Raw genomic sequence first — 115,343 nt, 5'->3', positions numbered from 1 at the left:
CTTTGCGATTCTGGCGGTTCTATGCAAGGGATGTTCCTGTTGCCAATGATGGGAGCCTCCTCGTGAAGGCCGTCTATACCGAACTGCATCGCAGCCATGATCCGCAATTCTTCCTGGTCCGCGGCGTCGTCAAGCGCACCACCGAACAGCCCGAGCGCGCCGACCGTCTGCTGGCAGGGCTGAAGGCGGGCAAGCATCAACTGGTCGAGCCGACCGTGTTCGGGCAGGGGCCGCGGGCGCGGGTGCACAGCGCCGAATATCTGAGCTTCCTCGCGGAAGCCTGGGACGCCTGGTCGGCGCTCGGCGATTCCGGTTCCGAGATGATTGCCAACATCCATCCGGTGCGCAACGCCGCCACCTATCCGACCCATATCGTCGGCCGGCTCGGCTGGCACACGGCCGATACCGCCGCGCCGATCGGGCCGGGCACTTGGGCGGCCGCTTGTGCTGCGACCGACGTCGCAGCGACCGCGGCGCAGATGGTGATGGAGGGCGAGGACGCCGTCTACGCGCTGTGCCGTCCGCCCGGTCATCACGCCTATCGCGATATCGCCGGCGGTTTCTGCTTCCTCAACAACAGCGCGGTTGCGGCCGCGCATCTGCGGCTGAAACATGAGCGCGTCGCGATCCTCGATGTCGATGTCCATCACGGCAATGGCACGCAGGGCATCTTCTACGAGCGGCCTGACGTGCTGACGGTGTCGATCCATGCGGATCCGGCCTCGTTCTATCCGTTCGTCTGGGGCTATGCGCATGAGCGCGGCGCGGGTCCGGGGCTCGGCACCAATCTCAACATCCCGCTGCCGATCGGCACCGGCGACGACGGTTTCCTCACGGCGCTTGCGACGGTGGAGAAGACGATCGAAGCTTTTGCGCCCGGCGCGCTCGTCGTGGCCCTCGGTCTCGATGCCTCCGAGCACGATCCGCTGGCGGGCCTTGCCGTCACAACGGAAGGATTCCGCCGCATCGGCGCCGCCATCGCGCGGATCGGCCTGCCGACGGTGTTCGTGCAGGAAGGCGGCTATCTCTCCGACATCCTCGGTGCCAATCTGACCGCGGTGCTCGGCGGGGTTGAAGCAGCAAGGTGAGGGACTTCGTAGGATGGGTAGAGCGAAGCGAAACCCATCGCGACGGAGCAAGCGGCGCGAATGATGGGTTTCGCTGCGCTCTACCCATCCTACGACGTCGTGCCCGCGAAGCCGGCGGGCGTCTCGCGAAAAGCGCCGTAGGGTGGGCAAAGCGAAGCGTGCCACCATGAAGCATTCCGCTCGTGATGGTGGGCACGCTTCCGCTGGAGTCCGTTTAAGCGACGGCGCGTGCGCACCGGCGCGCTTGGCACGTCATTGCGAGCGGAGCGAAGCAATCCATAGCGCCGCAAGGCGTGGATTGCTTCGCTGCGCTCGCAATGACGGAGGCTGTCATTCCGGGGCGATGCGTTAGCATCGAGCCCGGAATCCATCTAACCGCAGAGTATGCGGCCCAATGGATTCCGGGTTCGCGCTTCGCTCGCCCCGGAATGACGAGGGGAGAGATCAGCGCTCTTTCTCTGCCGCCTTGATCGCGAGTGACAGGCTCAGCTTGATCTGCGCGACCATGTCGTCGAGCAATTCTTCGCGCGTGGTTTCGGCGAGCTGGCCGGTGAGCAGGCCTTGCTCGGCGAGCATGACGACGCCGTGCAACGAGGCCCAGATCTGCAGCGCGTGGCGCTCGCGCAAGAGGGCGACCGCCGGCGACTCCAGCGCTTCCAGCAGCAGACCGAACGTCTCCATCGCGGCGCTGTGCAGCTCGCTCTCCTTTGGCGAGCAGGCCATCACGCGCGAGGCGAACATCAGGCGGTAGATGCCGTGGCGGCGCAGGCCGAAGGCAAGGGCGGCTTGCGCGAAGCGCGAGATCTTTGTCCGCTTCGACGGTCCGTCGATCGCATCGCGCAGCGTCGTGTTGAACTGGCGAAAGGCTTCCGCCGTGACGGCCGACAACAGCGCCTCGCGGTCTGCGAAATGCCGGTAGGGTGCGGGCTGCGAGACGCGGAGCTTCTTGGCGAGTGCGCTGATGCTGATGGCCTCGGGGCCGCCGAGTTCCGCTTCCTGCAATGCCGCATGCACCAGGGCGTCGCGGAGGTCGCCATGGTGATAGGCATTTTGCGGCTTGCGGGCGAGGCGTGTTCCCATCTCAATGTGATAGGCTATAACTTTTCGCTTGACAGCACAACCGGACCGCGAATGTAATAGCTCTAAATTGAGACGTGGCCGAAGCAAGCCGCGTCCGCCGAGAAGCAGAGGAAACGCCAGTCCGCGCATCGAGCCACGGGCATCGATGCTGCGCGCGGCAGAGGGAAGCGCCCGCATGTCCGCAAAGCTGAAGATCCACGTCGACCAGGACAGGTGCCAGGGACACGCGCGCTGCAAGGCGCTCGCGCCCGAACTATTCGACCTCGACGAATACGGCAATGCCCATGAGCACGGCGAAGGCCGTGTGCCTGAAGGTCTCGAGGACAAGGCCTATCTCGCCCAGACCAACTGCCCGGAATTCGCGATCGAAGTCATCGAGGAGTGAGGCGCGCGGTCGGACCGCCGCCTTCATCCACACTTGATCTGAACGAACACAGCGGAAGGAAACTGCCGATGTCCGATTCCGTCAGCATGATGCCCGAACACCCGCCGGTGACCGACTGGATCCGTGATTTCGACCACACCGATCCGGCCTGGACCGAGAATCCGTTTCCGATCTGGGAGCAGTTGCGCGCAGCCTCGCCGGTGGTTCACACCGACCGCTTCCTCGGCTGCTACATGCCCACCACCTATGAGGCGGTAAAGCAGGTCGCCTACGACACCGAGCATTTTTCCTCCCGCCGCATCATCGTGCGCGACGTGCGGCCGGAGGTCACGCAGCCGGCGCCGCCCATCACCTCCGATCCACCCGAACATAAGCCGGCCAAGCAGTTGCTGCTGCCGCCGTTCACGCCCGACGCGATGAAGAAGCTCGAGCCACGGGTCCGTGCGATCTGCAACGAGCTGATCGACGAGTTCATCGACGACGGAAAATGCGACGCCGCCGAGCGCTACACGAAGCACATTCCAGTGCGCGCCATCGCCCATATGTTGGGTATACCCGAGAAGGATGGCGACCTCTTCATCAAGTGGATCCACGAAATCCTCGAGCTCGGCATCAAGGATCAGGACATTTTGATGCGCGCGCTCCACGAGATGAGTGCGTATTTCGCGGGCCATATCGCCGAACGCAAGGGCAAGCCGACCGACGACCTGATCACGACGCTGATGAACGCGCGCGACAAGGACGGCAAGCCGTTGTCGGACGCCCATGTGCTCGGCTCGCTGCGACTGCTCCTGGTCGCCGGCATCGACACCACCTGGAGCGCGATCGGCTCCTCGCTCTGGCACCTTGCGAAGACGCCCGCGGACCGTGAACGGCTGGTTGCTCAGCCGGAATTGTTGCCGATCGCGATCGAGGAGTTCCTGCGCGCCTATTCCCCGGTGACGATGGCGCGCGAAGTGGTGAAGGAGACCACGGTCAGCGGCTGCCCGGTCAAGCCCGGCAACATGGTGCTGTTGTCCTTCCCCGCTGCCAATCGCGACCCTGCGATGTTCGCGGACGCCGACAAGGTGGTGATCGACCGCAAGGAGAATCGTCACGCCGCCTTCGGCCTCGGCATCCATCGCTGCGTCGGCTCGAACCTCGCGCGCATGGAGATGATGGTCGCGATCGAGGAATGGCTGAAGCGGATTCCCGACTTCCGGCTCGATCCGGCCGGCAAGGTGGCGTGGTCGGAAGGCACCGTCCGCGGCCCGCGCGCGCTGCCATTTTTGTTCGGGGCAGGCTAGTTACAGTGCCGTAGCCCGGGTGGAGCGAAGCGTAACCCGGGGACGCCGGTAGACGTGGATGGAAGTGTCCCGGGTTGCGCTTCGCTTCACCCGGGCTACGGACCTGCGCCGGATCAAACATCCATGTTGCGGAGGCGCTGGCGGTTGCGCAGCACGATCTGGCGGGCGCCGGAGAAGCCGAGCACGCCTTCGTCGTTCAGTTGCGACAGCGCGCGGGAAACCGTCTCCAGTGTCAGTCCCAGATAATCGCCGATGTCGCGGCGGCACATCGGCAGCGCCATCATGCCCATGCCGGCAACCGCAAGGCGGCGATCCATCTCCAGGAGGAAATTGGCGACCCGCTCCATGGCGCTCTTGCGGCCGAGCAGGAGCATGTGCTCTTCGGCATGCTTGAGATCGCCCGCCGTCATGGTCCAGAGCTTGTGGGCGACCTGGACGTCGGTGCAGGCTGCCTGTTCCAGGCTGCGGCGCTTTACCAGGCGCACGGTGGTGTCGATGATGGCTTCCGCTGCCAGCCTGTGCTTGGCGCCGGACTCGAGCCCGAAGACGTCGCCGGGCAGGAGGAACGCGCCGATCTGGCGGCGCCCGTCGGCGAGCAGCTTGTAGGTGCGCACCGCGCCGCGGATCACCTGGTAGACGTATTCAGCCGGCTCGTCCTCGCCGTAGATCTCCTCGTCTTTCCGGTAGGTGAATTCGGTGGCGATCAGGCCGGCATGTCCGGCCAGGCCGCAAAATGGCTCGGCAGGCGCGTGGCCGCCCGGCACAGGCCGGTTGATGTTGAGGGAAGCGGCGGCGGGCGACCGGGTGAGCATGAGCCATCTCCTATGCAGCGGATGGCTTTTGGTACGCGGAACAGGCGAACTCGGAAATTTCGCTCCATGCCTTAAGGGCAAGCCCTTAGGTAGAATTACGGAGGTCCCGGTAGCGCGTTCGTAGCCCGGGTGGAGCGCCAGCGTAACCCGGGATGTCTGCGCCCGCGTTTGAGAGCGGCCCCGGGTTACGCTGCGCTCCACCCGGGCTACGGGGCTCCACCCGGGCCACAGGCTACGGGGCGTGTGAGCTCGATCGGTCGGTCTTGATCACGTCCCAGATGCGGGTGGACAGGCTGTCCTCGACATGCGGCTTGTGCAGCACATGGCGGATGCCGGCGGCCGCGGCCTTGGCCGGAATGGTCGCGTCGGGGTAGCCGGTGATCAGAATGATCGGCGTGTCGATGTCGCGCTGGCGCAGAATCCCGGCGAGGTCGATGCCGCTCATGTTCGGCATCTTGTAGTCGATCACGAAACAGTCGGCTCCGCCCATGGTCATGGCGTTCAGCAACGCCTCGGCGCTGCGGAAGGTGCGGACATAGAAGCCGTCGGTTTCCAGGAGGAAACGCAGCGAGCCGAGCACGTCGGTATCGTCGTCCACGACGTAGACAAGGGGAGTTCGGGTGGGTGCGGGCATCGCGGTGTTGTCCGACTTCCGGGCCGGCCATCCGGTCCATCAAACGACATTTATAAGCCTGTCGATGCCGGCCAGCTTGATTCAGCTCAATCCTTGAGCGCCCCGGCCCGCATGGCCAGGCGGACCAGCTCCGAAAGGCTGCTCGCCTGCATCTTGGTCATCACATTGGCCCGGTAAACCTCGATGGTCCGGGGGCTGATATTGTAGTCGCGGGCGATCATCTTGTTGGAAAGCCCGGCCACCAGCCCGTCCATGACCTGCCGCTCGCGCGGGCTGAGCGAGGCGATGCGGGTGGCGACATCATGGGCCACGGCCTCGTCGCGGGCGCCGGCCTCGGCCTGCCGGAGCGCGACGTCGATCATCGCGATCAGCCGGTCGTCCTCGAACGGCTTCTCCATGAAATCGACCGCGCCGAGTCTCATCGCTTCGACAGCGAGCGGGACATCGCCGTGGCCGGTCATGATGATGACCGGGAAGGCCCCGCGGCTTTCCTTGACGCGCTTCAGCAGCTCGATGCCGTCCATGCCGGGCATGCGGATATCTGACACCACGCAGCCGAACTCGACGGTGGGGAGCGCGTCCAGGAAGGCTTGCGCCGTCTCGAACAGGCGGACTTCGAAGTCAGCCGAATCGAGCAGGAATTGCAGCGAATCCCGCATCGCGTCGTCATCGTCGATGACGTAGACATTTCCCCTACGTGCCATCTGTCAAACTCTCGTTCGGTACCGCCGGCAGCGTGAAACGGAAGGTCGCGCCGCCCGCCTGATTGGATTCGGCCCACATCCGCCCGCCATGCGCCTCGATGATCGAGCGGCTGATCGACAGCCCGACGCCCATGCCGGTTTCCTTTGTCGTGAAGAAGGTCTGGAACAGGTTCTTCTCCACATCCTCAGGAAATCCATGGCCGGTGTCGAACACCGATACTTCGATCATGTCCTCATCGACCGGCCGGTTCGAGGCGATCAATTCGCGCCGCTCGGACTGCGCCATCGCCTCCAGCGCATTGCGGAACAGATTGACCAGCACCTGCTGCACCTGGACGCGGTCGACCAGCACCAAGTCATATCGCGGATCGAGGTTGAAGCGGATCCGCACGTCCTGCTCGCGGGCGCCGGCAAGCCCGAGCGCGCCGGCTTCCTCGACCATCTTCGAGAGGCGTTCGACGCGCTTTTCCGATTCACCGCGGGCGACGAAGTCGCGCAGCCGGCGGATGATCTGCCCGGCGCGGATCGCCTGTTCGGCGGCGCGATCCATCGCGCCCTCGATCTTGGCGCGGTTCGGGTCATCGCTTGCGGCGAGCAGGCGGCGCGAGCCCTTCATGTAATTGCTGATGGCGGCGAGCGGCTGGTTGAGCTCATGGGCGAGCGCGGACGCCATTTCGCCCATTGCGCTGAGGCGCGAGACGTGGACGAGTTCCGATTGCAATTCCTGCAGCCGCGCCTGCGTCTGCTGGTGCTCGGTGAGGTCGCGGACGAAGCCGGTGAAATAGGGCACGCCGCCGGACTGCATCTCGCCGATCGACAAATGCATCGGGAAGGTGGTGCCGTCCCTGCGCTGGCCGGTCACGATGCGGCCGATGCCGATGATGTGGCGCTCGCCGGTGGTAAGGTAGCGCGCCATGTAGCTGTCATGGCGGGAGCGGTCGGGCTCCGGCATCAAGATGCTGACATTCTGTCCGATGGCCTCCTGCTCGGTATATCCGAACTGCCGTTCCGCGGCGCTCGAGAAGAACTGCATGATGCCGCGGCCGTCGATGACGATCATCGCGTCGGGGATCGTCTCCAGGATCGACCGCAGGTGCCCTTCGCGCGTGCGCAGGGCCTCCTCATGCTGCTTTTCCTCATCGATGTCGAGCGCGATGCCGGAAAGATGCGTAGACGTCTTGTCCCGCGTCAGACTGCCGCGCAGCCGCACCCAGTGGTTGTCGCCATCATTTCGGCTCAGCCGGTAGGCGAGGTCGAAGGCCTCTCCGCTCTCGGTCGCGCGTGAAATGGCCTGTTCAGTGCGCTGGCGGTCGTCGGGCTCGAGCAGCGAGAGGAAGAGCTCATAGCTGATCGGCGCGTCGTCGGGAACGCCGAACAGCCTGCGCGCGGTGGTCGACCAGGTGAGCTGCTTGGTCGCCAGATCGATATCCCAGCCGCCGATCCCGGCTCCCTCGGCACCGAGCCGAAAGCGCCAATCAGGGGCGCGGTCATCGGAGGGGGAGGGGTCGAGGCCAGTCAAACGCTTTTCCGGTTCTTCGCCGCAGGGTGGATTCGTACAGTGGTCTGGCAGATTATGGTCCGATTGGCCAGTCCTGCTCAAGGGGAGGAGGGGCTTCGTCCCGCAGTCGCTGTGACCCGCAGCAGGTGCGGTGATTGACCTCGGTCAATATGCCAGCGGGGCGGCTGGCTTAAATGAAGAACTGGACAGAGGATTCGCCTTGTACAAATTTCTCGAGCTGACCGCCGCCGATTACATGACGCGCGAGCCGAAGACGGTCTCGCGCGACATGACGATGGCCAAACTGTGCGAACGATTCGAGAAGGAGGACTTCAACACCTATCCCGTCGTCGACGGGACGCAGGTGGTGGGGATGGTCTCCAAATTCGATCTCTTGTCCTGCTTCGTCTTCACGCCGGCGCGCATCCTTCCGCGCTATGAGGATCTGATGCAGAAGACGACCGCCGATGTGATGACGTCGGAATTCATATATGTGGTGCCGGAGACACGGTTGACCCGCGTGCTCGAATTGATGATCAATCACCGACTGCGGAGCATTCCGGTGCTCGAAGGCGAACAGCTCGCCGGCATCATTTCCCGCGAAGACGTGATGCGCGCCCTGCGCGACTGCGCTGGCGCGGCAGGCTGATCCTGAGTCCAGTTTTAATAAAGAAATGCAGCGTGACGACGATTGATCATCACGCTGTAACAGGGCCGTGCCTCTAGCCCGTCTTCGCCCACTCCCTGTCGTCAGGCGAAGCCAGGTAGAATCCGGACATCGGCTCGACCCAGCAGAGATGGTCGTGGACCTTCTTCACGCCGGCGACGTTCTCGGTGGCGACGACGACGGCCTGGCGGCTGCGCTCGTCGGTGATGACGCCGCTTAAGTGCACAATGCCGTCGCGGACGACGACGCTGAGGCCGAACGGGCACCAATCCGCTTTCTCCAGCGCAGCGATGATGCGGTCACGGATGTGGTCATCGTCGGCGGTCGGATCGGGGACGTCGCGGGCAAGGCTTGCCACCGCCTGCAAGAGGTTGGACCGTGACACGATGCCGACGAGCTCGTCACCGCGAACGACCGGCAGGCGCTTGATGTGATGCTTCTCCATCAGCGCGACGATCGTATCGAGCGGCGTCTCCTCGGTGACCGTGATCGGGTCCGAGGTCATGATCTCGGCGACCCTGTGGCCCTGCTCGCGAACGAACTCGGTGGCGGCCGGGCCGGGGCCGAGCAGAAATTTCAGGAACCGGCCGTACTTGCGCTGGGTTCCGATCTCGCCGCGACGCAGGAAGTCGCCTTCCGAGATGACGCCGACCAGCTTGCCGGCGGCGACGACCGGTAGTCCACTGATATGCCGCTGCAGCATCAGGTTGGCTGCATCGACGATGGTTGTTTCCGGCGTGACTGAAATGACCGGGCGGGTCATGATCTGATGGGCGCGCATGGGTTTGTTCCCGTTTGATGCGGTTGATAGTCGCAGCCTAGTCGCACTGTAGGTGCGGTGTTTGAGGCAGGTCAACGCCTTCGGCGGGGCCGAATTGAGCAAGCGCAAGGCCAGCTCTGAAACAGGAACTATTCGTCATGGGCCGGCCACCATGGCTGGTTACGGTGTCGCATCGGAGCGCCATCGCCACGCAATCTCGGCACTGCCAGTGCCAGCCGAAGGTCCGGAAGCAGAGCAATGTCCACGTACAGATTGAATCACCTGCTGTCGCCGCGCTCGGTCGCGCTCGTTGGAGCCAGTCCGCGCGAGGGCTCGGTCGGCCGCGCCATCGTGCAGAATATTTCCGGCGGCAAGTTCAAGGGCCAGTTCGGTGTGGTCAATTCGCGCCATGCCGAGATTGCCGGCGTCGCCACGGTCGGCAGGATCGCCGAATTGCCGTTCGTGCCCGAACTCGTCGTGATCACGGCGCCGGCTGCCGCCGTGCCCGGGATCGTCGACGACGCCGGACAGCGCGGCGCGATCGGCGCCGTGATCATCACCGCCGGATTGGGCCACGGTCCAGGCTCGCTGGCGGAGGCCACCGAACAGGCGGCGCGAAAGCATCGCATGCGGCTGATCGGCCCCAATTGCATCGGCATCATGGCGCCCAGCGTCGGCCTCAATGCCAGCTTCTCCACGCATCTGCCGGCGCCCGGCAACCTCGCGCTGATCTCGCAATCGGGCGCGATCGCGGCCGGCATGGTGGACTGGGCCGCGCAGCGCGTGGTCGGATTTTCCGGCATCGTCTCGATCGGCGACCAGCTCGACGTCGATATCGCCGATCTCCTGGATTATTTCGCACTCGACGGCGCAACGCACGCCATCCTGCTCTATGTCGAGTCGATCAAGGACGCGCGCAAGTTCATGTCCGCGGCGCGCGCCGCGGCGAGGATCAAGCCGGTCGTCGTGGTCAAGTCCGGCCGCATGGCGCAAGGCGCGAAGGCGGCCGCCACCCATACCGGCGCGCTTGCCGGCTCGGATGCGGTCTATGATGCCGCGTTTCGCCGCGCCGGCATGCTCAGGGTCTCCGACCTGCGCGAATTGTTCGACTGCGCCGAGACGCTGGCGCGCGTGGCCTCGCCGCCCGGCAAGCGGCTTGCGCTGCTCACCAATGGCGGCGGCCTCGGCGTGCTCGCGATCGACCGGCTGGTCGAGCTCGGTGGAATTCCGGCGACGATCACGCCAAACATTCACGCGCAGCTCGATGCGGCCCTGCCGCCGACCTGGTCGGGCTCGAACCCTGTCGACATCGTCGGCGATGCCGGGGCTTCGCGTTACGCCGTGGCACTCGAGGCGCTGCTCGCCGATCCCGGCAATGACGCGGTCCTGGTCATGAATGTGCAGACCGCGATCGCCGCGCCGGACGAGATCGCTTCGACCGTGACCAAGATCGTTACCGAGCACCGCAAGAAGCGGGGCAGGGCGGCCAAGCCGGTGCTTGCGGTGTGGGTCGGCGCCAATGGCACCATCAGCGACGTCTTCAGCGGCAACAGGATTCCGAACTACATCACCGAGGACGACGCGGTGCGAGGCTTCATGCATCTGGTGCGGCACCGCGAGGTGGTGGAAGAATTGACGCAGGTGCCGCCGGCGATGCCGGAGAGTTTCACGCCTGATGCCGCGGCGGCGCGCAAGATCGTCACCGCCGCGATCTCGGACGGGCGCCAGTGGCTCAACCCGATCGAGGTCAAGGAGCTGTTCGAGGCCTACGACATCCCGATGGTCGAGACCTATCTCGCCGCCGATGCGGAGGGGGCGGTCAAGTATGCCAACACGCTGTTCGCCCAGGGCATGACGGTGGCGCTGAAGATCATGTCGCGCGACATCGTGCACAAGTCTGATATTGGCGGCGTCGTCCTCAACCTCACATCGCCCGATGCCGTGCGCACGGCGACCGCGGAGATCCTGGGACGCGCCAAGACACTGCGGCCAGAAGCGCGAATTGATGGCGTCATCGTGCAGGCGATGATCGTGCGGCCGAAGGTGCGCGAGCTCATTCTCGGCCTTGCCGACGATCCGACCTTTGGCACCGTGGTCGTGTTCGGCCGCGGCGGCGTTGCGGTCGAGATCATCAACGACAAGGCCCTGGCGCTGCCGCCGCTCGACATGCGACTGGCGCGCGAATTGATCGAGCGCACGCGGGTGTCGCGGCTGTTGCGCGCCTATCGCGACGTGCCGGCGGTGAAGCCCGATGCGGTGGCGACGGTGCTGGTCAAGCTCGCGCAGATGGCGGCGGATCTTCCCGAGATCAGGGAGCTCGACATCAATCCGCTCCTGGCGGACGAGGCCGGCGTGCTCGTGGTCGACGCGCGCGTCGCAGTCGGCATCGTGCCGCGCAAATTCGCAGGCCCCGGGCTCAGCAACTTTGCGGTCAGGCCCTATCCGTCACGATGGCAGCGGCAGCTTGCGGACCGGGACGGGCGACCGATCGACGGGCGACGCATCTTCGCGCGGCCGATCCGCCCCGAAGACGAGCCGCAGATCCACGAATTGCTGCGGCATGTCACGGCTGAGGATTTGCGGCTGCGCTTCTTCGCGCCGATCAAGGAATTTTCCCACGAGTTCATCGCTCGCCTCACCCAGCTCGACTATGCGCGCGCGATGGCCTTCGTGGCGGTCGACGAAAGCACGCAAGAAATCCTCGGCGTGGTGCGGATTCATTCCGACTCGATCTATGAAAGCGGGGAATATGCAATCCTGCTGCGCACCGATCTGAAGGGCAAGGGGCTCGGCTGGGCGCTGATGCAGCTTCTGATAGAATATGCGAAGTCGGAAGGGTTGAAGGCGATCTCGGGTCAGGTGCTGACCGAGAACATCGTGATGCTGGACATGTGCCGGAAGCTCGGCTTCGAGGTGAAGGCCGATCCCGTCGAGTACGGCCTCTGCGACGTCAAGCTGGCGCTGTGAGGCGCCACCGCTTCGTGGTCCGGGTGGAGCGGAACGCGTAACCCGGGCTAAGAGCCTCTCGCCGTCATTGCGGCCACCGCTCTCTCCTCCGTCATTGCGAGCGCAGCGAAGCGATCCATGCCTCCGCAAGCGGTGAGATGGATTGCTTCGCTGCGCTCGCAATGACGGGGGTTAGGTCTGATTTGGATTTCAAACAGCGTGCAGCACCGTAGCCCGAGTGCAGCGCAGCCCGGGGCCACTCGCCAATGTGGACGCAGATGTCCCGGGTTACGCTGGCGCTTCGCCCGGGCTACGAAGTGATCAGAGCCGCGACACCATCGTGACGCGATAGGTGTGCATCTTGTCGCCTTCGCCGATCGAAACATATTCGCCGGGGACGAAGTGCTCGTCTTTGAAGTGGAAGCCGATCTCATCAGGCGTGCCGGGCGCGCCGTCATAGTGCAAGACCCAGCCGCCGCCCTGGTGATGGATGAGATGGCCGAGGATGTATTCCTCGTCGGGCCGGAGCCGGACCACCCGGTACGCCTCGCGGTTGGCCCGCCACAGTTTCTGGTCGATCCTGTAGTCGTCGTCGAGCGGCGCGACCATCACATAGCCGGCGCCGCCATCGCCTTCGGGATGATCAGGCTCGCGCGCGAGCTCGAGGCGGATCTTGCGAAACTGCGGCGGCAAGGAAGTGTTGAGGATCGGCTTTTGTGGTGTGGTGGTCATCTCGCTCTACTCGGTTTCGGTCGGCGCGGCGTGCCGCGTCAGGCGTGGTCCTTCGCGGCGTGCTCTGCCGCGGGTTTCTTCAGGCTGTTGATGATGATGCCGATCAGCGGCACCAGCATCGGCAGGATTCCATTCAGGGGATTGCGCACCAGTCCGGAGACTTGCGACTGCATCGCGCGTGCCTCGACCTGCAGCGCCTCGACGGAAGCGCCGTGGATTTCGCTCGCGAGATCGAGCTCGCGGACTGACGGCGGCCGGAGAGCGAGGGCAAACAGGAGCGCCGCGATGGCGAAGTTGGCTGCGCCGAGGATCGCCGCGGCCGCGATCGCGCCCCAGACCTGGACCAGCGCGAAATAGGCCGCCAGTTCGAACATCAGAAGGCCGAACGCCGCGATCAGGCCCGCGAAGGCGCGCAGGCCGAGGCCAACCAGGAGGTGGCGCAGGCGGATATCGGCGATGATCCTGTCGGTACGCCAGAGTACGCGTAGCTGCCTGACGATATTTTCGGTATTCACCTTGGTTACCTCCGCATGACAAAGCCGACCACCACGCCCAGCGCAAAGGCGGAGGCGAGCGAGGTAATCGGTCGTTCCGAAATGAGCTGCCGGACCTGAGTGTCTTCGCCGCTCAGGACCTCGCTCAATTCCTCCAGCGCTTCCTTGACGCGCGTGGCAAAGGCGTCGGCGCTTGCGCTTGCGGTGTCGCGTATGCCTTCACCTGTCGTGTTGAGGAGGCGCGACACATCGATCTTCAGGGCTTGCAACTCGTCGTTCAGATGGGTCGTGTTGAACATCTCGTTCATCCCTGTTGCATGATGAAGAACTGTTACCGGCCCTCGCCACGCCGTGGTTGATTTGCGTCAACCCTCGCGGGCGAGGCGTCATCGCGCTATTCCAGCGTCTTGAGGTAGGCCAGCAGGTCATGGATCTGGTCCGGGTCAAGTCGAAACTCCGGCATCGTCGGATGTCCGGTCTGGATGCCTTCCGCGAACGCCTCCGCGAGGCTCTCGACGGGATAGCGCTTGTGCAGGGTGCGGAAGGGAGGCGCGACTTTGAGCGGACTCTCGGTGACCTTGTCGATGGAGTGGCAGCGGGCGCAATTGTTGAGCGCGAATGTCCGGCCGCGCTGCTCGGAGGGCGAGACGGCGAGGGCCGATGTCGTCAGCATGAGCCCAATGAAAACCTGGCGTGCGGCGGACTGCAGCATCACGGCCCCATCTATCAAAAAGCTCCGCGATGGGCGGAGCGACGGTTTTCAAATTAGCTTCGCAATGGTGGGGACGATTGATCTGCATCAACACCCCGGCGGTGTGGACGTTAGACTGCGTTAATCCGCCGGGCGGCATAAGGACGTCCGCCGGCGGTCATTTGGAGCGGCGCGTGAAGGTTTCTCTCTTGGAAGGTTCTCATCGGCAAACGTGTACCGATTGCGCGGTACGCGGTTTTGCGATCTGCGCCTCGCTCGACAAGACCGAGCAATGGGAGCTGGCGAGCCTGTCGCGCGATGTCCAGTGCGAGCCCGGCACGACGGTGTTTGCGCAGGCGACCATGGCGACGTCGTTCTTCAGCATGCTCGAAGGCGTGCTGCGTCTCTATAAGCTGTTGCCGGATGGCCGACGGCAGATCATCGGCTTCGCCTTGCCCGGCGATTTCCTCGGACTTGCCGGCTCGGCGCAGTATGAGTTCTCCGCCGATGCGGTCGGCGCGGTATTGCTTTGCCAGTTCTCCCGAGTCAGCTTCTCGCGATTCGCCGAGAACCGGCCGCGCTTCCTGCGCCGTATGAACGAACTCGCGGGCCGCGAACTGATCCGGGCGCAGGAGCATATGGTTCTGCTCGGGCGCCGTTCCGCCGAAGAGAAGGTTGCGAGCTTCCTGATCGGCTGGCGCGATCGGCTCGCCGAAATCGGGCATGCCGAGGACGTGTTGCCGTTGCCGATGGGCCGGCTCGATATCGCGGACTATCTGGGGCTCACCATCGAAACGGTAAGTCGCACCTTCACCAAGCTCGAACGCGACGGCATCATCCGTATTCTTACGGGCGGCATCAGCCTGGTCGATGCGGCACGCGCCGAGGCGATGTCCGCAGCCTGAATCCTGTTGCGTCATGGCCGGGCTTGTCCCGGCCATCCACGCCTTTTTTCCCACAGCGGAATTGAAGAAACTGGATGCGCGGGTCACGGCTTCGCCGGGCGCTCCGGTGTCAGTCCGGCGAAGCGAATTGCAAGACGGCGAGTCTAGATGGTGACACGTGTGCTCTCGCATTTTTGATCGAAGTCAAAGACGGTTCCCCACGAGCGACGATATTCGAGCGAACTTCAATGGAGGTCGCTATGCCCGCCGACTCGATTTTGGTTTCCGCAGCCGTCGTCTCAGTTTTCGTGGTTTTCGCCGGGGTGCTCGCCTGGGCGAGTGTCCACGTGCCGGGGGCGCGGCAGCCGGCGTCAGACATGCGCAAGCGTCGTCCTTTCTAATCGGTAGTCGTTTCCGAAAGGGTTCAAGGGCTGGTGCCAAAGCGCAACCGCGAGGGGAAGTCTGATCGCGGTTGATCTCGATCAAGGACGCGGCGGCCAAAGCTGGGCTGATGGGGCAGGGCCCCTGCAAAGAGAATCAAACATGCAGCAAGTTCAATCCACGAAATGGATGACCCACGGCGAAGCCGGGTTGACGCTATTCTTCACAGTGGCGGCCTTCCTCTGCGCCTTCGCCGCGGCCAAGGCGCTGGATGCGCCATTTGCCTTCCATGCTTCGCTCGCCGCCGTGGCCAGCGGCGCTGCAGCCTTCGCAATCCTTAACCGCTATTTCGATCGCCCGGCGGAGCTGCCGCCGCAGGAGATCAACGGCAAGCCGAACTACAATCTCGGCCCGATCAAGTTCGCCTCTTTCATGGCGATGTTCTGGGGCATTGCCGGATTTACCGTCGGCCTCCTGATCGCCTGCCAGCTCGCCTGGCCCTGGCTCAATTTCGATCTGCCCTGGACCAGCTTTGGCCGGCTTCGTCCGCTGCACACCTCGGCGGTGATCTTCGCCTTTGGCGGCAACGTGCTGATCGCGACCTCCTTCTACGTGGTGCAGAGGACCTGCCGGGCGCGACTGGCCGGCGATCTGGCGCCATGGTTCGTCGTGCTCGGCTACAACTTCTTCATCCTGGTTGCTGGCACCGGTTATTTGCTGGGCGTGACGCAGTCGAAGGAATATGCCGAGCCGGAATGGTACTCCGATCTCTGGCTGACGATCGTCTGGGTCGTTTATCTGCTGGTGTTCCTGGCGACGATACTCAAGCGCAAGGAGCCGCACATCTTCGTCGCCAACTGGTTCTATCTCGCCTTCATCGTCACCATCGCGGTTCTTCACCTCGGCAACAACCCGGCGCTTCCGGTGTCGGTGTTCGGCTCGAAGTCCTACATCGCCTGGGGCGGCGTGCAGGATGCGATGTTCCAGTGGTGGTACGGCCATAACGCGGTCGGCTTCTTCCTGACCGCCGGCTTCCTCGCCATCATGTACTACTTCATCCCGAAGCGGGCGGAGCGGCCGATCTATTCCTACCGGCTGTCGATCATCCACTTCTGGGCGTTGATCTTCCTCTATATCTGGGCCGGCCCGCACCATCTGCACTATACGGCGCTGCCGGACTGGGCGCAGACGCTCGGCATGACGTTCTCGATCATGCTCTGGATGCCGTCCTGGGGCGGCATGATCAACGGCCTGATGACGCTGTCGGGCGCGTGGGACAAGCTGCGCACCGATCCGGTGCTGCGCATGCTGGTGGTCTCGGTCGCGTTCTACGGCATGTCGACCTTCGAAGGCCCGATGATGTCGATCAAGGTGGTGAACTCGCTGAGCCACTACACCGACTGGACCATCGGCCACGTTCACTCCGGTGCGCTGGGCTGGGTCGGTTTCGTCTCCTTCGGCGCGCTGTATTGCCTGGTGCCGTGGCTGTGGGGCCGCAAGCAACTGTACAGCCTCAAGCTCGTCAACTGGCACTTCTGGATCTCGACCATCGGCATCGTGCTCTACATCTCCGCGATGTGGGTCTCGGGAATCCTGCAGGGCCTGATGTGGCGCGCCTACACCTCGCTCGGCTTCCTCGAATATTCCTTCATCGAGACCGTGGAAGCGATGCATCCCTTCTACATCATCCGCGCCGGCGGCGGCGCGCTGTTCCTGATCGGCTCGCTGATCATGGCATATAACCTCTGGATGACCGTGCGGGTAGGCGAGGTGGAAGTCACCACGCCGCTCGCACTGCAGCCGGCGGAATAAGGAGCGTCAAGATGTCCTTCTGGACCCGCCACCAAATCTTCGAAAAGAACTCGATCATACTGATCGCGGGCATCCTGGTCGTGATCGCGATCGGCGGCCTGGTCGAGATCACGCCGCTGTTCTATCTCAAGAGCACGATCGAGGTGGTCGACGGCGTCAGGCCGTATACCCCGCTCGAACTCGCTGGCCGCAACATCTATGTGCGCGAAGGCTGCTATCTCTGTCACTCGCAGATGATCCGGCCGCTGCGTGACGAAGTCGAGCGCTACGGTCACTTCTCGCTCGCCGCCGAGAGTATGTACGACCATCCGTTCCAGTGGGGCTCCAAGCGTACCGGGCCTGACCTGGCGCGGGTTGGCGCCAAATATTCGGATGAGTGGCACGTCACGCACCTGACCAATCCGCGCGCGATCGTGCCGCAGTCGGTGATGCCGGGCTATCCCTTCCTGGCAAAGACTGAGCTCGATCCCGAGGCGATTGCCGATCACCTCAGGACCAACCGCGCGGTCGGCGTGCCCTATACCGACGAGCAGATCGCCAACGCGATGGCTGACCTGAAAGCGCAGGCTGATCCAGACAATGCCGGCAGCGACGCGTTTGCAAAACGCTATCCGAAGGCCGTGGTCCGCAATTTCGACGGCAAGGGCGGGGCGCCGACCGAGATGGATGCGCTGGTCGCGTACTTGCAGATGCTCGGCACGCTGGTCGACTTCAAGATCTACAACGAAAAAGCCAATCTTCGCTGAGAGGCCGGACGATGAAAGCAATTCTGACAGTTCACAATCTGGCGTCGAACCTCGTGACGAGCGTGTGGACGCCGATCTTCGTCGCCCTGTTCGTCGCGATCGTGATCTATGCGCTCTGGCCCCGCAACCAGGCCGCCTTCGATGAGGCATCGCGGATACCGTTGCGGGAGGAGTGAGAGACCATGGCTGAAACCGAACTCGATCAAGTCTCCGGCAAGACCACGACCGGTCACCAGTGGGACGGCATCAAGGAACTCAACACGCCGCTGCCGCGCTGGTGGGTGTTGACCTTCTACGCCACCATCATCTGGGCGATCGGCTACTGGGTGGTGTACCCGGCATGGCCGCTGTTGTGGAGCAACACCACCGGGCTGATCAACTATTCGTCGCGCGCCGATGTCGGCGTCGAACTGGCTAACCTCGAGAAGATCCGCGGCGACAAGATGGTCGCGCTCGGCGCGGCGTCGCTGGAAGACATCGAGAAGGACCCGGCGCTGCTGGCGCTCGCGCGCGCCCGCGGCAAGGCGGCCTTTGGTGACAATTGCGCGCCGTGCCACGGCTCGGGCGGCGCCGGCGCCAAGGGTTTTCCGAACCTGAACGACGACGACTGGCTGTGGGGCGGCTCGCTTGAGCAGATTCAGCAGACCATCCAGTTTGGCGCGCGCTCGGGCAATGCCAAGGCGCATGAGGGCGCGATGCTCGCCTTCGGCAAGGATGGCATCCTGAAGAAGGACGAGATCGTCACGGTCGCCAACTACGTCCGTTCGCTCTCGGGCCTGCCGACGAGCCAGGGCTACAATGCCGCCGCCGGGGCCAAGCTGTTCGCCGATAATTGCTCGGCCTGCCACGGCGAGAACGGCAAGGGCAACCAGGACCTCGGTGCGCCCGATCTCACCGACAAGATCTGGCTGTACGGCTCTGATGAGGCCACCGTGATCGAGACCATCACCAACGGCCGTTCCGGCGTGATGCCGGCCTGGGTCGGCCGGCTCGATCCGTCCACCATCAAGGCGCTCGCGGTCTACGTGCATACGCTGGGCGGCGGCAAATAAGCGGCGAATAGGCCGCCTGTTTGCGCTGGATCAACCAGGTCACGGGGGGAGGGGTTAGCCTCTCCCTGTGATGCCAGAAGAAGCCCGGCCCATGAACAAGATCGTCCAGATAGACCCTGACCAAGTCGAAGACGTCGGGCCGCTTTATGCGGCCCGCAAGAAGGTCTACCCGCAGAAGGTCTCCGGGACCTTCCGCCGGATCAAATGGGGCCTGATGGCGTTCTGCCTCGGCGTCTATTATTTCCTGCCTTTCGTACGCTGGAATCGCGGCCTCGGCGCGCCCGACCAGGCGGTGCTGATCGACCTGCCAAACAGCCGATTCTATTTTTTCTTCATCGAGCTGTGGCCGCAGGAAGTCTATTACTTCACTGGCCTCTTGATCCTCGCCGCGATCACGCTGTTCCTGATGAACTCGGTCGGCGGCCGCATCTGGTGCGGCTATCTCTGCCCGCAGACGGTCTGGACCGACCTGTTCTATGCGGTCGAGCGCCTGGTCGAGGGCGACCGGCGCGAGCGGATGAAGAAGGATGCCTCCGCCCATCGCTGGACATTGGAGCGCATCTCCGAGCTCGTGCTCAAGCATTCGATCTGGCTGCTGATCGCCTGGTGGACCGGCGGCGCCTGGGTGCTCTATTTCACCGACGCGCCGACGCTCGTCAAAGAGCTCGTCACCTTCCAGGCGCCGGCGATCGCCTATATCTGGATCGCGATCCTGACCACGACGACCTATCTGCTTGCCGGCTTCATGCGCGAGCAGGTCTGCGTCTATATGTGCCCGTGGCCGCGCATCCAGGCGGCGCTAACGGATGAATGGGCGCTCAACGTCACCTACCGCTACGATCGCGGCGAAAAGCGGATGTCGGTGAAGAAGGCGAACGACCTGCGTGCGCTTGGCCAGCACGCCGGCGACTGCGTCGACTGCTATCAATGCGTCGCCGTCTGTCCGGTCGGTATCGATATCCGTAACGGGCCGCAGCTCGACTGCATCCAGTGCGGGTTGTGCATCGACGCCTGCGACAATGTGATGAAGAAGATCAACCGGCCGACCCGGCTGATCGGCTACGACAACGACATCAACATCCAGCGCCGGATCGAAGGCAAAGCGCCGATCTACCGCATCGTGCGGCCGCGCACTATCATCTACACCGCGATGATCGCGCTTGTCGGCGGGATCATGCTCTATACGCTCGCGACGCGTTCGCTGCTCGACATCAACGTGCTGCACGATCGTAACCCGGTCGCGGTGAAGCTGAGCGACGGCTCGATCCGCAACGCCTATACGGTCCGCTTCCTCAACAAGCGCGGCTTCGACCGCGTGGTGGCGATCGACATCGACGGCCCGCAGGATGCCAAGCTCCATGTCGTCGGCGGCGACTCGATCACGCCCGATCGTCCCATGATCGTGCTCGGGCGCGACGGCACCACCGAGCTGCGCGTGCTGGTCACTGCGCCCTCGGACAGGAATCCCGAGAAGTCGATCCCGGTGAAATTCCGCGTCACCGACATCGGTCTCGGCGAAGTCGCCTCCGCCACCGACAATTTCGTCGCGCCGTAACAAGAAGAAGTGGAGCCGTCATGAGCAGAGCCAGTGCATCGCCGAAGCCGCTGACCGGGGGCAAGGTCCTTGCCATGCTGGTGGCGTTCTTCGGCGTGGTGATCGGCGTCAACTTCACCATGATGAAGCTGGCCACGCTCACATTGCCCGGCACCGACGTAGACAGCGCCTACGCAGCGAGCCTCGCCTACGAGAAAGAGATCGCCGCTGCGCGCGAGCAGGACGCCCGCAACTGGAAGGTCGATGCGCATCTGGCGCGCGATGCCAATGGCGGTACAGCGCTCGAAGTCGAAGCGCGCGACGGCAATGGCAGGCCGTTGACCGGATTGCAATTCACCTCCCGCTTGGAGCGCCCGACCGACCGGCGCGCCGACCAGGCGATCGAGCTGTCGGAAGCCGGCGGCGGCCGCTACCGCGGCAAGGGCAGCGTGATCGGTCCCGGACAATGGGAGCTGGTGCTCGAAAGCGAAGCCGATGGTCGGCGCGTGTTCCTGTCCAGGAACCGCGTGGTGCTGAATTAAGAGGGCGTGATGCAGGCGACACGGGACTTTTCGCACTACGTCAAACATCTCGGCTCGGGACTGGCGCATATCGACCTCGCGGTCGAGGGCGTGAGCTGTGCCGGCTGCATGTCGAAGATCGAGCGCGGGCTTTCGGCGATTCCCGATGTGACCTTGGCGCGCGTCAACCTCACCGACCGCCGCGTGGCGCTGGAATGGAAGGAGGGCGCGCTCGATCCGGCGCGCTTCATCGATCGGCTCGCCGAGCTCGGCTACAAGGCCTATCCGTTCGAGACGGTGAGCGCGGAAGCCGCCGAGGTGGAGAATTCGCGCTTCCTGCTCCGCTGCCTCGGCGTTGCGGCATTCGCGACCATGAACGTGATGATGCTGTCGATCCCGGTGTGGTCCGGCAATGTCAGCGACATGCTGCCGGAGCAGCGCGATTTCTTCCACTGGATGTCGGCGCTGATCGCACTGCCGGCAGCCGCGTATGCCGGCCAGCCCTTCTTCCGCTCGGCGTTCAACGCGCTGCGCACGGGCAATGTCAACATGGACGTGCCGATCAGCATCGGCGTGATCCTGGCGCTGGCGATGTCTGTTATCGAGACCATCGGACATGCCGAGCACGCTTATTTCGATGCGGCGATCATGCTGCTCACCTTCCTCCTGGTCGGACGCTATCTCGACCAGAGCATGCGGCGGCGTACCCGGGCGGTCGCCGGCAATCTCGCCGCGCTCAAGGCGGAGACCGCGACGAAATTCGTCGGACCCGACGAGATTTCGGTGGTGCCGGCGGCAGCGATTACAGCCGGCGATATGGTGCTGTTGCGGCCGGGCGAGCGCTCTGCGGTTGACGGCACCGTGATCGAGGGCCGGTCCGAGATCGACCAGAGCCTGATCACCGGCGAGACGCGGCATGCGGCGGTCGAGGCGGGCAGCGCGGTCTATGCCGGCTCGCTCAACATCTCCGGCGCGCTGCGCATCCGCGTCTCGGCGGCGGCCGAAGGCACGCTCTTGGCGGAGATCCAGCGCTTGCTCGATCACGCCGTGCAGGCGCGCTCACGCTATGTGCAACTCGCCGATCGTGCGTCGCGGCTCTATGCGCCGCTGGTGCATGCGACCGCTCTCTTGACCATGATCGGCTGGCTGATCGCGGGCGCGAGCTTGCACGATTCCGTCATCACCGCGATCGCGGTGCTCATCATCACCTGTCCCTGCGCGCTGGGGCTGGCGATCCCGACGGTGCAGACGATTGCCGCGGGCGCGATGTTCCGCGCCGGCGTGCTGATCAATTCGGGCGATGCCATCGAGCGCGTCGCCGAGGTCGACCACGTCATCTTCGACAAGACGGGAACGCTGACGTTGCCCGAACTGGATGTGATGAATTCCGCTTCCGTGCCGGCGGATGTGTTCGAGCTGGCAGGCCGGCTCGCGCTGGCAAGCCACCATCCGGTCGCCGCGGCGCTGGCGCGCGCGGCTCGCGCAAAATCGCCGCTGCCCGGCGTCACGGAAGAGCCGGGGCAGGGGGTGCGGGGCAGCTTCGGCGGCGAAGAGGTCAGGCTCGGCCGTCCCTCGTTCTGCAACGCAGAGGATCTCGCTGAGGAGATCCTGCGCCGCGATCCCGAGGCGTCAGTGGTCGCCTTTGCCCGCGGCGAACAGCGATACGTGTTCGCGGTTCGCCAAGGCTTGCGGCCGGACGCGCGCGAAACCGTCGCGGCGCTGCAGCGGCGCGGCATCGCGGTCGAAATCTTGTCGGGAGATCGCGAGCCCGCGGTGCGGGCCGCGGCCGAGACGCTTGGCATACCGGAATGGCGCGCCGGCGTGACGCCATCAGACAAGATCGCGCGCATCGAGGAATTGAAACGACAGGGCGTCAAGGTGATGATGGTCGGCGACGGCTTGAACGATGCGCCATCACTTGCAGCCGCGCATGTGTCGATGTCGCCGATCTCGGCCGCGCATCTGAGTCAGGCGACCGCCGATCTCGTCTTCCTCGGCAAGCCGCTGGCGCCGGTGATCGCGGCCATCGACTATTCGCGGAAAGCGCTGCGGCTGATGCGGCAGAACCTCTATCTCGCCGTCGGCTACAATTTCCTCGCCGTGCCGATCGCGATCCTGGGCTTCGTCACGCCGCTGATCGCGGCCGCGGCGATGTCGGGCTCCTCGATCCTGGTGATGCTGAACGCGCTGCGCGGACGTCGGGTGCGGCAGGAGGTGGTGTGATGGAAGTGATCGCGTTCCTGGTGCCGCTGGCGCTGCTGCTCGGCCTGTTTGGATTGCTCGGATTCCTCTGGTCGTTGAAGAACGGCCAGTACGATGATCTCGAGGGCGCCGCCTGGCGGGCGATCTCCGACGATGACGAGACGCCAACAACCCCGGGGCCGTCGACCGCGCATCGTGGCGTTTGATCTGGCGCAATGACGGTGGCTTTGCATGGGCCATAGTCAACCTGCTCAGAACTACGGGAGGGTAACATGGCATCGGCAACACAGACGGAATCGATTGCGGGCAGGCTGATCGGCAAGCTCACGGGCATCCTCGAACGGTTCCGCGACGTCGGCGAAATTCGCAGCCTCAGCCCCGCCGAGGCCTGTTCCGTCGCGCACGATCTCCGCATCTCGCCGGCCCAGCTCGAGACGCTGGTTGCCCGGGGGCGCCACGGTGCCGATGAATTGCCGAAGATGCTGAAGGCGCTCGGGATCGACGAAGTTGCCATCAAGCGCCAAGAGCCGGGCGTGCTGCACGACATGAGGCGGGTGTGCGCGCTCTGCATCGAGAAGTCCCGCTGCAACAGCGAGCTCGAGGCCGGAACCGCGGCCCTGCATCATCGCGAATATTGCGCCAATACCTATACGATCGACTCCCTCGAGCCGAAGCCCGACCAGACCGAGCTCCAGCTCCGCGGGCCCTGCTGCTGCTGAGCGGGGAACGTTCGTCGTCCCAACTGAGCCGGCGCAGGTAGCGCCGGCTGGCCAAACTGCACCGTATCCTTGAACGCGAGGCCCTGCTAACCATGGGCAGCGGCGGCGGCCGGCTGGTCGCCGCGACCGTCTATTGTGCGCCGGCGCAACGCCAGCGCGTTTTGCGAGAAGGATACGAGCAATGATCGAAACCGTTGGCATCATCGGGGCGGGCACTATGGGCAACGGCATCGCCCAGGTCAGTGCCGCCGCCGGGCTTCAGGTGGTGATGGTCGATATCTCGGATGCCGCCGTGCAGCGCGGGCTGGCGACCGTCGGCAGCAGCCTGGACCGCTTGGTCAAGAAGGAGAAGATGACCGAGGCGGACAAGAATGCCGCGCTCGGGCGCATCAATGCGACCACCGACAAGGCCAAGCTTGCCGCCTGCGACCTCGTGATCGAGGCGGCGACCGAAGACGAGGAATTGAAGCTCAAGATCCTGAAGGATCTCAGCGCGACTCTGAACCCGCGGGCGGTGATCGCCACCAATACGTCTTCGATTTCCATCACCAAGCTTGCCACCGCGACCGACCGGCCCGACCGTTTCATCGGCATGCACTTCTTCAACCCGGTGCCGGTGATGGCGCTGCTCGAATTGATCCGCGGCCTGCAGACCTCGGACGATACGCTGGCCAAGGCGGAAGCGTTCGCAAAACGCGTCGGCAAGGTCGCGATCACCGCGAAAAACAGCCCCGGCTTCGCAGTCAACCGCATCCTGTGCCCGATGATCAACGAGGCGATCTTCGCGCTGCAGGAAGGCATTGCCACCGCCGAGGAGATCGACGCCGGTATGAAGCTCGGCTGCAACCACCCGATCGGCCCGCTGGCGCTCGCTGACCTGATCGGGCTCGACACCATGCTGTCGGTGATGGACGTGTTCTACAAGGGTTTCAACGATCCGAAATATCGCGCAGCGCCACTGCTCAAGGAAATGGTCGACGCCGGCTATCTCGGCCGCAAGAGCGGCAGGGGCTTTTACGACTACAGCAAGGCATGAGCCAGGCTTTGTAGGGTGGGCAAAGCGTAGCGTGCCCACCTTCAAGCACTCCGCTCGAGATGGTGGGCACGCTGCGCTTTGCCCACCCTCATATGGGGCTTTGTGAGTCAAGGCTCTCAACGAACGGGTGTGGGTCGGGTTTTTGCGGTGAGAGGGCGGCGCGCGGAGCCATGCGTAGCGCAGCGCGACGACCGAGCCCCGGGTGAGGATTGGCTTCCGAAGATTTCTGCAGCTCACTGCATCACCTCATATCCGGTCGGATCGGCTGACCCGTACCCACCTTCCGCATGCGTGCGGCGAGGAAGCCAAGAGGATGAGACCCATCTACAAAACGGCGTTGTGGAAGCCCTTGGGTGGCACGGTCATCATCCATCCTGTACGGGGCGCGCGGCGCGGGCCGCCTCGCCCTGGTTGGGTGATTGGGGGGTTATGCCTTCATCATGGCCTCTTCCGGAACAAGACCGCTGGTGAGATAGCGCCACAGCGCCACGATCAGCTTGCGCGCCAGGGCGACGATGGCGACGCGCTTGGCGCGTTTGCCGGCGTTCTCCGTGCGGGTGCGGAACCAGCGGCTGAGCGCGCTGTCCGGCTGATGGCGCAGCCAGAGCCAGGCCAGTTCGATCGTCTTGTGGCGGGCGCGGCGGTTGCCGGCCTTGCGGATCCCCTGCTCGCGGTCGATGCCGCCGCTTTGCCAGGGACTGGGCGCCAAGCCGCAGTAGCTCGCGACCTCGCGCCGGTTGCGGAAGTCCTTGTAGAACACCTCCTGCACCAGCGTCGTGGCAAACGCCGGGCCAAGCGCCTTGAGTTGCTGCAACTGATCCCGTCGCTTCGCCATCGGTGTGGGCGTCGCAGCGGCTTGCGCAGCGGCCTGGGCCTGCTCCAGCGCCTTGAGCTGGTCACGCACCAGCATCAGCCGGGCATGCTCGCGCTTCACTTCGGCCAGAAGCTGCGGCGGCAACGGCTGCCCTTGCCAGTCCCGCTGCTGCTCCAGCCAGGCGAGCCAGTTGCGCCGTCGCAGGGCCCCGACCGCCATGCCCAGCAGACGCAGCAGCGCCTTGATCCGGTTGGTATGGGCGGTCTGCTCCGTCACCAGTCGCTCGCGCTCGCGGCTGATCCGCCGGGCGTCCTCCTCGGCCACGCTCGGCACCCTGACGATCCGCACCACCCGCGGCTCGCCCCGCAAATAGGCCATCAAGGTGCGCAGCAGAAGCTCGCCGTCGATCCGGTCTGTCTTCGCCCGCCGCGACCGCTGCTCCACTGCAATGCTCGCCGGGTCGAACACGAAGTTCGTGATCCCAGCCGCTTCCAGCCGCCGGTGCAGCCAGAAGCCGTCATAGCCGGCCTCGTAGCAGCTCACCACCCGCGGCGCCGCGCCAAGCTTCGACGTCGCCCGCGCCTTGACCTCCTCGATCAGCGCCAGCAGCCCGGCGTGATCGCCGCCTTCCAGCTTGTGGCGCGATATCCGGTCCCGATCCGGACTGTGCAGTGTCACCAGCCACGTCTTCTGACTGAGTTCGATCGCAACGAAAATCGTGCCACAATGGCCGGCGGTGGGCGTGCTCTTGGTCGATGCTTGCATCAGACTCTCCGATGGTTCGAGTGTGGAAACCCAAACCTACCGGAAAGGGCGCGCTCACCGCCCCATGGAATCTACAATGTGCGGGAAGGGCGCTCGTTCACTTCACCAGCGGGCAGCCGCCGTCCTTCAGCGGGCGGAAGGCCTGGTCGCCGGGGACCTCGGCCAGCACCTTGTAATAGTCCCAGGGCGCCTTGGATTCCTCGGGCTTCTTCACCTCGAACAGGAACATGCTGTGCACCATGCGGCCGTCGGCGCGCAGCACGCCGTTGTCGGTGAAGGCGTCGCGCACCGGCATTTCGCGCATCTTCGCCATCACGGGTTTTGTTTCTTTGGTGCCGGCGGCCTGTACCGCCTTGAGATAGTGTAGTGTGGCGCTGTAAGTGGCGGCCTGGTTCATCGTCGGCATCCGCTTCATGCGCTCGAAGAAGCGCTTGCCGAAGGCGCGGGTCCTGTCGTTGAGGTCCCAGTAGTAGGCCTCGGTGACGATCAGCCCCTGCGCGAGCTTCAGCCCGAGGCTGTGCACGTCCGAGATGAACATCACGATCGCCGCGAGATTCTGGCCGCCGGCGACGATGCCGAACTCGCCGGCCTGCTTGATCGTGTTGATGGTGTCGCCGCCACCATTGGCGAGGCCGATGATCTTGGCCTTGGAGGCCTGTGCCTGCAGCAGGAAGGAGGAGAAATCCGGCGTGTTGAGCGGATGCTTGACGCTGCCGAGCACCTTGCCGCCGGCGGCCTTCACGACATCGCCGGTGTCGCGCTCGATCGAATGGCCGAACAGATAGTCGGCGGTGATGAAGAACCAGCTATCGCCGCCGTTCCTGACGATGGCGCTGCCGACCGTGTGGGCGTTGGAATAGGTGTCGTAGGTCCAGTGTGCGACATAGGGGCCGCAGGATTTGCCGGTGATGTCGGAACTCGCGGCGTCCGTGACGATCATGATCTTTTCGTGCTGCTTGGACAATTCCATCACAGCGAGCGCGGTGGCGGAGGTCGGCAAGTCGATGATCATGTCGACGCCTTCGTTCTCCCACCATTTGCGGGCCATGGTGGCCGCGATATCAGGCTTGTTCAGCACATCGGCGGAAACGATCTCGATCGGCTTGCCGAACATGGTGCCGCCGAACTCCTCGATCGCCATCTTGGTCGCTTCGACATTCCCCGCGCCGCCGATGTCGGAATAGACCGACGAGAAATCGGTGAGCACGCCGATCTTCAGCGGCGTCGCGGCTGGCTGCTGCGCGGATGCTGATACGATCAATAGCGCCGACAACAGGCAAGCCGTCGACACCATCCTTGCGATGGGATTCATGGGGTCTCCTCCGTTTTTATCGGTTTGTCGGACAAAGTAGATTTGGGTTCCGTCGAAGTCAATCGCTGTCGATACGAAGCTTGTGCGCGGCTGAATTGACGCATCGTTGCGGGCGGGCTACTTTGTCGGACAACCAACATTGAGGTCGCCTTTGCCCGCTTCGCCGCTGTTTCGACGGATCGACGTCGCGCCCGCTTACCAGAAGGTGGCGGATGCGATCGAGCGCGAGATCGTCAGCGGCCGCATCAAGCCGGGAGACCCGATCGGGACCGAGCTCGAACTGGTGCGGCAATTCGGCGTCAACCGCTCGACGGTGCGCGAGGGCATCCGGGTGCTGGAGGAAGGCGGGCTGCTGCGGCGCGATTCCAGCCGCCGCCTGCAGGCCTGCCTGCCGCGCTACAACAAGCTCGCGACGCGCCTGAGCCGCGCATTGGTGCTCCACGAAGTCACGTTCCGCGAATTGTTCGAGGTGTCGCTGACGCTCGAGATCGCGAGCACGGAATGCGCGGTCGAACGGGCCACGGAAGAGGACATTGCCGAGCTCGCCGACAATCTGGCGCGAAGCGAGCAGGTGATCGCCGATCCCGCAGCGCTCGCCGAGTGCGATGCGGATTTCCACGTGCTGCTGGCAAAAGCCTCGCACAATCGCGTGCTGCAGCTCGCGCGCGAGCCGGCCGCGCAATTGTTCTTTCCGACCACCGAGATGATCGTGAGCCATGTCGCGCAGGGCGCCTCACGCCTGGTCGAGGCGCATCGCCATCTGCTCGAAGCGATCCGGCGGCGCGACAAGGCGGCGGGCGTGCAGTGGACGCGGCGTCATTTGCAGGACTGGCGCCGCGGCTTCGAGCGGATCGCTTCGCTCGACCGGTCGGTCGAACACATGTACATGGAGCATGCACAGGCGGTTCGGCGCAAATAGAACCGAAAACGCATCGTCCGAAACAGAAACAAACAGCGGACGTTCAGGGAGGGAAAAATGACCGCGGACATCACCACGACCATCCAGAAGGCGCGCGAGCAAAGCATTGGCGATCTCTTGCGCCGCTCGGCCCGGCGCTATCCCGACAAGACGGCGTTGATCTGCGGCGATGTGAGCTGGACCTATGCGGAGATGGACGCGATCTGCAACCGCCTCGGCCGCGGCCTCGGCGGTCTCGGGGTGACGAAGGGCGACCGCGTCGCGGTGCTGTCGCGCAACTCGCACGCCTTTGCGGCGCTGCGCTTTGCGCTCGCCAGGATTGGCGCGATCATGGTGCCGATCAATTTCATGCTGAACCCGGACGAGATCAATTTCATCCTGTCCAATTCGGGCGCGAAGTTGCTCGCCGTCGGCCCCGATCTCGTCGGGGCCGGTCGCGCCGCGACCGCCAAGGGCACGAAGGTCGAGAAATTGATCTGGCTTCCGGGCGAGGACGCCGGTGCGCCGAAGGACATCACGACCTTTGCGGACCTGCTTGCCGCCGACGCTTCGCCGTTAGAGGCTTCCGTCGACAGCCGCGACGTCGCGCAGATCATCTATACCAGCGGCACGGAGTCGCTGCCTAAGGGCGCCGTCCTCACCCATGAAGCGGTGATGTGGCAATATGTGAGCTGCATCATCGATGGCGGCATGGCGGCCGAGGACACCATCCTGCACGCGCTGCCGCTCTACCACTGCGCGCAGCTCGACGTCTTCCTCGGGCCCGGCATCTATCTCGGCGCCACCAACGTGCTCACCGGAAAGCCGGTGCCTGATCACATCCTCGCGCTGATCGCGGCCCACAGGATCAACGCCTTCTTTGCGCCGCCGACGATCTGGATCGCGATGCTGCGCTCGCCGGCCTTCGACAAGACCGATCTTTCGAGCCTGCAAAAGGGCTATTACGGCGCATCCATCATGCCGGTGGAGGTGCTGCTCGAATTGCAGCGGCGCCTGCCGGGTGTGAAGTTCTGGAATTTCTACGGCCAGACCGAGATCGCGCCACTCGCGACCGTGCTGAAGCCCGAGGATCAATTGCGCAAGGCAGGATCGGCCGGCAAGCCCGCACTCAATGTCGAGACGCGCGTGGTGAATGCCGACATGGAGGACGTCAAGGTGGGCGAGGTCGGCGAGATCGTGCACCGCTCGCCGCATCTGCTGTCCGGCTATTACAACGATCCCGCCAAGACTGAAGCGGCCTTTGCCGGCGGCTGGTTCCATAGCGGAGATCTCGCGACCGTCGATGCCGAGGGGCACGTCACCGTGGTCGACCGCGTCAAGGACATGATCAAGACCGGCGGCGAGAATGTCGCAAGCCGCGAGGTCGAGGAGATGGTCTATCGCCTGCCGGCGGTCTCCGAAGTCGCGGTGGTTGGCTTGCCGGACCCGCGCTGGATCGAGGCGGTGACCGCGATCGTGGTGGTGAAGACTGGCGAAACGCTGGACGAGGAGACCGTCATCAAGCACTGTGCCGGCCAGATGGCGCACTTCAAGGTGCCGAAGCGCGTGCTCTTCGTCAACAGCCTGCCCAAGAATCCGAGCGGCAAATTGCTGAAGCGGGAATTGCGGACGCGTTTTCTTGGCAGCGAAACACTCGATCGTGCGATTCAGAAAAATTTCGCGGGCTGAGAATTCCGAACCCCGCAGCCGATCAAGCGGGCGTGAACGGATCGCGTCGCGGTAGCTGATCGGATTCCCGTAGCGACAGTGTATGGTTGTGTCGCTGCGATGGCTTACCGCGGCAGCGATGCAGCATCATTGCGACACGCAGGGGCCGATGCTCAAGAAATCCCATGCCACCGGGCTGGCCGGGACGACCGGGACACGCATCGTTCCGCTCGACCGCGCGCGCACCTTCATCACCTTCCTGGTGGTCCTGTATCACGGCGTGATCAACTACACCTATTTCGGCATCGGCGGCGATCGGATGCGATGGCTCGGCTTCGATCTGATCGCGCTGTTCAACGACAGCTTCTTCATGGCCTGCATGTTCTTCATCTCGGGCCTGTTCGTGCACGACAGCCTGGCGCGCAGGGGGCCGGCCAACTTCCTCGGTAGCCGCGCGTGGCGGCTGGGCATCCCGTACCTGGTGTCGATCTTCGTGCTGATGCCGATTGCCTACTACCGCTACCACGTGACGGAGCTTAGTTTCCCGCAGTTCTATTGGCACATGGTCACGGTCGGCCCGTGGTCGTCGGGGTCGGCCTGGTTCCTGTGGGTGCTGCTCGCGCTGGACGCGATCGCCGCGTTGATTGGGGCCGTGGCACCTCGCGCGATCCCAGCGCTTGGGCAACTCGTCGACGGCTTCCGTCAGCAGCCGATGGCGGCCTTCGCCTTATTCCTGATCTTCTCGATCATCATCTACCTGCCGCTCCACCTGGAGTTCGGCGATTCCGCCTGGTTCGTGCCCGGCCATTATCCGCTGCCGATCCAGACCAGCCGCATCCTGCTTTACACCGGCTACTTCTTCACCGGCGTCGCGGTCGGCGCCATCAGCCTGAGAGGCGGGATACTGGCGGAGGGCCGGGATGTGGCGAAGCGCTGGATGCTGTGGCTCGCTTGCGGGCTCGCGTTCTACGGCGTCATCCTGCTTCTGGTCTACGTCCATCATAGCGTGCTGCCGGACTTCCGTTCACCGCCGCTGTGGTGGCAGATCGCCTATGGCTTGGCGTTTGCCATGTTCAACGCGGCGATGACCTTCACGGTGCCCACGCTGTTCCTGCGCTTTGCGCGATCACGATTTCGGTTCCTCGATGCGATGCGGCCTTCGGCCTACGGCATTTATCTCGTGCATTTCGTTCCGCTGATCTGGCTGCAATATCTCGTCTATGATCCGCCGTTGCCCGTGTTCGTCAAATTCGCGATCGTCTTCCTCGGCACGCTGTTCATCAGTTGGGGCGCGACCATCCTGCTGCGAAGAATTCCGCTCGTCGCACGCATGATCTGACGCGGTCGTCAGAAAAGGCCGATCTGGGCCGGACAGCCTTATGTGGCCTTTATAAAAGGACAAGGCGATCCCCATGGAATTTACACGCCTTGCCATTCACCTCTGGGCAAGCGTTCGGTTCCGCCATGGCGATAAGGACAGAAGATGATTGTCCGCTTCGAGCGTCGGGGCCGGCAAATTCACCCGCGCGGCGTTCGCGCTGCTTGGAGGCCAAGATGACGGTCTATCATGCATACATCGTTGGGCTGCACGGCCGATCGATTGGAGTGGTTCGGATAGATTGTGTCGATGATGACACAGCCATCAAATCCGCCGAGCGTCTTGTCGACAGCCATGATGTGGAGCTCTGGCAGATGGATCGGCCCGTAGCCAGGTTCGACGCCCCGTCAAAGCAGTTGTTCAGAAAATAAGTGTAGCGCCCGGGCTCGCTAGCACAGCGACACAGCGCCGGTGCCATGAGGACCGGCTGAGGGTCAAATGCGTCCGTGCATGCGAGCATGAAGCGGCGCCCGGTCTGCCGCTGGCAGCCGACATGCCAGCGGCTTAAGCGCTATTCGGCTCGGGGTCGCAATCGGACTCTGGCAACGAAGAGGGCCGCTCAAAAGCGGCCCTCGCACACAAAGTGCAGTATCACTTCAATTTGTAGGTACCAGTCTGGTGATTGCAGTCTTGGAACGTCCCCTCCTTGACAACTGGGAAAGGTCCGAGCGGTTGCACCGTGGCGTTCGTGACCATACCCTCGTACTTCCCAGTGCCCGCAACAGACTCCCTGGTTACTTTTCCATCTGCAATTGAGAAGTACGAAAGTCGCTTATTGCCGTCCCCGTCAGTAGCCTCACAGACGGTGGTGCCGGTAATCTTCCCGCCAAGAGAGGCATTCATCCCTACGCACCGGAATGTTTCCTTATCGAAAATTCCGCCCGGAGGATTGCTTCGAATAGAACCTGTCTGCTCATAGCTTAGCGCAGTGTGGGTCTTGGAAAATGAGATGGTATTACTCGTGCCCGACCAGCATGCAGTGAAGTCGAAGTTGCCTTCCTTTGGTAGCTCGGCGGCAAAAGCAGACGGGGCAAATGCAAAGATGATAGAGGCTAAGGCGTACCTGCGTGCGCTTTCCATAGTACGTACCCTCCGTTTGCAATGAGAATGAGCACGAACGATCAAGACGCGAACGCGAATGGATCTTCGCGCCATCCAATGATGGCATTTTCAACCTTCTGTAGAAATGACAACTTGACGCACGTGCCACAATTCGGTCACGGCGGGCTCTAGCGAAACCTCGACTTTCCGGCCGGAGTTCGTTCTTGGGTGGAAATGCCCGGTTTAAGTCACAAGCCGACGTCGCCGACGTGTCCAGCCTTTGTCTGCCCTGCCGCCCGCGGTGGGCATCGCTCAAGTATGAGCCCGCGACGGCAGAGCCTAGGCAGCCAATCCGAAGTTGGAGAGCTTGACGCGATTGCGGCCGGAGGTCTTCGCCTCATAGAGAGCTTCATCCGCGCGGATCAACAGCGACTGGATCGTTTCGGATCCGGTGGCGTGGGCAATTCCGCCGCTTACGGTCGTCCGGATGGGGCCCAAAGGAGTAGGGACGGACATCGCCTCGATCTGCGCTCTTATGCGCTCGGCAACGGCTGCCGATGCCCTCGGACTCGAGTTCAACATCACGATGCAGAACTCTTCGCCGCCAATTCGCGCGGCCAGATCGTCTGAACGGACATTTGCGGCGATGATTTCGGCAAAGGCCTTCAACGTCCGGTCGCCGGAATCGTGTCCGAACCGATCGTTGATGGTCTTGAAGTGGTCCAGATCCATCGCCACGACGGCGGTGCCAACCGGGACATGGCCGGGCGGACCGTCAAACAGCGCTCGGCGATTTAAGAGTCCGGTCAAGGCGTCCGTCATGGCTTCCGACTTATGCCGGTTCGCGATCCGCGCCTGATTGAGGGTGAGGGACAATGTGCCGATGCCGGTCAATCCGGCGATCACAACGATGGAATTGATGTCTTCGGCCCAATTGGACGGACGAGCGGTCAGGACGAATTGGCCTTGCTCGGCCAGCGCGTAGCCACACGCGACGAATGATAGTGCGGCGATCAGATAGAGCGTCGCATTGGCGGCCATCAGAAGCGGGGATTCGGCGCGTGCCGTCCAGTATTGGAAAGCGGTCAGAAGGAGCAGCATGCCGATCACTACATTTGCAGCGATCGTCCCGGTGCCGGAATAGCCCATCGCGAATGCGGCCGATGTGGACAGAACGCCAAGGCCGACAACTGCGAATACGGTGAACCAATTGAACCGGCTTGAGCAAAATTTGGCTGAGCCCGCGTAGAGCAATCCGAAGCCGGACATCAGGAGCACGAAGGACACCAGCAGCAAATTGGCATCGTACCTTTGAATGATACAGCCAAAGAACGCCACTCCGGCGACGATAAAGGCAAGGCCGATCGACCAGCTCAGCAGGTGGGTTTCGGATTTGCCGACGACCCACATCATGCAGAGCGTGAGGCCAAGGGACGCGCCCGAGAAGCCGATGGCGACGAGAATCGAAAACTGGTCGAGAAGCATGACGCCGGGCCGAGATGGGATCGGGGCCTTAATACGTCATCGATCGTTACCCAAATGATGGGGGCGCAGGTTGTTTGCAGTGCACGGTAATCAAATGGTTATCGCTTTCGGTTGAAAACCATCCAATTGGCGCAGCGGATTTCGTAAGCGAAAAGAGAGGGATACTGGATACTCTGAAACCTCGAATTGAGATCAGCGTGGAAGCGGACTGCGATCGAGTTCAACCTCGCCCCGCGAGCGGGGCGAGGTTGCGAAAACGTCAGGAGCCCTCGAACTTGAACGATACGTTGAGCTTGGCGCGGTAGGCCTCCACTTGCCCCTTGGCGTCCAGTTGCAGATCGAGTTTGACGACCTCTGCGACGCGAAGATCTCGGAGAGATTTTGCGGCTTGCCCGACCGCGTTGGCCGCGGCCTTTTCCCAGGATTCGCTGCTGGTACCGATCAGTTCGATGACCTTGTAGACGCTCTCAGGCATATCGTCCTCCTGTCCGGAATGAAGCAGGAAGCAGGTGCTCCCTGCCGCGGTCGAAATTAGCATCACGATATCGGCGTTGAAAGGACGCGCCACAGCCGCGGGCTTGCGGGATCGTTCGGCAACTTGAGGGTCAGCCTCAAGTTGTGCTTTGATCTTGCGGCTACAACTGGGGTTTTATCATGATCTATCTGCGTTTCCTGGCGTTACGGCTGTTTGCTTTTGTCCCTTTCCGCTTCCGCCATGGTGTCGCTACCTGGATCATCGCTTGCGCCGCGGTGATCACCGCGGGGGCAGCATCGGCACAGCCGCTGCCGCCCGGCGTGCCCGAGAAGATGCCCGCCGACATTCCCTACGGGACGCCGATTTCGTTGGATCTCGCCCGACAAGCGGTGGACGCCGCGTTTGCAGAAGCGTCCAAGCGGGGGTGGAAGATGGCCATCGCCGTCGTATCGCCGTCGGGCGACCTGACTTATTTCGTGAAAATGGACGACACCATGTTGGCATCGCCAACCATCGCCCAGAACAAGGCGCGCACCGCCGCGCGCTTTCGGCGCGACACCAAGGGCATATTCGATCTGACGGAGACCGGCCATCCCTACGTGATGACGCTCGATCCGACGCTGGTCGCATCGCCGGGCGGCATACCGATCATCAGCGAAGGCAAGGTCATCGGCGCGATCGGATGCAGCGGAGGAGCAGGCGCGCAGGATGCTGTCGTCTGCCAGGCGGGCATCGAGGCTCTCAATCGCAAATGACGCCTGAAGCGCGATAGGGCGAGATCGCCGAGGCGATCCGCAGAAGGCGGCGGCTTTCGCATCGTTGTATGTTGCGCTATATACCGGATGCGAACAGCCGGGCCGGAAGAGCTACGGAGTTCCGGTCCTGCAGGACGCGCAGTGAACGATCATCGATCGATGATCGTCCGTTCGAGGCATTGCCTCGTCCACCCCACGTCCATCAGGAACCAAAACATGAAACAGAATGACAGCGTTGCCCTGTGCTCGCTGCGACAGGGAGACTTGCTCAAGAGCCACAATGCATGGGCGCTCGGCGCGGCCGGGTTGATATTGCTCATGCTCGGCATGGCGCATGCCGAGACGCCGGTCGGCGTTCCCGACAAGAGCCATCCGGAGAGCGTTACGGCCACCAGCGACGGCACGCTCTATATCGGAAGCTTCAACCTGGGCGGCGTCATAAAGGCCGCGCCTGGCGGAAAAACGGAGCAGTTCATCTCGCCTGGCGCCAACGGCAGCCGTTCGGTGCTCGGCGTGCTCGCCGACGAAAAGAGCCGTACCTTGTACGTCTGTTCCAACGACCTGAGCGGTTCGGGCGTTGCCGGTCCGGGCGAGACCAAGGGCGCCTGGCTGAAAACCTTCGATCTCGCCACCGGCGCCCCGAAGGCGAGCTTTCAGCTCAAGGATCCGAAATCGCTTTGCAATGATATCGCGATCGGCGGTGACGGAACCGCTTACGTCACCGATTCCTTCGCCCCGTATATCTACAGCCTGAAGCCAGGCGGCACGGCGCTCGACGTGTGGGCGACCGACCCGCTGCTGGCGCCGGCAAAGGACGGGGTCGGGCTCGACGGCATTGCGGTCGGATCGGACGGCCATCTCTACGTCACGACCTTCATTCCCGCAAAACTGTTCAGGATCGCGGTCAAGGATGGCAAGGCGGGGGAGATCACCGAGCTGAAGCCGTCCCGTCCGCTGGATCATGCGGATGCGATGCGCGCGTCTGGCGGCGACTTCCTGCTGGTCGAAGGCGCCGGCCGGCTCGACAAGGTCACGGTGACGGGCGATGAGGCCAAGGTCGACGTGATCAAGGATGGTCTGGCCGAGCCTGTTTCGGTGATCCAGGTCGGCAACACCGGATGGATCGCCGAGGGCAAGCTGTCCTACCTGATAGGGCCCAACAAGGGGAAGGATCCCGGTCCATTCGCGATCGTGCCAGTTCCGCTAAAGTAACAGGTGAGCGACTTGCTGTAGTGTAAGAGAGACGCGCCGGCCGACGCCGACTGCGGCGTTATCGGCCGGTGCTCATCTTGTCCGCGAAAGGCTTCAATGGCATTCTAGGGAATAAGACGCAACCAACGGATTCTGCATGTCAAAACCGGGCGCCAAATCGCTTCCACATTTGAGCGTTCGCATCGATCTCGATAGCGACGAGAGGATCGGGCCCGGCAAGATCCAGTTGCTCGAGCATATCCGCGATTGCGGGTCGATTTCGGCCGCCGGCCGCGCCATGGAGATGTCCTACAAGCGGGCGTGGGACCTGGTCGACGAGGTCAACCGCATCTGTCGGCACCCGGCGGTCGAGCGGCAGACCGGCGGCAAGAATGGCGGCGGCGCGGTGCTGACGCCGTTCGGCCTCACTCTGGTCGCTCGCTACCGCAAGATCGAGCGCGATGCGGCAAGCGCGGCGCGCAAGGAACTGGTGGCGTTGCAGACCGATATCTCCCGCAAGGCGTGATGCCGTCGTCAGTTTGCGCGCAGCGTCACACTTGGCTGCGGTTCGGCTGCGATCGCCTCCCCCAACGGGCTCTGCTGCTCGCGGAGGACGGAGAAGCAGACGCTGAACCCATCCACTGTCCGCAGCGTCACCATGCGCACGCTCGGATCGCTCGATTGCTCGACCATCCAGGAATCCAGCGGATAGGCGTAGCGCAGGCTGCCGTCGCCGTAGCGGCGCTGCAGCGCCTTGTCGAGCAATCCGGGCAAGGTCATCACCAACGTGCCGACCTGGTTGAGCGAAAGCCGCAGGGTCGCGGGGTTGCCGTCGGAATCGACGAAGCCAAGCGAAACGGCGCCGTCGGCGGCGACTTCGCACGTCGTCAGGGCCTGCGGGTCGATCTGCATCATAGGCTCCGAACAAATATCCGTTATATCCGTAAGGATATATCGATGCGATCCCGGTCGTCCAGCCCGTCTTTTTTGACCCGCAGCGCCGCATCCCGGGTATGGCCGGAAACCGCCGGGACGTGATATGGTGACGGATATAACGGAGCCCGGGCCGGGGCCCGTCGCCAATGGAGATGAGGCCCGCCATGTTCGACTCCCAATGCGATCTTGCTGCGCTCGTGTATGAGCAGCATCAGGACCCCGACGAGATCCTGCGCGATTTCGCGGCCAGCCTGAACAGAGCCGGATATCGCGCCGTCGGGATTGTGCAGCTCGGCCATCACTGCCTCGATGCCGGCCTGTCCGCCATGCTGGTCCATAGCGGCGAAGAGCTGCAGCTATTCCAGGACCTCGGCAGTTGCTCGGCCGGCTGCCGGCTCGACGTCGGCCAGTTGCTCGACGCTGGCGAGCGGATCGCGGCGGCGATCGATCGCGGCGCGGACGTGCTGATCGTCAACCGCTTCGGTCGGCAGGAATGTGAGGGCAAAGGCCTTTGCTACCTGGTCGAGCGTGCGCTCAGCGCGGATATCCCGGTCGTGATCGCCGTGCCCAGCCACCGCTTTGCCCATTGGATCAAGTTCGCCGACGGCATGAGCGTCCGCCTCCGCTGCGACCGCGATGCACTGGAGGCGTGGTGGAGCCGCGTCTCGGCCCAATATCCGAGGCCGATGGCTGCCGAACACCAGACGGTTTGCGAAGTGTTGAAATGACGCCAGCGCAGAAAGGAGCTTGGCCTACGGCGCTTGCGCAAGATGCTGCACGAAGAGGGTGGGGACGTTGCACGTTCCATCGCGGAGCGTGAAGACGCGCGTTCCCGGTTTCGCGCCCGCCTTGACATCGGACACGTTGCGGCCGGCACGCAGCAGCCGCTCGCGCGCGGCGTCGGCATCGTCGACCGACCAGGCGATGCCCCAGAGGCGGTCCGCCTTGCGCGCCTCGCCTTCGTCCGGACGGTGGACGATCTCGATCAGCATGTCGCCACAGGCAAATTGCATCAACCGGCTTTTGCTCTTCGCGTCGGTGCGGTCGAAGATCAGCTCTAACCCGAGGCGCGCGCCGTAGAGCGCCACCGCGCGCTCCGGCTCGTCGGTTGCAACCACCACCAGGTCCATCCTGCGAACCGTGGCCGGCCCTGTCGCCGCAGAGCGAGCTGCTTTGGATAGAAGCTTACTGAAGCGGATCGGTACGCCGTGCGACTGTTCGGCCGGCAAGCCGCTGCGTCTCCAGGAGAGTGTCGTGCCGGTCGCAAGATGACTGCAGGTGATGTCGGCGACCTCGTCCGGCTGAAGCGAGATACGTCGCAATCGCCGATAGCTCTTTTCGATATCGTCGACCTCGAACTCTAGACACCACAGGCCTTCGCCGCTCTCGGCAAGGGCGGCACGGACGCGCGCGCCAAGCGCGCCTTCGCTGTCGGGAGCCATGACCCGAAGCGTGGCGTTGTCCAGAATGAAGAACGCGCTTTCGACGCCATCGGTTCTGGAGCGAAACGCCGGTTCTCTCGCGAGCACCTCGCGATAGGCGGCAATGCCGGTGTCGAGATCGTGAACCAGGACGCTGGTATGGTCGAGGGTCGTGATCATGAGGGACGCTCCGGAAGAGGCCGGCTCCGCTGCAAAGTGCATCGAGCTTCGGCGCGCAGCAGCATATTGGATGATCCCAAGAATTGACAGTTCATTTTTGGAACTGTATGAGGAGGACCAGCCAGGGCATGGCTACAGGTCGCCTGTACGTGACGGGCGGAGAATAACGGATGCTCGGGAGGAGAGGCCGGTGGGAAATCCCCTGAAGGTTGAATTCCATTTCGATTTCGGCAGCCCGAACGCCTATCTGGCGGAACTTGTCATCCCCTCGATCGAACAGCGCACCGGCGTGAAGTTCGACTATGTGCCGGTCTTGCTCGGCGGAATTTTCAAGGCGACCGGCAACATGTCGCCGGCCGACTCGCTGCGCGGCATCAAGAACAAGCCGGAATACATGGCGCTGGAAACCGAGCGCTTCATCCGCCGCCACAACATCACGACCTATCGTCCGAACCCGTTCTTCCCGGTCATCACCCTGATGCTGATGCGCGGCGCGGTCGCTGCGCAATTCGAAGGCGTGTTCGAGCCCTACGTCCGTGCGGCCTTCCATCACATGTGGGAAGAGCCGAAGAAGATGGATGACGTCGAAGTGGTTCGCGCCGCGCTCAAATCTTCCGGCCTGGACGCCGACAGGTTGATCGCACGGGCGCAGCAGGACGACGTCAAGAAGCGGCTGATCGAGCTGACGGCCGACGCGGTCAACCGCGGCGCTTTCGGCTCACCGACGTTCTTCGTCGGCAAGGAGATGTTCTTCGGCAAGGATCAGCTTCGCGACGTCGAGGAATCCATCGTCGAGCAGACAAGGCAGTTGGCGAAGAGCGCGTGAGCGCCGGACCGCGGCGGCCGGAGATCGTCGAACAAATAAGGAGAACGTGATGCCGGGCCCACTCAATGGCGTACGCGTACTGGATCTCACCGGCGTGGTATCGGGACCGTTCGCCACCATGTTCCTCGCCGACCAGGGCGCCGATGTTCTCAAGATCGAGCCGATCGGCGGCGACATCACCCGCCGCAGCCGCGCCACCATCGACAAGTCCGGCGAATTCTCGGCGCTGTTCATTTCCTCCAACCGCGGCAAGCGCTCGCTCGCAATCGACGTCAAGAGCGAGGCCGGCCGCGAGGTGCTGGCCAAGCTCGTCGCGCAAGCCGACGTGCTGGTGCAGAATTTCCGGCCCGGCACCATGGAGCGCCTCGGCCTTGGCGCGGATGAGCTGCGCCAGCGTCATCCGCGCTTGATCTATGTCTCGATCAGCGGCGTCGGCGAGACCGGGCCCTATGTGAAGAAGCGGGTGTACGATCCGATCATCCAGGGATTGTCGGGATTCGCCGACATCCAGTCTCAGCCCATCACCAACCGTCCGCAGATGATCCGCACGATCGTCTGCGACAAGACCACCGCTGTCATGACCGCGCAGGCGGTTGCGGCCGCACTCTATGCGCGCGAGAAGACCGGGCAGGGCGATCACATCCGGGTCGCGATGCTGGATGCGATGATCTCCTATCTCTGGCCGGAAGGCATGATGCAATACACAGTGGTCGGCGCCGAGGAGACCTCTGCCGATCCCAACGACCGGCCGGATCTCGTATTCAAGACCAGCGATGGCTACATCACCGCCGGCACGATCTCGGATTCGGAATGGCAGGGTTTTTGCCGCGCCACCGGCGATCCCGAGCTTGCCAAGGATCCGCGCTTTGCGACGCCCTCCGCGCGCTCGGTGAATGCGACGGCGCGGATCAACAAGATGGCCGAATATATCGCGCAGCACACCACGGCCGAATGGCTGGAGCGGCTCGATGCGGCCGATGTTCCCTGCGCCCCGATCCTGCGCCGCGGCGAGATCATCCACAACGAGCAGGTGGTGGCGCGCGAGATCATCACCGAGTTCGAGCAGCCCAAGGTCGGACGCGTGCGGCAGCCAAAGCCGGCGGCGCGCTTTGAAGTCAACGAGGCGTCGATCGGCGGACCGGCGCCGCGCGTCGGCGAGCACTCGCGCGAGGTGCTGCGCGAGCTCGGCTATGACGATGCCGCGATCGAGCGGATGGTCAGCGAGAAGGCCGTGCGGGTGGCGGTGTAAGCGCGCAATCAATAAGCAACGAGTGGGGCGCTCTCTTTCCCTCTCCCCGTTCTTCACGGGGAGAGGGCAGGGTGAGGGGCTGCCTCCGCGATCATATCTCTCACCGTATTCGCGGAGAGAGCCCCTCACCCCAACCCTCTCCCCGTAAAGGACGGGGAGAGGGAGAACTGCTGCCTCGCGCTTGGCTGCTCACGCCCTCGGTGCGGGCGGCGTGATTGGGGCGAGCGGCTTGTTTGCGGCCTGGCCGCGCTGATACGCCTCCCGCTGATGGATGCGCTCGAGATAGGGATGGGCGTGGTTGCAGATGCCGACGCCATAGGCGATCGCCCAGTCGAGGCAGGTGGTGAGCAAAATGTCGGCGCTGGTGAACCGATCGCCCATCAGGAATTGGCGGCCGTCGGCGAGCGCGACCTCGACGTGGCGCGATTGCTGACGGAAATATTCCGCGGCCTGGGCCACGACATCGGGCGCGACGCCGTAGATGTGTCCGAGCGCGTCGGCCTTGTGTCGGCGCATGACATAGAGGCTCGTCGAATCGAGCTCGGCAACGATGAAGAAGCACCATTCGAGCCAGGCGGCGTAGTCGCGCTGGCTCTCCGGAATCAACGAGCGCTCCGGCGTTGAATAGGTCCGCGACAGATAGGCGACGATCGCCGCGCTCTCGCCGATACAAAAATCGCCGTCCTGCAGCAGCGGAATCTTCTGCCGCGGATTGAGCACGGTATATTCCTGGGTCTTGGTCTCGCCCGTGCGGGGGCCGATCGGCCGCGTCTTGTAGGCGAGGCCAAGCTCGTGCATGGCCCAGTGCGGTCGTATCGTCCGGCTCGTGCCCACGCCCCAGAGGGTCAGCTCCGGCGCGGCCATCTCACCATTTCTCCACCGCGGGACGCAGATCGAGCTCGTGCGTCCAGCCGTCCCGCGTCTGCTGATGCGCGAACCAATAGGCTTCCGCGATCGACGACGTCTTGGTCAGGCTGTCCTGTGGAATCGCGCTCGCCTCGATGCCGCGGGCTTTCATGCGCTCATGGATGGCCGGGCTGTCGACGCCGGCGTCAATGATGAGGTGCACGACATGGACGTTCTTCGGACCGAGCTCGCGCGCCATCGCTTGCGCGACCGCGCGCAGTGCAAACTTTGCCGATGAGAACGCAGCAAAACCAGTTCCGCCGCGGATGCTCGCGGTCGCGCCGGTGAAGAAGATGGTGCCGCGGCCGCGCGGCACCATGTGGCGCGCGGCCTCGCGGCCGACCAGGAACCCGGCGTAGCAGGCCAGCTCCCAGGCCTTGAAGAACAGCTTTTCGGTGGTCTCGAGCAGCGGCTTGTTGACGTTCGAACCGGCGTTGAAGAGGCAGACTTCGATCGGGCCGATCTCTTTCTCGACGCGGGCGAACAGATCCTGGACTTCCGTCTCCTGCCTGGCGTCGACGCTGAGCGCGTGGACCTCATGGCCGGCGGCTTTCAACTCGTCAACCAGGTCCTGCGATTTGGCGGCATCGCGGCGGCAGATGCAGACGGTGTAGCCGCCCTTTGCGAAACGCCGCGCCACGGCGGCCCCGATCGCGTCGCCCGCACCGACCAATATCGCTACCCCGCGGCGTTCTGTCATCCTTTTTCTCCCACATAGTTCTTATTTGGTACCGAATTAATAGAGAGCGGTGGGGACGATGTAAATGGAGTTATTTGAGTTGGTACAGCTATTCAGCCTTCAAATTCACATCATTCCGCCGTGAGCCGCTTACTCGCGAAGAATTGCGATTGACGAGTTCTAAAAAAGAACGTTAGATGCGGCGAGTGATGAAGTCGCCTCGCGAGCGGCTCGATATCCGTCGGGAGGTCTGAGGTGGCGAATTTGGCAGGAACACTTGGCATCCGCGAAGCCGCAGGCTCGGCGCCGCGCGCTACGGCACGACGATCCGTCCACCTCGGCGAAACCCGGTAGGAGCGTTGTCCGATGGAGCTGGTGCTTACTCCTGAAGAAGCCGCGTTTCGCGACGAGGTGCGCGCCTTCATCGCGGAAAACTATCCGGCGGAGATGCGCGTTCCTAATCCGGACACCGACCTCACCAAGGAGCAGATGCTGCTCTGGCATCGCATCCTCCACAAGAAGGGCTGGATCGCGCCGCTCTGGCCTAAGGAATATGGCGGCCCCGGCTGGTCGATCACCAAGCGCTTCATCTTCGAGCAGGAGACCACGCGCGCCGGCACACTGCCGCCGCTCGCGTTCAGCGTCACCATGGTGGGTCCTGTCATCTACACCTTCGGCAATGAGGCGCAGAAGAAGAAGTTCCTGCCGCGCATCCTGTCCGGCGAGGATTGGTGGTGCCAGGGCTATTCGGAGCCGGGCTCAGGCTCCGATCTTGCTTCGGTCCGTACCAAGGCGGCGCGTGACGGCGACCACTATATCGTCAACGGCCACAAGACCTGGACCACGCTCGCTCAGCATGCCGACTGGATCTTCTGCCTGGTGCGCACCGACCCGAATGCGAAGCCGCAATCCGGCATATCGTTCCTTCTGATCGACATGAAGTCGCCGGGCGTCACCGTGCGTCCGATCATCACGATCGACGGCAGCCATGAGGTGAACGACGTTTTTCTCGAGAACGTCCGCGTGCCCGCCGCCAACCTGATCGGGGAAGAGAACAAGGGCTGGACCTACGCCAAATTCCTGCTCGGCAATGAGCGCACCAGCATGGCCGGTATCGGCCGCTCCACGCGCTATCTCAATCGGCTCAAGCAGATCGTGAAGGCGGAGATTCCCGAAGACGATCCGGCCCACCTCGAATTCGTCAGGGACATCGCCCGCATCGAGCTCGACGTGCTGGCGCTGGAGGCGACCGAGCTTCGTATCGTAGCCCAAATGGCGCGCGGCATCGATCCCGGTCCGGCGGCGTCGCTGTTCAAGATCAGGGGCACCGAGATCTTCCAGGACATCACCGAGCTGACACACCGCGCGATCGGCAATTACGGGCTCGCGATCCGCGAGCATCCCGTGAGCGCCAATCATTTCATGCCGGGCCCGGACTACGGGCACACCGCGTCGGAAAAATATCTCAACTCGCGCAAGCTCTCGATCTACGGCGGCTCGAACGAGATCCAGCGCAACATCATCGCTAAGGCCGTACTCGGACTCTAGCTTCGCAGGGAGCCATCGGAATGGACATCCAGTTCACGGAAGAGCAGGAGCTGTTACGGTCCAGCGTGCAGCGCCTGTTGCGCGATCAGTATGATTTCGATGCACGCCGCAAGATCGTCGCGAGCGAGGAGGGCTGGAGCCGCAAACATTGGTCGTCCTTCGCCGAGCTCGGCCTGCTCGCCGCGCCGTTCTCCGAGGAGGTCGGAGGGCTCGGTGGCGGGCCGCTGGCCACCATGATCATGATGCAGGAGTTCGGCAGGCACCTTCTGGTCGAGCCGTTCTTCGAGACCGTCGTCCTTGCCGGCGGCCTGATCGAAGATTTCGGCTCGGCGGCTCAGCAGGCCACGTATCTCCCTGATATCATGTCCGGAGAGAAGGTCTGGGCACTGGCCTGGTCCGAAGGCCGCTCGCGTTACGATCTCGGCCATGTCTCTACCATCGCTCGCCGTGAGGGTGGAAGCTACGTGCTCAGCGGCACCAAGGCAGCGGTCGTGGCTGCGCCCTGGGCCGACAGTCTGATCGTCTCCGCTCGCACCTCGGGAGAGCGGGGCGATCGCAACGGCGTCAGCCTGTTCGTTGTCGATCGCCATTCCCCGAACCTTCATTTGCAGGACTTTAAGACCATCGATGGCCGGCGCGCCGCCGAGGTCGCGCTGATGAACGTTTCCGTGCCGGCGAGCCAGATGCTGGGACGGGAGGACGAGGGCGTTGCCGCACTCGAAGCCTGCCGTGACAGCGCCATCGGCGCACTCTGCGCGGAGACCGTCGGCGCAATGGGTGAACTGAATGCGGCGACTCTCGAATACAGCAAGACGCGAAAGCAGTTCGGCGCGACGCTCGGCTCGTTCCAAGTGCTGCAGCACCGGATGGTCGACATGTTCATCGCGCATCAGGAGGCGCTGTCCCTGATGCAGCATCTCAATCTCAGCCTTGCATCGAAGGACGAAGGGGTATCGCGGCTTGCTTCCGGTGCCAAGTCGAAGATCGGCTATGCCGCCAAGTTCGTGGCCGACCAGGCGGTGCAACTCCACGGCGGCATGGGCATGACCGACGAGCTCAATGTCGGCCATTACTTCAAGCGGATTTCATCCATCAACATCCAGTTCGGCGATCCCGCCTTTCATGTCCTGCGCTATGCGCAGCTCGACGCGGCAGCCTGACGAGAAGAGGAAAGCATATGCGAGATGCAGTGATCGTATCGACGGCGCGTACCGGCGTCGGCAAGGCCTATCGCGGCGCACTCAACAACACGGAAGGGCCGACCCTGGCCGGCCACGTGATGGCCGAGGCGGTCAAGCGCGCCGGGATCGAACCCGGCGAGGTCGAGGACGTGGTGATGGGCTGCGCGATGCAGCAGGGCACCATGGTGATGAACGTCGCTCGCAAGGGCGCGATCCGGGCTGGCTTGCCGGTCACCGTCGCCGGCACCACGATCGACCGGCAATGTGCTTCCGGCCTGCAGGCGATTGCGGTCGCGGCGCGCTCGGTGATGCTCGACGGCGTCGAGATCGCGATCGGCGGCGGCATCGAATCGATCAGCCTGGTGCAGAACGAGCACATGAACAGGTTCCACGCCGTCGACGACGAGCTGATGGCGATGAAGCCGGAAATATACATGTCGATGCTTGAGACGGCCGAAGTGGTCGCCGAGCGCTACAAGATTGGTCGCGAGCAGCAGGACGAATACTCGCTTGAGTGCCAGCGCCGCGTCGGCGCTGCCTTGCAGGGTGGCCGCTTCAGTGACGAGATCGTGCCGATCACGACCAGGATGGCTGTTGTCGATAAGGATACGAAGGAGGTCACCTACAAGGAGGTGACGCTGACCAAGGACGAGGGACCGCGGCCTGATACGACGGCCGAAGCGCTTGCGAAGATCAAGCCGGTGTTCGAGGGCAAGACGATCAGCGCCGGTAACGCCAGCCAGCTTTCGGATGGCGCGTCCGCCTGCGTGATCATGAGTGACAAGGTTGCCGCGCAGAAGGGGCTGAAGCCACTCGGCATCTTCCGCGGCTTCGTTGCCGCCGGCGTCGAGCCGGACGAGATGGGCGTCGGCCCGGTCGCCGCGATCCCGCGGCTGCTCAAGCGGCATAACCTGAAGATCGACGATATCGATCTGTGGGAGCTCAACGAAGCTTATGCAGTGCAGGTGATCTATTGCCGCGACAAGCTCGGCATCGACCCTGAAAAACTCAACGTCAATGGCGGCTCGATCGCGATCGGCCACCCCTACGGTATGACCGGCGCGCGGCTCACCGGCCACATCCTGATCGAGGGGCGGCGGCGCAAGGCGAAATACGGCGTGGTGACCATGTGCATCGGTGGCGGCATGGGCGCCGCGGGATTGTTTGAAATCGTCAACTGATCGGGAAAGCGGGAGAAACTTCGTGAAGACAGCGATCACTGAACTGCTCGGCATCCAGCATCCGATCATCCAGGGCGGCATGCACTATGTCGGCTTTGCCGAGCTCGCCGCCGCGGTGTCGAACGCCGGCGGTCTCGGCATCATCACCGGGTTGACGCAGAAGACGCCGGAATTGCTCGCCAAGGAAATCGCGCGCTGCCGCGACATGACCGACAAGCCGTTCGGCGTCAATCTCACCTTCCTGCCGAGCTTCACCGCGCCGCCTTATCCGGAATATATCGCCGCGATCCGCGAGGGCGGTGTCAAGATCGTGGAGACCGCGGGCCGTAGCCCCGAGCAGTACATGCCGGCGTTGAAGGCCGCCGGCATCAAGGTGATCCACAAATGCACGTCCGTCCGCCATTCGCTGAAAGCGGAGAAAATCGGCTGCGATGCGGTCAGTGTCGACGGCTTCGAATGTGGCGGTCATCCGGGTGAGGACGATATCCCGAACATGATCCTGCTGCCGCGCGCGGCCGATGAACTGAAGATCCCGTTCGTGGCCTCGGGCGGCATGGCTGACGGGCGCAGCCTCGTCGCGTCGCTCGCGATGGGCGCTGATGGCATCAACATGGGCACGCGTTTTGTCGCCACGAAGGAGGCGCCAGTCCACGAGAACGTGAAGCGGGCGCTGGTGGAGGCCACCGAGCTCGACACCCGCCTTGTGATGCGCGCGCTGCGCAACACCGAGCGCGTCTTGAAGAACAAGGGCGTCGATCAGCTTCTCGAGATCGAGCGCGAGAAGGGCGCGAGCATCAAGATCCAGGACATCCACGAGCAGGTCGCGGGCGTCTATCCCAAGGTGATGGTCGACGGCGAGATGGATGCCGGCGCCTGGAGCTGCGGCATGGTGGTCGGATTGATCCATGACATCCCGACCGTGCAGGAACTGATCGACCGCGTCATGACTGAAGCCGAGCAGATCATCCGGCAACGGCTCACCGGCTTCCTCGACGGTGTCGTGGCGAAGGCGCCAGCGCGCGCAGTCGCCTGAGAGGTCTTTGAGGTTTTCGACAGGTTGGCTGGTTCGCCTGAGCGGGCGAACCAAGCCGCAGGCGCCTGCCTGCATTTCTTTTAAACGATTGGCCTGCGCGTGACGGGCTTTGGAGGGAGGGTAGCATGAAGGTTAAATTGAGTCTGGCGGCAGCATGCCTTGCAGCGTCGCTGCTGGCGCTTCCGGCTGACGCCGCCGACGAACCGGGCGTCAGCGCAACCGAGATCAAGATCGGCGGAATCTTTCCGTTCAGCGGCCCCGCATCGTCGATCGGTCTCGTCGGCCGCGGCGTGCTCGGCTATGTCCAGATGATCAACGATCGCGGCGGCATCAACGGGCGCAAGATCAACTACATCGCGATGGACGATGCCTACAGTCCGCCCAAGGCAGTCGAGCATGCGCGCAAGCTCGTCGAAAGTGACGAGGTCGCGTTCATCTTCAGCCAGCTCGGGACACCAGGCAATTCGGCGACGGCGAAATACCTGAAGGCGAAAGGCGTTCCTTCGATTGCGATCGTCAGCGGTTCGAGCAAGTTCACCGATGTTGCCGAATTCCCGCTGACGACGACCGGGCTCGTCAGCTATCAGACCGAGGGCCGGATCTACGCGAAATTCCTCGAGCAGACGCTGCCGGGCAAGAAATACGCGATCCTGTTCCAGAACGACGATCTCGGCAAAGACTATGTCGCCGCCTTCAAGTCGATCCTGAAAGGCGATTTCGACAAGCGCGTCGTCACCGCAGCCTATGAGGTGACGGAGCCGACCATCGATTCCCAGGTGGTCAATCTCAAGAGCTCCGGTGCGGAAGGCTTCTTCATCGCGGGAACGCCGAAATTCGCGGCGCAGGCGATCCGCAAGGCGTCCGAGATCGGCTGGAAGGCGACCGTGATCCTCAATTTCCCGTCGGGCTCGATCGGAGGTACGTTGAAGCCGGCCGGACTTGAGAATTCGAAGGGCGTCATTGTCGGCACCATCAACAAGGACCCGACCGATGGGCGATGGGACGATGACGAGGGCGTGAAGGCCTATCGCGCGTTCTTCGAGAAGTACCTGCCCGGCGCCGACATCCAGAACACCAGCTATCTCACCGGCTATATGCAGGGCATGATTCTGGAGCAGATCCTGAAGCAGTGCGGCGATGACCTGTCGCGCAAGAACATCATCAAGCAGGCGAAATCTCTGAAAGACTTTGTGGTCCCGACAGCGTCGCCCGGCATCAAGGCCAATACGTCTGACAGCAACAATATGGTCTGGACGCAGTTGCAGATGCAGCGTTGGAGCGGCACCAATTGGGAACCGTTCGGTGCGACCCTGGACGCGAATTCGGAATGATCTCGCTTTCTCCTGTGAGTGCGGTGAGGAATTGTAGGGTGGGCAAAGCGAAGCGTGCCCACCGTCCACGTTCGGTGCAAGGAAGGTGGGCACGCTGCGCTTTGCCCACCCTACGGCGCCGGCGCGTCTCTTACTGTCCGTGAAACACCGGCTTGCGCTTTTCGACGAAGGCGCGCACGGCTTCGTTGTGGTCGGTCGTGCGTGCTGCACGGACCATGTGCTCGGCTTCCAAATCCATCGAGGTCAGGAGGTCCGACGTGAGGGCATGGTCGAGATTGTCCTTGATGTAACGAAGCGCGATCGGCGGGGCATCGGCGAGCTGCTTTGCCAGCTCCAGCGCCGTCGATCGGAGCCGATCGTCGGGGACGACGCGGTTGACGAGGCCGAATGCCTCGCAACGCCTGGCGTCGAGGCGTTCCGACAGGAACATCAATTCGCGCGCGCGGGCCGTTCCCGCCAGCCGCGTCAGCAGCCAGGCGACGCCGTAATCGCCGGACAGGCCGATGCGGGCGTAGCCGGTCGCCATGATGGCGGATTCGGCTGCGATCCGGATGTCGCAGGCAAGCGCGATCGCGAGGCCTGCGCCTGCAGCAGGGCCGGGAAGGGCGGCGACGGTGGGTTTGCGGACGGCCACCAGCACGCCGGTGAGCGTGCGCTGCCTCTCCTGGAGAATAGCGACACGCTCCTCCAGCGTCCGTTCGGGCCGGGCAATGCCGCTGCCCATGCCCTTGACGTCACCGCCGGCGCAAAAGGCATTGCCCGCGCCCGTGATCAGGAGGGCGCCAATCTTGGGATCGTCGCCCAGGCTCTTGATCATGCGCCGCAAAGCCGGGGTGAGATTGTCCGAGAGCGCGTTGCGTGCCTCAGGCCGATTCAGCGTCAGGATGGCGACGCGCCCGTCGATCTGGCACAGCAATTCACCGGTTCCGGTTTCAACCTCGGTCAGATCCTCCGACATGGCAAATGCCCTCACGATTATATTTCGATCATAATATGATAGCGCGAGCCGTGCTGCAATAGAGTGTCAAGTCACTTTGACTCCGCCATGTCATTCCATCCGCGCGCTTGCACCGGTTCCGGATTTGAATACGATCCTGCGATGCCCTTTGGATGGGCATGCACGAAGCGCGGAGAATACAGATGGAATACCGGCGCCTGGGAAAGTCAGGGTTTAGCGTGCCTGCGCTCAGCTTCGGGACCGGCACCTTCGGCGGCGTCGGTCGCTTGGCCCCGTGGGGCAATACCGATGCGACCGAAGCGCGGCGGCTGGTCGACATCTGCCTCGATGCCGGCGTGTCGATGTTCGACACCGCTGATGTCTACTCCATGGGCGAATCCGAACGCGTGCTCGGCCAGGCGATCAAGGGGCGGCGCGACAAGCTGCTGATCTCGACCAAGGCGAGCTTCCGTATCGGCGAAGGACCGAACGATATCGGCTCGTCCCGTCAGCATCTGCTTGCGGCAGTCGACGGTTCGCTGAGCCGATTGGGGACCGATTATATCGACCTGTTCCAGCTGCATGGCTTCGATGCGCTCACGCCGCCCGAAGAGGTGCTCGCAACGCTCGATGTGCTCGTGCGTTCCGGCAAGATCCGCTATGTCGGGGTCTCGAATTTTTCCGGCTGGCACCTCATGAAGGCGCTTTCGGTTGCCGACAAATACGGTTTCCCGCGCTACGTCGCCAACCAGACCTATTATTCGCTGATCGGGCGCGATTATGAGTGGGAGTTGATGCCGCTCTGCCTCGACCAGGGTCTCGGCGCGGTGGTGTGGTCGCCGCTCGGCTGGGGCAGGCTCACTGGCAAGATCCGGCGCGACCAGCCGCGGCCGGAGGTCAGCCGGTTGCCGCAGACGTCTTCCTTCGGACCGCCGGTGCCGGATGAGCACCTCTATCGCGTCGTGGATGCGATCGACGAGATCGCCAAGGAAACCGGCAAGAGCGTATCGCAGATCGCGCTGAACTGGCTGTTGCAGCGACCGACCGTCGCCACGCTGATCGTCGGCGCGCGTAACGAGGCGCAACTGCGCGAGAACCTCGGCGCGATCGGATGGGCGCTGACCAAGGAGCAGGTCGCCAAGCTCGACGAAGCCAGCAAGGTGACGCTGCCTTATCCCTATTGGCACCAACGCTCGACCTTCATCGACCGTAATCCGCCGGCGGTGTAAGACGGGTGAGCGGGGTCGCGCGTGCGACGTCACCCCGCAACATGATCACGTCCAGCGCCGCAGGATGATGCTGGCGTTGACGCCGCCGAAGCCGAACCCGTTCGAGATCGCGTGCTCGATGGCCATCGGCCTGGCTGCTCTGGCGACGAGATCGATGCCTATAGCCGCATCGTCAGGATTCTCCAGATTGAGGGTGGGCGGCGCCACCTGGTCGCGGAGAGCGAGGACGGTGAAGATCGCTTCCAAGCCTCCGGCCGCGCCGAGCAGATGTCCCGTCGCCGATTTGGTTGCGCTCACTGCGAGCTTGCCCTCGCGCCCGAACACCGACTTGATGGCTTCGATCTCGGAGTGATCGCCGGCCGGCGTGGAGGTCGAGTGCGCGTTGAGGTGCTGGACCTGGTCGGGCTCGAGTCCCGCCTGACGCAGCGCGAGTTCCATGGCGCGGCGTGCGCCGTCGCCGTCCTCGGGGCCCGAGGTGATGTGGTGGGCATCCGCGGTCGTGCCATAGCCGATGATTTCGGCAATAGGCCTCGCGCCGCGCTGTAGCGCATGATCGAGTTCCTCAATGACCAGCATGCCAGCGCCTTCGCCCATCACGAAGCCGTCGCGGTCGCGATCGAAGGGGCGGGATGCGCGCTCGGGCGTTTCGTTGAAATCGGTCGACAGCGCCCGCGCCGCCGCAAAACCGCCGAGGCTCACGAGGTCGATACAGGCTTCCGCGCCGCCGCATACGGCGACATCGGCTTCACCCGACCGGATCAGGCGCGCGGCATCGCCGATCGCCTGCACGCTTGCGGCACAGGCCGTGACGGGCGCGCCGATCGGACCCTTGAAACCATAGCGGATCGAGATGTGGCCGGCCGCGAGATTGGCGAGGAACGACGGCACGGTGAACGGCGACAAGCGCCGAACGCCGCGCTGATCGGTGGTACGCACCGCTTCGACGATCGCCGGGAATCCACCGATGCCAGATGCAATGACGGTCGCCGTCCGCTCCATCGCGTGGGCATCGGCAGGCGTCCATGCAGCCTGCGCAATCGCCTCGGCCGCGGCGACCAGCGCGAACAGGATGAAACGGTCCATCTTGCGCTGGTCCTTGGGCGGTGCGCCGAGATCGGGATCGAAGCCGCCTTCGACATCATCGGCCTTGGTCGGCACGATCCCCGCGACCCGCGCCGGCAGCGCGGCCGCCCATGCCGGCAAGGCACGAAGCCCCGATCGTCCGGCAAGCAGCCGCGACCATGCGAGCTCGACGCCGCAACCGAGCGGCGACACCAATCCCATTCCCGTAACGACGATGCGGCGCATCACAACAACACCCTGTGCTCTTGACCCTGCGAGAACGGTCCGTTCCCAATCGGAACTTGTGTGCTCACAAGTGGAAAGTCGAGTGGGTGCCGCGCAATTTCGTGCTTGACAGATACTCGCGTCCCTTCAGCCGCCACGCTGTGAACCAATCAGCGATGCGGTTCAGACAGGCCGGCTAGGCCGAAGATATCTTCGGCATCGAGATCGATGTGGAACTCATCTCGCTGAGGAGCCCTTTGGCCGCCCGCAGATCGGCCGTGTCGAAACCCTCGGTGAATCGACCGCAGATTTCGGCAAGCATGGCGTGCGCTTCGCCCGCATCTTCCTGACCGATCTTCAGCCGGGCGAGACTCATGGCCGTGCGGAGTTGCAGCGATAGTGCGGAGTGGCTCCTTGCCAGCTCAAGCGAGCGCCGCAAATTATCTTCCGCCGCGGCCAGATCGCCAGCCTGCGCGAGCAGCGTGCCCTTGGTGCGCAGCAATTCCGGCAGATCCAGCGAACCGCCATTCGCGTTGACGATTGCGATCGTGTCATCGAGCGCAGTCATGGCTTCGTCCAGCCGGCCGCTCGCACCAAGGCCGTCGGCCAAGGCCAGACACAACCCGCCGGTATAGAGTTCGTAATGATCCGCGCGCAACTTCGTCAGCGCCGCACGCAGCAATTCGACGCCACGTTCGATCTCGCCGCGGTTGATCAACACGGCGCCCTTCATGCCATTGCCCACGGCGATATGCGGCCCGAGCGAATACTTGCTCGCATACGCGATCAACCGATCGGCCCGCTCTTCGACCGCATCCCAATTGCCGATCCATCCGAATACGTTGGCGCCCCAGATCGTCACGATGCAGACAGGCACTGGACTTCGGACATTGATCGCTTCCTCGTCCGCCTTCCTGACGGCCTCGACCGCCTGATCCGGAAAGCCGAGCAGCCAAAGGACGCGGCTCCGGCCGATCCGGGGGACGCGACCGGCATTGAAAGCACTGGTGTCTGTGATCTGAGACGGACGCGGCTGCCAGGTTTCCAGATGAGACAGCGCTTCGGGCTGGTTGCCCACGAGATGATGGGAAGTACTGAGCAATCGGTGCGCGGCGGACAATCCGACGGGATCGGCGATCTTTTGCGCAACGGTCCAGGCGCGCTCGGCGAGCGCCAGCGTGTCCTGATATTTTCCGGCCCGCAATCGAAACATGTGCAGATCGCTCAGCAGCCGGAACTGATAGAAGCGGTCGCCCAACTCTTCCGCGAGTTCGAGGCCCCTGGTCATCGCAGCGAACGCGCGTCCGCCATCTCCCCGCGTGAACATCGTCGAATGGCCGAACGCCGCCTGGAGCTGCATTTCGGACCGCGTCGCGTCGGTTGGCGGGCCGAGTACCGACAAAGCGCGCTCGGTCCACCGGGAGCATTCGTTCAACAGCGAGAATTTTGTGAACAGACGGGCGGCTGACGCGGTCAGCGCAACGGCAAGATCCTGGTCGCCGTTATCCGAGAAACTGTATTCGAGAGCCGCGCGTATGTTACCGAGGTCCTCGGCCGGGATGTCTTCCTTTGCGTGAGGATCGACCAGGGCTTCGTTTGTGTGGGTCCGTTCCAGACGGTCCTGCCAATAGCGCGCATGGCGCCGACAGGCGGAAGAGGCCTCGCCGAACTCCTCCAGCTTCGCGCGGGCATAGGCGCGCGTCGTGTCGAGCAGCCGGTAGCGCATTGAAGCATCCGACACGCTCGTCGTCGAGATCAGGGATTTGGCGACCAACTGCTCGATGGCGTCGATAACGTCGGACGGCTCAAGCTCATCGTCGGCCGCCACCGCTTGCGCCGCCTCCAGCGTGAAGGTGCCGACAAAGACCGAAAGCCGGCGGAATATGGTCTGCTCGCGATCGGTGATCAGGTCATGACTCCAATCGAGCGTCGCGGTCAGGGTCTGGTGGCGGGGCGACGCCGTGCGCCGGCCGCGCCACAGCAGTTTCATCCGCTTGTCCAGCAGGGCCGCCGTCTCGCGCAGGCCGTGGGTGCTGATGCGGCCTGCCGCCAGTTCGATCGCAAGCGCGATACCGTCCAGCTTGCGGCAGATCTCCGCGACAACAGGAGCGTCCGCATCGGTCAGCTCGAACAGGTGATTGCCGGCGACTGCGCGCTCGACCAGGAGATGCGCGGCGGGAAAGGAGAGGGTACGTTCGGCGTCCAGGTCGCCATCCTCAGGCGGGCTCTGCAGCGGTGCCAGCCGATGGACATACTCGCCCTCGACGCGCAGCGGTTCGCGGCTCGTGGCGATGATGCTCACCTCGGGCACCTCCAGCACGAGGCGCTCGGCCAAATTCGCGAGAGGCTCGATCACATGTTCGCAGCTATCAAGGATCAGGAGCGAGCGGCGGCCGCGAAGAAAGTTGATGATCGCCGCAGACGGATCGCTCGACTGAACCGGCAGTCCCAGCGCCGATGCAACAGAGCCGGGCACAAGTCCGGGAGCGCTGAGCACGGCAAGGTCGACGAAGTGCACGGCGGCGCCGAAGTCGGCGACAAGCAGGTGCCCCAGCGCAACGGCGAGCGTGGTCTTGCCGATGCCGCCGGGGCCATGAATGGTGATGAGCCGGCGATCGGTTATTTGTCTTGCCAGATCGCCGATCAGCTCCTCGCGGCCCACCATGCGCTTCAGCCGCGGTGGAAGGCGCGCGGGTTGCTCGGAGCGGGCAGGGGTGACGACCTGGAGAATGGGGTCCGGGGCCAACGGGCGGTCGGCCTCGCGCACAACAGGAGAAACGAAGCAATATCCGCGGCCGGTCACGTTGACGACGTAGCGCGTACCCGAATTTCCATCTCCGAGCGCCTTTCGCAAGCCGGTGATGTGGACCCGAAGGCTGCTTTCGTCGACGATGATATCGGGCCAAACGCGCGAGATCAGTTCCTTCTTGCTGACCACATCGCCTGCACGCTCGACCAGGGCGATGAGAATATCGAGGGCACGGCTTCCTAAGTTGACGGGGACACCGTCCTTTTCAAGGAGGCGCTCCGTCGCGAACAGCCGAAACGGGCCGAATATTGCGCCTTCCACGGGGCGGGTGAGATTGCTTGCCATACGCCCTCATCTACGCACGCAAGGCGAGGCCGGCGGCATCGCGCGTGTCGTCCAGTAGCTGCCCTTCACTCCCATGCCGTCGTGACGTTCGCAATTATTCGCAAGACTTAACGGGCCGCCGGCAGGCGCGAGGCCTATCTCTCTGTCTGTCACTTCATCGGATCTCGGCATCAATGTCTGCAAAGCTCCCATCTGCGGTTACCGAATTGCTTCAGGCGCTGCGAAGGCGCGACCTGTCGGCTTTTCTTGCGGCATTCGCCGACGACGCTGTCATATGCGATATCGAAGCCGAATACGGCGTAGGAAACATTCGAGAGTGGAGCGATCGTTTCTTCGGCAGCGGGATCACGGTGCAACCCATCAACGCGGTTCGACGCAGTGGACCGACGATCGTGACCGTCATGATCCATGGTGCCGATGAGAACGGCATCGACGGCGCAACGCAGCTCGATTGGACGTTGTCGATTCGCGACGAGAAAGTCTCCGCGCTCGCGATTGCGAGATCTGTCGTGCCCGAATCGCCTGCTCCTGTGACCGCCTTCATCCTGGCGATCAACACGTTCAATATCTCTCGGCTGCTGGACAGCTTCGCCGACGATGCGATCGTCAACGATCAGCTTCGGGAGTGCCGGGGCAAGGCCGAGATCAGGGCCTGGGCCGAGCGCGACATGATCGGAAACCGTATCACGATGTATGTCGTGAGCGTCTTCAAGCGCCCCGGTATTGCGGTCGTGGCCGCCAATGTCGACGGGGAATTTGATAGGAGCGGGTTGCCTGACCCGCTTGTGCTTTCGTTCTATTTCACGATCCATGACGAGAAGATCATTCAACTGATAATTCTGCGCAATGAACCTGATGTTTAAGTTGTCGACCTCAACATAGCTTTGCGGGGGGCACCCTGGAAATGCGACCTTTTGTGTCGCAGCTCGCAATTCATCATCGGCTGCGAGCACGGGCAGCGTAAAAAAAGCGAAGAGGAAATGGAATAAAATCCGGAGGGTAAGATCGTCCTCCGGTCGGCCGGCGACGTTGAGTGATCGATCGCCGGCCCCCGGAGCGTAACCGTCAGGTGCCTGCCGGCCCAGGCTGTGCGAAATCGGTCGAGACCGAAACCGCGCGCCACTCAGCGAGGATCGCGGCGTCGGACACATGCTTGGCTTCGATGGCGGCCACCGTGTCGCTGCCGAGCGGCAGGCGCACGGGCGGATTGGCTGCCGTCGCAAAATCGACGAGGACCTTCGCCAGCCTGTCGGGATCGCCGGGCTGTTCGTGGTTGAGATCAGCGGCATGGGTTCGCACAGCCCCCGCCGTCTGGTCGTAATCCGCAATCCGCGCGGGGCTTGCTGCCAGCGAAGAGGAATCCAGGAAGTCGGTCCGGAAATAGCCGGGCTCGACCACCGTGACATAGATCCCGAGCGGCGCCAGTTCGGCATGGAGCGCCTCCGACAGCGCCTCGACCGCGAACTTGGTCGAGCAATAGACGCCGAAGCCGGGACCGGCCCGGTACCCGCCGATGGAGGAGATGTTCAGGATGCGTCCTGAGCGCTGCGCGCGCATGTGGGGCAGGATGGCGCGGGTCACATTCAGAAGGCCGAACACATTGGTCCGGTAAAGCGCCTCGACCTCGGCGGCCGTCGCCTCTTCGACCGCGCCGAGCAGGCCATAGCCGGCATTGTTGAGGAGCACATCGATCCGCCCAAATCGCTCGATCGCGGCTGCAGCCGCAGTAGTGGCTTGTGTTTCATCCGTCACGTCGAGCGGAAGCGGCAGCAGGTTGGGATGATCGCCGAGGCGCCTCGTGACAGCGCGGTGGTTGCGGGCGGTAGCGGCGACATTGTCGCCGTTCGCCAGGGCCAGTTCGGCAATCCGCGCGCCGAAGCCGCGGGAGGCGCCAGTGATGAACCATGTGCTCATGATCTTGGGCTCTCGATTGGTCATGCTGGAGGATTGGATCTAGTAGCTGATCCGCCGCTTCCGGAACTCCCGGCCGATACCCGGCCGGGTCTCCCAAAGCGGCGGCTGCAGTCAGCGTACCGACTGTTGAGCCGGCTGAACACGGGTCCACAGATCGTTGAACGCGATGCTGTCGAAGAAGGCCGATGCCTTCGCGATCTTGTCATCGCGGAGGTCAAGGAACCAGGCATAGGTGTTCTCATAGGGCACGCCGTCTCGCGCCGTACCCTTGGCGTCGAAGAAGATAACGACGGTGTTGCCTTCCGCGTAGATGTTGCGGATCGCCGGCTTTAGGCCTGTGCTCATGCGCGCATTGAACGGCCGAATGACCTCCGCCATGAAGGCTTCGCGGCTCGGATAGGTCTTGGCCGCGAGCGACCTTCCGGTGATGGTCCAGACCGCGTCGTCGGCGAGCAACTCGTACGGGCCTCCGGTGCCGGACGCCCAGGCGTCGAATTTGGCCTGGATCAACGCCTTGTTGCGCGCTTCGCGTTGTTCACTTGCCTGACCCATGGTGATGCCTCCAAGCAGGGTTGAAAGGAAAATTGCGACGAAGAGCCGTGACATGACTTCCTCCTTCGGATTGCGCAGGTTTGACATCGGTTGTACCTGCGTGTTCAGATCTGGTTTTCCCATGCCGCGATCTGATGCGCCTTGAGCATGTCCTCGGTCGCTTTCGGCACCACGTTGCGGAATTTTCCGGTGTCGGCGGGAACGATCTCGATCATGCGGTCGATCATCTCGCGGGCATCCAGGTGTCCCTCGGGCGCGGAGAGGAAGTCGTCGAATTCCTTGCGCAGGGCGGCGCGCTTGGTGATGTGCTGGCTGTCGTCGAGCCAGCGGAATGGTGCATCGGCCATCGTTTCATTGTAGCCGGTGTAGAAGGCGCCGGGATTGATCGTCTGCACCGCAATTCCATACGGCTTCAGCTCTTGCTGCAGCGCCTCGGCCACCGATTCCAGTGCATGCTTGGTAGAAACATAGACGCCCCAATTGGCCGGCGTGAACAGGCCGCCCATCGAGGACGTGAACACGATCTTGCTCTTCTTCTTGATGTCGATCCATCGGCGGATGAACCCTTGCGTGAGCTGGAGCGGCAGGAACACGTTCACCTCATAGTTCTTGCGCACAAGATCAAGCGGGATTTCGAAGACGGGACCGGCTTCGCCCATGCCGGCGTTATTCCACAGCACGTCGACGTCGAGTTTTTGCGCAGCGGCCACGTCATAGGGATCGGTCAGGTCGAGACGTTCGACGCGGAAGTTCTTGAGGCCGAGCGCCTTGGCTTCCTCCCGCAGGGGAGTGACCTGCGACGCAACGTGCACGGTGGCGATGATGTTGTGGCCGTTCCTGGCCATGCCGATCGCTGCGCCTTTGCCGAGGCCGGATCCGGCACCGGTGATGAGAATGGTCTTGGACATAGGGTCGTTCCTTTTGGCTGGTGGGGTAATGGGTTGAGGTTGGGGGTCAGTGAGTCGTTGCGTCGAATGCAGCGAGGCCGGCCTGCGCGACTTCGACATCCTGCGGAACGGTGCCGCCGGACACGCCGAGCGCGCCGATCACGGTGCCATCAGGCCCTTTGAGCGGGATACCGCCGCCAAAGGTGGCAAGGCCGCCATTGGTCAGTTGCAGACCGGGCGCGGGAGCGCCGGGCTTGCAGTACTCCCAGACGGCGTCGCTGTTCGCCTGGAACAGGACAGCGGTCGACGCCTTGCGGATCGCGATGTCGATCGACGCCAGCACCGCGCCGTCCATGCGCCTGAAAGCCTTGAGGTGCGCGCCGGCGTCAAGCACGGCGACGACCACGGGAAGCCCGATGTCGCGCGCCTTGGCCTCCACGCCATCGATGATGGCCTGCGCCTGGTGAGAGTTGAGTTGCATAGTGTCGATCTCCGGCAAGCTGGTTGTTCGCTGCGTCCGGAAGATCGGCTATCGGTGGGGCGACCGCGAGTTTAGTGTTGTGAGGAGCCGCGAAGCCTCATTAGCGCCTGCTCTCGAGAAGCAGGTGCCGGTTTTCGAAAAGATCGTTGCAAAACAACGGGCTGACCTGGATGTGCACTATCAGGCGGACGCACCTGCGTGCTTCTCTTGTTGAGAAGCATTCCAGGGTGGAAAGGGGTCGTCGAGGCTGCGCCAGCAGTCCGGATCGAACCCATTTTCGCAAGGGGTGAGGCAGGCATCGAGCGAGGCGCGGATCTGTGCCTCGTCCATGCCTGAGCCGATGAAGACGAGTTCCTGGCGGCGATCGCCCCAGTCGTCATCCCAATGGCTATTGATCTGCTCCTGAAATTGCTGATGGCTGGGCCATGCCGGCTTCGGAACGGTTGCCCACCAGAAGCCCATCGGCTCGCACCGACGCTGAATCCCGGCCACGGACAGCACACCTACCCAATCCGGACGGGTGGCAAGCCAGAAATGGCCCTTGGCGCGAATGACGCCCGGCCAGGGTTGGTCGAGAAAAGATCGGAAGCTGACTGGATCGAATGGGCGCCTCGCCCGGTACACGAAGCTTGATATTCCGTACTCGTCGGTCTCCGGCACGTGAGAGTCAGGGTTGTACAGCTCCTTGTGCCAGAGCGGATGGGTCGCAGCTCTCGCTTCATTGAAGAGACCGGTGCCGAGCAATGCTTTGGGAGGAATCTTGCCGAAATCGGCTTCGATCTGACGCGCGTCCGGATTGAGTGCCGCAATGATCTTCCGGAGCGACGCGCGCGTCGTCTCCGCCGCTTCCGAGATCTTGTTGATCACCACGACGTCAGAAAATTCGATCTGCTCAACCAGGAGATCGATGAGCGTGCGCTGGTCGTTTCTATCGCGCATCTCGCCGCGCTCGCGGAGCAGTTGACGGCTGCCATAGTCGGCGAGCATGCTCGTCGCATCCACGACCGTAACCATTGTGTCGAGCCGCGCGACATCGGAAAGCGAGACGCCGCCCTCGTCGCGAAAACAGAACGTTGCCGCGATAGGAAGCGGCTCGGCGATCCCGGTTCCTTCGATCAGCAGATAATCGAAGCGCCGTTGTTCGGCGAGTCGCCTGACCTCCTGCAGGAGGTCGTCGCGGAGCGTGCAGCAGATGCAGCCGTTGCTGAGCTCGACGAGGCTCTCGGTCGTGTGCGACAGGTCGGCGCCGCCATTGCGGATGAGGCTTGCGTCGATGTTCAGTTGACTCATGTCGTTGACGATGACCGCGACCCGAAGACCGTCGCGGTTCATCAAGAGATGATCGAGCAGCGTTGTCTTGCCCGCGCCGAGAAATCCGCTCAGCACGGTCACAGGCAGCAGATCTTTCCCGTTCCTTCCCATCGAGCGCTAGCCGACCAGTTGTGGTTGGAACACAACGTCCGCCCAGTAATTGGCCGAGTTGAACGAATTGGTCGGGAATAGCCCGGTCGTGCTGTTGCCGCCATAGCCATAGACGCCGTTGCCGCCCGCGCTCGCACTCGAGGGCGCCGTCAGCGGCCCGCTGGTGACGGGAGAACTGAAGCCGCCGCCGTTCGCCACATACGCACCGGTGGTGTGATAGGACGCGATGTAAGTCGTGTTGGCGTTGATAGAGACAGGCGTCGGAAGCTGAACCGTCTGCCAGCCGCTCGCCGTCGTGTTGGTGAAGGTGGCGGTCGCCAGCCTGGTGCCGGTGGCGCTCCAGAGGTCGACGACATCCGGGCCGGTGTCGTTGGCGCTCCGGTAGAATTTGAGCGCGGTAATCTGGCCGGCGACCGAAGAGGTGAACTTCACCCCAAGTTCAACCTGCTGGCCGTCATTGAAATTCCCCGCTGGCGTGCTGGATGCGCTGAACAGGCTAACCGGTGCAGGCGGGGGCGTGGTGGACACGGCGATATTGAAAGTCTCGCTGGTGGCAGCGCCCGCAAGATCGGTAGCTGTCACCTTGATGCTGGCGGTGCCGACATTGGCGGCCGCCGGCGTGCCGGTGAAGGTGCGTGTGGACGCGTTGAATGAGAGCCAGGTGGGCAGGGCGGTGCCATCGGCGGACGTGGCCGCATAGGTCAGGGTGTCGCCGGCGTCGACGTCAGTGAAGGTGTTGGCGGGCAGCACCAGCGAGAACGACGAGCCGACGGTCGCGTTCTGGTTGGCGGTCTGGGTCGCGAGCACCGGTGCGTCATCAGCGCCGTGAATGGTGATGGTGAGCGTGGTGGTCGAGGTGAGGCCGGCGGTGTCACGCATGGTGTAGCTGAAGGTGTCGGTCACCGTGTTCGTCGACAGCCGCAACGCCTGCACGGCGGAATCATTCTCGTTGATGGTATAGGTGAACGTACCGTTGGCGCTGAGTACGAGGCTGCCGTGCGCGCCGGCGAGCGCGGTGCCGAGCGTGCCCGCTGTCGCACCAAAACTGACCGCGGTGACGGTCTTGGTGTCGCCGGTGTCAGGATCGGTATCGTTGGTGAGGACGTTGCCGGTGGCAGGCGAGCCGCCTGAACCGTTGGCGACGCCACCTTTCTCGGTCGCGTTGGCGACGTCAGCGACAGCCGTCGGCGCGGTGTCCGATGGGCCGCCCGACACTGCGATATTGAAGGTCTCGCTGGTGGCGGCGCCCGCAAGGTCGGTAGCTGTCACCTTGATGCTGGCGGTGCCGACATTTGCGGCCGCCGGTGTGCCGCTGAATGTGCGTGTGGATGCGTTGAACGAGAGCCAGGTGGGCAGGGCGGTGCCGTCGGCGGACGTGGCCGCATAGGTCAGGGTGTCGCCGGCGTCGACATCGGTGAAGGTGTTGGCGGGCAGCACCAGCGAGAACGACGAGCCGACGGTCGCGTTCTGGTTGGCGGTCTGGGTCGCGAGCACCGGTGCGTCATCAGCGCCGTGAATGGTGATGGTGAGCGTGGTGCTCGAGGTGAGGCCGGCGGTGTCACGCATGGTGTAGCTGAAGCTGTCGGTCACCGTGTTCGTCGACAGCCGCAACGCTTGCACGGCGGAATCATTCTCGTTGATGGTATAGGTGAACGTACCGTTGGCATTGAGCACGAGGCTGCCGTGCGCGCCGGCGAGCGCGGCGCCGAGCGTGCCCGCTGTCGCACCGAAGCTGACCGCGGTGACGGTCTTGGTGTCGCCGGCATCAGGATCGGTGTCGTTGGTAAGGACGTTGCCAGTGGCGGACGAGCCGCCTGAACCGTTGGCGACGCCGCCTTTCTCGGTCGCGTTGGCGACGTCAGCGACAGCCGTCGGCGCGGTGTTCGACCCGCCACCCGATCCGGACGGAATGAACACGACATCGGCCCAGTAATTGGAGGCGTTCCAGGTGCTGGTGGGGAAGATGCCGGTGGTGTTGGTGCCGCCATAGGAGTAGACGCCGTTGCCGCCGGCAGTCGCCGTCAGCGGCCCGTTGGTGACGGCGCTTGTGAAGAAGTTGTTGGTCGCAACATAGGCGCCGGTGGTGTGATAGGAGGCGACGTACGTTGTGTTGGCGGTGAGGGTGACGGGCGTCGGCAGTGCAACCGTCTGCCAGCCGCTGGCCGTAGTATTGGTGAAGGTGACTGTTGCCAGATTGACGCCGGTCGCACTCCAAAGGTCGAGAACGTCAGGACCGGTGTCGGTAGCACTGCGGTAGAATCTGAGCGCGGTGATCTGACCAGCCACGGAGGTGGTGAACTTCACGCCGACTTCAAGCGCCGAGCCGTCATGGAAGCTGCCGCCGGGTGTGCTCGATGCGCTGAACAGGCTCACCGGCGTTTGCCCTGGTGCCAGCACGGTGAGGCTGACATTGGCGGTAGCCGTGCCGCCGCGGCCGTCCGAAACCGTGTAGGTGAAGCTCGCGTTGCCGGTATAGCCCGCGTCGGGCGTGAAGGTGATGGTGTTGTTTTGCGGATTGCTCTGCACGTTGAGCGTGACGGTCCCGTGGCTGGCACCGCTCACCGCGGTGATGGTCAGAGGATCACCATTGGCATCGCTGTCATTGCTGATCAGGGACGCGGCGGTAATCGTAACCGCCGTGTTTTGCGTCACGTTCGGCCCGACGTCGTTTGCCGCCACCGGCGGCACGTTGGTGTTACCCGAGGAGGGGTTGAACATGACGTCAACCCAGAAGTTCGTCGCCTGGAACGTGCTCGTCGGGAACAGGCTGGTGCTGCCGTAGGCAAAGACGCCATTGCCGCTGGCGGGAGCGGTCAGCGGTCCGTTGATTACGTCAGCGGTGAAGAAGTTATTCGTGTTGGAATAGTGGCCGGTGTTGGTGTGATAGGAGACGGTATAGATTTGTCCAGGCGTCAACGTGATCGGAGTGGAGAAGATCGCACTCTGCCAGCCGCTCGCCGTCTCGTTGGTGAAGGTGACGGTCGCAAGCTTGACGCCGGTGCTTGACCAGAGTTCGCCGGTGTGGGTGCCTGTGTCCTGGCTACTCTTGTAGAACCGCACGCCGGTTACGGTGCCCGCGACCGAAGCCTGAAACCTCACCCCGAGTTCGACCGCGCTCGCGTCCGTGGTGTTCACGACGGCGGGGGTTGCTAATGGTGAGAACAGCGAGACGTAATTCGGCGCCCCGACGGTAACGGTGCGGCCGGTCGAAGGCGTTTCGAGATTGATGCTGTCGTCGACCGCGCGCGAGAGGATGGTGTAGGTGCCGCTGACCGGTGGCGACCAGGAATAGGTCCAGTTCTCGTCGCCGGTGGCCGGATGCCAGGTCGCGCCATTGTCAGTCGAGACTTCGACGCTGGCGATCACGCCGCCCCCGAGATCCGAGGCCGTGCCGGAGATCGTGACAATGGTTCCCGCAGTAACGGATCCGAGCGGGGTGATCGTGGAGGTCGGCGGCGTGTGGTCTGTCGAGGCGGTGGCAGCGACGAGCCCCGATTGAAGCGTGCCCGGCTGAACGCCCATGTCGGCGAGCGTGTTGACCATCGCCTGTTGCGCGCGCGAATCGGTCGGCGTCGACTGCAGGTCGTGATTGTCGCTCAAGGCCCAGGGCCAAAAGACGGTCCCGGCACCGAAGACCAACGCGCCGCTCGCAGCACGATAGAGCGTGAGGCTGTGCGTCGAGATGCCATTGCCGGTCGTGTTGCCGTAATCGAGCAGATAGCTGCTCACCGGCAGGGTCGTCGAGGAGAGCCGCACCAGGCCCGCGGGATCAAACCCGTTGTCAACCGCGTCGTCCCACTCATAGCCGAGATAGTTCTGGACCAGCGACGCGGTCTGACCGGGCTGCAGATTGGCAATACTGGTGTTGCGCCAGAAGCGCAAATTGGCGTCGTCGTACGGGATTTGGATCGACTGCAGGTTGGTACCGACGTCATCGACGTCGAAAAGCTGTCCGGTGAGCGAGTTCTCCGGATTGCCGCCGCCGATCGCCGGCGGGCTGAAACGCGGGTCGCGGAAAGTGCCTGTCCATTGGTCGGTGGGATCGATCGAGGCGTTCGCCCATGTCTCCTTGTAGGAAATCAACGTGCGATAAGCGCTCGCGTCGCTGCTGATGCTGTTGCCCCAGCGGGTGCGCCAGTAAACTTCGTTGCCGCTCCAGAACATCAGGTTGACGCCGGCATCGCGCGCGGCCTCGACATTGGTACGCTGCTGACCTGACCAGTATTCGTCGTGGCCGGCATCGACATAGGCTTTATGGTTGAGCAGCAGACTGCCGAAACGATCGGCGTCAACTCCCGCCATGTAGGAGACATCGTAACCGTTCTGCTCCAGCCAGTAGATGCCTGCGTATTCGGCGCCGAACAGATAATCCTGCGGCCCGGCAAACGTCCCCACGCCACCCCGTGTGTCGATCGGGCGATTGTAGCTTACCGCGTAGGCGCGGCCGGCGCCTTGGCCCGTCGCAGGCCCGTTGCCGCCGTAGAAATTGGCTCCGCCCCATCCATTGTAAGCCTGCCAGGTCTCGTCAGAGGTTTGGAATACGACATCGCTGTGGCTGCTGTCGTCCCGCACGATGAAGGGGATTTGATTCTCGCCAGACGTTCCATCCAGCCGCGTGAGCTTTGCGATATAGACGCCCGACACGGCATCCGCGGGAACGTCCCAACTCGCCGAGACGGACCAGTTGCCGGCGTCGACCAGTCCCGTCGTATTGTCCCGCAAGGGCGCGGGCTGATTCTGCAAGCCGGTATGATCTATCGTCCCGACCTTTCGGGCACCCATGCCTCCATAATATCCGAGGCGGTAGATATCGATCCTGTAGTGCGTCGAATTGGTATTGATCTTGAAGCTGACCGTCGTGCCGTGATTGACGCTGATGTCCGTGGCGAAGCCCTCGATGTTCGAGTCGCCCGCGCCGTCGATGCCCCACTCGCTTTCGGGATTTCCTTGCTTTTGATTTTCGAGGACGATCGGGTTGGTTGATGTCGCAGCAGCCGTGGCGTTCGTTGTGGCAGCAGCCGTGGTGGTCGTTGTCGCGGCGGCCGCTCGGAGGCCGGGTGATGCCGCCGGCGCGACTTGCGGCGTGGCGGTTATGACCGAGCCGCCCAGAATCCCGATCTGGCCGGTCATTGTGGTGCCGCTGGCGGTCTCTCCGCCGCCAGGGAGCTGCGTCCAGTTCGCCACTGGTGCCACATCCTGCGTCGACATGGCGGCGCTTGTGGAACTGCCGATGAGTCCGGCCTTGTCGGTCGGCACGAAATCGGCTCCGGATCCCCCGCTATGCACCATCTGACCAGCCAACTGCGTCCCGTTGGTGTTGCCCTGACTCATCGCCTGGGTTGGGCAATTGATGTAGCCGCACGAACCGCAGCAAAGCGGTGCACTAGCCGGGGTGGCCACTGCGGGGGTCGTGGGGAGCATGGATCCGGTGATACCCGCGGCAACGGCCGGCGAAGGGGTGCCGCCGAGGATCACGACGGGATTTGACGTTGCGGCTTCAGCCGTCGCGGAGACAGAGGTGGGGCTTGTTGCCGCCGACGCAGCGAGTTCGGCCTTCGCCGCTCCAAGGGACAGAGGCGCTATGAGCGCATGGGCGTTCGCCGACGTTTCCGGCGACCGCAGCGCTGCCAAAGACAAGAACCAGTTTTCGTCTCCCGCAATGGATGCTTCGGTTTCCGGTTTCTTCCCGCGCGGGAGGACGCGTTGCCAATTCTGCAATCCGAGAGCGACACGGCTCCAACCAGAAGCTTCCTCAAAAGCCTTCGTCATATCTGTGTCCTCGAGAAAGAGGGGGAATAAGCCTGAAAAAACCGATCGAGGGGGCAGCCGTCGAGATCGGAAAGGCCTCGGAGCGGCGGCTTCAATGTCAGGGGACCGAGCGCCATCGCGGTACCGCGCGGCCGTGCCGATGGGGATCGTGGGACCGCGACAGGGCGCGTGGCGGCTCGAGAGCTCATGCTTCTCGACACGGCACCCGGCCGTGACTGCAGGCTCGTCTTTGCAGTGGTTGCCGCGACCATGGCACTTTCCCGCTAGCCCCAACGCGATAGGTCGGCTATGAAATTAAATAAGGTATTTAATATTATTTTACCCATTAGTCGAGCGGTAAATTTGCCGCAAAAAATCACAATTAAATCAACGTGTATAACGACATATCCTCAACCTGAGCGGTGTGCGTGTGATACACAAATGCGTTATCCACTCCTATTTTGCGCTGGATTAAATTCGTGAGGGTCCTGCATCATCGAGAATGTTTGGATGCGGACCGATCCATAATTAAATGCTTAATAATAAATTAGACGAAGAAAAATAAATAATATAATAATCCCGGTCTGGGCCTCGAGCCCTCGGGGACGCACAACGCGAACGCGCGGCTTCCCAGCCAAGTTCTGCTTATTGAATTTTGCTGATCCGATTTCAGAGAGATTTAGACCGGGAGCCGTCGATGGATCGTCATGCCGAGTTCAAGCTAGTTTGCGACAATTGCAACTCACTGAGCATTCGGATTGACCTTGCTGAGGGGGCTCCGTCCTCGACCCCGATCCGGTGTGGCCATTGCGATGCGCCCCGGGGCACGTTGGGTAACCTTCGACGCCTTGCCAGCAAATGTGATTCGCTCAAGTCCGACCTGGACAAGGCGTTCTTTCCAGCGAGACGTACCCCTGACGCGCTTGAAGGCGGTGACCTGCGATAGGGTCCGGAGGCGCATTTCCCATCGTTGCCGTCTGTGGGGCTTTCCGGCCAACGGTCATACGTCGTCCGGCTCGCCCGCGTATGAGCCGAGCGTTCCCCCACCGCAACACTCGCGCGGCGAATTCGTCGCTTCCACGCGGGGTGCATTCAGCGGGCGACGAAACCAGTCACTGTTCTCGGGATGGTCGCGCCGCCGGATAGACTGGCAGGAGCGCACTGCAGCATCGGCGCTATACTTTTATCCGCGAGCGAGAGTCGACTATTGCAAGCCAGCCACACAGAGATCTCGCTCGCATATGCGGGAAGTGTTTAGTTCGATTTGAGAAAAGAGGTAAGGACGCTTCGCGTCGCGCCCGATTTAAGTTGCTTCGTTTCGTGGCTCGATTTAAACTATTCAAAGCGGACGCGAGTTAGTCTTTCGTCCGGCCGTCGAATTTCCGGGCGGAAGTTTGCGAGACATGTGATGAATTTTCATGCGTAAAATTGTCGCAGGCGGGATGAACCATCATCGATGATCGCCGACTAACGAAAGTGACGATTGCCGACCACCGGTCATTTGTTTGGGTGAGGGGGTCAATAATGAGAAATATTTATAAGTCGAGTGATTGCGTCCTTTGGGATTCCCTTAACGCGATCAAGCAGGCGCAAATTCAGCTTCATCTTTTAAATGGTGAGGGAGCCAACCCAACCGTCATTGCCTCCCGAATTCAACTCTGCGACGTTCTTCTGGGTGAGATTTCGGGCATCCGTACCAGTCTCGCCAGACATCTCGAGTATACACGCGGCGCGGCGCCTGTTCAGTTGCACAGCTAAGATATCTCGGCGAACGACGCGCTCAGGAGCGGTGAGCGTTGTCGTCCGTCGCCTTCTCGCTGTTCTCGATCCTGAACTCCTCCAGCTTGCGCCCGGACTGCAGCGCGGCGACGAGCCATCGGGGTTGCTTGCCGCGACCGGACCAGGTTTCGGTTGGCTCCATCGGGTTGCAGTATTTCGGCGGCACCCGTGGATATCTGCGGCGCGGCCGTTCGGCGCCCGGCTCGGAACCTGCATTATCCTGCATCGGCTCGGGCGGATTAAGTTGAGCCAGGCGTTTCTCCAGCTCGAGCTTCTCGGCCGTGATTCTCTCCGACAAAATCTTCGTGATCTCTTCGTGGAGAAGCCAAAGCTCGTCGAAAGTCATAGTCTCTAAATCGGATTTGCGCATCGTGCTCTCGCGACCAATTTGAGCCTGAGCGGAGGCAATTTCTCTACAAAACACACTCTCTGCTCAGGCGATAAAAAGCGCTGAGCGCCGACGTGAATGGAAGACATTATATGTGACATAAATATTATATCCAATGATTTATTTAATGCTTGATAATTCGTTTTTTATTGGCAAGCTATAGCGGAATTTCAGACGATCTACGGAGTTTAAATAAATAAATAATTGTGCGGAAATGTGGTTTAAGTTGGTATTGTAAGGGTTTGAGAAATGGACCGTATTGAGCTTCCCCTCTGCCATCTTCATGAGACCGTCAGTCGCTTTGTCGTCCCCTCCGCCGCCCTGCGGGACATTCGCGCCTTGCAGGCCCAGATCGAGCTTCGACGTCTCGCCCTGAGGGATATCGAGGTAATTCGCTGCCGGCTACGGCCGCTCATGCGGCGGAGAAGCAAGCGCGTTATCCCGAGCCTGCGTAAGAGGGATGGGAGGCGATTGCGCCAGGCGCCGGCATTCCGCGCCAGGGGCCTGCGCGAGTCCTGCGCCGTGTAGCCTCTTCAAATTTGGTAACATATCTTATTGCGAGTTCCCTTGGGCTGTTGCAGCTTCTGGAATAGGCTGTGGGTACATAAATGTATGCACGGCGGATTTATCCAGAACTTGCCGGGGAACTTTTTGGTATTCCCCTTGATTAATAATGAACGAGGCCATATGACAGCCGATTATTAAGGCGGAACTGCGGGACGACCATGTCGGCGAAAGAAATCGAACTAAAGTCCATGTCTTTAGATGATCTCTGGTCACTTCATGAAGAGATCAGCGCGATATTGTCGGCCCGGATCGAAGCGGAAAAGCGCGAACTTGAGAAGCGGCTGGCGGTTCTTAGCAGGGGTGTGAGTGGCGCGCGTGAGTCGGACGATGCGCGCGCGCTCCAGGGCGGGAAGCCGCGGCGGAAGTATCCGAGAGTACTGCCGAAATACCGTAATCCGAAGACTTCCGAGACCTGGTCGGGCCGTGGCAAGCTGCCTCGGTGGCTTGTCGCCGCGATGAAATCAGGAAAGAAAATCGAAGAGTTTCGGATCAGCGAGAGCGGTTCGAAGGGCCGGCAGCGCGCCTGATCCTCGACGAATTCTGGGATCGCAAATCCTCGATATCTGGTCGATAAACGACAGCTTGGACAGCATGCGAGCCATGCCATCCGGGTTTAACCGTCTTGCGTTCGTTCATTGGTGCCCCATTGCCGAGGGCGGCTTCGATCCGACCCCTGGAGCGTTTCCGGGCGACGTGGATACCTGCTGGTGTGAAGGAAAAACGCGCCAACAGCGTCGGTTCTGATGCGATCAGAACCGAATACGGTCAAAAGGCGTTGCGCGCGCGCAATACTTCCATTGGGGTTCGGAGCAGAATTGCGAGATCCAGTCGTAGACTCCAGTTGTCGATGTACCACAGGTCGAATTCGACCCGTTGCTCGATCAGGGTCCTCGTGGGCGTCGGGCCGCGGCAACCATGGATCTGAGCCCAACCGGTGAGCCCGGGCTTGACCCGCCGGCGGAACGCGTAGTGCTGGACCGCCTCGTCGAATTGACTGTCGTGCGCCATCGCATGCGGTCGCGGTCCGATCAGGGACATGCTCCCTTCCAGGACATTCAGGAGCTGCGGCAGCTCGTCTATGCTCGTCCTGCGCAGCCACTTGCCAATCCGGGTCACGCGACTGTCGGCGGGCCCGGCTTGGGTGATCGAGGGTCCGTTCTCCAGCACACGCATGGTGCGAAACTTGTAGATCGCAAAGCTCCGGCTGTTGAAGCCGCAGCGTTGCTGCCTGAAAAGGACGGGGCCTGACGAGTCCAGCTTGATGATGACGGCAACGAGCGCCAGCAGCGGCGCCAACATGATCAGGCAAATCCCAGCGCCGATCAGATCAATGCTTCGCTTGGCGGCGCATTCAATTGGGGTGAGAGGCCCGCGCTGCACCTCGACGCCTATGGCGCTTCCGAGATCCCGGGTCGGTCGCGCGAACATCTCCGATGCAGCCCCGACCGGAACGAAGACGACCGGAAACGGCAACACTCTTAGCTCGGCCACGAACTCGCGCAACTCGCACCATCGGTTCGGATCTGCTTCCACAATGATCTGTTCAATGTCGAAGCCGCGTGCATGCCGGACGACAAGGCCGCTAAGTCGCCTGCGGTAGCTTGAACTGGCGCCGGGCCGAGGCAGGCTGAAATGTCCAGCCAAGCGAAATCCCAGTGCCGTGAGCGCCTCCGCCAACCCGGTGTCCTGCGATCGCGCCTGGTCCGTGATCAACACCACATTGCCGCCGGAAAATTTCCGGTCGTTGAGGCCCTTCGAGAGCAGGGCTCTCATGACGCCCCGATGTCCGATCAGCATCGCCAGGCCGACGACGGCAAAGGCGATGCCGGCGCCGCGGGAGAGTTCTGCGCCAATGTTGAAGGCGCCGACCGCTCCGCTGAGCAGAACGAACACGAATATCCAGGAGAGGCAAACGGCGTGGACTTGACGGCGAAATGCGAGCAGCTCAGGTGGCCTGTACATGCCTCGCATCTTCAGCAGGGAAACGCAGAGCGCCGCGACGACGATTGCGGAGCCTACGGCCTTGCTGACATCGGCTGCAGTCGCGCCGGCATACAGCCGGTAAAGCAGTGTGGAAAGAATGCCGGCGATCAGGATGATCGCGACGTCGCTGCAGGTCGCGAACAACTCAATGGAGCGATAGCGGATCGGCCATTTTCGTTCTGACTTCAGCGGTGGACTGAAGCTACGAGCGGCAAACTCGCCGTGGACGTCCGCTGCAATGTTGCGGCTTATGAAATTCATGGCTTGCTGAAATGATCAAGGGTGGCCCGTCTTAACCATTATTTAATGTATAATAAACTATTAAATAGAGCAACTATTAATTGCGAAATTAAATGAATTAAATGCGACGCTCGTTGTGGGCCCGCGCGTCGCTGGAGCGGTTCCTGTAGCCGCCGGGCGCGCATCCGGGTGCATTGGGCGGCACGCGATAGCGCTTCTCGCTGCCCATGTGGAGCGGCGCGGTAGCGGCGTAATGGACGCATGATCTCCTCCCGGAGATCATGCCGTGCCGGCAGCGTCGCCGGGCATAAGCCCGCCGAATCACCGAGTGATCGCTGGTGTAATTGTGACCGATGGTGAAGTAATTGGCGTCGGTGTCGTGATCACCGTGCTTGTTCCGCCCGCGGTGGCGGCCTTGAGTGCGTAGCCGTTGGTCGCGTAGATGATCGGGTCGTTTGCCGTGGCCAGGACCGTTCGCACGAAATTCAGGAACTTGGTGGTTTCGACCGTGGCAGAGTTGGACGTGTAGATGACGTCCTTGTTCCGCATTTCAAAGGTTTGAGCGAGGAAATAACCCGAAGGATCGCGGAAATTGATCAGATAAACTATAGGAATGATCGGACCCTTAAAGGGCCTGCAATCGACGCCCATTTCCTTGGCCACCTCGCGCGTCTCGCCCCGATACAGGAAGACCGACGACGGATCAGCCAATCCATCGTTCATGCCGCCCTGCTTGCCTACCGCCTCGGCTAGCGAGATGCGCCACGCATCGAACTTGAATTGCCCCTGCAGGCCGGACGCACCGAACGCGACGAAGGTCTGCGGTTGGCTGTAGAGATAGATGACGTCGTTCGGCAACACGTAGATGTTGTTGGAAGGCTCGTACATCAATGCGCCGAACGGGACGCTAGCCCGGTGTCCCTTGCGCTCGAGCGAGACCCACATGTCATAGCCTTGCGTCGCAGGTCCGCCGGCTCGCGCGATGGTGTCGATGATGCGCTCGGCGGACGGACTCGCACGAAAGCGGCCGGCGTTGCGCACGTCGCCAAGCACGCTGACCAAGGACGTGTTCTGCTCGGCCAGAGCCACGACGACCTGCGGCTCGAGGGCTCGGCCCTTGAGCTTGTCCGTGACCTCGTCACGGATCTCCGATGGGGTGCGGCCCAGCGCCCGGATCGTGCCCGCGTACGGAACGGCAATATATCCCTTCTCGTCCACCGCCTGGTTTGGAACCGTAACGAAGTTGCCGGCGCGGACGCCGGCGTCCGATGTAAACAGGCCGCCGGCTGCGGATTCGAATATCGTGATGCTCACCGTGTCGCCCACGCCGAAGCGGAACGCCTTCGCCGGCGCCCTGTCGGCAAAGGCCGAGGACAGCCTTGGCGTATAGCGGCCGAGGACTTCGACAACCTCGGGCGTCAGCTTGACCAGGGCGTAGGGGAGGGTGGCAGGCTCAAGCCCTTCCGACGCCGATCGGACATCCGTCGCCAGCGGGCCGGATCCAGGCGTGATAATGCACCCGGCACAAGATAGCGCCAGGAGGCCAGCAACGATCCTCCCACATGTTTGCAGCGCAATAATGGTGATTATCCCCAAGTCGTCCCAGTAGGGGTAAGGTACATTAATACGCGATTCAGGCCAGCGAATCATCGCGTTAATCTGAAATGCAACCGGTGCTTGTTGCCGATATGCAACATGGCGGGGAGGGGCGGGGGCGCCCGATCCCCGACAGGGTATCGAATCCGCTTCAGTTGGAGACGGTCAGCCCGTAGCGGATATAATGATCGTCGCGATAGTAGTCGCTGCGGTGCGTGTCGTAGCGAGACATCGCCTTAATGTCGGTCTTGTTGAGAACCGCTCCGATGAGGCACTCGTGGATATTGGGGGCGGTGTGCAGCGCATGCTTGACGACGTCGACCTTCGTCTGTCCCCATTCCACCACCAGGACGAAGCAGTCGATGAAGCTTGTCGTCGAACGCACATCGACCAGGGGGGTCAGCGGCGGAAGATCGACGATGACGTAGTCATACGTCGATCTTAGCTGATCGAACAGCTTGCGCATCGAATCCGCCGCCAACATCTCGCTGGTGTGAAGCACTGGTGTCCGGCTGATGGCGGGCAGGAATGCCAGATTGGTTTTCGGATCGCGCCAGATCGTCTCCTCGATCTGCTTCCCCTGGGTGACGACGTCTACGATGCCTGTAGTGGCGTTCGCGGCGAGGCTGGCGGAAAGCGATGGGTTTCGGAGGTCGCAATCGACGACGATGACGCTCTTGCCGCTATGGGCGATGAGCTGGGCGAGCGAGGCTGCGACCGTTGTCTTACCCTCATTGGGCAAGGCCGAGGTGATGCCAATCACCTGATTGGAGGCTTTGCTGGGATTGAGGTCTATAGCGAGTTTGATGGCGCGGATCGACTCGGCGTACCGAGATAATGGCTTGCCGATGATGGTCCTGTGAAATGTCGAACCAGTGGAAATCTTTCGCTGCCGCATGTCATGATCGGAGTTCCATGACGCTGCCTTTGCTGTCGACGACCGCTTTTCGGCCCGCAATGCCGGCACCAGCGACAGGCACGGTAATCCCAGCGTGGTTTCGATCTGCGAGGACGTACGGAAGACGCGATCCATCATTTCCCTGAACAGGCCGAGCCCCAAGCCCAGGCCAAGGCCGCCGAATAGACCCATCATCATGATGACTGATCCCTTCGGTTTGCTCTTGCTCTGCGGCGGCACCGCGGGATACATCACCCGCGCTTCCGCGATAGGAAAACCTTCTTGCTGCGCCGAGCCCACATAGCGCTGCAGGAACGTATCGTGCAGGCTGCGCAAGCTTTTCGCCTTGCTTTCCAATTCGCGTATTGTGATCTCGGCCAGGTTTGTCGTGCGCGACTGCTCCACAGCCTCCGCCATTCGCTTCTCAATCTCCTGCTGCCGCTGCTTGGCGACCTCTAATTCGCTCCGGCTCGTCTCCGCATACCGCTTGACCTCGTCGAGGATCGACCCGCGAAGCTCGCGCATCCGATTTCGTAAGTTTACCACCGCGGCGTGGTCGCGGCCAAAACGTGGCGCCCACTCGGCGACGCGCCGTTCGAGCTCTAGATATTGCTGGCGAAGATTGGTGATGATGGGGCTGTTAAGTGCATCCGCGCCCCCTGCATCCAAATTGCCGATCGATGGCGAGTTCGCCGGGTTGGCTTCCAGAATTGCCTCGTAGCGGTTCAACTTCGCCAACGCCTCGGACGTTTGCGCGCGCGCGGCGACCAGTCGGCCGTTGAGGTCCGAGACCTGCTGCTCGTCGATCGGCCTTCCCCCGGAGGAAATGACGTTGTTCTTGGACTTGTAGGCACTGACCGCGCGTTCAGCAACGAGGGCCTGCTCTCCGAGCTCCTGTAGCCTCTGCTGCATCCATTCCCTTGCCCGCCGATTTGTCTCCTGCCTCGCTTTTTCCTGATCGGCAAGATAGACGCTCGCGATCGCGTTGGCGATCTCGGCCGCTCGTACTGGGTCGCTCGAACTGTAGCCGATCTCGATCAGATCGCTGAAGCTGATCCGGTTTACTGAGACGCGGCCCTGAAACGCACTGATGAGGCCATCCTGCGGCTCGCTCGGCGGAGGCGGTTGCAGATCCTGCGGCGGAGACAATCCAAATACAGCACGAACTCGCTCAAGCACAGACGGCAATGACCGCGGCGATGGCTTGAAATCGGGGTCGTCGGCAAGGTTGAACTGAGTGATGATCTGGACTGCCAGCCCTCTCGATTTGAGGACCTCTACCTGAGTTTCGAACAGACTGCGGTCGAAGGCCGGCTCAGCCAAGATCGATTGTTGCCGGATGAATTGCGCCTTGGCACTATTCTCGAGCATGACCTGGACCAGGGCGGTATAGGTCGGCGGCGTGATCCGCAGATAGATCAGGCACGCGGCCATGCCGAGTGCGGTTGCAAGAATGATCACGACGTACTGACGTCGCAGGAATGCAAGAGCGGTATTAATGAGTTCGCCGATCCCTCCGCTCTCGGCCACATCGTTGTAGGCGGGTGCGCGAAGCCTGTCGGGTTGCAGCATGTTGCTCTGGAGCATTCGGTGTTCGCCTCCGCCACCTGTGAATCCGCCGTGCCGCCGCCAGCGTAAGTTTTGGCATGGCCCGCCGAATGCCGGGCGCCGTGCTGGCCTGCACTTAATAAATATACCGGAAAATGTGGTTTGTTCAAATTAAATGTAGGATGGTTAATTTACGGATGCTGAATGTGGCCGTTCGCGGGTATTTTTCGCGGCTATTTAATGTGTGGGACGTTTGAGTAATCTCCGCAAGCATCTCCGCAAAATCGCGGAGAGCGGGAGGTTCGTCCGTGGCCGCCATAAGCGAATTAAGGCTTACTCTGTAGTAAAATCTTCATTCAGCCAGGAAACAGGCTTGTTCGTGAATGGGTTGAGCGGAAGCTGCGTGGCGGTTCCCCGAATCTAGATTCAGCGATAGGTAACGTCCGAGATAATATATATGTCGTGTGATAGCGACATAATCGATTGACATTTAATTTGCTGCGATCTTTATTTATTGCCGGAGTATCCGGTTGGTCATTTCGGGTGTTGGAGATGCTGAGACGGGGAACCATGCGGCTTGTTTGAGGACTCCGATGCCCAGCTTTTCGGCTTCCCGCCATTTCCGCGGATGCCGGGCGGATATCGAAGCAACAACAGCCCGGTTCTCGCTCGGCCGCTCCAGGTCCGTGACTACCGTCAGCGTCGATCCCCTGGCTGCAGGTCGGCGCGGGGCTGAAGTTGGCAGCATTGGAGGCTTTGATGCACGACGAGCTCTATACTGACGGGGTGGAAGAGATCACCATTGGCGGATCGATCGTCCGTGTCGATCTGGTCAGCCTTTCGCCGACCGAACGCGACGCCAACAATGCGCCGAAGAAGGTGTTCCGGCAAAGGCTGATCTTTTCCGTGGAGTCGTTCGCGAACTCAGTCGAGGTGATGCAGAACGCGCTGCAGGGATTGGTCGACGCCGGCGCGGTGCGGCGCAATCCGCCGAAAGGACAGGCCGGCCAGGCCCCGACCACTTCGACGGATCGCGAACCGCCCAACAGCCCACGGTCCCCCAATGTCTCAAGCAATTTCCGTTGAAGCCGACCTCACGGGCGCGGAAGCGTCGCCTGTGAGCGCCGACGAGACCTTGCGCCCGGCCTTGCGGACAGAACTTGAATGTCTCGCAAAGGTCGCTGCTTATCACGGCGTCGATCTGCCGGTTGAGCGGCTCAAGCACAGCTACGCCATCGACGGGGTTCCCGTCTCGGCAACTCGACTGCTGCGCATGGCGAAGGAAGCGGGCATGCGCGCAACGCGCACGCAGCTTGACTGGGGGGCGCTGTTTCGGTTGGGAGAGGCTTATCCGGCTCTGCTCCGACTTTCGAACGGCAACTGGATCGTCGTTCTCGGGGCAGGGCAGGGAGCCGATGGTGCGGAAGCGGTTAGCGTGTTCGATCCGCTCGCCGAGCGCCGGGACGAGCCTCTGATCGTCGACAGGGATACGTTCTGCACCCGATGGGGTGGCGAGGCTATCCTGATCAAGCGCGAGCGGCTTGCTTCGGACCATCGGCCGGCGTTTGGGCTGCGCTGGTTCATCCCCGAACTGGCCCGTCAGTGGCGCCTGTTTGTCGACGTCGCGATCGCCGCCATTATGCTCTATGCGCTGGGGCTCGCGACACCGATCTTCTTCCAGCTCGTCATCGACAAGGTCCTTGTGCACGAGAGCTTCACCACGCTCTATGTGCTGGCAGCCGGTGCGACTGCCGCGCTGGCGTTCGACGCGATATTCGGCTTTCTGCGACGCTATCTTTTGCTCTATGCGACGAACAAGGTCGATATCCGGGTGGCGACCAAGACGTTCGGTCACCTCCTTGGCCTGCCCGTGACTTTCTTTGAGCACATTTCGGCCGGCGTCCTGGTGAAGCACATGCAGCAGGCGGCGCGAATTCGCGAGTTCCTGACCGGCCGTCTGTTCCTGACCACGCTCGACGCGCTGTCGCTGTTCGTCTTCCTCCCGGTGCTGGCGTTCTACAGCGTCAAACTGACATGCATGGTGCTGGCCTTCACTGCCGCGAGCGGCATGGTCGTTGCGCTGCTGATGGGACCGTTCCGGCGCCGTCTCTATAATCTCTACCAGGCGGAAGGTGCACGTCAGGCTCTGCTGGTCGAGACCGTGCACGGCATGCGCACGGTGAAGTCGCTGGCGATGGAGCCGCTGCAGGGCAGGGTCTGGGACGATCGCTGCGCACAGTCGGTGACGATGCGATTCGGCGTCGAGAAGATTTCTGCCGCCGCCCAGTCGACCACCGGATTTCTTGAGAAGATGATGACGCTCGGAATCATCTCCTTTGGAGCGCTCGACGTCTTCAGCGGCGAGATGACCATCGGCGCGCTGGTCGCCTTCAATATGCTGGCGGGGCGCGTGTCGGGACCGCTGGTCCAGTTGGTGACCATGGTTCATGAATATCAGGAAGTCGCGCTGGCGGTGAAGATGCTGGGCGAGGTGATGAACCAGAAGCCCGAACGCGATGGTAATCGCGAGGGGCTGCGGCCCGACTTCGCCGGCAAGATCGAGTTCGAGAATGTCTCGTTCCGCTACGGCTCGGAAGGCGCGCCGGCGCTGGATGATGTCTCGTTCTCCATCGCCCCGGGATCGATATTCGGGATCGTCGGCCGAAGCGGCTCCGGCAAGACCACGCTAACGCGGCTCATTTCCGGGATGTATCCGGTGCAGCAGGGCCTGCTGCGCGTCGACGGATACGATTCGAGGGAGCTCGATCTCGCCCATCTGCGCCAAAATCTCGGATTGGTCTTGCAGGATAACTTCCTGTTTCGCGGTACGGTTCGCGACAATATCGCCTGCGTGAAGCGCGACGCGACCTTTGCAGAGGTCGTCCGCGCGGCCCAGCTCGCAGGAGCCGATGAATTCATCGAACGGCTCCCGCGAGGCTTCGACACCATGCTGGAGGAGGATGCCTCGAACCTGTCGGGCGGACAGAAGCAGCGCCTCGCGATCGCGAGGGCGCTGATCGTCAACCCGCGCATCCTGATTCTGGACGAGGCAACGAGCGCGCTTGATTCCGAAAGCGAGATGATCATCCGGCGCAACCTGCGCCGCATCGCCGAGGGGCGCACCGTCATCATCGTCTCGCACCGGCTGTCGATGCTCGCAGACGCGAACCAGATCCTCGTGATCGACCGCGGCCGGATCGTCGACGTCGATCATCACGACCGGTTGCTTTCGAAGTGCATGATTTACCGACATCTCTGGAACCAGCAGACGAAGCAGATCGCATGACCAAGCCTGAGAAATCCGGCAGCGATGCAAACGCTCCGGTGCGGACGACCGAACGGCGGCGGCGCGGGCTATTCCGGCCCACCAGGCGCCGGCCGCAGGTAGTGACGGAATTCCAATCCGACGCGATCGAGGTCGAGCATCGGGCGCCGCCGCGGATCGCCCGCGTGACGCTCTATTGCGTCCTGGCTCTGATACTCACCGCGATCGGCTGGGCCGCGGGGTCGCAGGTTGACATGATCGTGACGGCGCAGGGCAAGCTGGTCACCACGCGCCCCAATCTCGTCGTCCAGCCGCTCGAGACCTCTGTCATCCGCGAGATACATGTCAAGCCCGGCGACCGGGTCAATCGCGGCGACCTGCTGGCGACGCTCGATCCGACATTCTCGCAGGCGGATCTCGACCAGTTGAGCAGCAAGGTCGGTGTGTTCAATGCCGCAATTGACCGTCTCAAGGCTGAGTTGAATCGTGAGGAGTATGTGGTCGGCGAATCCGCCAACGCCGACCAGGTCCTGCAACGCAAGATGTTTCTGCAACGCAAGGCGGCCTACGATGCGCAGGTGGAGAACTATCAAGCGCAAATTGCGTCCGCACGCGCCAATCTGAAGACTGCGGAGAACGAAGAGACAGTGCTGCTTCAGCGGCTCGAAACGATGAAATCGATCGAGGTCATGCGCGCGACGCTGATGGACAAGGAAGTCGGCTCGAAGCTGAACTTGCTGCTGTCGCGCGATGCTCGCCTCGATGTCGAAAGCAATCTGGCCCGCGTCCGCGGCAATATCGCCGATTATACGCATCGTCTCGACAAAGCCGAGGCGGACCAGAAGGTCTACGCCGAGGATTTTCGCAAGACGGCTTATCAGGACCTCGTGGAGACGCTGGCGAAGCGGGATAGCGCGGCGGAAGATCTGAAGAAGGCTGAGCTTCGCCGGCAGTTGATCGTGTTGAAGGCGCCGGCCGATGCAATCGTGCTCGATATTGCCAACCGAACTGTCGGTTCGGTCGCCCGTGAGGCCGAGCCGATGTTCGTACTTGTTCCCCGCGATGTGCCGCTGCGGGCCGAGGTCAATGTCGAGGGCAAGGACGTCGGCCAGGTTTCGGTCGGCCAGCCTGTCCGGATCAAGTTTGATGCCTTTCCGTTCCAGAAGTATGGGACAGCCAAAGGCGAGGTAGCCGTCATCAGCCAGGACTCGTTCCCGCCGGATCCGAAAGCCGAAGGTGCGCACCGTCCGACCGCTCCCTATTACCGCGTATTGGTCGACTTGTCCGATACGCACCTTCGGCTGCCGGCGGAGCGCGCTCAATTCATCGCCGGCATGGCGGTGACCGCCGAGATGAAAGTCGGGCGGCGCAGCGTGATGTCCTATTTCCTCTATCCATTACTTCGCGGCCTGGACGAAAGTATCCGCGAATACTAGTTGCAGACACAAATTGCATATCGGGCATTTCATGAAGTTGGAATCCAATGCCAGTCGCCTGCTGGTGGTGCCCGTGACCGCGAACGAGCGGTCATGGACGTCGAGCTTGGTGGACTACGCGCCGAGAGGTTTACAGCGGTGCTGGCTGCGGGAGCACGGTCACTGATCTCATATCCAAGAAATTGAGGACATTTTCATGCAAGATATCCCCGTTGGTATGGGCGTCGTTGGATACGGCTATTGGGGGCCGAATCTTGTACGCAACTTCGTCAACAACCCTTCCGCTCGCCTCGTTGCGATCGCCGACCTCGATCCGGGCAAGCTTGCGGCGAGCACGCGCCTCTACCCGGGCGTGGCCACCACTGACCGCTACGAGGACTTGCTCAAGGATCCGAGCATCGATGCGATCGCGATCGCCACACCGGTGCGAACGCATTACGAGTTGGCGCTTGCAGCTCTGAAGGCCGGCAAGCACGTTCTGGTGGAGAAGCCACTGGCGCCAAGCGCGGATCTTGTACGCCGACTTATCGACGAGGCCGATCGGCGAAGGCTAACGCTGATGGTCGACCACACCTTCCTCTATACGCCGGCGGTTCAGAAAATCCGCGAACTGGTGCTTAAGGAAGAGCTCGGCGAGATCTATTATTACGACAGCACGCGCTCGAGCCTTGGCCTATTCCAGAGCGATGTGAACGTCATATGGGACCTTGCGGTCCATGATGTCTCGATCATTCAGTATATCTTGAACGAGGACCCCGTGGCCGTCTCGGCGACGGGATCTTGCCATGTGGCCGGCACGCCGGAGAACATGGCGCATATCACGCTGTTCTTCGATAGCAAGTGCGTGGCTCATGTGAGCGTCAACTGGCTCTCGCCCATCAAAGTCCGTCAGACCTTCGTAGGCGGGAGCAAGAAGATGATCGTCTATGACGATCTTGAGCCGACCGAGAAGATCAAGGTCTATGACAAGGGCATCACCCTCGACGAGCCGTCCGAAGACGCCCATCAATTCCGGATTGGATATCGGGCTGGCGACATGTGGGCGCCTCACATCTCCGCGAAGGAGGCGCTGCAGACCGAGATCGAGCATTTTATCGATTGCGTGCGTACTGGATTGCCCCCGATCTCCGGCGGCATGTCGGGCCTGCGTGTGATCGAAATTCTCGAGGCGGCATCACGCTCGATTGCCGACCAGGGCCGGCCCGTTTCGCTGACCGGGAGGCGAACCTCTGTAACGCCGGTCAGAGCCACGGCCTGATACATGAAGGACCTCGATCAGCCTGGGCCGTCAGGCACCGCGCCGGGTTCGCGGCGCTCCGTAAAACGTTCGATCTTCTTTTCCGCGATCGAACGGTACGGCAATCTTGTTGTGTTCCTGGTCACGACTGCCGTGCTGGCACGTCTGCTGACGCCCGCGGAGTTCGGGATTTATGCGGTCGTCAATGCTGTGACGGCAGTCGTTGTCGCGTCCTTCCAGGAGTTCGGAGGTGCCAATTACCTGATTCAGAAGCGCGAGTTGTCGCGCGCCAGCGTGCAGACCGCTTTTACGGTCACGTTTGGATTTTCGGCATTCACCGGGCTGGCGCTGCTCGCACTTTCGGGCGTTCTGTCACAGCTATTCGAGCAGGAAAGTTTGCGGAAAGGGATCGCGGTCTCGGCGCTGAGCTTCCTGCTTGCACCATTCTCTGGAACGATTATCGGCCTGTTTCGCCGTGACATGGAGTTTGGGAAGCTCGCCATTTGCAACCTTGCATCCGCCGTCGTGGGGGCCACGGTATCCATCGCGCTTGCAATGTTGAGCTTCGGTTTTATGGCGCCGGTCTGGGGCGGCATAGCGGGCAACGTGGTCTTGACCATCATGTTGCTGAGGCAGCATCGCGATTTCGGCGTGTTTCGGCCATCGGTTGCGGATTTTCGTGACGTCGTCGGTTTCGGCCTGTATTCGAGCGGCATAAGCATCATAAACGTGTTGTATAACCTGTCGCCTCAGCTGTTTCTGGCGAAGATTCTCGACTTTACCTCTGTCGGCTTGTACAGCCGTGCCACGGGCATAACTCAGGTTTTCGACAGGCTCGTCGTGCAGGTCTTGAACCCCATCATCATGCCTGCCCTTGTCTCGAGGAGCAGAGATGCGGCGGGTCTGAGGAGTGCCTACCTTGAGGCGATTGAGCTGCTTTCGGTTGTACAGTGGCCCTTTCTGCTCTTCATCGCGATCATGGCGCATCCGATCATTCTGATCCTGCTCGGCCAGAACTGGTTGGAAATCGTGCCTCTGGTTCGCTTTCTCTGCGTCGCGAATTTGGCGCTGTTCGCCGCCTGTTTGAGCTATCCGACATTGGTGGCTACCGGCAGCGTGCGCGACGCGCTCACGTCGTCCTTGATCTCCCTACCGCCCTCGCTTCTCGTCATTCTGTGCGCAGCTTTCTTTGGAGCCGAGGCCGTGGCAGCTTCAGCATTGTTGACCTTGCCGTTCCAGGCTGCCGTGGCTTTGTATTTCATCGGTCGACGGCTTGCCCTTGAGCCAAAACATCTTTCTCGTGCTTTGCTGAAGAGCGCCGTTGTGACGGCTATGTCCGCTTCAGGTGTGATGGTCTGCGCGGCGCTCATCGAAGCGAGGATCGTACCGTCCTTCGTTGGCCTAATCGCTGCGTGCGGTGTCGCCGCCCTCTGTTGGGGGCTCGGGCTGATGCTCACCGGACATCCGCTCCTGCATCACCTTCATCGAGCGGCAGGTGGGGTGGTTGTGATTGCGCCGTGGCTCAGGCTGCGGCGTCTATGAGACTGTTGCAAGGTTGTTGAGAGCTTGGAGATAGCAGATGCCCATCGCGAAGGACGTTCAACTCGGTCGCGACGTCCGAATATTCCATCCGGATCTCGTTAATCTCTATGGCTGCTCGGTCGGAGACGACACTAGGATAGGAACTTTCGTCGAAATCCAGATCGGCGCGAAAATCGGGGCGCGCTGCAAGATATCTTCACACAGCTTCATCTGTGAAGGCGTGACCATCGAGGACGAGGTTTTCATCGGGCATGGCGTGATGTTCACCAACGACAAATACCCGAGGGCAACCACTGCGGACGGCAAGCTGCAGGGACCTGCGGACTGGAAGGTGGAACGAACCCATATCGGCCGCGGGGCATCCATTGGATCCAACGCCACCATTCTTTGCGGTGTCACGATCGGCGCTGGGGCCATCGTGGGCGCCGGCGCGGTGGTGACAAGGGACGTTCCACCGCAGGCGATTGTTGCCGGCGTACCCGCGCAGGTTCGTGAACCGCGCCACGTCGCCGCGGAAGCCGCAGACCGTTAATCAAGGATTAGATTCAGCTCAAATTTCTTCGCGCGGCTATTTTCATTGCGCGATTTATATGATTTAATTTTATCTGGAATAATCATTTAATATATTTAATGGGTCCGGGCGACCCGGAGAGGATAGCCGCTTGATACCTTTTCTGGACCTGAAGGCTCAGTATCGCCAGATCAAGCCACAGATCGATGCCGCGGTTGCGCGGGTCATCGACAGCACTCAATTTGTTCTGGGGCCGGACGTTGCCGCCTTTGAGGATCGCTTTGCGGCTTATTGCAACGTTGATCACTGCCGCGCGGTCAATAGTGGAACCTCGGCGTTGCATCTTGCGCTGCTCGCGGCCGACATTGGGCCGGGCGATGAGGTGATCACCGTGTCGATGACGTTCGTCGCCACGACCGCAGCGATTCTGTACTGCGGCGCCAAGCCGGTGTTCGTCGACGTCGACCCGATCTCCTGGACAATGGACCCGGCCTTGATAGAAGCCGCGATCACGCCGCGAACGAAGGCGATACTGCCTGTGCACTTGCACGGACTGATGGCGGACATGGATCCGATCATGGAGATCGCTCGCCGCCACGGGCTCGTCGTCATCGAGGACGCGGCGCAGGCTCATGGTGCGGAATACAGGGGCCGGCGCGCCGGATCCATCGGCGATCTCGGCTGCTTCAGCTTCTATCCCGGCAAGAATCTCGGAGCATACGGGGAGGGCGGAGCGGTGGTTACCAACAGCCCGGACCTCGCACGACGGATTTCGCTGCTCCGTGATTGGGGCCAGGAATCCAAATACAATCACGTTGTCGCCGGCTACAATTTCCGCATGGACGGCATTCAGGGCGCCGTGCTGAACGTCAAAATGGACCACCTCGAATCCTGGACCGACAGGCGCCGGACAGTGGCTGCGCAGTATGATTCCATGCTCGAGAAGCTTCCGTTCGAACGACCGCGAGCGCCGACCCACAGCCGGCATGTCTACCACGTCTACGCGGTAAGGCTTCCCCGGCGTGACGAGGCGCTGAAGGTGCTGCAGGAAGGCGGAATTGGTGTGGGCATTCACTATCCCGTTCCGGTTCACCTGCAGAAGGCCTACGCGAATCTTGGCTGCCGCGCAGGCGATTATCCCGTCACTGAACGGCTGGCGAGCGAATTCCTCTCGTTACCGATCTATGCGGAACTGCGGCCGGATCAGGTGGCAGAAGTCGTGGCTCGGCTGCAGAAGGCAGTACTTGCCGAGGCTGCCTAAGGCATCCCGGTCAAAGCAGCATGTCATGCACATCTGCTTTCCGAGCTCCAACAACAGGAGAGCATCTTGGCTGATCTGAAGGGTAAGCGGATTCTGGTTACGGGTGGGGCCGGTTTTATCGGCTCGCACATCATTGACCTGCTGTGCGACGAAGGGTGCCTCGAAATCGTTGCGCTTGATAACATGGTGAGAGGACGGCCCGAAAATCTTCGGCACGCCGTCTCGCGCGGTCCTGTGCGACTCGTCCACGGAGACATCCGCGACGGCAAGCTCATGGCAGCGCTGGTGCAGGCGGCCGACATCGTCTTTCATCAGGCCGCACTCCGCATCACCCATTGCGCCGCCGAGCCGCGCTTGGCCATGGAAGTCATGGTCGACGCGACGTTCGATCTGCTCGAACTGTGCGTCAAGCACAATGTCCAGAAGGTTATCGCGGCGTCCTCCGCATCGGTGTACGGCATGGCGGAGGAGTTTCCCACGACGGAGCGGCAGAATCCTTACGACAACCGTACCCTTTACGGGGCGGCTAAGGCCTTCAACGAAGGGCTGCTGCGCACCTTCAACGACATGCACGGGCTCGACTATGTCGCCTTCCGCTATTTCAATGTCTATGGCGATCGCATGGACATCCATGGCCGCTATACCGAGGTGCTGATCCGCTGGATGGAGCGGCTAGAAGCGGGCCTGCCCCCGATTATCTTCGGCGATGGTCAGCAGACCATGGATTTCGTCCACGTTCGCGATGTTGCTCGCGCCAACATTATGGGGGCGAAGGCAAAGCTCACCGATCAGGTTTTCAATGTCGCGAGCGGGACCGAGACCAGCCTGTTGCAGCTTGCTACGACCCTCGCTTCGGTGATGGGCCATCGTGGCTTGTCGCCGGAATTCGCGCCGGAGCGATCGGTCAATCCGGTGCCGCGCCGCCTGGCTTCGACAGGAAAGGCGGAGCGCCTGCTCGGCTTCCGCTCGAGTGTGCCGCTCGAACAGGGACTTGCCGATCTTGTGAAATGGTGGCGAGCCGAACGCGGATCGCTCGAGCCATCCCGCCAGAAAGAAGCGGTGGCTTCGTGATACCGATCGCACTGCCGCTGCTCGCGGGTGAGTTTGATCCATTCCGATCCGGCTAGCCATGATTTCGATCGTCGTTCCGGCCCACAACGAGAGTTCCGTGATTGCGCGGACGCTGAGCCAGTGGGTCACCAACCCGGCTTCGGACGAGATCGGCGTGGTCGTCGTTTGTAACGGGTGTACTGACGACACTGCGACCGTCGCCCGGCGCTTCAGTCCGACCGTCCATGTTGTCGAGTCGGATATCGCAGGCAAAACCCACGCGCTGAATCTGGGTGATCAAATCTCAAATGGGTTTCCTCGGATTTATGCTGACGCCGATATTGTTCTGTCGCTTGACGCCGTTCGAGCTCTGGCGAAGCGCCTCGAGCAGGGCGACGTTTTGGCGGCGGCACCGACGGCAGATATCAATGTGACGGGCTGTTCCTGGCTGGTCCGCAAATACTACGGAATTCGGTCACGACTGCCATCTTCGCGCCAGGGAATCGGTGGGTCTGGCGTCTATGCCCTATCCGAGGCGGGGCGCAGGCGATTCGGTCAGTTTCCGGATGTCATTGCTGATGACACCTATGTTTGTCTTCAGTTCAGACCAGGAGAGCGGGCGACATTGCCCTGCGTCAGCTCCACGGTATTCCCCCCACGCACTGTGCTGCAACTGATCGCGGTCAGAACGCGTGCCTACAGGGGAATATTCGAGCTCGTCCAGCGCTTTCCCGAACTGCGCGTGAACAAAGGAGAAGCCAATAATCGGACGCTCATTGCACTGTTCAAAGAGCCGCGCTTGTGGCCCGGATTATTGGTCTATTGTTGTGTCAACATTGTTGCCCGGCGCAGGGCGACCATAGCTTCCCGAAGTGGAGCTCATCCGTGGCAACGCGATGAGACTTCCCGTGCAGCGCTAACTGCAGATTCACTCAAATGAGGGCGTAATTGGGTGTTCGCGGCACGGCAACTAATATCTTGATTCTAAATGGCCCGCCATTTAATTTGGATATCATATTAAATCAATGAAGGTAAATCCAGTGATGCGAGGACATCGAGGCGCCCCAATGCGACTTGACGTGGCTGCCAGGTGGTCAACGAACTGGATCAGCTCCAGGTCTTACGAGACCGAGGGCTCAGTGCACAAGCAGGAGGCGCTAGCTTCATGATCCCGATTGCCATTCCGCTTCTTGACAAGGAGGAGGCCGACGCGGCTCGCGAGGCCGTGCTATCCGGCTGGGTTTCGCAGGGGCCGCAGGTTGCTGCGTTCGAGCGGGAATTCGCTGCTCTGGTTGGTGCGCCTCATGCGTGCGCGGTCTCGAATTGCACGACGGCATTGCACGTCGCCTTGACTGCGGCAAACATCGGGCCTGGCGACGAGGTGATCACCGCAAGTCATTCCTTCATCGCAACAGCCAACTGCATCAAATATTGTGGCGCGACTCCGGTGTTCGTGGATATCGACCCGGACAGTTACAACATAGATCCGGATCGGGTAGCCGAAGCGATCACGTCACGCACGCGTGCGATCATCGCCGTTCATCAGATGGGCATGCCCTGTGATCTCGCGGCGCTCGCTGCGTTCGCCGATCGTCATGGCCTCATCCTGATCGAAGACGCGGCCTGTGCCGCCGGCAGCGAGGTCCGGGTGAACGGCCACTGGGAGCGGATCGGCAAGCCGCACGGCCGGATCGCGTGCTTTTCGTTCCATCCTCGCAAGGTCATCACGACCGGCGAGGGTGGAATGCTCACTACCGCGGACGCGGAGCTAGATCGAAAGTTCAGACTGCTGCGCCAGCACGGCATGAGTGTGCCGGACACAGTGCGCCATGGCTCCGCGCAAGTGATTTTCGAAGACTATCTGATGGTGGGCTTCAATTACCGCATGACCGATATCCAGGCCTCGGTTGGCCGCAAGCAACTTGAGCGGCTCTCCGAGCTTGTCGCGCGCCGTCGCTCGCTTGCCTCCCGCTACACGGAACTGCTCGGTAACATCGAGGGATTGATCTTGCCTTTCGAACCGCAGTGGGCTCGTTCAAACTGGCAGAGCTACTGCGTCAGACTGCCGGATGGCGTGGATCAGAAGGTGCTGATGCAGCGATTCCTCGATCAGGGAATTGCAACTCGACGCGGCATCATGTGTGCGCATCGCGAGCGACCCTACTCGAATGACAAGCGGCCTCACGACCTTCGGCAATCGGAGCTTGCGCAGGATCACTCGATCCTGCTGCCGCTCTACGCCCAGATGACTGAGGAGAATCAGGTGCTGATTGCGGAGACGTTGAAGAAAGAACTTCAAGTCTAAACAGATCGTGTCGATGTCGCGAGCCGGCAGTTGCGCTGGTGACGCCGATCATTTCGGTTGGGCTCAGGGAATCAGGCGCATGGCCAAAGTCGATATCGTTGTACCCTGTTACAATTATGGGCGGTTCCTTGAAGCCTGCGTGGGGAGCGTTCTCAGGCAGTCCGTCGCAGATCTTCGCGTGCTGATCATCGATGACGCTTCGTCCGATAATTCGCTCTCGGTGGCGAGAAAGTTGGCGCGAGACGACCCTCGAGTGACCGTGGTCGCGCACGAGCGGAACAAGGGGCATATCGGCACATACAATGAGGGAATTGCCTGGGCCTCCGCCGATTACTTCCTTCTGTTGTCTGCGGATGATCTGCTGGTCGCCGGCGCACTCGAACGCGCCGTCGAAATCATGGACAAAAATCCGGACGTTGTTCTCACGCATGGCGAATGCGTCAGTTGGAACGATGATTCGCCGATCCCGAATATCGAACCGACGCAAGACTACACGTGGGCTCGCCAGGATCTCCTGGAAGAGATGTGTGCGATTGCGACGAACTTTGTTTGGACGCCGACCGCTATTGCGCGAACGAGTACGCAAAAAGCAATCGGCGGCTATCGAGCATCGTTGCCGCACAGCGGCGATATGGAGATGTGGCTTCGTTTCGCGGCGAGCGGTTCGGTGGCGCGCATCGACGCGGTGCAGGCAATCTATCGAAGGCACTCAACTGCTATGTCTAACGCGTACTTTGCCGAGATAATATCCGACTATCGACAGTGTCAACTTGCGTTTGAGAGCTTCTTCGATGAATACGGGGATCGTCTCGGCACCTCGCGTGACTTGAAAGGCTTAGCTCGTCATGCATTGGCCGAGCGAATATTCCAGCGCGGGATCGCGTTGCTGCGACGGGGCCGCCTTAATGACGGCCTCCGCCTCATGCGCGAGGCGATGGCTATGGATCGCCGGCTGCGTTACTTGCCTCCGCTCTGGCGGTTGCTGAAGATTCCGGGCGAGGGCGGCCGTCAATGGGCTTTGTCAGTTATCAGAAGGACGCCGGGCAAGCTATTGGGGTGGGCATCGCAATCGCCGAAGAGTCAGCATCAACCCGAGGTCGATAGCAGTCATTTCTCCTCCGGGAACCATGTAGGTCATTAGATGGACTCAAAACGGATACGAGGTCCAATCGTCCTCGCTTGTGACAGGCGTTACGCCATGCCACTCGCGACGACCCTGCGGTCGATTGTGGAAACGGATAGAAGCGGCGAACCGCTCGAGTTTCATGTGCTTGCCGACGGGCTTTCCGAGCGTGTTCGAAGGAGGATATTGGACTCCCTTCCGCATGGTTCTGCGTCGATCCGATGGATCGAGGTGGACTTGGGAATGTTCCAGGAGTTCTCGACGATTAGTTACATTTCAAAAATCACCTACGCCCGATTCCTCATTCCGCGTATTTTCCCGGATACGGTCTCCAAGGTATTGTATCTGGACTGCGATCTTCTCGCTCTTGATGATCTGCAGGCGCTCTGGGCAACAGATCTGGAGGGAAGTGTTCTTGGCGCGGTTTTGGACGGTCTCGATTCTCAGCTGAAAAATCAAACCGTTCGCCTACCGGTACCTCGCGTGCGAGATTACTTTAACGCCGGTGTACTTCTGATAGACCTGCACCAATGGCGAAAGGCGCAAATCGTCGAAACAGCGTTAGAATATCTCAAGCGCTGTCCTGGATCGCCCTACTCGGATCAAGACGCATTGAATGTTGCGTGCGATGGCCTTTGGAAAAAGCTCGATTCCCGATGGAACTATCTAGCTTACAACGAGAAGCTCGACGTCTCTGAATTAGCGGGCGAGTACAAGCCCAACATAGTTCATTTCACGACCTGGAACAAACCTTGGAGAGCTGGCGTTCCAAACGCGAATGCCGCGTTGTACGACTCGTTTCGAAGCCGCACGCGGTTCCCGCGCAACTCCATGGACAGAATGGAAGCTACGCTGCGTATCGGTTGGTCCCACATAAAGGGCTTCCAGAAGGCGAGACAAGGCAAATCAACTCGCTCGGACGCTATGGTCGATCGTCAGGCTGATCAGAGTAGCTTCAAATAATCGAACAGTTTCTTCCTTTAATCATTCGACCGCGAGGTTGGCTGGTGGCAGTCACCCCCAAAGATCCGCCTCTGATCTGGGTGACATTTGAGGTCGGAGGGGCAGGGGTTTGCGATTCGGGCCATCCAGCCTAAGCAGCGGTCAACAGGAAAGCTGCCTGATCTCCCTGTTGTTCGATATTCAGCTTTGCCGCTCGCTTGGCAAACCCTCTCAACTCATGACGGCTAAACACATCGCTTGGCCCGGATGATGTGAGCGGCTTAGACTTCCGGTACATTTCGCTTCCCCAGAACTGAAACGCAGTGGAATCATCAATCGATTGTCTGACAGACAGGCCGCAGCGCTCCGCCAACGCGCTCATTCCCTTGCGAGAGGGAATCACAATGTGGCGTGGCGCATCCAGTTGCACCCAATTCGGGCCGTACTCCGTCCATGCTTGCGAGGACGAAGTTGGGATGCGAACCAGAATGCGGCCCCCGGGCGCAAGCAGCTTTCTTGCATCGCCAAGACTTTGGCCCGGATCAGGGACGTGCTCTAACGAGTGATTGAACATGATGAAATCAAACTCGCCCGACATGCTTTGAAGATCCGATTTGTGAATCGTCACGGCTCCTGATGTCGGCTTGGAAATGTAGGGGTCTACTCCAGTAAGGTTCTTGAACCCTGCGGCAGACATTCTATGAAGAAGTTTCCCGGACCCGCAGCCAACGTCCAGCACCCGAGAGCTAGGATCAATCTTAAAATCTCCGATGACCCCGACGATGGGATCGTACCTCACAAAGGACGCTACGGCCCCCAATATGCTTTTGATGCCGAGTGCATGCGCATCCCTGATTGCGATGACCCGCGAATTTCGCGAAGGCTTGGCGAATGAATAATACCCGTCAGGGTAAAAGCGACCCTCATCTGCGACATCCGCCAGGCGCTGGATCGTCCCACAATCAATACATTCCTGGTATTCAAACCGCTCTCCTGTACCAAACATCATCTCGGTAAATACGTGGCGGCGATGTTCGCGGTCTGACAAGCAAGCTTTACAAATCATCTCAAGTACCTAGCCACTCCAGGGGTTCGAATCCGGCTCAGCCAGCATCGGAGAAGCCGTAACGGGTGTAGTGGTCGTCGCAATAATGGTCGCGGTGAAATTGACGAGTTCTCCAATGCCGCAGCCTTCGGCCTGGTCGCTCTGCCCAGCCCCGTTGATCGGAGCACGGGTCCTGTCACTTTGCAGCCTATTCATCTGAAGGTGCTCGCTCGCTCCACCTGTCGATCTCCCCGGGTCGTGGCCCGCACCATGACGTTCACCGGAGTGCCGATTAACGCTCCGGCTGAGGTTTGTTGCATTATAATAATATATTGGATAAAATCGGCGTTGTCCAAATTAAATAGTAGCTGGTTAATTTGGCTAATGTATTGAAGACAAAATACTGGACTTGACTGACCGGGAGCTTTTCATGACGTCCCAAGCACATCCGCCCAAAGTCGAAGGGGTGCCTGAAGGTCCCCTCGTCACGGTCGTGATGTCCGTTTACAACGCAGGGGAATATCTACGGCCGTCGCTGCTGAGCATAATCGATCAGACGTATAAAAATCTGGAGATCCTAGTTATCGACGATGGCAGCACGGACGGCTGCTTCGACTCAGTTCAAGACTTGCTAGTGGACGAGCGTGTCCGTGTGATCCACCAGGCAAATTCGACCAAGCCTGTGGCTGTCAATCGGGCGCTCGATCAGATCCGCGGCGAGTTTTACGCAATTCAAGACGCGGATGACATCAGTCATCCAGCGCGAATTGAAAGACAGGTTCGTGCGCTGCTCAACAAGCCGCATTTGGCTGCCGTATTCTGCGGTAACGAGCTTATCATTAACGGGAAATTCATGGCGCCCGTGTTTGCGCCGCAAAGCGAGGACGACTGCCAGTCTGAGATTCGAGCCTTTCGAATGCCTGCCCTTGATCCGACAGGAATGTTTCGAATGTCATTGGTCGGGGACATGCGGTTCGAGCCCTCGTTGAAGGTTGCTGAGACCTACGACTATATATTGAGAATTGGGGAAATATATCCGATGACCGTGTTGGGCGAGTGCCTTTACGCGTATCGCATCCTTCCCAATTCACTCACCCGGCGTGCGCCAACGTGGCGCAGGCAGTTCGAGGCTGCGGCATTCAAGCGAGCGTGCGAGCGGCGAGGTGTACGGTTCGAGCCAGAATGCGAGGATAGCAGCCACAGCTCTCGTAACAGTTTGCTGGACAACAACATCGCCGCCCATTTTATGAGAAGCGTGTTGGATTTTCGTCGGTCAAACCGTCGCCTTTCGGCGTTGAGGACGGGTTGGCAATGTGCTTGTTTGCATCCCGCGGATCTGCACTACTACAAGGCGCTTGTTTACGCGCTGATTTCACCCACCGTAGCGAGGCGCCTGCGTCGTAACTTCCAGGCTATTCCTTTGGAGACGACGAAATGATGCGCGTCTTCGGACGGAACGGTCGCTTTACGCGGCGCCTCAATTTTGAGCGCTGCTTCTTTTTTGCGGAACGTCTTCGGCATTGGGGGTATTCACGTTGAACCGCAGAAGCTTAGAATTGGATTCGGGTTTTCAACTTGCCTATCTGCGGGATCGGCAGCTGAGTTCAGTCAGGCGTGCGGCAAGCGGCTCGCACTCGCGTACCGAGCTATATCTCAAAGTATTACTGGTCGCGATTTTTCTGCCCGAGGGCCTGTCTTTCTTCGTCGGTGATTTTCGCCTCTCGGTCGCTCGAGTTCTGATTTTTGTTTCCTCCATCGCGGCGATATCGCGACTCTCAAGCGCGCGAGCTGTAGTCTGCGTGCCATCAGATATTTTGGCCCCGGTTGCGGGCGTTTGGATGATGTTTGCCGCCACCATCACAGGTGGTCTTACGGGCCTTAAAGGGGCGGGAATAGACGCAATTGTATTCACTGGCGGATATCTGACGTTCCGGTATCTCACTCCTGGCGATAGTTCCGTGCGACTCGCACGCTTCTCCTGCATGCTGGCAGTTCTGATTGTCTGTATCGCGCTTCTCGACCCTTTGAATGATAAACTGTTCACCTATGAATTCATCAAAGGCATTACTGGTTATGTGAAATTCAGCTATGAAGGCGCATTAGCGACGAAGGCCGAGACCTTGTATAGGGAAGGGGTCATTCGTGCCATGGGGCCGCTGGAGCATTCGATATTATTCGGCGCTGTTTGCGCTTGGTTTGGGACCGTGGCCTTGATTACGTTTAGGTCCCAGGTATTTGGCTGGGCTGTTGCAGGTATTGCGCTCATCGGTGTGTTGTTTTCGCAGGCGCGGAGTCCGTTGCTGGCTTATCTGATCGGATTTGCGCTCGCGATGTTCTATGTTGCAACCCCTCGCTTCACGGCTCGATGGAAGTTGGTCGGACTGTGTGTGACTGCCATAGTCGTTACTGTTTTCACTTTCTCTGGCAACCCTGTCGTAACGCTTGTACGCCTTTGCGGAGTAAGCCCGGAGGCGGCCTGGTACCGTCAAGCGATCTGGCAGGTTGGGGGGCGTGTCGTACTCGGTTCGCCGATCTTCGGAATTGGTGCGAACGGCGACTGGGATTGGCAATCCAACGGCGCGCTTTTGAGTGAGAGTGTGGATGCCTTTTGGCTTGCTAATGCAATGGCGTATGGAATTCCCGGAAGCATATTAGTTCTTTTGACGATTGTGGGCGCATGCTGGCTTGGTTCGATCGATAAATCGCGTCACCTTACTCCGGAAGAAGGACGGCTGTCGGTCGCGCTCGGAGTTGTCATAACAACCATCGTTTTTCTGGGGTTTATGGTGCACTTTTGGGGCATCTGTTTGATCCTTATCGCTGTCTTTGCTGGGATGCGAGCGAACCTCGCGGAAACCGCCATCCTGCGTGATAGAGCCGCACGAGCGGCGGAAACATGGGTGTGATCGATGACCGGAGATGTTTGACTGCGAGGTCATGGCGCCGTGCCAAGCGGAGGAGCCCGCGGAGCGGATCGTTATGTCGCCGGCAATCAAATTAAATAAATTAGATAATTATTGAAATGTCTGATAGTTAATATTTAATGCTCCGGAGATTCTAGTCGTTGAATCAGCGCGGAAGACGCGGAAGAGTGGAGCGCACCTTTTCGAAGAGTGCCATGATTGCTTTTGGCACAATCTGCCGGTTGCGCCGTGTGTAAGGGAATGAAATGAATCAGCGCCACCTTTCCGGCAGCCAGGCAGCGCGGCGGATCGCCTTCGCCACGATCGGCGACGCAAGCGAGGTCAGGTTCTGGTCCGGCACCCCGTTTCACATGTCGAGATCGCTCGCAAATGAAGGTCATGAGGTGGTCCATATCGGTCCCCTGAATGCACCGATCCTGCCTCTTTACAAGACGTATTCCAGACTTTGCCGCGCCTTTCATAGGCCGGGCCTCTCCCCATTCCATGCGGGGCCTGTTGTTGCGCAGTATGCAGCGGACGCAGCACGCAAGATCCGCGCCGTCTCGCCCGATATCGTCTTCGCACCCGCCGGGTCCAACTTCGCCTGGAATGTACCTAAAGGCGTTCCCCTCGTGTATGCGTCCGACGCGACCTTTCGGCTTGTCGAGAATTACCATCCCAACTATCGGAACTTGTCACGCAACGCTCGGGAGATTGCGGAACGCCTGGAACGCAACACAATTGCCCGCGCGGATCTGGTCCTCTACCCCTCGAAATGGGCCGCCGAATCTGCGGTTAGGGACTATGGCGTCGACCGTGCGCGCGTGCATGTCATTCCTTGGGGCGCCAACCTCGAAGAAGCGCCGGATCGTGCCTCGGTGCTTGGCTGCCGCAAGCCGGGTCCGTGCCGGCTCCTGTTCATCGGGGCCAACTGGAAAGAGAAGGGCGCGGACATCGCGGTCGGAACTCTCGCTGAGCTAAGGGGCAGGGGCGTAGAGGCGGAGCTCGTGATCTGCGGATGCACTCCGCCCAAGCCTGTCACCCAGGATGGCCTGACGATCATTCCTTTCCTCGATAAGAACGATCGTGAACAGCGCAATCGACTGGATCAACTCTATCGCGACGCGGATTTCTTTCTCTTGCCGACCCGGGCAGATTGCTACGGCATCGTGTTTTGCGAAGCGGCGGCCCATGGCGTACCGAGCATTGCGCCGGCCACAGGTGGCGTGCCCGGTGCTATCCGCGATGGGGAGACGGGCATCTTGTTGCCGCCGGATGCGACGAAGGAGGACTATGCGACGGTCATCTCCGAGACCTTTGCGTGCCCGGAACGGCTGGCACGCCTGAGACAATCGAGCCGCGACGCTTTCGAAGTCCGGCTGAACTGGCAGGCCTGGAGCCGGCGTGTCTCAGATCTGATACAAACTCTATGATTGTCCTGAACTATCACGAGCTGGTGGAAGCGTCGCCTTCGAATGCGTGGTGCCTGACGCATGAAACATTCGATGCACATCTCGCGCTTTGCGGGGACAGGCTGGTCTCGCCTCAGTATTTTCTGGAGCATTGCCCCAATCCGAAAGGCAGGCACACCGGTTCGGTCCTGCTAACCTTCGACGATGGATGTCTTTCGGACTACACGCATGTCTATGCGCGTTACGTGAAGACCGGTCGGATTCCGGGTTTCATGTCCTTTATCCCAGTGGATTTCGTGGGCTCGCCGGGACGTATGAGCTGGGAGATGATTGAGGAACTTGGCAGGAACGGCGTTGCGATTGGCTCACATGGCATGGCCCACGTCGATTTGACCACTGTCTCGGATGTCGAACTCGGTCGCGAGCTTATGGTGTCGAAGTCGATGCTAGAGGATCGCCTGGGGCAACAGGTTACTCTTTTCGCCTTCCCATACGGGCGCTTTTCCCGACGCGTGTGGGACGCGGCTCTGAAGGCCGGCTACACGCACCTCTTTACAATCCAGCTTGGGCATCATCGGGGGTTCGAACCTTTTCTCTACTCCCGCCTTTGTCTGACAAACAGCATGGATGCGGACTACATGCGCCAGCACTTGCGCGATCCGGATGCGATGCGTGGTGTTGCCTGGAGGGTCAGTACAAGGCTGGGCCTCTATCGCCAACTGATGCGCTGGCGGCATCGATAAACCGGTTAGTGGCTTACATTTGATCGACGAGCCTTCCCAAAGCCGGCCAATGACAAAGACAGTCAATTTGACTCGGTCAGGCTTGCCGGAAGGTGGGACGCGGAATCGTGGTTCTTTGGTGCTGGAAAGGCCTTATTTGAAAAGAGCGTCGTAAGCCGCAATCAATTTCGGCTCTTCATGCTCCCACGACAGCTCGTCGCGCACACGCTTGCGTCCGTACATGCCCATCTCGCGGCGACGATCTGGGTCGTCGATGAGTTCGAGGATCTTGTCACCAAAATCGGCCGTGTCGGGGTTGCGGGCATAGAGAGAAGCAGACTGGGCCGACACCCGCCCTTCGGCCAGATCGAACTGCACAATCGGCTTGCCGAGCGCCATATACTCCATGATCTTGTTCATGGTCGACATGTCATTCATCGCGTTGGGACGATCCGGATTGACGCAGACGTCTGCGGTCGAAAGCACCTTGAACAGCGTCGTGTCGTCGACCCTGCCGGTGAAAGTGACAAATTCCGAAAGTCGCATCCGCGTACATGTCGCTTTGAGTTGCTCCAGGCTTGGCCCTGCGCCCATGATAACGAACTGGACGTCGGTACGTTGACATGTGGACGTGATGTGCCGGACCGCCTCTAGCAGAAGGTCAATGCCTTCCTGCTCCCCGATCACGCCGACATAGGCGACCAGATGCGACCGGCCGTTGCGCCATGTGTTATCGGGGGCGAGCTCACGCACGCGCGCGAGATTTGGCCCCGAGCGGACGATAAACACGCGATCGGGTTCCATCTGGCCGCGCTGGACAGCGACATTGGCGTAAGACCGGTTGGTGGCGATGGAAATGTCAGCCACGCCAAAAGTCAGACGCTCGAGAAAGACAAGCGCCTTCCACATCAGCCCGCGATGTCCAAATTTTGCTTCGAACAGCTCGGGGTTCAGGTCATGATGGTCGAATACGAACTTCTTGCCGAACAGGTACTTGTAGAAGGCCCCGACCAGGAAAATGAGATCTGGCGGATTGCAGGCGTGAATCACATCGAAACCGCGCCCCCAAAACACCTTGAGCGAATAGGCGAACTCCCACCATAGCGCGCTGCTGTATTCGGCAAGATAGCCGAGCTTGCCCTTGGCCTCGATTGGTAGCGGATGGCGGTAAACGTCGATGCCGTCGATCGATTCGAACGGGGTTTCTGCGAACGGGCCACGGGGACAGATCACCGAAACCTCGTGACCCGCCCTGTGCAATGATTGCGCCTCCGCCCAGACCCGGCGATCAAACGGAACGGGGAGATTTTCAACGATGATCAGGATTCTCCGCCGGCGTACGCTGCGCGTGGCCTCAACGACCGATGCCATTGTCATGATCGCTGTCCCAGCGACTTACCAACAAATGCCGCGATAGTCGTCTGCGGTCTGCTTTTCCGGCGAGATGCGTACAAGATCGATGATTACTTTGTCATGACCGTTCAAAACCAATGAGTTCTTCAGAAACTCCTTACGGTTCCCCACGACGAGAACGTCGGCAAAGGCCGCGACGTCGCTCATTTTCTCCCGAAGCAGACAGGCAATGTGCGGCAGGCGACTCGTCAGGTGATCCCTGTTGACCCCCGTGAGCTGAGACAGGCGAACGTTCGAGTCGTAGATCGCGAGCTCATAACCGCGACCAATCAACCGTTCCGCAATCTCGAGCATCGGACTGTAGCGCAGATCGTCCGTGTCCGGCTTGAAGCTCAGCCCGACGAGTCCGATACGCCGTTTTCCGGTCGCAGCAACGAGTCGGAAAGCGCTGCGAATTTGGTTCTCGTTCGCCTGCAGCACGGCGTCGAGCAGGGGCGTGTCAACGTCGACATTTCGTCCTGCATAGCGCAAAGCGCTCACGTCTTTCGGCAAGCAGGACCCGCCAAATGCAAACCCTGGTTTGAGGTATGCCGGCGAGATATTTAGTTTCTTGTCGGCGACCAGGACGTTCATGACTTCGTGGCTGTCGACGCCCATCGCCTTGCAAAGCAATCCCATCTCGTTCGCGAAGCTGATCTTGGTCGCGTGCCAGGCGTTGTTTGCATATTTGACCGCCTCGGCGGCACGAATTGACAGCACCAGAGGCGTTACCGCGAATCGATCGTGAATTTCCATGAGTCGCCGAAGCGTAAGCGGATCATCGTCGACACCAATTACAATGGTTCCAGGATCATCATAGTCGGATATGGCCGTCCCCTCCCGCAGAAACTCGGGCAGATAGGCGACCCCGAAATCTAGACCCGCTTTTTTGCCGGACGACCGCTCCAGAATGGGTATGACTATGTTCTCCATCGTGCCCGGCAACATCGTCGAGCGCATGACAACAGAATGGAAGTTCGTGGTCTTGCGGATGCTTTCTCCAATCTCCTGCGCCACCCGGCTCAGGAAAGATGTTTCCAGCGATCCGTTGTCCTGTGAGGGGGTTCCAACACAGACCAATGAAATGTCCGTCGACGAGACGGCGGCCGCGGAATCTGTGGTTGCCTTCAGGCGGCCGGTGCTGACCCCGGAGCCAATGCTTTCAGCGAGATTTGGCTCCACGATCGGCGACAGTCCACGGTTCAGGACGTTGACCTTGTCCTGATTGACATCGACCGCCACGACGTCATGTCCGTCGCGTGCAAGACAGGCTGCCGATACTGTGCCGACATAGCCGATCCCGAAGACGCAAATCCTGTACTTGCTCGCGCTGTCTACGCGAACCTTTTCTTTCTTGTCCAGAATTGAGCTGTCCCATGCCGGGCGGGACGGACTGTGAACGAGCGCATCCATGTCTAATCTCTTGGCTTTTAATGGGACCAATTTAAATGCCAAAAAACTATATTTAAATATAATGGGAAATCAACCCAAATTTAATGTCGTATTAAATATTTAAAAGGGGGCTTGGGCAAGTGGTAAACCCTGACCGGGGCGGGGTTTTTCGCGGCAGCTCCAATCCGATGGTTGTGCGTCGGCTTCATAGCCACACAACATTTGCTCTCGTCGGCAGGCGGCGTGGAGCAGGATTGTCGCTAGACAAAAGACAGTAGATTTGGGTCGGGCCTCGCCCGCACCACTAGGTGGCCGCTATCGCGCCTCCGCTGTGCCGAGTCGGCGCGCGTGAACGCTTGTTTGGGCATCAGCGTCATCGAATTCGATGTCAACCGCAGCGATGCCGCTACGCGCTTGCTTCTAGGAAGCGCGGCGGCGCTCCGATGTGATAGCCTCGCCCCGGCCTCCTTGTCTGCGCGGTCCAGGTGTGGGGCGCTCCTTACGTCTTGCCCATCTTGCTGATTGGTAGCGGGATTGTGGATCCCGACCGTCCGCGCCAAGCATTTAGTGCGTTTCGCGCCCGCAAACCGGCGAGAGGTCGATCCGTTCCCGTCACCGCGGTGGGTACGCAGCTGGCCGCGGGATGGGGTTTCCGAGGACGAGCCGATCGCCTTCCCAACTAGCCCAGCGCACGTTCTCCCACTGCGCGATGTTGACGCGGCGACCTTTGACCACGTCGAACAGGAATGCCCTGTAACGGAACGAACCACGCACGAAGTATACGTTCTTCAGGCTCACCGAAGAGCCGCCGTCCGCCGGGATACGAAGTCCGAAAGTGCCGCCCTCGAACAATACGTTCTCGAAGACGTGTGAGCCTCGCCAATCATCGGCCGACCAGTAACCCGCGGTCGTGGCTCCGGCCATCTTGAACGTCGAGTTCTTGACCGTGACCGTGCCCGTGGAACCTGGGGCATAGCACTGCAATCCATCCGCATGGTCATTCTCGACCCCCGTAGCCTCGATATAGACCCACGTCAGATTGATATTGCCGCTCTTGCAGCGAACGCCTTCTCGTGACTGAATACGAACCCGCGTGAGACTACAGGAGCCAAGGCACGTGATCGTCGGGTCTCCTGAGTTCTCAATGATCGACAGGTCTGTTCGGGAGGAGTCCGGCGGCAAGGCGATATTGGTCTTGCCGCTCGTGACGTTGGCATAGACGGGGTCGTTGAAGCTCAGCGGGACGTCGGCAGAGCTCGGTACCGGATCAGGCGAGGGATGAGGCGTAGGGCCGGGCGTCGGGGCAGGAGCGGCCACCCCGCGCTCCTCTGCGGTCAGACGATAGCCGTCCGCGGGCATCTCGGAGAGAGGCTCCGGAGCTCCCAAGGCGCGCTTATTGCAAGCGTCCTCCGCCTTATCAGCCAGTGTGTGGCTCGAGAGTATCGCGCTCGAGGAATCTCGGCACATCGACTGTGCAGCCTCAGCCCGCGTCGATGTGACGGTCGGTTGAGCAATAACTGCCCCGGCCGGCAATAGCGCCAGCGTCATCAGGTACCGCATGGGACGCTCCTAAAGCGGAATTTCCGCCGAATCTCTGCACCTCCGTCTAGCCCGGATATCTCGCAGCAGATAGGCGCATCGAAGTGCCAAGACGGCGACGCGTTATCACAAGATAGCCGATGTTCCGGCCGCTATCGAGGCCCTGTTCGTGCGGTTTTTCTGTTGCCGCCAGCAGATTTGGAGTTGCTGGCTGCACAGGTGGATCGGGAGCGAGCCGAAGGCGGCGATCCAGCCGCCCATTGCACCTGCAACCCGTTTCGCCGTTGCCAGGATGCTGGTTCTAATCGGCTAATTTATCAATGAGACTTTGAACATCAGCGTGATGCGCAACAACGGACACAGGCGCGAGATGCCGCGCGCCACATGCGGGATCCAACCGGGAAATTTCACAAGTCGGTTCGGCTTGGGGTACACTGCGCATAGCAGATCATCTCCGCCTTCGTTGAAGAACAACGTCTCGCCCGCCCAGTCCGGGTGCCAATGCAGATGTGGATAATAGAGCAGCGTATAATGCTCGGGCCCGATCGAGTCCTTGTGCACCCCGCCTTCGGCACCGGTCGGATAACCGTTGGCGTAGCAGCGCAGCAGCCGCGACCGGCCGCGCACTTTCTGCCACATCGCCTCAACCAGCGGGTATTGGCTCAGCTCCTGCTCGGCCTGCGTATGTCGATCCAGCCCAGCGGTTGGCACCTCCCAGAACCCGGCGAAGTGCTTGAACCAGTAACGGCTGGCGTCGTTGCCCATATGTGAACGCGCGCCGTAGCCCCAACCGGGAGCCTGCAAGAACTCATACATCTGCTCTTGCTCGACCTTGTTCAGATAGTTGTCTATCACTTCCACATCTGCGGCGCTGTACTGGCGCTGACTCGCGGAGGGTTGGCGTTGGATTGCTGTTGGCGTTGCTGACATTGTTTCATCCGATGACATTAATCGCACCTCGCAGCCCGATGAACCTATAGGTGGGCATCTGTCTTAGGATTGGGGTTGTCCATAGGCCGAAACATGATGAATATGTGGCTGGTAGGTTAGTGCATTTTGGCGTTGCCGTCAGAGAATTTCTGGGACTGGGTCTGTCGGAGGCTGCGTTCGAACACGCGCAGGTCTTTAGTGGGCGACGGTCATTCGTCAGCGTCGACAGCAAATGAGAAGGTGTCCGGGCTATGTCGACCGCTAGCGTCAAACTTGCTGTCATCATCGTCTCATACTGCAATGCCGATGATGTCGATCGTTGCTTGAAGTCACTCGCTCGTTCGGATTGGGATCACTTTGAGGTCTTCATTTGCGAAAATGGCGGGGAAACAGCCTACGGGAGATTACTGGCTGCGCTCGTGGGGTCGGATCGAACGTTGCAACGAATTTCCGATGCGTCGGACACTCTTGACCAGCCACAGAAACGACTGGTCTCAGTGGCGAAATGCCGATTTCAGAATCGCGCGAATGTCGTCCGAGTTGGGCTCGCGACCGAAAATCTCGGTTACGGAGGCGGCGTCAACGCGTGGCTAGAGCCACTACTCGGCGTCCCCGACTGGGGTTCAGTGCTTGTCCTTAATCCCGATACCGAAGTGGATAGCCGTAGCCTGTCGGAATTAATTGCCAAGTCTGCCGAGGGATTCGGCATGGTTGGCGGAAGCCTGGTTTTCGACAACAGCCCCGACAAGGTCATCAACTACGGATTGCATTGGTCCCGTGTGACGGGCCGCGTCGTCGCCGTAGGAAGGAATGCGCCAGCGGGTAGCGCACCATCGGCCGAGGACCTTGGCAGGATCGATGCCGTAAGCGGCGCGTGTGTTCTGGTAACGCGAGCGTTCGTCGAAGACGTCGGTCTCATGGCCGAGGACTATTTCCTCTATATGGAAGACCTCGATTGGGGACGCCGGCGGGGAAAGCACCGCATTGGCTTCGCGAGCAAAGCTGTCGTTCGCCACATTGGGGGAACGACCATCGGATCTGCCGTTGCCCTCGAGAAGCGCTCGCATCTCTCGATCTATCTGTCTGCTCGCAACAGCATTCTCTATGCTCGGCGCTTTGCGGGATGGCGCTGGATCTGCCATTTCGGAGTCGGGCTGTTGTTTGCAGCGCGATATATGCTCAAAGGCTCCTTGTCGGCCGGAAGAGTTGCTTTCGTGGGCTTGCTGGACGGCGCAAAGGGCAAGACGGGGCGGCCGGACGCCGCGCCTGGGCCGCAACAGCTTGGTTGATCGGCGCGCCGATCCCAATCAGATCCAAGCACACGCCATTGGTTTGAGGTTACCCGGATGGCGGAGGGAGCGACGGCATGTCAACTGTCCCCTCCAATACCGCCCCAACGGCAATCGATCCGAAAATCGACACGAGTATGTTCTTGATTTTGGCGGGCGAAATGCTCGTTTCAATATCTGTATTTTCCAACCGGTGGGCGTATTCAGCGCAGGTATCTGATGGCAGATCCATCGATCCTCCACGGTTCGATTATTTAATCGTTTTTGTCCCCAAGATAATATTGACGGGGCAGGCTGATTCGGGGGCTCCCAGTATTCCCCAGCATATGTTGAGGCTCGCCGTTACAGCACTATGAAACGAGTGCCGCGCGAAAAACAAACCGTTCTTGCAGCTATCGGGTCCTATTAAACGCCGTGATCTTATTAAATGCCTTGATGCGAAATTTACTCTGCACCAGAACTGCCAGAAAGCCGGCGTTTTTTCGCAATCCAATTAACTGCGCCGAAATTGTCGCTCCTTATCTTGAGGCCATGGTTGCGGTGCTCAGAACACCGGATTTATTCTTCTTGTGGTTTTTCGAGCACACTGAGACTTTGACCAGGGTAGCTAAGAAATCACCTTGGGTGGGCCGTCATGTCGTCCCAAAAAAGCCTCTGCCAACGACCAAGACGCATACCCGGGCGCTGCTAGCAGAGCTGCACTTGGGGTATCGTCGCTCGGGACAAAATTGGGCGCGTGCCTGGGACAAACTAGATAGGCACTATTAGGAGAGAACTAGATGGTATCCATTCCGCTGAGCTGGAATGACCCGATGTTTAACAGCGTCACTAATATCAATGGCGCTTCGGTTGCACAGGGCGGGACGCTTTCGAATAAGAGTATCAGCGACATGTCCAGCGGCGATGCGTCGGTCGGAGGCACGGGCTCGTTCAACCTCGACACCGTCCGCATTGATTCAAGGGAAGGCGTGCGCGTTGGGACCGGCGGCGACTTCAACATCAATAACTCGTATATCGAAACAACCGGACTGGCGGGCGATCACGCCGATGGTATTCAGGCCTATGCCCCCGGGGCCAGCGGGAATATCACCGTCACAAATTCATCTATTGTGTCCCACAACAACTCAAATGCGACCGCTGGAATTTGGATTGCGGATAATTATGGCGGGTCGCTCACGCTGGACAATGTGATGTTCGAGGGCGGTCCGTATGGACTGCGTATTGCCGCCGATGATCAAGATATCACGGTAGCTCTCAAGGACGTGTATTTTGTGGGACCCTTTGGTGGTGGCCCGCTACTCTTTCAGCAAGTGAATGCGAAAATACACATCACTCAGTGGGAAAACGTACGCACCGCGACGATCGTGAATGGTCAACTCGTTCCGGGCGATCTCATCCCGGCGCCTTTGCCGGTGGAAGGCGGCGGCGCTCCGAGCACGCCTCCGAGCAACCCTCTGGACGCGCCGGTGATCGCTTCATACTCGAACGACACAGGAAAAGTCGGCGACGGTATTACCAGCGACAACACGCTTCAGTTGAAGGGGACCGCTGCGGCAAATAGCACCATCAAGATCTTCGACGGCACGAAGCAGATCGGTACGACCACTGCGAATGCGAGCGGGGGTTGGGAGTATATTACGTCGGTGCTGACCAACGCCCAGCACGTGCTGAAGGCAACGGCCACCAACACGAGCGGCCAGACCAGCGCCGCTTCTGCCGCGCTTACGGTGACGGTCGACAATATTGCTCCGACTGCCCCGGCCGTGAAGAGCGATTCGGTCGTCGACACGAACAAGGTGCTGTTGTCCGGCACCGCCGAGGCGGGCAGCACGATCAAGGTCTATGAGGGGACGAACCTGGTCGGTACCGGGACGACGGCCGCGAATGGTACCTGGAGCATCACCACTAGCGCCATGTCGACCGGATCTCATACGCTGACGACCACGGCGACGGACGTTGCCGGCAATGTCAGTGCTGCCTCGCAGGTGGTCGATCCGGTGATCGGTGGCCCGACGACGACGCCGCCGACGCAGCCTTCCGCGACGCCGAAGATCGTCTCCTTCTCGAACGACAGCGGCAAGGCCGGAGACAACATCACCAACGACAACACGCTGACGCTCAAGGGCACCGCCCAGGCCAATGCCACGGTCAAGGTGTTCGATGGCAACACTCAGGTCGGATCCATCAAGGCCGACGCCAGCGGCAACTGGAGCCTGACGACTGCGGCGCTGAAGGACGGTGCTCACAGCTTGACCGCCACCGGCACCGATTCGTCCGGGAAAGCCAGCGCGACGTCTACAGCGCTCGCCGTCACCATCGATACCACGGCGCCGACCGCGCCGGCGTTGAAGGCGAACTCTGTTGTCGATACCAACCACGTGCAGTTGTCTGGAACGGCCGAGGCTGGCAGCACTGTCAAGGTCTATGACGGGTCGAATGTCGTCGGTACCGCCACGGCGGGGACGAACGGGAGCTGGAGCGTCACCACCAGCGCTCTGTCGAACGGCACTCACGACCTCACCGCGAAGGCAACGGACGTTGCGGGCAATGTCAGCGCCGCGTCGCAGCCCTTCCATTCGGTGATCGGTGGTGGATCGACCACACCGTCTGGATTGACTGGCCTTGTCCAGGTCGACAACCATTATTTCCTCGGAGCTACCGGCCCCGAGCTGAAATATAGCGGCGCCGCTGTGACAGCCGGCCAATTCGATGACTGGATTCCAATCAGCTCAGTCAAGCTGGATGGCGGCGGCTACGATGTTGCGTGGAAAGACTCAAGCGGGCAGTTCACCTTCTGGACTACGGATAGTCAGGGCAACTTCAAGTTCTACCCGACCCACGGCGTTGCTCTTGCTGCCAACAGCACAACGGTCCAATCGTATGAGACTATTTTCCATCAGGATCTCAACGGGGATCACACCATCGGTGTTCCGGGCACAACCCCGACAACGCCAACGACCCCGACAACCCCAACCACTCCAGCTTCAGCGGTGAATTTCAGTTCGCTCACCACGAGCTCGAGCAATGTAGTTACGATGAAAGGCACTGCTGATGCATTCAGCCAAGTCAAGATGTACGACGGCAAGGCGTATATCGGGACGACGAGTGCCGGTGCCGACGGTAACTGGAGCTTCACGAGCACGTCTGCCGTATCCAACACCGTGCACTCGTTCAAAGCGGTAGGGGTCGACAGTGCCGGTCACACAACGGCCAGTTCGGGTAGCGCGATCCTTGGCTCGACAGGCAGCAATACGCTGACGAGCACATCGGGCAACGACTTGTTCGTCGGCAAGGGTCATCCAGACACGTTCGTATTCGCTGCGAATTTCGGTAAGGATGTCATCAAGGACTTCGCTGCTTCCGGGCCCTCGCACGATACGATCCAGTTCAGCAAGAGTGCGTTCAGTGACTTTGCCAGCGTTCTCAACCACGCTTCGCAGGTCGGGCAGGACGTGGTCATTGCGAACGGAGCTGACTCGCTCACGCTGAAGAACACCAAGCTTGGTGCACTGCAGAGCCACGACTTCCATTTCGCGTAAGCGAAGGGGCGCAATAAGTCGAAGAACATTCAGCGCCGTGGAGATTAATCTCCACGGCGCATGTTAGGGGACACGTGCCATGACTAATCTTGGACGGCGGGGAGATGTCTCCCCGTCGGTAAATATTGAGGAGATGGAAGTATCGCGATGGGCGATATTTATCGCCGCCTTAGGACTTCTGGCAGAGCGGGCGCGATCATCGTCGCGAGAGCTCACCAGGTTGGGCGAGCGTTCGGTCGAGATCGTGCGAGCGCGGCTGTTTGCCCGCCCGCCGCGTCCTGCCGACTTCTACGATGAGCCGCAATCCGAGATATCGGCATTCCTGAGTTCGTGCCGTCGGATATTCTGGAGCCTTGCCGCCTTCAGCGGCCTGAGCAACCTGCTGATGCTCACCGGCTCGTTCTTCATGCTTCAGGTTTATGACCGGGTGCTGCCCGGTCGCAGCATCCCGACGCTGGTCGCGTTGTTGGTGCTGGCGATGGTGCTTTATCTGTTCCAGAGCGGCCTCGACCTGGTCCGAAGCCGGATCAGTGTTCGGATCGGGCGTTACCTCGATGAAAGGCTCGGCCTTCGTGTGTTCGATGCAGTCGTGCGCCTGCCGCTCAAGACGCGCGGTGATGGCGACGGCCTGCAGCCATTGCGCGATCTCGATCAGGTCCGCAGCTTCTTGTCCGGAGGCGGGCCGACCGCGCTCTTCGATCTGCCCTGGATGCCGATCTATCTTGGCATCTGCTTCCTGTTCCATTTCTGGATCGGCGTGACCGCGCTGTTGGGCGCGCTGGTGCTGGTCGGAGTCACAGTCCTGACAGAGACCCGAACGCGCGGTCCGGCGAGGGCCTTCTCGCGTCTCGGGGTTGCGCGCAACGCACTTGCCGCCGAGGGGCGGCGAAACGCCGAGGTCCTGCAGGCGATGGGGATGAGGCGGCAGGCGGCGCTGCGCTGGCAGGATGTCAACAGCAAATATCTCTCGGCGCATGAGCAGGCGAGCGACGTTGCGAGCGGGCTCGGCGGGCTCTCGAAGTTCTTTCGCTCGTTCCTGCAGTCGCTTGTTCTTGCGGTCGGTGCGGTTCTCGTCATCAACCAGGAATCGACCGCCGGCATCATCATCGCCGGCTCGATCCTGACGGCGAGGGCGCTTGCGCCCGTGGAGGTGGCGATCGCGAACTGGAAGGGATTCGTTGGCGCCCGACAGTCGGCGCATCGGCTGGATCGCTTGCTGAAGCTTCTCCCCGACGAAGTTTCGCCGCTTGGACTGCCTGCGCCCAAAGAGGCGCTCGTCGTGGAGCAGCTCTATGTCGCGCCCCCGGATTCAGAGAAGCTGATCCTCTCAGATGTCTCGTTTCAGTTGAAAGGCGGCGAGGGCGTGGGAATTATCGGCCCCAGTGGGTCCGGTAAGTCGACGCTGGTTCGGGCCCTGGTCGGCGTCTGGCCGCGGCTGCGCGGCAAGATCAAGCTCGACAACGCTGCGCTGGAGCAATGGTCGCCCGATGCGCTGGGCGAGCACATCGGCTATCTGCCGCAAGACGTCGAGCTGTTTGAGGGCAGCATTGCCGTCAACATCGCGCGGTTCGACCTTCAGGCCACATCCCAGGGGGTGCTGGATGCCGCACAGGCAGCCGGCGCGCATGATCTCATCCTCTCGCTCCCGGATGGCTATGCCACCAAGGTCGGCGAGGGCGGAATGGCCCTATCCGCCGGTCAGCGGCAACGCATCGGGCTCGCCCGGGCACTCTACGGCAATCCCTTCCTGGTGGTGCTTGATGAGCCGACATCGAACGTCGATTCCGAAGGCGAAGAGGCGCTCACGGAAGCGATCCTGAATGTTCGCCGCCGTGGTGGCATCGTGGCGGTGGTTGCGCACCGGCCGAAGGCGCTCGAAGCGGTCGACCATGTCCTGGTGATCGGCGAAGGAAGGCTTCAGTCGTTTGGGCCGAAAGAGGAGGTGCTCAACAAGGTGCTGCGACCAGCAGCTCCGCTCCGGGTTGTGGCAGACGGGCAGGGAGGCGGACGATGGATCGCCAAGTAGTCCAAGTCGTAACGCCGGCGCTGCACTCCATCCAGCGCTACATCATCGTCGGCATGTTCATGGTCGGCTTCGTCACCTTCGGTATTGGCGGCTGGGCTGCGACGTCGCAATTGTCGGGCGCCGTGATCGGCCAGGGCGTCGTCGTGGTGGATTCAAGCGTGAAGAAGGTCCAGCACGCCACCGGCGGCATTGTCGGCGAACTGCGTGTCCGCGACGGTGACCGCGTGAAAGCCGGAGATATTCTGATCCGCCTCGACGAGACCCAGACGCTTGCGAATGCAACGATCGTCACCAAGAGTTTCGACGAATTGCTCGCTCGCCAGGCGCGCCTTGAGACGGAGCGCGACGGCGCCGATCAGATCGTATTTCCGCCGACGCTGCTTGAACGGGCGAGAGACAGCAAACTGGAGGCGGGGCGCGCGATCTCGGCGGAGCGCACCTTGTTTGATCTGCGCCGACAGTCCCGGAGCGGCCAAAAGGCGCAGCTCAAGGAGCGCAAGGCACAGCTTCAGGATGAGATCAAAGGTTATGCCGGTCAGGCCGAGGCGAAGCAGAAGGAGGTCGACTATATCCGCCAGGAACTCGAGGGCGTCAGGACGCTGTTCCAAAAGAACTTGGTGCCGATCACGCGCCTGACCGCACTCGAGCGCGACAGCGCGCGGCTGGAAGGCGAGCGTAGCCAGTTGAGCGGCATGATGGCGCAGGCAAAGGGAAAGATCGCCGAAATCGAGCTTCAGATTATCCAGATCGATCAGGACCTGCGAACCGAGGTTGGCAAGGATCTCATCGAAACGCGCTCCAAGCTTTCTGAACTCACCGAGCGGAAGACCGCGGCGGTGGATCAGCTCAACCGCATCGATATTCGCGCGCCGCAGTCCGGCCGCGTTCATCAGCTTTCGGTTCACACCGTGGGAGGTGTGATCGCGCCCGGTGAGCAGATCATGCTCATCGTGCCCGATGCGGACGCCCTCGCGGTCGAAGTCAAGATCGCACCGCGCGATATCGATCAGGTGTATGCTGGCCAGACCGCGACCATGCAATTTGCGGCGTTCAATCAGAAGACGACGCCAGAAGTCGACGGTGAGGTTAGTATGGTGTCGGCGGACCTGACGCAGGACCAGCGGACCGGCGGGAGCTATTACACGGCGCGCATCCTGCTCAAGGCGGATGAGCTTGCAAGGCTCGGATCGGCCAAGGTGGTGCCCGGCATGCCGGTCGATGTCTTCATCAAGACGCCGGCGCGAACCGCACTGTCGTACCTCGTCAAGCCGTTGCGGGATCAGGCCGGGCGCGCATTCAAGGAACGCTGAGATTAGCGAACTGGCGGCGTGGTCGGTCATCGATCATAGCGCGGGTAACCCGCCCGCTCGCGAAGACTCCGCCATCGATATTGATGCCTTTTGGCCGGCCGGACCGCGCTGGTCCGGCCGGCCGATGTTGTGGCCAGAGATCGGGCTCATTGCGCGTCGCTCGGAACTAGCCGAATCAATTCCGCAACGCCCATGCCAAGTAGGCACTTCATGGAGGGCGACGGTGCATCGCGATTTTATGTATATTAATTTTATAATATAAACTTGAATATACCTTCAAAATATTTATTATTTTAATTGCGAGAGTGGTGATTTTGAGGACTGTTCGGCTCAATGATTGCTTGGTTGAGGGGTGAGGTTGTGTGGGACGGACGGGCCCTTTTGGTCCCCGCAGCCGTGCCATCCGGTCAGGCCATTTGCAGAATACCTCGTGAGACGGTTCACGTGCTGCGATTGTACTCTGACGCGATTGGTCGTGAGATAGACCTTGAACGACAGAACATAGTGGAGAAGCTTGCTCCATTCCTCATTACGAAGCTGGCCCGAGCCAACCACGGCGAAGTCGTTGAGTTGTTCCCTTGGGAGGTCGACGACTAAAAGGCGATGCCGATCCGTCCGACCTGAGGGATCTCCAAAAAACAGTCATGAATTGTGTTTCGACGGATCCGCACGACCCAGTCTCGTGGTGGGACTTTGAAGCTCACCCCACGGAAGTCGTTCGGCGTTGCAAGACGAGTTCTCCGCCACATTGATGACAGGCGAAACGGTTCTGGTCAGACGAAGTTCGCGAAGAAATCTGGACCAGAGATAATCTAGCACGGTCCAGAATACCGGTTGCTGCGTATACAGCTCGCCGCGAAAGACGACGAACGAGCGTTGCGCTCCTGCGGTAAGATGCCGAATGAGATTCGCGTTCGATCCATCGGGGGTCAGCTTTGCGACGTGCATTTCGCATGATGCTGTAGTGGCGCGGATGACCAGCGTTCCGGTCTCGTAGGTCGTGACCACATTGAAGTGCTTGCGTTCAAGAAATTCAACAAGGTCTTCCTTTAGATGACCTTGATAGTCAGGCGGGAGCACGATCTTCCATGCGATGGCCAGCGCGAGCGCGGCGGCAAGCGCTCCCTTAAATACGCTGGAAAAATTCACGCCTCACCCCTAGCAGGCAGCAACCGAGGATCAAGCCCAGCATGAGGATATTGCTAACAGCAGCTCCCAAATCGCTATGGAATGTTTCGTAGTGCCATTGGCTTAAGCCCATCAAACTCATCCGCGTAACATTCACCGCGATCACCGACGCGCAAGCCAGTAAGCACCAGAACACATCGTGGGTAGATCTCTTATGGTCGACCAATCGGCTCACGGTAACCCAGCAGAGAAATGCAAGCGACATGTTTGCAAGCGAAGAACAACTTGGCAGGATGACCAAAACTCCCGAACCGTCGGCGAACTCAACGATGTCTCCGGTCCGGGGAGTGTGCAATAACCAGCCGACAAGCGAGGCATCCATCCGCAATATGAAGTCGGCAAAGAACTGAAACAACAGCCGGCTCCAGAGCACAGGCACGGTGGTTGCCACCAATATGAAAGCACCACGCCGAGATGACGGATTTTCGGTGAAGATGATGACGTAGAAGCCTAACGCCGTTACTGCGAGCCAGCTCAAAGCGCCGATTGGCAGAATGACCAGAAATGCAAATGCTGCGCCTATGGCGAGCTCGAAAGAACGAATCCCAATCGTTCGATCTTGAAGAACGAGGTATACCCCCGCGGCACACGATACCCAAACAAGTACGCTCACCTCGAAGGTTTCAAAGAAGGCCTCCACCCACCCAAGCTTGTTTATCGATTGGATGACGCGTGCCGCGAGCCCACTTAAGCAGCCAAGGGCAAAGAGTCCCGCGAAGAACTCGCCGCGCGACTGATCGCTCGCCACTTTCGATAGGTTTCGGGTCAAGATTAATTCATTTAAAGTAGTCATTGCGATTTAATAGCTCGATTTATTTACTTTATCCACCGTTTTTGCGATGACAGAGGTTTTTATGGTCAGGCTCTGGTCTGAATCGTTGATGGGGCCGCCCCGAGCGGTGGACGGGCGCGCCGGGAGCGGATTCCATATAAGGAGCCCGCTCACCCAATGTCGCGGCCGTGGCGGGCCCGCTCACCAAATCGAGTTGCTATACACTTCTTGCGTTCCATACAGTGCAACCCGATCGGTTCGGAGTAATATACTCGAAGAAGCCAGTACCGGGATCTGGCGGTTCACATTGCTGCGTAGTTGCGCAGAGTCTATTGTCTAGCCGTTTTTCATTTCTCTATGGAAGCGCTGTAAGACAAAGTGGCGGTAGACCTTACGCCCCTGAATGTAGATCTGGTGCATAGGCATGGAACACCACCCTTCCATTGAGACTACGGGGTCTGAACGTAACCCATAATACGTGGCGCCGAAGAGATTATAGTGACCGGCTCCGTTATATATGTTGTATTGCAATGACAACTCAGTCTCATTTGCAACCACGCGGTGACTGTTCGTGCTCATGAGGGGTTCAATAGCCAACGTATAGGCTATAGGGCCTGTTGTTTTCCAGACGCCCCTGCCTCCGACGCCGTGTACCCACGATCGGTAATTTTGAATGTTTTTCAGGACCTGTTCAATTACACCCCTCAGAAACGGATGGCCGGGCACGGTTATGATATGCCACTGCTGCACTTCTCGTTTTCGGTCAAAGCCAAACTCTTTTTGCATGCCCCAACCAGCGAACGGCTCACCAGGTTCATTACGCCAATGCGCTAGAATGAACTTGTCGTCCGGTCGAATAACGCTGTCGAGGGGCTTGAGGGTTGTGCTTTTGATATCAAGATAGACCCCTCCATGCTTGTACATGAGGAGATAGCGGAAAAGGTCCGCTCGCGCTGCTCCGTACTGCGGATTGATCCTACGGAACAGATTACTAATTTCTGCGCCATAAGAGTTGACGATAAAAGTATCGACCGCTCGATCGTCGTACAGTCGATATTCCCAACCCGGGTTCATGGCTTTGATGGCTTGGATATTGTCTGCCAAGACGTCAGATAGCCGATTTTTCGAGGGACATGTTTGATGGATAATCCGGGGAATTTGAGGTCCCATATCAAAGGTCGGAATTTCGATTGGAGCATTCATGCTGATCTCCATACGTCGTACTTCGAAGGGCGGTTGGTGTGCGGTGGTACGACGGTGCAAAACGTCGCCTTTGTAGAACTCTCCTACCTAGGCGGATACGACGGCGGGCGCAGCGAGGCGCCAAGGTCGTGGAGGTAACCGCGAGGGGGTCGGCGGGACCGGGGGCCTGCGCAAGGGCAGTATCGTGCCGCGAGCCGATGACCATCCGATCCAGCCAACCTTGTGATCTTAGCCTGAGCTTTGGAGAGTAGCGACTTCAGTAACGTGTTGTATCTATGGATATTTATAAAATGCGCTTGCAGGCGTGCTACGCCATTATCGTCTGCTATCGCGAGGCTCTAGTCAATTAAAAGGTTGATCTACGATCGTTAATAAGGTCTATTTAATGTGGAGATTAGAAATATTAGATAATATAATATAGGTCCATGCCGCTCGAAGTCTTCAGGGATCTGGTTGGGCGCCCGGTTAAGGAGCGTTAACCGGAGCTCAGGTTTGAGGTTTTAAAGCGGTTGATTAAATCCCGCTGGCGTCATAGGGACGTCGCACCGTATACTTGCGGCCTCCGGCGGCCGCGGGTGATCGAGAACGCGGGCTAAGCAGCAGGCCTCGCGCGGCGGTTCCCGTTGCGTCCTCGTTCGACGCATGATGGTGATACAATGAAGCCCGCCCGGGATTCGGCTGAACTAGGGGGCTTTGGATGTCGCCAGACTTCAATTCCGGAATGTCCGAACAGCGCGTCGACGAATGGCTCGGGCTCGTCAGGCGTTTTCTGCAGATTCTCGCAGCGCGCAAGAAACGTCAGTTCTCCCGAAGGGTGTCGATCGGCGATCTCCTCACAGAGCGAGGGGATAACGCGGCCGCGTACGGCTTCGGCGAGGGCACCACGATGTACGACAACGTACTCGTGCTCGGAGACGTCCGGGTCGGCCGGCATACATGGATCGGACCCGGCTGCATTCTGGACGGTTCGGGCGGAGGCTTGCAGATCGGCGATTGGTGCTCGATATCCGCCGGCGTTCAAATCTATACACATCATACCGTCAATCGCTCTATCTCGCTCGGCGAGAAGCCGGTCGACTACGCTCCGACCAAGATCGGAAACGGCGTCTATATCGGTCCGAATTCCATCGTTCAGATGGGCGTGACCCTTGGCGACAAAGCCATCATTGGTGCGAACTCCTTCGTCAATCGGGATGTGCCGGCGGGCGCCAAAGTATTCGGATGCCCGGCCCGCGTGCGAGAGGCCGCGGAATCACCGGCTGGGGGCGTCGGCTGTGATCACGGCGCCAAGCCTTCTCGTGCTTCTGCCGGCTCTGCTGATTAGATCTGCCGACGGCGTAGCGCTTGCTCGAAATAGAGCGCCGCGCGGCCCAAGAACATGCCCACGCTGCCGCCCGCCATCTTTTCAAAGGCGTCCACCAGTCGCGCGTGCCGATCTATGGTCACGAGTTGCATGAGTTCAAAGAGTGCGGCGCTGCCAATGACGACGAACCACACAAACATGACGTGGCGCGGATAGGCCAAGTGGAAGAGGAAGCCGACGGTCGCAAATGCGGCAATATGTTCCAGGCTGGTTGAGGCCGGGAGCGTTGGCCTCGCGCCGATTGGCGACACCGAGGCATAGGCAAGAAAGCACAGGAGTGCCCAAGCGACGACCGCGACGAGTTTCTGAGGCATGGGGGCACTGGTTCTTAGAGGAAATCCCGGAGGCGAGCGATTTCGATGATCTGTTCGGCGGGCAATACGGCCGTCACAAGCCGCGTTTGCGGTTCAGTACGTATCTCGTAGAGATGGCGTTGGTGTGCAGGCTTGGCCAGGAATGCCCGGATACACGCGTCCAAAGAGCCTGCAGATGCTGCGCTGGGGCACTGTCCTCTCCTGCGGTGCTTTAGCTGCGCTGCACTATCTCCCTGGTCGGAACCTCCTTAAATTTCATGGCCGCGCACGCCCGCAGAGGTGGCCGCTGGCCTCAAGTAAATTAAATATATTTAAATCGGAAGCGATTTAAAAGGAAATAATTGGGTGTGAGGCAGGCCGCCGGTGCGGGCCTGCAATCGAAGTTGTGCCGCAGGCAAGCGGTCAGCATGCTTTGTGACGATGCTTACCGCACGGTGACGGTTGAGCGCGTCAATGTTTGACATAGCGCGCACCACCGCTCGACCTGCTGCAGGCCGCGCAGCAGCTCGAACGGCGGAGCGATCGTGTGTCCGTTCCGGTGGTAGCGGATGCAAGGGCGCAATCGGACAGTTAGAGCGCCGCCTGGCTCGGCCTGTGCACCGGGAGTCGATCCTAGGATCGAAGGAGATGGCCGGGTCAAGCGTGCGTGAGCGTCGGCGGGCGAGCGTCTCGCTCGGGTAGAGAGATCAAAGAAGGCTGTGGAGCTTTGTTAACGGAGCCATCACATAGCAGTGTTCAGTGAGCGTCATCCGGCGACCACGCACTGAGGGCTGATCTGGTCGGCTAGGAAGATCTCGTGGATTGTTTCGTCACGAGGTCACCATGTCAAAAGATAGTTGTAAGGATGGCGATAAGGATAGGCATG

96 protein-coding genes are annotated in these 115,343 nt (G+C 61.1%); 55 read left to right on the top strand and 41 right to left on the bottom strand.

The window, feature by feature from the left end; translation table 11 throughout:
• The first annotated feature begins 62 nt into the window (after positions 1–62).
• Complete coding sequence (locus ACZYOF_RS03255) at positions 63–1,088, top strand: histone deacetylase family protein (protein ID WP_463714786.1); 1,026 nt, start codon at positions 63–65, stop codon at positions 1,086–1,088.
• 444 nt (positions 1,089–1,532) lie between these two features.
• On the opposite strand, the gene ACZYOF_RS03250 is transcribed toward ACZYOF_RS03255, so the two are convergent.
• Complete coding sequence (locus tag ACZYOF_RS03250) at positions 1,533–2,168, bottom strand: TetR/AcrR family transcriptional regulator (protein WP_463714785.1); 636 nt, start codon at positions 2,166–2,168, stop codon at positions 1,533–1,535.
• A 175-nt stretch (positions 2,169–2,343) separates the two neighbouring features.
• Here ACZYOF_RS03250 and ACZYOF_RS03245 point away from each other — a divergent pair, with 175 nt between their 5' ends.
• Together ACZYOF_RS03245 and ACZYOF_RS03240 are read left to right on the top strand one after the other, a co-directional pair.
• On the top strand, positions 2,344–2,553 hold the full coding sequence (locus ACZYOF_RS03245) for a ferredoxin (protein WP_130579516.1): 210 nt from the start codon (positions 2,344–2,346) through the stop codon (positions 2,551–2,553).
• 68 nt (positions 2,554–2,621) lie between these two features.
• On the top strand, positions 2,622–3,839 hold the full coding sequence (locus ACZYOF_RS03240) for a cytochrome P450 (RefSeq protein ID WP_130579517.1): 1,218 nt from the start codon (positions 2,622–2,624) through the stop codon (positions 3,837–3,839).
• Positions 3,840–3,952: 113 nt separating this feature from the next.
• On the opposite strand, the gene ACZYOF_RS03235 is transcribed toward ACZYOF_RS03240, so the two are convergent.
• The 4 genes from ACZYOF_RS03235 to fixL form a co-directional block, all read right to left on the bottom strand.
• Positions 3,953–4,651: a helix-turn-helix domain-containing protein gene (locus tag ACZYOF_RS03235; RefSeq protein WP_463714784.1), complete on the bottom strand. Its 699-nt coding sequence runs from the start codon at positions 4,649–4,651 to the stop codon at positions 3,953–3,955.
• A 232-nt stretch (positions 4,652–4,883) separates the two neighbouring features.
• Positions 4,884–5,285 carry a response regulator gene (locus ACZYOF_RS03230; protein WP_463714783.1) on the bottom strand — a complete coding sequence of 134 codons (402 nt, stop codon included), beginning with the start codon at positions 5,283–5,285 and terminating at the stop codon, positions 4,884–4,886.
• Between the two features lie 86 nt (positions 5,286–5,371).
• Positions 5,372–5,989: a response regulator FixJ gene (fixJ, locus tag ACZYOF_RS03225; RefSeq protein ID WP_463714782.1), complete on the bottom strand. Its 618-nt coding sequence runs from the start codon at positions 5,987–5,989 to the stop codon at positions 5,372–5,374.
• On the bottom strand, positions 5,979–7,508 hold the full coding sequence (gene fixL, locus ACZYOF_RS03220; protein WP_463714781.1) for a sensor protein FixL: 1,530 nt from the start codon (positions 7,506–7,508) through the stop codon (positions 5,979–5,981). Before fixL ends, fixJ begins: the two co-directional genes overlap by 11 nt.
• A gap of 199 nt (positions 7,509–7,707) precedes the next feature.
• On the opposite strand from fixL, the gene ACZYOF_RS03215 reads away from it, so the two are divergent.
• Positions 7,708–8,136, top strand: coding sequence for a CBS domain-containing protein (locus ACZYOF_RS03215; protein WP_463714780.1), 429 nt, complete (start codon positions 7,708–7,710; stop codon positions 8,134–8,136).
• 73 nt (positions 8,137–8,209) lie between these two features.
• Here ACZYOF_RS03215 and ACZYOF_RS03210 read toward each other — a convergent pair whose 3' ends face one another.
• On the bottom strand, positions 8,210–8,935 hold the full coding sequence (locus ACZYOF_RS03210; RefSeq protein WP_463714779.1) for a CBS domain-containing protein: 726 nt from the start codon (positions 8,933–8,935) through the stop codon (positions 8,210–8,212).
• A gap of 237 nt (positions 8,936–9,172) precedes the next feature.
• Between ACZYOF_RS03210 and ACZYOF_RS03205 the strand changes: the two genes are divergently transcribed.
• Positions 9,173–11,881 carry a bifunctional acetate--CoA ligase family protein/GNAT family N-acetyltransferase gene (locus ACZYOF_RS03205; protein ID WP_463714778.1) on the top strand — a complete coding sequence of 903 codons (2,709 nt, stop codon included), beginning with the start codon at positions 9,173–9,175 and terminating at the stop codon, positions 11,879–11,881.
• Positions 11,882–12,181: 300 nt separating this feature from the next.
• On the opposite strand, the gene ACZYOF_RS03200 is transcribed toward ACZYOF_RS03205, so the two are convergent.
• The 4 genes from ACZYOF_RS03200 to ACZYOF_RS03185 form a co-directional block, all read right to left on the bottom strand.
• Positions 12,182–12,592: a hypothetical protein gene (locus tag ACZYOF_RS03200; RefSeq protein ID WP_463714777.1), complete on the bottom strand. Its 411-nt coding sequence runs from the start codon at positions 12,590–12,592 to the stop codon at positions 12,182–12,184.
• Positions 12,593–12,630: 38 nt separating this feature from the next.
• Positions 12,631–13,107: a phage holin family protein gene (locus ACZYOF_RS03195; RefSeq protein ID WP_463714776.1), complete on the bottom strand. Its 477-nt coding sequence runs from the start codon at positions 13,105–13,107 to the stop codon at positions 12,631–12,633.
• 5 nt (positions 13,108–13,112) lie between these two features.
• Positions 13,113–13,385 carry a hypothetical protein gene (locus ACZYOF_RS03190; protein ID WP_463714775.1) on the bottom strand — a complete coding sequence of 91 codons (273 nt, stop codon included), beginning with the start codon at positions 13,383–13,385 and terminating at the stop codon, positions 13,113–13,115.
• 95 nt (positions 13,386–13,480) lie between these two features.
• Positions 13,481–13,798, bottom strand: a complete 318-nt coding sequence (locus tag ACZYOF_RS03185; protein WP_282526418.1) for a c-type cytochrome — start codon at positions 13,796–13,798, stop codon at positions 13,481–13,483.
• Positions 13,799–13,971: 173 nt separating this feature from the next.
• Between ACZYOF_RS03185 and ACZYOF_RS03180 the strand changes: the two genes are divergently transcribed.
• The 11 genes from ACZYOF_RS03180 (at position 13,972) to ACZYOF_RS03130 (ending at position 24,664) form a co-directional block, all read left to right on the top strand.
• On the top strand, positions 13,972–14,682 hold the full coding sequence (locus ACZYOF_RS03180) for a helix-turn-helix domain-containing protein (RefSeq protein ID WP_463714774.1): 711 nt from the start codon (positions 13,972–13,974) through the stop codon (positions 14,680–14,682).
• A 549-nt stretch (positions 14,683–15,231) separates the two neighbouring features.
• On the top strand, positions 15,232–16,854 hold the full coding sequence (gene ccoN, locus ACZYOF_RS03175; protein WP_282526419.1) for a cytochrome-c oxidase, cbb3-type subunit I: 1,623 nt from the start codon (positions 15,232–15,234) through the stop codon (positions 16,852–16,854).
• An 11-nt stretch (positions 16,855–16,865) separates the two neighbouring features.
• Positions 16,866–17,600 (top strand): cytochrome-c oxidase, cbb3-type subunit II, encoded by a 735-nt coding sequence (gene ccoO / locus ACZYOF_RS03170; protein ID WP_282526350.1) that lies wholly within the window; start codon positions 16,866–16,868, stop codon positions 17,598–17,600.
• Between the two features lie 11 nt (positions 17,601–17,611).
• The gene (locus ACZYOF_RS03165; protein ID WP_130581917.1) at positions 17,612–17,776 is read left to right on the top strand and encodes a cbb3-type cytochrome oxidase subunit 3; all 165 of its coding nucleotides are present in this window, start codon (positions 17,612–17,614) and stop codon (positions 17,774–17,776) included.
• Between the two features lie 6 nt (positions 17,777–17,782).
• Complete coding sequence (gene ccoP / locus ACZYOF_RS03160; protein WP_282526351.1) at positions 17,783–18,652, top strand: cytochrome-c oxidase, cbb3-type subunit III; 870 nt, start codon at positions 17,783–17,785, stop codon at positions 18,650–18,652.
• Between the two features lie 91 nt (positions 18,653–18,743).
• Complete coding sequence (gene ccoG / locus ACZYOF_RS03155) at positions 18,744–20,207, top strand: cytochrome c oxidase accessory protein CcoG (protein WP_130581915.1); 1,464 nt, start codon at positions 18,744–18,746, stop codon at positions 20,205–20,207.
• Between the two features lie 20 nt (positions 20,208–20,227).
• Positions 20,228–20,728, top strand: a complete 501-nt coding sequence (locus tag ACZYOF_RS03150; protein ID WP_130581914.1) for a FixH family protein — start codon at positions 20,228–20,230, stop codon at positions 20,726–20,728.
• 9 nt (positions 20,729–20,737) lie between these two features.
• Positions 20,738–22,930, top strand: coding sequence for a cation-translocating P-type ATPase (locus tag ACZYOF_RS03145; protein WP_463714773.1), 2,193 nt, complete (start codon positions 20,738–20,740; stop codon positions 22,928–22,930).
• The gene (ccoS, locus tag ACZYOF_RS03140; RefSeq protein WP_130581912.1) at positions 22,930–23,115 is read left to right on the top strand and encodes a cbb3-type cytochrome oxidase assembly protein CcoS; all 186 of its coding nucleotides are present in this window, start codon (positions 22,930–22,932) and stop codon (positions 23,113–23,115) included. The genes ACZYOF_RS03145 and ccoS overlap by 1 nt, the downstream gene beginning before the upstream one ends.
• A 66-nt stretch (positions 23,116–23,181) precedes the next feature.
• Positions 23,182–23,628 (top strand): hypothetical protein, encoded by a 447-nt coding sequence (locus ACZYOF_RS03135; protein WP_463714772.1) that lies wholly within the window; start codon positions 23,182–23,184, stop codon positions 23,626–23,628.
• A 181-nt stretch (positions 23,629–23,809) separates the two neighbouring features.
• On the top strand, positions 23,810–24,664 hold the full coding sequence (locus tag ACZYOF_RS03130; RefSeq protein ID WP_463714771.1) for a 3-hydroxybutyryl-CoA dehydrogenase: 855 nt from the start codon (positions 23,810–23,812) through the stop codon (positions 24,662–24,664).
• A gap of 427 nt (positions 24,665–25,091) precedes the next feature.
• Here ACZYOF_RS03130 and ACZYOF_RS03125 read toward each other — a convergent pair whose 3' ends face one another.
• Both ACZYOF_RS03125 and ACZYOF_RS03120 read right to left on the bottom strand, forming a co-directional pair.
• Complete coding sequence (locus ACZYOF_RS03125) at positions 25,092–26,243, bottom strand: IS110 family RNA-guided transposase (RefSeq protein WP_463714770.1); 1,152 nt, start codon at positions 26,241–26,243, stop codon at positions 25,092–25,094.
• Between the two features lie 97 nt (positions 26,244–26,340).
• Positions 26,341–27,555, bottom strand: a complete 1,215-nt coding sequence (locus ACZYOF_RS03120; protein ID WP_463714769.1) for an ABC transporter substrate-binding protein — start codon at positions 27,553–27,555, stop codon at positions 26,341–26,343.
• Between the two features lie 151 nt (positions 27,556–27,706).
• Here ACZYOF_RS03120 and ACZYOF_RS03115 point away from each other — a divergent pair, with 151 nt between their 5' ends.
• From ACZYOF_RS03115 to ACZYOF_RS03105, 3 genes are all read left to right on the top strand, one after another.
• Positions 27,707–28,474 (top strand): FadR/GntR family transcriptional regulator, encoded by a 768-nt coding sequence (locus ACZYOF_RS03115; protein WP_130583098.1) that lies wholly within the window; start codon positions 27,707–27,709, stop codon positions 28,472–28,474.
• Positions 28,475–28,531: 57 nt separating this feature from the next.
• Positions 28,532–30,142 (top strand): acyl-CoA synthetase, encoded by a 1,611-nt coding sequence (locus ACZYOF_RS03110; RefSeq protein ID WP_394565348.1) that lies wholly within the window; start codon positions 28,532–28,534, stop codon positions 30,140–30,142.
• 148 nt (positions 30,143–30,290) lie between these two features.
• A complete protein-coding gene (locus ACZYOF_RS03105) occupies positions 30,291–31,460 on the top strand; it encodes an acyltransferase family protein (RefSeq protein WP_130583100.1) in 1,170 nt (389 codons plus the stop codon).
• 630 nt (positions 31,461–32,090) lie between these two features.
• Here ACZYOF_RS03105 and ACZYOF_RS03100 read toward each other — a convergent pair.
• The 3 genes from ACZYOF_RS03100 to ACZYOF_RS03090 all read right to left on the bottom strand — a co-directional run bounded on the left by ACZYOF_RS03100 (position 32,091) and on the right by ACZYOF_RS03090 (position 34,500).
• Positions 32,091–32,579 (bottom strand): hypothetical protein, encoded by a 489-nt coding sequence (locus tag ACZYOF_RS03100; protein WP_130583102.1) that lies wholly within the window; start codon positions 32,577–32,579, stop codon positions 32,091–32,093.
• 300 nt (positions 32,580–32,879) lie between these two features.
• Positions 32,880–34,025 (bottom strand): GGDEF domain-containing protein, encoded by a 1,146-nt coding sequence (locus ACZYOF_RS03095; protein WP_463714768.1) that lies wholly within the window; start codon positions 34,023–34,025, stop codon positions 32,880–32,882.
• Positions 34,026–34,284: 259 nt separating this feature from the next.
• Positions 34,285–34,500 (bottom strand): dodecin family protein, encoded by a 216-nt coding sequence (locus ACZYOF_RS03090; RefSeq protein ID WP_130583104.1) that lies wholly within the window; start codon positions 34,498–34,500, stop codon positions 34,285–34,287.
• Positions 34,501–34,832: 332 nt separating this feature from the next.
• Here ACZYOF_RS03090 and ACZYOF_RS03085 point away from each other — a divergent pair, with 332 nt between their 5' ends.
• The 3 genes from ACZYOF_RS03085 to ACZYOF_RS03075 all read left to right on the top strand — a co-directional run bounded on the left by ACZYOF_RS03085 (position 34,833) and on the right by ACZYOF_RS03075 (position 36,972).
• Positions 34,833–35,255 carry a GlcG/HbpS family heme-binding protein gene (locus ACZYOF_RS03085; RefSeq protein ID WP_463714767.1) on the top strand — a complete coding sequence of 141 codons (423 nt, stop codon included), beginning with the start codon at positions 34,833–34,835 and terminating at the stop codon, positions 35,253–35,255.
• A gap of 216 nt (positions 35,256–35,471) precedes the next feature.
• Positions 35,472–36,467, top strand: a complete 996-nt coding sequence (locus tag ACZYOF_RS03080; RefSeq protein ID WP_463714766.1) for an NHL repeat-containing protein — start codon at positions 35,472–35,474, stop codon at positions 36,465–36,467.
• Positions 36,468–36,603: 136 nt separating this feature from the next.
• Positions 36,604–36,972, top strand: coding sequence for a winged helix-turn-helix domain-containing protein (locus ACZYOF_RS03075; RefSeq protein WP_282526362.1), 369 nt, complete (start codon positions 36,604–36,606; stop codon positions 36,970–36,972).
• Between the two features lie 8 nt (positions 36,973–36,980).
• Here the strand turns inward: ACZYOF_RS03075 and ACZYOF_RS03070 are convergent, their stop codons facing one another.
• The gene (locus tag ACZYOF_RS03070) at positions 36,981–37,358 is read right to left on the bottom strand and encodes a hypothetical protein (protein ID WP_463714765.1); all 378 of its coding nucleotides are present in this window, start codon (positions 37,356–37,358) and stop codon (positions 36,981–36,983) included.
• A 188-nt stretch (positions 37,359–37,546) separates the two neighbouring features.
• Between ACZYOF_RS03070 and ACZYOF_RS03065 the strand changes: the two genes are divergently transcribed.
• The gene (locus ACZYOF_RS03065) at positions 37,547–38,110 is read left to right on the top strand and encodes a DUF2478 domain-containing protein (RefSeq protein WP_282526363.1); all 564 of its coding nucleotides are present in this window, start codon (positions 37,547–37,549) and stop codon (positions 38,108–38,110) included.
• Positions 38,111–38,134: 24 nt separating this feature from the next.
• On the opposite strand, the gene ACZYOF_RS03060 is transcribed toward ACZYOF_RS03065, so the two are convergent.
• Positions 38,135–38,983: a VOC family protein gene (locus tag ACZYOF_RS03060; protein ID WP_282526364.1), complete on the bottom strand. Its 849-nt coding sequence runs from the start codon at positions 38,981–38,983 to the stop codon at positions 38,135–38,137.
• A 190-nt stretch (positions 38,984–39,173) separates the two neighbouring features.
• On the opposite strand from ACZYOF_RS03060, the gene ACZYOF_RS03055 reads away from it, so the two are divergent.
• Positions 39,174–39,809 (top strand): DsbA family protein, encoded by a 636-nt coding sequence (locus ACZYOF_RS03055; RefSeq protein WP_463714764.1) that lies wholly within the window; start codon positions 39,174–39,176, stop codon positions 39,807–39,809.
• A 49-nt stretch (positions 39,810–39,858) separates the two neighbouring features.
• On the top strand, positions 39,859–41,058 hold the full coding sequence (locus ACZYOF_RS03050; protein ID WP_282526366.1) for a CaiB/BaiF CoA transferase family protein: 1,200 nt from the start codon (positions 39,859–39,861) through the stop codon (positions 41,056–41,058).
• A 189-nt stretch (positions 41,059–41,247) separates the two neighbouring features.
• Here the strand turns inward: ACZYOF_RS03050 and ACZYOF_RS03045 are convergent, their stop codons facing one another.
• Positions 41,248–41,922, bottom strand: a complete 675-nt coding sequence (locus ACZYOF_RS03045; RefSeq protein WP_463714763.1) for a glutathione S-transferase family protein — start codon at positions 41,920–41,922, stop codon at positions 41,248–41,250.
• A 1-nt stretch (position 41,923) separates the two neighbouring features.
• Positions 41,924–42,664 (bottom strand): SDR family NAD(P)-dependent oxidoreductase, encoded by a 741-nt coding sequence (locus ACZYOF_RS03040; RefSeq protein WP_463714762.1) that lies wholly within the window; start codon positions 42,662–42,664, stop codon positions 41,924–41,926.
• Positions 42,665–43,009: 345 nt separating this feature from the next.
• Here ACZYOF_RS03040 and ACZYOF_RS03035 point away from each other — a divergent pair, with 345 nt between their 5' ends.
• From ACZYOF_RS03035 to ACZYOF_RS03015, 5 genes are all read left to right on the top strand, one after another.
• A complete protein-coding gene (locus ACZYOF_RS03035) occupies positions 43,010–44,191 on the top strand; it encodes an acyl-CoA dehydrogenase family protein (RefSeq protein WP_463714761.1) in 1,182 nt (393 codons plus the stop codon).
• Between the two features lie 20 nt (positions 44,192–44,211).
• Entirely contained in the window at positions 44,212–45,351 is a 1,140-nt protein-coding gene (locus ACZYOF_RS03030; protein ID WP_463714760.1) for an acyl-CoA dehydrogenase family protein, read from the top strand.
• Positions 45,352–45,368: 17 nt separating this feature from the next.
• Positions 45,369–46,553, top strand: a complete 1,185-nt coding sequence (locus ACZYOF_RS03025) for an acetyl-CoA C-acyltransferase (protein ID WP_463714759.1) — start codon at positions 45,369–45,371, stop codon at positions 46,551–46,553.
• A 22-nt stretch (positions 46,554–46,575) separates the two neighbouring features.
• Positions 46,576–47,586: an NAD(P)H-dependent flavin oxidoreductase gene (locus ACZYOF_RS03020; protein ID WP_463714758.1), complete on the top strand. Its 1,011-nt coding sequence runs from the start codon at positions 46,576–46,578 to the stop codon at positions 47,584–47,586.
• A 125-nt stretch (positions 47,587–47,711) separates the two neighbouring features.
• Entirely contained in the window at positions 47,712–48,917 is a 1,206-nt protein-coding gene (locus ACZYOF_RS03015; RefSeq protein ID WP_463714757.1) for an ABC transporter substrate-binding protein, read from the top strand.
• 130 nt (positions 48,918–49,047) lie between these two features.
• Here the strand turns inward: ACZYOF_RS03015 and ACZYOF_RS03010 are convergent, their stop codons facing one another.
• A complete protein-coding gene (locus ACZYOF_RS03010; RefSeq protein ID WP_463714756.1) occupies positions 49,048–49,875 on the bottom strand; it encodes an enoyl-CoA hydratase-related protein in 828 nt (275 codons plus the stop codon).
• A gap of 182 nt (positions 49,876–50,057) precedes the next feature.
• Between ACZYOF_RS03010 and ACZYOF_RS03005 the strand changes: the two genes are divergently transcribed.
• Positions 50,058–51,083, top strand: a complete 1,026-nt coding sequence (locus ACZYOF_RS03005) for an aldo/keto reductase (RefSeq protein ID WP_463714755.1) — start codon at positions 50,058–50,060, stop codon at positions 51,081–51,083.
• Between the two features lie 45 nt (positions 51,084–51,128).
• Here ACZYOF_RS03005 and fabF read toward each other — a convergent pair whose 3' ends face one another.
• Complete coding sequence (gene fabF, locus ACZYOF_RS03000; RefSeq protein ID WP_463714754.1) at positions 51,129–52,391, bottom strand: beta-ketoacyl-ACP synthase II; 1,263 nt, start codon at positions 52,389–52,391, stop codon at positions 51,129–51,131.
• 175 nt (positions 52,392–52,566) lie between these two features.
• Positions 52,567–55,464 carry an ATP-binding protein gene (locus tag ACZYOF_RS02995; RefSeq protein WP_463714753.1) on the bottom strand — a complete coding sequence of 966 codons (2,898 nt, stop codon included), beginning with the start codon at positions 55,462–55,464 and terminating at the stop codon, positions 52,567–52,569.
• A gap of 173 nt (positions 55,465–55,637) precedes the next feature.
• On the opposite strand from ACZYOF_RS02995, the gene ACZYOF_RS02990 reads away from it, so the two are divergent.
• Complete coding sequence (locus ACZYOF_RS02990; protein ID WP_282526375.1) at positions 55,638–56,327, top strand: nuclear transport factor 2 family protein; 690 nt, start codon at positions 55,638–55,640, stop codon at positions 56,325–56,327.
• 202 nt (positions 56,328–56,529) lie between these two features.
• Here ACZYOF_RS02990 and ACZYOF_RS02985 read toward each other — a convergent pair whose 3' ends face one another.
• From ACZYOF_RS02985 to ACZYOF_RS02955, 7 genes are all read right to left on the bottom strand, one after another.
• On the bottom strand, positions 56,530–57,378 hold the full coding sequence (locus tag ACZYOF_RS02985) for an oxidoreductase (RefSeq protein WP_463714752.1): 849 nt from the start codon (positions 57,376–57,378) through the stop codon (positions 56,530–56,532).
• Between the two features lie 111 nt (positions 57,379–57,489).
• The gene (locus ACZYOF_RS02980) at positions 57,490–57,930 is read right to left on the bottom strand and encodes a nuclear transport factor 2 family protein (RefSeq protein ID WP_282526420.1); all 441 of its coding nucleotides are present in this window, start codon (positions 57,928–57,930) and stop codon (positions 57,490–57,492) included.
• A 104-nt stretch (positions 57,931–58,034) separates the two neighbouring features.
• Entirely contained in the window at positions 58,035–58,838 is an 804-nt protein-coding gene (locus ACZYOF_RS02975; RefSeq protein WP_282526377.1) for an SDR family oxidoreductase, read from the bottom strand.
• 46 nt (positions 58,839–58,884) lie between these two features.
• Positions 58,885–59,298: a GlcG/HbpS family heme-binding protein gene (locus tag ACZYOF_RS02970; protein WP_282526378.1), complete on the bottom strand. Its 414-nt coding sequence runs from the start codon at positions 59,296–59,298 to the stop codon at positions 58,885–58,887.
• A 180-nt stretch (positions 59,299–59,478) separates the two neighbouring features.
• A complete protein-coding gene (locus ACZYOF_RS02965; RefSeq protein WP_463714751.1) occupies positions 59,479–60,720 on the bottom strand; it encodes a GTP-binding protein in 1,242 nt (413 codons plus the stop codon).
• Positions 60,721–60,726: 6 nt separating this feature from the next.
• Complete coding sequence (locus ACZYOF_RS02960; protein ID WP_463714750.1) at positions 60,727–65,976, bottom strand: DUF4082 domain-containing protein; 5,250 nt, start codon at positions 65,974–65,976, stop codon at positions 60,727–60,729.
• Positions 65,977–68,248: 2,272 nt separating this feature from the next.
• Positions 68,249–68,617, bottom strand: a complete 369-nt coding sequence (locus ACZYOF_RS02955; protein WP_130576751.1) for an H-NS histone family protein — start codon at positions 68,615–68,617, stop codon at positions 68,249–68,251.
• A 743-nt stretch (positions 68,618–69,360) separates the two neighbouring features.
• Here ACZYOF_RS02955 and ACZYOF_RS02950 point away from each other — a divergent pair.
• The gene (locus tag ACZYOF_RS02950) at positions 69,361–69,729 is read left to right on the top strand and encodes an H-NS histone family protein (RefSeq protein WP_130576749.1); all 369 of its coding nucleotides are present in this window, start codon (positions 69,361–69,363) and stop codon (positions 69,727–69,729) included.
• A 238-nt stretch (positions 69,730–69,967) separates the two neighbouring features.
• Here ACZYOF_RS02950 and ACZYOF_RS02945 read toward each other — a convergent pair whose 3' ends face one another.
• The 3 genes from ACZYOF_RS02945 to ACZYOF_RS02935 form a co-directional block, all read right to left on the bottom strand.
• A complete protein-coding gene (locus ACZYOF_RS02945; protein WP_463714749.1) occupies positions 69,968–71,446 on the bottom strand; it encodes an exopolysaccharide biosynthesis polyprenyl glycosylphosphotransferase in 1,479 nt (492 codons plus the stop codon).
• A 300-nt stretch (positions 71,447–71,746) separates the two neighbouring features.
• A complete protein-coding gene (locus tag ACZYOF_RS02940; protein ID WP_130576745.1) occupies positions 71,747–73,075 on the bottom strand; it encodes a polysaccharide biosynthesis/export family protein in 1,329 nt (442 codons plus the stop codon).
• A gap of 97 nt (positions 73,076–73,172) precedes the next feature.
• Positions 73,173–75,506, bottom strand: coding sequence for a polysaccharide biosynthesis tyrosine autokinase (locus tag ACZYOF_RS02935; protein WP_463714748.1), 2,334 nt, complete (start codon positions 75,504–75,506; stop codon positions 73,173–73,175).
• A 720-nt stretch (positions 75,507–76,226) separates the two neighbouring features.
• On the opposite strand from ACZYOF_RS02935, the gene ACZYOF_RS02930 reads away from it, so the two are divergent.
• The 12 genes from ACZYOF_RS02930 (at position 76,227) to ACZYOF_RS02875 (ending at position 90,160) form a co-directional block, all read left to right on the top strand.
• Positions 76,227–76,553 (top strand): hypothetical protein, encoded by a 327-nt coding sequence (locus tag ACZYOF_RS02930; RefSeq protein ID WP_130576743.1) that lies wholly within the window; start codon positions 76,227–76,229, stop codon positions 76,551–76,553.
• Positions 76,531–78,753, top strand: a complete 2,223-nt coding sequence (locus tag ACZYOF_RS02925; RefSeq protein ID WP_463698624.1) for a peptidase domain-containing ABC transporter — start codon at positions 76,531–76,533, stop codon at positions 78,751–78,753. The genes ACZYOF_RS02930 and ACZYOF_RS02925 overlap by 23 nt, the downstream gene beginning before the upstream one ends.
• The gene (locus ACZYOF_RS02920; protein ID WP_282526382.1) at positions 78,750–80,168 is read left to right on the top strand and encodes an HlyD family type I secretion periplasmic adaptor subunit; all 1,419 of its coding nucleotides are present in this window, start codon (positions 78,750–78,752) and stop codon (positions 80,166–80,168) included. Before ACZYOF_RS02925 ends, ACZYOF_RS02920 begins: the two co-directional genes overlap by 4 nt.
• Positions 80,169–80,364: 196 nt before the next feature.
• A complete protein-coding gene (locus tag ACZYOF_RS02915) occupies positions 80,365–81,426 on the top strand; it encodes a Gfo/Idh/MocA family protein (RefSeq protein ID WP_463714747.1) in 1,062 nt (353 codons plus the stop codon).
• Between the two features lie 3 nt (positions 81,427–81,429).
• Positions 81,430–82,947 (top strand): oligosaccharide flippase family protein, encoded by a 1,518-nt coding sequence (locus tag ACZYOF_RS02910; protein WP_463714746.1) that lies wholly within the window; start codon positions 81,430–81,432, stop codon positions 82,945–82,947.
• 37 nt (positions 82,948–82,984) lie between these two features.
• A complete protein-coding gene (locus ACZYOF_RS02905; RefSeq protein WP_463714745.1) occupies positions 82,985–83,479 on the top strand; it encodes an acyltransferase in 495 nt (164 codons plus the stop codon).
• Between the two features lie 130 nt (positions 83,480–83,609).
• Positions 83,610–84,719, top strand: coding sequence for a DegT/DnrJ/EryC1/StrS family aminotransferase (locus ACZYOF_RS02900; RefSeq protein WP_463698620.1), 1,110 nt, complete (start codon positions 83,610–83,612; stop codon positions 84,717–84,719).
• Positions 84,720–84,794: 75 nt separating this feature from the next.
• Positions 84,795–85,790, top strand: coding sequence for an NAD-dependent epimerase/dehydratase family protein (locus tag ACZYOF_RS02895; RefSeq protein ID WP_282526422.1), 996 nt, complete (start codon positions 84,795–84,797; stop codon positions 85,788–85,790).
• A gap of 58 nt (positions 85,791–85,848) precedes the next feature.
• Positions 85,849–86,709 (top strand): glycosyltransferase, encoded by an 861-nt coding sequence (locus ACZYOF_RS02890; RefSeq protein WP_282526387.1) that lies wholly within the window; start codon positions 85,849–85,851, stop codon positions 86,707–86,709.
• A 225-nt stretch (positions 86,710–86,934) separates the two neighbouring features.
• Positions 86,935–88,074 (top strand): DegT/DnrJ/EryC1/StrS family aminotransferase, encoded by a 1,140-nt coding sequence (locus tag ACZYOF_RS02885; protein ID WP_463714744.1) that lies wholly within the window; start codon positions 86,935–86,937, stop codon positions 88,072–88,074.
• A 79-nt stretch (positions 88,075–88,153) separates the two neighbouring features.
• Entirely contained in the window at positions 88,154–89,215 is a 1,062-nt protein-coding gene (locus ACZYOF_RS02880) for a glycosyltransferase family 2 protein (RefSeq protein ID WP_282526389.1), read from the top strand.
• Positions 89,216–90,160, top strand: coding sequence for a glycosyltransferase family 8 protein (locus ACZYOF_RS02875; RefSeq protein WP_282526390.1), 945 nt, complete (start codon positions 89,216–89,218; stop codon positions 90,158–90,160). It abuts the gene before it with no gap.
• 130 nt (positions 90,161–90,290) lie between these two features.
• Here the strand turns inward: ACZYOF_RS02875 and ACZYOF_RS02870 are convergent, their stop codons facing one another.
• Positions 90,291–91,187 carry a class I SAM-dependent methyltransferase gene (locus ACZYOF_RS02870; protein ID WP_165420933.1) on the bottom strand — a complete coding sequence of 299 codons (897 nt, stop codon included), beginning with the start codon at positions 91,185–91,187 and terminating at the stop codon, positions 90,291–90,293.
• Positions 91,188–91,614: 427 nt separating this feature from the next.
• On the opposite strand from ACZYOF_RS02870, the gene ACZYOF_RS02865 reads away from it, so the two are divergent.
• From ACZYOF_RS02865 to ACZYOF_RS02850, 4 genes are all read left to right on the top strand, one after another.
• A complete protein-coding gene (locus ACZYOF_RS02865) occupies positions 91,615–92,622 on the top strand; it encodes a glycosyltransferase family 2 protein (protein ID WP_463714743.1) in 1,008 nt (335 codons plus the stop codon).
• A 118-nt stretch (positions 92,623–92,740) separates the two neighbouring features.
• Entirely contained in the window at positions 92,741–94,090 is a 1,350-nt protein-coding gene (locus ACZYOF_RS02860) for an O-antigen ligase family protein (protein ID WP_463714742.1), read from the top strand.
• Between the two features lie 263 nt (positions 94,091–94,353).
• Positions 94,354–95,520, top strand: coding sequence for a glycosyltransferase family 4 protein (locus tag ACZYOF_RS02855; protein WP_463714741.1), 1,167 nt, complete (start codon positions 94,354–94,356; stop codon positions 95,518–95,520).
• Positions 95,517–96,242, top strand: a complete 726-nt coding sequence (locus tag ACZYOF_RS02850) for a polysaccharide deacetylase family protein (protein ID WP_463714740.1) — start codon at positions 95,517–95,519, stop codon at positions 96,240–96,242. The genes ACZYOF_RS02855 and ACZYOF_RS02850 overlap by 4 nt, the downstream gene beginning before the upstream one ends.
• A gap of 132 nt (positions 96,243–96,374) precedes the next feature.
• Here ACZYOF_RS02850 and ACZYOF_RS02845 read toward each other — a convergent pair whose 3' ends face one another.
• The 4 genes from ACZYOF_RS02845 to ACZYOF_RS02830 form a co-directional block, all read right to left on the bottom strand.
• Entirely contained in the window at positions 96,375–97,592 is a 1,218-nt protein-coding gene (locus ACZYOF_RS02845; RefSeq protein ID WP_130576775.1) for a glycosyltransferase family 4 protein, read from the bottom strand.
• A 24-nt stretch (positions 97,593–97,616) separates the two neighbouring features.
• Positions 97,617–99,026: a nucleotide sugar dehydrogenase gene (locus ACZYOF_RS02840; protein WP_130576721.1), complete on the bottom strand. Its 1,410-nt coding sequence runs from the start codon at positions 99,024–99,026 to the stop codon at positions 97,617–97,619.
• A 591-nt stretch (positions 99,027–99,617) separates the two neighbouring features.
• Positions 99,618–100,565 (bottom strand): hypothetical protein, encoded by a 948-nt coding sequence (locus ACZYOF_RS02835; protein ID WP_130576720.1) that lies wholly within the window; start codon positions 100,563–100,565, stop codon positions 99,618–99,620.
• Positions 100,566–100,853: 288 nt separating this feature from the next.
• Positions 100,854–101,474 (bottom strand): hypothetical protein, encoded by a 621-nt coding sequence (locus tag ACZYOF_RS02830; RefSeq protein ID WP_463714739.1) that lies wholly within the window; start codon positions 101,472–101,474, stop codon positions 100,854–100,856.
• A 251-nt stretch (positions 101,475–101,725) separates the two neighbouring features.
• Here ACZYOF_RS02830 and ACZYOF_RS02825 point away from each other — a divergent pair, with 251 nt between their 5' ends.
• The 5 genes from ACZYOF_RS02825 to ACZYOF_RS02805 all read left to right on the top strand — a co-directional run bounded on the left by ACZYOF_RS02825 (position 101,726) and on the right by ACZYOF_RS02805 (position 109,638).
• Entirely contained in the window at positions 101,726–102,763 is a 1,038-nt protein-coding gene (locus tag ACZYOF_RS02825) for a glycosyltransferase family protein (protein WP_130576716.1), read from the top strand.
• Positions 102,764–102,840: 77 nt separating this feature from the next.
• Entirely contained in the window at positions 102,841–103,119 is a 279-nt protein-coding gene (locus tag ACZYOF_RS02820) for a hypothetical protein (RefSeq protein ID WP_463714738.1), read from the top strand.
• 423 nt (positions 103,120–103,542) lie between these two features.
• Positions 103,543–106,302, top strand: a complete 2,760-nt coding sequence (locus ACZYOF_RS02815; protein WP_463714737.1) for an Ig-like domain-containing protein — start codon at positions 103,543–103,545, stop codon at positions 106,300–106,302.
• 220 nt (positions 106,303–106,522) lie between these two features.
• Positions 106,523–108,328 (top strand): type I secretion system permease/ATPase, encoded by a 1,806-nt coding sequence (locus tag ACZYOF_RS02810; RefSeq protein ID WP_463714736.1) that lies wholly within the window; start codon positions 106,523–106,525, stop codon positions 108,326–108,328.
• The gene (locus tag ACZYOF_RS02805; RefSeq protein WP_282526401.1) at positions 108,313–109,638 is read left to right on the top strand and encodes an HlyD family type I secretion periplasmic adaptor subunit; all 1,326 of its coding nucleotides are present in this window, start codon (positions 108,313–108,315) and stop codon (positions 109,636–109,638) included. Before ACZYOF_RS02810 ends, ACZYOF_RS02805 begins: the two co-directional genes overlap by 16 nt.
• Positions 109,639–110,280: 642 nt before the next feature.
• On the opposite strand, the gene ACZYOF_RS02800 is transcribed toward ACZYOF_RS02805, so the two are convergent.
• The 3 genes from ACZYOF_RS02800 to ACZYOF_RS02790 form a co-directional block, all read right to left on the bottom strand.
• Complete coding sequence (locus tag ACZYOF_RS02800) at positions 110,281–110,787, bottom strand: hypothetical protein (RefSeq protein ID WP_282526402.1); 507 nt, start codon at positions 110,785–110,787, stop codon at positions 110,281–110,283.
• Positions 110,765–111,574, bottom strand: coding sequence for a hypothetical protein (locus ACZYOF_RS02795; protein WP_463714735.1), 810 nt, complete (start codon positions 111,572–111,574; stop codon positions 110,765–110,767). The genes ACZYOF_RS02800 and ACZYOF_RS02795 overlap by 23 nt, the downstream gene beginning before the upstream one ends.
• A gap of 360 nt (positions 111,575–111,934) precedes the next feature.
• Positions 111,935–112,801, bottom strand: coding sequence for a glycosyltransferase family 32 protein (locus tag ACZYOF_RS02790; RefSeq protein ID WP_463714734.1), 867 nt, complete (start codon positions 112,799–112,801; stop codon positions 111,935–111,937).
• Between the two features lie 721 nt (positions 112,802–113,522).
• Here ACZYOF_RS02790 and ACZYOF_RS02785 point away from each other — a divergent pair.
• Complete coding sequence (locus ACZYOF_RS02785; RefSeq protein WP_463714733.1) at positions 113,523–114,125, top strand: acyltransferase; 603 nt, start codon at positions 113,523–113,525, stop codon at positions 114,123–114,125.
• On the opposite strand, the gene ACZYOF_RS02780 is transcribed toward ACZYOF_RS02785, so the two are convergent.
• On the bottom strand, positions 114,122–114,478 hold the full coding sequence (locus tag ACZYOF_RS02780; protein WP_130576700.1) for a VanZ family protein: 357 nt from the start codon (positions 114,476–114,478) through the stop codon (positions 114,122–114,124). The two genes, ACZYOF_RS02785 and ACZYOF_RS02780, sit on opposite strands and share 4 nt — an antisense overlap.
• Between the last annotated feature and the right edge of the window lie 865 nt (positions 114,479–115,343).

The organism is Bradyrhizobium sp. LeoA1Lang, from assembly GCF_055413685.1.
Note: the sequence above shows the minus strand (reverse complement) of the source record. Positions and strands in the feature narration are given on the sequence as shown.

Excerpts from the sequence above, each read along its gene's own strand:
- ACZYOF_RS03250 (WP_463714785.1), bottom strand. The coding sequence starts at position 2,168 with ATGGGAACACGCCTCGCCCGCAAGCCGCAAAATGCCTATCACCATGGC.
- ACZYOF_RS03245 (WP_130579516.1), top strand. The coding sequence starts at position 2,344 with ATGTCCGCAAAGCTGAAGATCCACGTCGACCAGGACAGGTGCCAGGGA.
- ACZYOF_RS03240 (WP_130579517.1), top strand. The coding sequence starts at position 2,622 with ATGTCCGATTCCGTCAGCATGATGCCCGAACACCCGCCGGTGACCGAC.
- ACZYOF_RS03235 (WP_463714784.1), bottom strand. The coding sequence starts at position 4,651 with ATGCTCACCCGGTCGCCCGCCGCCGCTTCCCTCAACATCAACCGGCCT.
- ACZYOF_RS03230 (WP_463714783.1), bottom strand. The coding sequence starts at position 5,285 with ATGCCCGCACCCACCCGAACTCCCCTTGTCTACGTCGTGGACGACGAT.
- fixJ (WP_463714782.1), bottom strand. The coding sequence starts at position 5,989 with ATGGCACGTAGGGGAAATGTCTACGTCATCGACGATGACGACGCGATG.
- ACZYOF_RS03210 (WP_463714779.1), bottom strand. The coding sequence starts at position 8,935 with ATGCGCGCCCATCAGATCATGACCCGCCCGGTCATTTCAGTCACGCCG.
- ACZYOF_RS03205 (WP_463714778.1), top strand. The coding sequence starts at position 9,173 with ATGTCCACGTACAGATTGAATCACCTGCTGTCGCCGCGCTCGGTCGCG.
- ACZYOF_RS03200 (WP_463714777.1), bottom strand. The coding sequence starts at position 12,592 with ATGACCACCACACCACAAAAGCCGATCCTCAACACTTCCTTGCCGCCG.
- ACZYOF_RS03190 (WP_463714775.1), bottom strand. The coding sequence starts at position 13,385 with ATGTTCAACACGACCCATCTGAACGACGAGTTGCAAGCCCTGAAGATC.
- ACZYOF_RS03185 (WP_282526418.1), bottom strand. The coding sequence starts at position 13,798 with ATGCTGCAGTCCGCCGCACGCCAGGTTTTCATTGGGCTCATGCTGACG.
- ccoN (WP_282526419.1), top strand. The coding sequence starts at position 15,232 with ATGACCCACGGCGAAGCCGGGTTGACGCTATTCTTCACAGTGGCGGCC.
- ccoO (WP_282526350.1), top strand. The coding sequence starts at position 16,866 with ATGTCCTTCTGGACCCGCCACCAAATCTTCGAAAAGAACTCGATCATA.
- ACZYOF_RS03165 (WP_130581917.1), top strand. The coding sequence starts at position 17,612 with ATGAAAGCAATTCTGACAGTTCACAATCTGGCGTCGAACCTCGTGACG.
- ccoP (WP_282526351.1), top strand. The coding sequence starts at position 17,783 with ATGGCTGAAACCGAACTCGATCAAGTCTCCGGCAAGACCACGACCGGT.
- ccoG (WP_130581915.1), top strand. The coding sequence starts at position 18,744 with ATGAACAAGATCGTCCAGATAGACCCTGACCAAGTCGAAGACGTCGGG.
- ACZYOF_RS03150 (WP_130581914.1), top strand. The coding sequence starts at position 20,228 with ATGAGCAGAGCCAGTGCATCGCCGAAGCCGCTGACCGGGGGCAAGGTC.
- ACZYOF_RS03145 (WP_463714773.1), top strand. The coding sequence starts at position 20,738 with ATGCAGGCGACACGGGACTTTTCGCACTACGTCAAACATCTCGGCTCG.
- ccoS (WP_130581912.1), top strand. The coding sequence starts at position 22,930 with ATGGAAGTGATCGCGTTCCTGGTGCCGCTGGCGCTGCTGCTCGGCCTG.
- ACZYOF_RS03135 (WP_463714772.1), top strand. The coding sequence starts at position 23,182 with ATGGCATCGGCAACACAGACGGAATCGATTGCGGGCAGGCTGATCGGC.
- ACZYOF_RS03130 (WP_463714771.1), top strand. The coding sequence starts at position 23,810 with ATGATCGAAACCGTTGGCATCATCGGGGCGGGCACTATGGGCAACGGC.
- ACZYOF_RS03125 (WP_463714770.1), bottom strand. The coding sequence starts at position 26,243 with ATGCAAGCATCGACCAAGAGCACGCCCACCGCCGGCCATTGTGGCACG.
- ACZYOF_RS03120 (WP_463714769.1), bottom strand. The coding sequence starts at position 27,555 with ATGAATCCCATCGCAAGGATGGTGTCGACGGCTTGCCTGTTGTCGGCG.
- ACZYOF_RS03110 (WP_394565348.1), top strand. The coding sequence starts at position 28,532 with ATGACCGCGGACATCACCACGACCATCCAGAAGGCGCGCGAGCAAAGC.
- ACZYOF_RS03105 (WP_130583100.1), top strand. The coding sequence starts at position 30,291 with ATGCTCAAGAAATCCCATGCCACCGGGCTGGCCGGGACGACCGGGACA.
- ACZYOF_RS03100 (WP_130583102.1), bottom strand. The coding sequence starts at position 32,579 with ATGGAAAGCGCACGCAGGTACGCCTTAGCCTCTATCATCTTTGCATTT.
- ACZYOF_RS03095 (WP_463714768.1), bottom strand. The coding sequence starts at position 34,025 with ATGCTTCTCGACCAGTTTTCGATTCTCGTCGCCATCGGCTTCTCGGGC.
- ACZYOF_RS03090 (WP_130583104.1), bottom strand. The coding sequence starts at position 34,500 with ATGCCTGAGAGCGTCTACAAGGTCATCGAACTGATCGGTACCAGCAGC.
- ACZYOF_RS03085 (WP_463714767.1), top strand. The coding sequence starts at position 34,833 with ATGCCCGCCGACATTCCCTACGGGACGCCGATTTCGTTGGATCTCGCC.
- ACZYOF_RS03080 (WP_463714766.1), top strand. The coding sequence starts at position 35,472 with ATGAAACAGAATGACAGCGTTGCCCTGTGCTCGCTGCGACAGGGAGAC.
- ACZYOF_RS03075 (WP_282526362.1), top strand. The coding sequence starts at position 36,604 with ATGTCAAAACCGGGCGCCAAATCGCTTCCACATTTGAGCGTTCGCATC.
- ACZYOF_RS03070 (WP_463714765.1), bottom strand. The coding sequence starts at position 37,358 with ATGCAGATCGACCCGCAGGCCCTGACGACGTGCGAAGTCGCCGCCGAC.
- ACZYOF_RS03065 (WP_282526363.1), top strand. The coding sequence starts at position 37,547 with ATGTTCGACTCCCAATGCGATCTTGCTGCGCTCGTGTATGAGCAGCAT.
- ACZYOF_RS03060 (WP_282526364.1), bottom strand. The coding sequence starts at position 38,983 with ATGATCACGACCCTCGACCATACCAGCGTCCTGGTTCACGATCTCGAC.
- ACZYOF_RS03050 (WP_282526366.1), top strand. The coding sequence starts at position 39,859 with ATGCCGGGCCCACTCAATGGCGTACGCGTACTGGATCTCACCGGCGTG.
- ACZYOF_RS03045 (WP_463714763.1), bottom strand. The coding sequence starts at position 41,922 with ATGGCCGCGCCGGAGCTGACCCTCTGGGGCGTGGGCACGAGCCGGACG.
- ACZYOF_RS03040 (WP_463714762.1), bottom strand. The coding sequence starts at position 42,664 with ATGACAGAACGCCGCGGGGTAGCGATATTGGTCGGTGCGGGCGACGCG.
- ACZYOF_RS03035 (WP_463714761.1), top strand. The coding sequence starts at position 43,010 with ATGGAGCTGGTGCTTACTCCTGAAGAAGCCGCGTTTCGCGACGAGGTG.
- ACZYOF_RS03030 (WP_463714760.1), top strand. The coding sequence starts at position 44,212 with ATGGACATCCAGTTCACGGAAGAGCAGGAGCTGTTACGGTCCAGCGTG.
- ACZYOF_RS03025 (WP_463714759.1), top strand. The coding sequence starts at position 45,369 with ATGCGAGATGCAGTGATCGTATCGACGGCGCGTACCGGCGTCGGCAAG.
- ACZYOF_RS03015 (WP_463714757.1), top strand. The coding sequence starts at position 47,712 with ATGAAGGTTAAATTGAGTCTGGCGGCAGCATGCCTTGCAGCGTCGCTG.
- ACZYOF_RS03010 (WP_463714756.1), bottom strand. The coding sequence starts at position 49,875 with ATGTCGGAGGATCTGACCGAGGTTGAAACCGGAACCGGTGAATTGCTG.
- ACZYOF_RS03005 (WP_463714755.1), top strand. The coding sequence starts at position 50,058 with ATGGAATACCGGCGCCTGGGAAAGTCAGGGTTTAGCGTGCCTGCGCTC.
- fabF (WP_463714754.1), bottom strand. The coding sequence starts at position 52,391 with ATGCGCCGCATCGTCGTTACGGGAATGGGATTGGTGTCGCCGCTCGGT.
- ACZYOF_RS02995 (WP_463714753.1), bottom strand. The coding sequence starts at position 55,464 with ATGGCAAGCAATCTCACCCGCCCCGTGGAAGGCGCAATATTCGGCCCG.
- ACZYOF_RS02990 (WP_282526375.1), top strand. The coding sequence starts at position 55,638 with ATGTCTGCAAAGCTCCCATCTGCGGTTACCGAATTGCTTCAGGCGCTG.
- ACZYOF_RS02985 (WP_463714752.1), bottom strand. The coding sequence starts at position 57,378 with ATGAGCACATGGTTCATCACTGGCGCCTCCCGCGGCTTCGGCGCGCGG.
- ACZYOF_RS02980 (WP_282526420.1), bottom strand. The coding sequence starts at position 57,930 with ATGGGTCAGGCAAGTGAACAACGCGAAGCGCGCAACAAGGCGTTGATC.
- ACZYOF_RS02975 (WP_282526377.1), bottom strand. The coding sequence starts at position 58,838 with ATGTCCAAGACCATTCTCATCACCGGTGCCGGATCCGGCCTCGGCAAA.
- ACZYOF_RS02970 (WP_282526378.1), bottom strand. The coding sequence starts at position 59,298 with ATGCAACTCAACTCTCACCAGGCGCAGGCCATCATCGATGGCGTGGAG.
- ACZYOF_RS02965 (WP_463714751.1), bottom strand. The coding sequence starts at position 60,720 with ATGGGAAGGAACGGGAAAGATCTGCTGCCTGTGACCGTGCTGAGCGGA.
- ACZYOF_RS02955 (WP_130576751.1), bottom strand. The coding sequence starts at position 68,617 with ATGCGCAAATCCGATTTAGAGACTATGACTTTCGACGAGCTTTGGCTT.
- ACZYOF_RS02950 (WP_130576749.1), top strand. The coding sequence starts at position 69,361 with ATGTCGGCGAAAGAAATCGAACTAAAGTCCATGTCTTTAGATGATCTC.
- ACZYOF_RS02945 (WP_463714749.1), bottom strand. The coding sequence starts at position 71,446 with ATGAATTTCATAAGCCGCAACATTGCAGCGGACGTCCACGGCGAGTTT.
- ACZYOF_RS02940 (WP_130576745.1), bottom strand. The coding sequence starts at position 73,075 with ATGATTCGCTGGCCTGAATCGCGTATTAATGTACCTTACCCCTACTGG.
- ACZYOF_RS02935 (WP_463714748.1), bottom strand. The coding sequence starts at position 75,506 with ATGCTCCAGAGCAACATGCTGCAACCCGACAGGCTTCGCGCACCCGCC.
- ACZYOF_RS02930 (WP_130576743.1), top strand. The coding sequence starts at position 76,227 with ATGCACGACGAGCTCTATACTGACGGGGTGGAAGAGATCACCATTGGC.
- ACZYOF_RS02925 (WP_463698624.1), top strand. The coding sequence starts at position 76,531 with ATGTCTCAAGCAATTTCCGTTGAAGCCGACCTCACGGGCGCGGAAGCG.
- ACZYOF_RS02920 (WP_282526382.1), top strand. The coding sequence starts at position 78,750 with ATGACCAAGCCTGAGAAATCCGGCAGCGATGCAAACGCTCCGGTGCGG.
- ACZYOF_RS02915 (WP_463714747.1), top strand. The coding sequence starts at position 80,365 with ATGCAAGATATCCCCGTTGGTATGGGCGTCGTTGGATACGGCTATTGG.
- ACZYOF_RS02910 (WP_463714746.1), top strand. The coding sequence starts at position 81,430 with ATGAAGGACCTCGATCAGCCTGGGCCGTCAGGCACCGCGCCGGGTTCG.
- ACZYOF_RS02905 (WP_463714745.1), top strand. The coding sequence starts at position 82,985 with ATGCCCATCGCGAAGGACGTTCAACTCGGTCGCGACGTCCGAATATTC.
- ACZYOF_RS02890 (WP_282526387.1), top strand. The coding sequence starts at position 85,849 with ATGATTTCGATCGTCGTTCCGGCCCACAACGAGAGTTCCGTGATTGCG.
- ACZYOF_RS02885 (WP_463714744.1), top strand. The coding sequence starts at position 86,935 with ATGATCCCGATTGCCATTCCGCTTCTTGACAAGGAGGAGGCCGACGCG.
- ACZYOF_RS02880 (WP_282526389.1), top strand. The coding sequence starts at position 88,154 with ATGGCCAAAGTCGATATCGTTGTACCCTGTTACAATTATGGGCGGTTC.
- ACZYOF_RS02875 (WP_282526390.1), top strand. The coding sequence starts at position 89,216 with ATGGACTCAAAACGGATACGAGGTCCAATCGTCCTCGCTTGTGACAGG.
- ACZYOF_RS02865 (WP_463714743.1), top strand. The coding sequence starts at position 91,615 with ATGACGTCCCAAGCACATCCGCCCAAAGTCGAAGGGGTGCCTGAAGGT.
- ACZYOF_RS02855 (WP_463714741.1), top strand. The coding sequence starts at position 94,354 with ATGAATCAGCGCCACCTTTCCGGCAGCCAGGCAGCGCGGCGGATCGCC.
- ACZYOF_RS02850 (WP_463714740.1), top strand. The coding sequence starts at position 95,517 with ATGATTGTCCTGAACTATCACGAGCTGGTGGAAGCGTCGCCTTCGAAT.
- ACZYOF_RS02845 (WP_130576775.1), bottom strand. The coding sequence starts at position 97,592 with ATGGCATCGGTCGTTGAGGCCACGCGCAGCGTACGCCGGCGGAGAATC.
- ACZYOF_RS02840 (WP_130576721.1), bottom strand. The coding sequence starts at position 99,026 with ATGGATGCGCTCGTTCACAGTCCGTCCCGCCCGGCATGGGACAGCTCA.
- ACZYOF_RS02835 (WP_130576720.1), bottom strand. The coding sequence starts at position 100,565 with ATGCGGTACCTGATGACGCTGGCGCTATTGCCGGCCGGGGCAGTTATT.
- ACZYOF_RS02830 (WP_463714739.1), bottom strand. The coding sequence starts at position 101,474 with ATGTCAGCAACGCCAACAGCAATCCAACGCCAACCCTCCGCGAGTCAG.
- ACZYOF_RS02825 (WP_130576716.1), top strand. The coding sequence starts at position 101,726 with ATGTCGACCGCTAGCGTCAAACTTGCTGTCATCATCGTCTCATACTGC.
- ACZYOF_RS02820 (WP_463714738.1), top strand. The coding sequence starts at position 102,841 with ATGTCAACTGTCCCCTCCAATACCGCCCCAACGGCAATCGATCCGAAA.
- ACZYOF_RS02815 (WP_463714737.1), top strand. The coding sequence starts at position 103,543 with ATGGTATCCATTCCGCTGAGCTGGAATGACCCGATGTTTAACAGCGTC.
- ACZYOF_RS02805 (WP_282526401.1), top strand. The coding sequence starts at position 108,313 with ATGGATCGCCAAGTAGTCCAAGTCGTAACGCCGGCGCTGCACTCCATC.
- ACZYOF_RS02790 (WP_463714734.1), bottom strand. The coding sequence starts at position 112,801 with ATGAATGCTCCAATCGAAATTCCGACCTTTGATATGGGACCTCAAATT.
- ACZYOF_RS02785 (WP_463714733.1), top strand. The coding sequence starts at position 113,523 with ATGTCCGAACAGCGCGTCGACGAATGGCTCGGGCTCGTCAGGCGTTTT.
- ACZYOF_RS02780 (WP_130576700.1), bottom strand. The coding sequence starts at position 114,478 with ATGCCTCAGAAACTCGTCGCGGTCGTCGCTTGGGCACTCCTGTGCTTT.